Source organism: Pseudomonas sp. GW822-FHT01E03 (genome assembly GCF_058802985.1).
The window spans coordinates 1-115,343 of record NZ_JBXAOQ010000013.1 but is presented as its reverse complement, the minus strand read 5'-3'; the positions used below and the strand labels follow the sequence as shown (position 1 = coordinate 115,343).

At 59.7% G+C, this 115,343-nt stretch carries 89 protein-coding genes, 1 tRNA gene and 4 pseudogenes (1 of these 94 running past the window's edge); 48 read left to right on the top strand and 46 right to left on the bottom strand.

The features are described from left to right. The 6 genes from fapD to pnuC all read right to left on the bottom strand — a co-directional run. Positions 1-353, bottom strand: the 5' portion of a protein-coding gene (fapD, locus tag AC1RP7_RS23875; RefSeq protein ID WP_057714739.1) for a fibril amyloid maturation endopeptidase FapD. The gene continues 328 nt to the left of window position 1, outside the view; the window shows 353 of its 681 coding nt (coding positions 1-353); the start codon lies at positions 351-353; its stop codon lies off the left edge, out of view. Positions 354-414: 61 nt separating this feature from the next. Further along, on the bottom strand, positions 415-1,281 hold the full coding sequence (gene fapC / locus AC1RP7_RS23870; RefSeq protein WP_057714740.1) for an amyloid-like fimbrin subunit FapC: 867 nt from the start codon (positions 1,279-1,281) through the stop codon (positions 415-417). 63 nt (positions 1,282-1,344) lie between these two features. After that, complete coding sequence (gene fapB, locus AC1RP7_RS23865; RefSeq protein WP_493180943.1) at positions 1,345-1,923, bottom strand: fibril amyloid subunit FapB; 579 nt, start codon at positions 1,921-1,923, stop codon at positions 1,345-1,347. A gap of 1 nt (position 1,924) precedes the next feature. Further along, positions 1,925-2,362 carry a functional amyloid chaperone FapA gene (gene fapA / locus AC1RP7_RS23860; protein WP_218495590.1) on the bottom strand — a complete coding sequence of 146 codons (438 nt, stop codon included), beginning with the start codon at positions 2,360-2,362 and terminating at the stop codon, positions 1,925-1,927. Positions 2,363-2,719: 357 nt separating this feature from the next. After that, the gene (locus AC1RP7_RS23855; protein WP_493180942.1) at positions 2,720-3,244 is read right to left on the bottom strand and encodes an AAA family ATPase; all 525 of its coding nucleotides are present in this window, start codon (positions 3,242-3,244) and stop codon (positions 2,720-2,722) included. Then, a complete protein-coding gene (gene pnuC, locus AC1RP7_RS23850; RefSeq protein ID WP_493180941.1) occupies positions 3,241-3,804 on the bottom strand; it encodes a nicotinamide riboside transporter PnuC in 564 nt (187 codons plus the stop codon). The genes AC1RP7_RS23855 and pnuC overlap by 4 nt, the downstream gene beginning before the upstream one ends. Before the next feature lie 295 nt (positions 3,805-4,099). Between pnuC and AC1RP7_RS23845 the strand changes: the two genes are divergently transcribed. Together AC1RP7_RS23845 and AC1RP7_RS23840 are read left to right on the top strand one after the other, a co-directional pair. Further along, positions 4,100-4,930, top strand: a complete 831-nt coding sequence (locus AC1RP7_RS23845; protein WP_057714745.1) for an undecaprenyl-diphosphate phosphatase — start codon at positions 4,100-4,102, stop codon at positions 4,928-4,930. Further along, positions 4,927-5,355, top strand: coding sequence for a DUF1294 domain-containing protein (locus AC1RP7_RS23840; RefSeq protein ID WP_489338562.1), 429 nt, complete (start codon positions 4,927-4,929; stop codon positions 5,353-5,355). Before AC1RP7_RS23845 ends, AC1RP7_RS23840 begins: the two co-directional genes overlap by 4 nt. Before the next feature lie 11 nt (positions 5,356-5,366). On the opposite strand, the gene AC1RP7_RS23835 is transcribed toward AC1RP7_RS23840, so the two are convergent. Both AC1RP7_RS23835 and AC1RP7_RS23830 read right to left on the bottom strand, forming a co-directional pair. Next, positions 5,367-5,726, bottom strand: coding sequence for an MmcQ/YjbR family DNA-binding protein (locus tag AC1RP7_RS23835; RefSeq protein WP_057714747.1), 360 nt, complete (start codon positions 5,724-5,726; stop codon positions 5,367-5,369). Then, positions 5,723-6,631 (bottom strand): LysR substrate-binding domain-containing protein, encoded by a 909-nt coding sequence (locus tag AC1RP7_RS23830; RefSeq protein ID WP_090455344.1) that lies wholly within the window; start codon positions 6,629-6,631, stop codon positions 5,723-5,725. Before AC1RP7_RS23830 ends, AC1RP7_RS23835 begins: the two co-directional genes overlap by 4 nt. A 131-nt stretch (positions 6,632-6,762) precedes the next feature. Between AC1RP7_RS23830 and AC1RP7_RS23825 the strand changes: the two genes are divergently transcribed. Continuing rightward, a complete protein-coding gene (locus AC1RP7_RS23825) occupies positions 6,763-7,374 on the top strand; it encodes an FMN-dependent NADH-azoreductase (protein ID WP_150757071.1) in 612 nt (203 codons plus the stop codon). Between the two features lie 167 nt (positions 7,375-7,541). After that, complete coding sequence (locus tag AC1RP7_RS23820) at positions 7,542-8,579, top strand: alpha/beta hydrolase family protein (protein WP_090455340.1); 1,038 nt, start codon at positions 7,542-7,544, stop codon at positions 8,577-8,579. 26 nt (positions 8,580-8,605) lie between these two features. On the opposite strand, the gene AC1RP7_RS23815 is transcribed toward AC1RP7_RS23820, so the two are convergent. The 3 genes from AC1RP7_RS23815 to AC1RP7_RS23805 form a co-directional block, all read right to left on the bottom strand. Further along, positions 8,606-9,037, bottom strand: coding sequence for a tail fiber domain-containing protein (locus AC1RP7_RS23815; protein ID WP_090455338.1), 432 nt, complete (start codon positions 9,035-9,037; stop codon positions 8,606-8,608). Positions 9,038-9,208: 171 nt separating this feature from the next. Further along, the gene (locus tag AC1RP7_RS23810; protein ID WP_493180940.1) at positions 9,209-10,396 is read right to left on the bottom strand and encodes an MFS transporter; all 1,188 of its coding nucleotides are present in this window, start codon (positions 10,394-10,396) and stop codon (positions 9,209-9,211) included. Between the two features lie 281 nt (positions 10,397-10,677). Beyond that, a complete protein-coding gene (locus AC1RP7_RS23805) occupies positions 10,678-12,264 on the bottom strand; it encodes an ABC-F family ATPase (protein ID WP_033052720.1) in 1,587 nt (528 codons plus the stop codon). A gap of 488 nt (positions 12,265-12,752) precedes the next feature. On the opposite strand from AC1RP7_RS23805, the gene lpxO reads away from it, so the two are divergent. After that, a complete protein-coding gene (gene lpxO, locus AC1RP7_RS23800) occupies positions 12,753-13,652 on the top strand; it encodes a lipid A hydroxylase LpxO (RefSeq protein ID WP_493180939.1) in 900 nt (299 codons plus the stop codon). A gap of 54 nt (positions 13,653-13,706) precedes the next feature. On the opposite strand, the gene ku is transcribed toward lpxO, so the two are convergent. Then, complete coding sequence (gene ku / locus AC1RP7_RS23795) at positions 13,707-14,558, bottom strand: non-homologous end joining protein Ku (RefSeq protein ID WP_349734298.1); 852 nt, start codon at positions 14,556-14,558, stop codon at positions 13,707-13,709. A gap of 193 nt (positions 14,559-14,751) precedes the next feature. Here ku and AC1RP7_RS23790 point away from each other — a divergent pair, with 193 nt between their 5' ends. Continuing rightward, positions 14,752-15,099, top strand: coding sequence for a hypothetical protein (locus AC1RP7_RS23790; protein ID WP_493180938.1), 348 nt, complete (start codon positions 14,752-14,754; stop codon positions 15,097-15,099). A gap of 67 nt (positions 15,100-15,166) precedes the next feature. Continuing rightward, positions 15,167-16,318, top strand: coding sequence for a PQQ-dependent sugar dehydrogenase (locus tag AC1RP7_RS23785; RefSeq protein WP_057714755.1), 1,152 nt, complete (start codon positions 15,167-15,169; stop codon positions 16,316-16,318). A 140-nt stretch (positions 16,319-16,458) separates the two neighbouring features. On the opposite strand, the gene AC1RP7_RS23780 is transcribed toward AC1RP7_RS23785, so the two are convergent. Beyond that, on the bottom strand, positions 16,459-16,794 hold the full coding sequence (locus tag AC1RP7_RS23780) for a DUF2834 domain-containing protein (RefSeq protein WP_493180937.1): 336 nt from the start codon (positions 16,792-16,794) through the stop codon (positions 16,459-16,461). Between the two features lie 247 nt (positions 16,795-17,041). Here AC1RP7_RS23780 and ilvA point away from each other — a divergent pair, with 247 nt between their 5' ends. Beyond that, a complete protein-coding gene (gene ilvA, locus AC1RP7_RS23775; RefSeq protein WP_340311986.1) occupies positions 17,042-18,055 on the top strand; it encodes a threonine ammonia-lyase, biosynthetic in 1,014 nt (337 codons plus the stop codon). A gap of 64 nt (positions 18,056-18,119) precedes the next feature. Here the strand turns inward: ilvA and eco are convergent, their stop codons facing one another. Then, entirely contained in the window at positions 18,120-18,602 is a 483-nt protein-coding gene (gene eco, locus AC1RP7_RS23770) for a serine protease inhibitor ecotin (RefSeq protein WP_090455325.1), read from the bottom strand. 278 nt (positions 18,603-18,880) lie between these two features. Between eco and AC1RP7_RS23765 the strand changes: the two genes are divergently transcribed. Beyond that, a complete protein-coding gene (locus tag AC1RP7_RS23765; RefSeq protein ID WP_057714758.1) occupies positions 18,881-19,147 on the top strand; it encodes a DUF1652 domain-containing protein in 267 nt (88 codons plus the stop codon). On the opposite strand, the gene AC1RP7_RS23760 is transcribed toward AC1RP7_RS23765, so the two are convergent. The 14 genes from AC1RP7_RS23760 to AC1RP7_RS23695 all read right to left on the bottom strand — a co-directional run bounded on the left by AC1RP7_RS23760 (position 19,144) and on the right by AC1RP7_RS23695 (position 36,154). Further along, complete coding sequence (locus AC1RP7_RS23760) at positions 19,144-19,539, bottom strand: hypothetical protein (RefSeq protein ID WP_340311983.1); 396 nt, start codon at positions 19,537-19,539, stop codon at positions 19,144-19,146. The two genes, AC1RP7_RS23765 and AC1RP7_RS23760, sit on opposite strands and share 4 nt — an antisense overlap. A 91-nt stretch (positions 19,540-19,630) precedes the next feature. Continuing rightward, a complete protein-coding gene (locus tag AC1RP7_RS23755) occupies positions 19,631-19,897 on the bottom strand; it encodes a DUF2790 domain-containing protein (RefSeq protein ID WP_492587120.1) in 267 nt (88 codons plus the stop codon). 307 nt (positions 19,898-20,204) lie between these two features. Continuing rightward, the gene (locus AC1RP7_RS23750) at positions 20,205-21,149 is read right to left on the bottom strand and encodes a carbohydrate kinase family protein (protein WP_493180936.1); all 945 of its coding nucleotides are present in this window, start codon (positions 21,147-21,149) and stop codon (positions 20,205-20,207) included. A gap of 13 nt (positions 21,150-21,162) precedes the next feature. Beyond that, a complete protein-coding gene (xylB, locus tag AC1RP7_RS23745) occupies positions 21,163-22,659 on the bottom strand; it encodes a xylulokinase (protein WP_493180935.1) in 1,497 nt (498 codons plus the stop codon). Positions 22,660-22,826: 167 nt separating this feature from the next. Further along, positions 22,827-24,299, bottom strand: a complete 1,473-nt coding sequence (locus tag AC1RP7_RS23740) for a mannitol dehydrogenase family protein (protein WP_090455316.1) — start codon at positions 24,297-24,299, stop codon at positions 22,827-22,829. Between the two features lie 16 nt (positions 24,300-24,315). Further along, positions 24,316-25,419, bottom strand: a complete 1,104-nt coding sequence (locus tag AC1RP7_RS23735; RefSeq protein WP_493180934.1) for an ABC transporter ATP-binding protein — start codon at positions 25,417-25,419, stop codon at positions 24,316-24,318. A gap of 164 nt (positions 25,420-25,583) precedes the next feature. After that, positions 25,584-26,414, bottom strand: coding sequence for a carbohydrate ABC transporter permease (locus tag AC1RP7_RS23730; RefSeq protein ID WP_493180933.1), 831 nt, complete (start codon positions 26,412-26,414; stop codon positions 25,584-25,586). Between the two features lie 8 nt (positions 26,415-26,422). Further along, positions 26,423-27,349: a carbohydrate ABC transporter permease gene (locus AC1RP7_RS23725; RefSeq protein ID WP_046042047.1), complete on the bottom strand. Its 927-nt coding sequence runs from the start codon at positions 27,347-27,349 to the stop codon at positions 26,423-26,425. Between the two features lie 154 nt (positions 27,350-27,503). Continuing rightward, positions 27,504-28,814, bottom strand: coding sequence for an ABC transporter substrate-binding protein (locus tag AC1RP7_RS23720; RefSeq protein ID WP_493180932.1), 1,311 nt, complete (start codon positions 28,812-28,814; stop codon positions 27,504-27,506). A 360-nt stretch (positions 28,815-29,174) separates the two neighbouring features. Beyond that, complete coding sequence (locus AC1RP7_RS23715; RefSeq protein ID WP_090455307.1) at positions 29,175-30,080, bottom strand: AraC family transcriptional regulator; 906 nt, start codon at positions 30,078-30,080, stop codon at positions 29,175-29,177. A gap of 61 nt (positions 30,081-30,141) precedes the next feature. Further along, the gene (locus AC1RP7_RS23710) at positions 30,142-31,032 is read right to left on the bottom strand and encodes a phosphatidylinositol-specific phospholipase C domain-containing protein (RefSeq protein WP_218495731.1); all 891 of its coding nucleotides are present in this window, start codon (positions 31,030-31,032) and stop codon (positions 30,142-30,144) included. Positions 31,033-31,137: 105 nt separating this feature from the next. After that, positions 31,138-32,436 (bottom strand): glycosyltransferase, encoded by a 1,299-nt coding sequence (locus AC1RP7_RS23705; protein WP_218495733.1) that lies wholly within the window; start codon positions 32,434-32,436, stop codon positions 31,138-31,140. 141 nt (positions 32,437-32,577) lie between these two features. Continuing rightward, positions 32,578-35,553 carry a hypothetical protein gene (locus tag AC1RP7_RS23700; RefSeq protein ID WP_493180931.1) on the bottom strand — a complete coding sequence of 992 codons (2,976 nt, stop codon included), beginning with the start codon at positions 35,551-35,553 and terminating at the stop codon, positions 32,578-32,580. Between the two features lie 232 nt (positions 35,554-35,785). Continuing rightward, on the bottom strand, positions 35,786-36,154 hold the full coding sequence (locus AC1RP7_RS23695) for a response regulator (protein ID WP_218495738.1): 369 nt from the start codon (positions 36,152-36,154) through the stop codon (positions 35,786-35,788). 247 nt (positions 36,155-36,401) lie between these two features. Between AC1RP7_RS23695 and AC1RP7_RS23690 the strand changes: the two genes are divergently transcribed. The 5 genes and pseudogenes from AC1RP7_RS23690 to AC1RP7_RS23670 all read left to right on the top strand — a co-directional run bounded on the left by AC1RP7_RS23690 (position 36,402) and on the right by AC1RP7_RS23670 (position 42,509). After that, positions 36,402-39,893 (top strand): response regulator, encoded by a 3,492-nt coding sequence (locus tag AC1RP7_RS23690; RefSeq protein ID WP_493180930.1) that lies wholly within the window; start codon positions 36,402-36,404, stop codon positions 39,891-39,893. Further along, entirely contained in the window at positions 39,893-40,726 is an 834-nt protein-coding gene (locus AC1RP7_RS23685; RefSeq protein WP_057714771.1) for a CheR family methyltransferase, read from the top strand. The genes AC1RP7_RS23690 and AC1RP7_RS23685 overlap by 1 nt, the downstream gene beginning before the upstream one ends. After that, positions 40,723-40,845 (top strand): annotated as a pseudogene (locus AC1RP7_RS23680) (chemotaxis protein CheB); the annotation flags it as partial. The gene AC1RP7_RS23685 and the pseudogene AC1RP7_RS23680, both read left to right, overlap by 4 nt. A 41-nt stretch (positions 40,846-40,886) precedes the next feature. Then, positions 40,887-42,055, top strand: a pseudogene (locus AC1RP7_RS23675) (hybrid sensor histidine kinase/response regulator). Between the two features lie 76 nt (positions 42,056-42,131). Next, positions 42,132-42,509, top strand: a complete 378-nt coding sequence (locus AC1RP7_RS23670; protein ID WP_057714773.1) for a response regulator — start codon at positions 42,132-42,134, stop codon at positions 42,507-42,509. Between the two features lie 4 nt (positions 42,510-42,513). Here AC1RP7_RS23670 and AC1RP7_RS23665 read toward each other — a convergent pair whose 3' ends face one another. The 3 genes from AC1RP7_RS23665 to AC1RP7_RS23655 form a co-directional block, all read right to left on the bottom strand. After that, positions 42,514-44,184 carry a response regulator gene (locus tag AC1RP7_RS23665; RefSeq protein WP_218495745.1) on the bottom strand — a complete coding sequence of 557 codons (1,671 nt, stop codon included), beginning with the start codon at positions 44,182-44,184 and terminating at the stop codon, positions 42,514-42,516. Beyond that, positions 44,181-45,683: an ATPase domain-containing protein gene (locus tag AC1RP7_RS23660; protein ID WP_493180929.1), complete on the bottom strand. Its 1,503-nt coding sequence runs from the start codon at positions 45,681-45,683 to the stop codon at positions 44,181-44,183. Before AC1RP7_RS23660 ends, AC1RP7_RS23665 begins: the two co-directional genes overlap by 4 nt. Before the next feature lie 116 nt (positions 45,684-45,799). Continuing rightward, positions 45,800-46,855, bottom strand: coding sequence for a tetratricopeptide repeat protein (locus AC1RP7_RS23655; RefSeq protein ID WP_090455294.1), 1,056 nt, complete (start codon positions 46,853-46,855; stop codon positions 45,800-45,802). Positions 46,856-47,070: 215 nt separating this feature from the next. Here AC1RP7_RS23655 and AC1RP7_RS23650 point away from each other — a divergent pair, with 215 nt between their 5' ends. From AC1RP7_RS23650 to AC1RP7_RS23640, 3 genes are read left to right on the top strand one after another with little or no spacing between them, the layout of a single operon-like run. Next, the gene (locus tag AC1RP7_RS23650; protein WP_489338536.1) at positions 47,071-49,206 is read left to right on the top strand and encodes an FUSC family protein; all 2,136 of its coding nucleotides are present in this window, start codon (positions 47,071-47,073) and stop codon (positions 49,204-49,206) included. Next, entirely contained in the window at positions 49,196-49,396 is a 201-nt protein-coding gene (locus AC1RP7_RS23645) for a DUF1656 domain-containing protein (RefSeq protein ID WP_032829912.1), read from the top strand. Before AC1RP7_RS23650 ends, AC1RP7_RS23645 begins: the two co-directional genes overlap by 11 nt. A 4-nt stretch (positions 49,397-49,400) precedes the next feature. Further along, positions 49,401-50,348: an HlyD family secretion protein gene (locus tag AC1RP7_RS23640; protein WP_223502544.1), complete on the top strand. Its 948-nt coding sequence runs from the start codon at positions 49,401-49,403 to the stop codon at positions 50,346-50,348. A gap of 213 nt (positions 50,349-50,561) precedes the next feature. Here the strand turns inward: AC1RP7_RS23640 and AC1RP7_RS23635 are convergent, their stop codons facing one another. From AC1RP7_RS23635 to AC1RP7_RS23620, 4 genes are all read right to left on the bottom strand, one after another. Then, on the bottom strand, positions 50,562-51,983 hold the full coding sequence (locus AC1RP7_RS23635) for an efflux transporter outer membrane subunit (RefSeq protein WP_493180928.1): 1,422 nt from the start codon (positions 51,981-51,983) through the stop codon (positions 50,562-50,564). Then, entirely contained in the window at positions 51,983-55,162 is a 3,180-nt protein-coding gene (locus AC1RP7_RS23630) for an efflux RND transporter permease subunit (RefSeq protein ID WP_057714780.1), read from the bottom strand. Before AC1RP7_RS23630 ends, AC1RP7_RS23635 begins: the two co-directional genes overlap by 1 nt. Before the next feature lie 12 nt (positions 55,163-55,174). Then, positions 55,175-56,428, bottom strand: coding sequence for a multidrug efflux RND transporter periplasmic adaptor subunit MexE (mexE, locus tag AC1RP7_RS23625; protein ID WP_057714781.1), 1,254 nt, complete (start codon positions 56,426-56,428; stop codon positions 55,175-55,177). 317 nt (positions 56,429-56,745) lie between these two features. Then, on the bottom strand, positions 56,746-57,663 hold the full coding sequence (locus AC1RP7_RS23620; RefSeq protein WP_090455287.1) for a LysR family transcriptional regulator: 918 nt from the start codon (positions 57,661-57,663) through the stop codon (positions 56,746-56,748). 270 nt (positions 57,664-57,933) lie between these two features. Here AC1RP7_RS23620 and AC1RP7_RS23615 point away from each other — a divergent pair, with 270 nt between their 5' ends. From AC1RP7_RS23615 to pgm, 4 genes are all read left to right on the top strand, one after another. Beyond that, complete coding sequence (locus tag AC1RP7_RS23615) at positions 57,934-58,956, top strand: zinc-dependent alcohol dehydrogenase family protein (protein ID WP_090455285.1); 1,023 nt, start codon at positions 57,934-57,936, stop codon at positions 58,954-58,956. 548 nt (positions 58,957-59,504) lie between these two features. Beyond that, positions 59,505-60,995 carry a hypothetical protein gene (locus tag AC1RP7_RS23610; RefSeq protein WP_493180927.1) on the top strand — a complete coding sequence of 497 codons (1,491 nt, stop codon included), beginning with the start codon at positions 59,505-59,507 and terminating at the stop codon, positions 60,993-60,995. 40 nt (positions 60,996-61,035) lie between these two features. Beyond that, complete coding sequence (locus tag AC1RP7_RS23605; protein ID WP_493181018.1) at positions 61,036-62,436, top strand: aminotransferase-like domain-containing protein; 1,401 nt, start codon at positions 61,036-61,038, stop codon at positions 62,434-62,436. Positions 62,437-62,552: 116 nt separating this feature from the next. Continuing rightward, a complete protein-coding gene (gene pgm, locus AC1RP7_RS23600; RefSeq protein WP_218495762.1) occupies positions 62,553-64,199 on the top strand; it encodes a phosphoglucomutase (alpha-D-glucose-1,6-bisphosphate-dependent) in 1,647 nt (548 codons plus the stop codon). Between the two features lie 198 nt (positions 64,200-64,397). Here the strand turns inward: pgm and AC1RP7_RS23595 are convergent, their stop codons facing one another. Next, positions 64,398-65,093, bottom strand: coding sequence for a pirin family protein (locus AC1RP7_RS23595; protein WP_218495763.1), 696 nt, complete (start codon positions 65,091-65,093; stop codon positions 64,398-64,400). Positions 65,094-65,372: 279 nt separating this feature from the next. On the opposite strand from AC1RP7_RS23595, the gene AC1RP7_RS23590 reads away from it, so the two are divergent. Next, positions 65,373-67,847: a UvrD-helicase domain-containing protein gene (locus AC1RP7_RS23590; protein ID WP_493180926.1), complete on the top strand. Its 2,475-nt coding sequence runs from the start codon at positions 65,373-65,375 to the stop codon at positions 67,845-67,847. A 169-nt stretch (positions 67,848-68,016) separates the two neighbouring features. Here AC1RP7_RS23590 and AC1RP7_RS23585 read toward each other — a convergent pair whose 3' ends face one another. Continuing rightward, positions 68,017-68,289 (bottom strand): DUF1652 domain-containing protein, encoded by a 273-nt coding sequence (locus tag AC1RP7_RS23585; RefSeq protein ID WP_057716601.1) that lies wholly within the window; start codon positions 68,287-68,289, stop codon positions 68,017-68,019. Between the two features lie 266 nt (positions 68,290-68,555). Between AC1RP7_RS23585 and AC1RP7_RS23580 the strand changes: the two genes are divergently transcribed. The 4 genes from AC1RP7_RS23580 to AC1RP7_RS23565 all read left to right on the top strand — a co-directional run bounded on the left by AC1RP7_RS23580 (position 68,556) and on the right by AC1RP7_RS23565 (position 72,356). Next, a complete protein-coding gene (locus tag AC1RP7_RS23580; RefSeq protein ID WP_493180925.1) occupies positions 68,556-69,371 on the top strand; it encodes a helix-turn-helix transcriptional regulator in 816 nt (271 codons plus the stop codon). Positions 69,372-69,421: 50 nt separating this feature from the next. Further along, on the top strand, positions 69,422-70,828 hold the full coding sequence (locus AC1RP7_RS23575; RefSeq protein ID WP_493180924.1) for an NAD(P)/FAD-dependent oxidoreductase: 1,407 nt from the start codon (positions 69,422-69,424) through the stop codon (positions 70,826-70,828). Positions 70,829-70,857: 29 nt separating this feature from the next. Further along, positions 70,858-71,199 carry a cupin domain-containing protein gene (locus AC1RP7_RS23570; protein ID WP_090455273.1) on the top strand — a complete coding sequence of 114 codons (342 nt, stop codon included), beginning with the start codon at positions 70,858-70,860 and terminating at the stop codon, positions 71,197-71,199. A gap of 71 nt (positions 71,200-71,270) precedes the next feature. Continuing rightward, positions 71,271-72,356, top strand: a complete 1,086-nt coding sequence (locus tag AC1RP7_RS23565; RefSeq protein WP_218495766.1) for a polyamine ABC transporter substrate-binding protein — start codon at positions 71,271-71,273, stop codon at positions 72,354-72,356. A gap of 43 nt (positions 72,357-72,399) precedes the next feature. Here AC1RP7_RS23565 and AC1RP7_RS23560 read toward each other — a convergent pair whose 3' ends face one another. Beyond that, the gene (locus AC1RP7_RS23560; RefSeq protein ID WP_057714793.1) at positions 72,400-73,056 is read right to left on the bottom strand and encodes a lysozyme inhibitor LprI family protein; all 657 of its coding nucleotides are present in this window, start codon (positions 73,054-73,056) and stop codon (positions 72,400-72,402) included. Between the two features lie 572 nt (positions 73,057-73,628). Between AC1RP7_RS23560 and AC1RP7_RS23555 the strand changes: the two genes are divergently transcribed. From AC1RP7_RS23555 to AC1RP7_RS23520, 8 genes are all read left to right on the top strand, one after another. Then, entirely contained in the window at positions 73,629-75,086 is a 1,458-nt protein-coding gene (locus AC1RP7_RS23555; protein ID WP_493180923.1) for a serralysin family metalloprotease, read from the top strand. 81 nt (positions 75,087-75,167) lie between these two features. Then, positions 75,168-75,581 (top strand): AprI/Inh family metalloprotease inhibitor, encoded by a 414-nt coding sequence (locus tag AC1RP7_RS23550; RefSeq protein WP_493180922.1) that lies wholly within the window; start codon positions 75,168-75,170, stop codon positions 75,579-75,581. Between the two features lie 161 nt (positions 75,582-75,742). Beyond that, entirely contained in the window at positions 75,743-77,518 is a 1,776-nt protein-coding gene (locus AC1RP7_RS23545) for a type I secretion system permease/ATPase (protein ID WP_493180921.1), read from the top strand. Positions 77,519-77,553: 35 nt separating this feature from the next. Further along, positions 77,554-78,864: an HlyD family type I secretion periplasmic adaptor subunit gene (locus tag AC1RP7_RS23540; protein WP_493181017.1), complete on the top strand. Its 1,311-nt coding sequence runs from the start codon at positions 77,554-77,556 to the stop codon at positions 78,862-78,864. 2 nt (positions 78,865-78,866) lie between these two features. Then, positions 78,867-80,234, top strand: coding sequence for a TolC family outer membrane protein (locus tag AC1RP7_RS23535; protein ID WP_090455261.1), 1,368 nt, complete (start codon positions 78,867-78,869; stop codon positions 80,232-80,234). A gap of 154 nt (positions 80,235-80,388) precedes the next feature. Continuing rightward, a complete protein-coding gene (locus AC1RP7_RS23530; RefSeq protein ID WP_493180920.1) occupies positions 80,389-83,436 on the top strand; it encodes an autotransporter domain-containing protein in 3,048 nt (1,015 codons plus the stop codon). Between the two features lie 23 nt (positions 83,437-83,459). Beyond that, positions 83,460-85,160, top strand: a complete 1,701-nt coding sequence (locus AC1RP7_RS23525; protein WP_090455258.1) for a polyurethane esterase — start codon at positions 83,460-83,462, stop codon at positions 85,158-85,160. Between the two features lie 102 nt (positions 85,161-85,262). Then, positions 85,263-87,116, top strand: coding sequence for a polyurethane esterase (locus AC1RP7_RS23520; protein ID WP_340311937.1), 1,854 nt, complete (start codon positions 85,263-85,265; stop codon positions 87,114-87,116). 122 nt (positions 87,117-87,238) lie between these two features. Here AC1RP7_RS23520 and AC1RP7_RS23515 read toward each other — a convergent pair whose 3' ends face one another. Further along, a complete protein-coding gene (locus AC1RP7_RS23515; protein ID WP_057714802.1) occupies positions 87,239-87,463 on the bottom strand; it encodes a YgdI/YgdR family lipoprotein in 225 nt (74 codons plus the stop codon). A 197-nt stretch (positions 87,464-87,660) separates the two neighbouring features. Between AC1RP7_RS23515 and AC1RP7_RS23510 the strand changes: the two genes are divergently transcribed. The 4 genes from AC1RP7_RS23510 to AC1RP7_RS23495 all read left to right on the top strand — a co-directional run bounded on the left by AC1RP7_RS23510 (position 87,661) and on the right by AC1RP7_RS23495 (position 94,649). Continuing rightward, a complete protein-coding gene (locus AC1RP7_RS23510) occupies positions 87,661-89,328 on the top strand; it encodes a VRR-NUC domain-containing protein (protein ID WP_493180919.1) in 1,668 nt (555 codons plus the stop codon). Next, positions 89,325-91,604, top strand: coding sequence for an ATP-dependent DNA helicase (locus AC1RP7_RS23505; RefSeq protein WP_493180918.1), 2,280 nt, complete (start codon positions 89,325-89,327; stop codon positions 91,602-91,604). The genes AC1RP7_RS23510 and AC1RP7_RS23505 overlap by 4 nt, the downstream gene beginning before the upstream one ends. Before the next feature lie 125 nt (positions 91,605-91,729). Then, the gene (locus tag AC1RP7_RS23500) at positions 91,730-92,632 is read left to right on the top strand and encodes a zeta toxin family protein (protein ID WP_057714805.1); all 903 of its coding nucleotides are present in this window, start codon (positions 91,730-91,732) and stop codon (positions 92,630-92,632) included. 100 nt (positions 92,633-92,732) lie between these two features. Then, on the top strand, positions 92,733-94,649 hold the full coding sequence (locus tag AC1RP7_RS23495) for a hybrid sensor histidine kinase/response regulator (RefSeq protein WP_492587078.1): 1,917 nt from the start codon (positions 92,733-92,735) through the stop codon (positions 94,647-94,649). Here the strand turns inward: AC1RP7_RS23495 and AC1RP7_RS23490 are convergent. Together AC1RP7_RS23490 and AC1RP7_RS23485 are read right to left on the bottom strand one after the other, a co-directional pair. Beyond that, positions 94,627-95,989: pseudogene (locus AC1RP7_RS23490) on the bottom strand (cation:proton antiporter). The gene AC1RP7_RS23495 and the pseudogene AC1RP7_RS23490 overlap by 23 nt on opposite strands. Positions 95,990-96,188: 199 nt before the next feature. Beyond that, positions 96,189-97,343, bottom strand: a complete 1,155-nt coding sequence (locus AC1RP7_RS23485) for a MalY/PatB family protein (protein ID WP_154909072.1) — start codon at positions 97,341-97,343, stop codon at positions 96,189-96,191. Positions 97,344-97,632: 289 nt separating this feature from the next. Between AC1RP7_RS23485 and fdnG the strand changes: the two genes are divergently transcribed. The 7 genes from fdnG (at position 97,633) to AC1RP7_RS23450 (ending at position 106,727) form a co-directional block, all read left to right on the top strand. Continuing rightward, positions 97,633-100,698: a formate dehydrogenase-N subunit alpha gene (fdnG, locus tag AC1RP7_RS23480; RefSeq protein WP_493180917.1), complete on the top strand. Its 3,066-nt coding sequence runs from the start codon at positions 97,633-97,635 to the stop codon at positions 100,696-100,698. After that, on the top strand, positions 100,699-101,634 hold the full coding sequence (gene fdxH, locus AC1RP7_RS23475; RefSeq protein WP_057714811.1) for a formate dehydrogenase subunit beta: 936 nt from the start codon (positions 100,699-100,701) through the stop codon (positions 101,632-101,634). Further along, positions 101,631-102,296: a formate dehydrogenase subunit gamma gene (locus AC1RP7_RS23470; RefSeq protein WP_493180916.1), complete on the top strand. Its 666-nt coding sequence runs from the start codon at positions 101,631-101,633 to the stop codon at positions 102,294-102,296. The genes fdxH and AC1RP7_RS23470 overlap by 4 nt, the downstream gene beginning before the upstream one ends. Before the next feature lie 3 nt (positions 102,297-102,299). After that, the gene (gene fdhE / locus AC1RP7_RS23465) at positions 102,300-103,226 is read left to right on the top strand and encodes a formate dehydrogenase accessory protein FdhE (RefSeq protein ID WP_349734226.1); all 927 of its coding nucleotides are present in this window, start codon (positions 102,300-102,302) and stop codon (positions 103,224-103,226) included. 51 nt (positions 103,227-103,277) lie between these two features. Further along, positions 103,278-104,708 (top strand): L-seryl-tRNA(Sec) selenium transferase, encoded by a 1,431-nt coding sequence (gene selA, locus AC1RP7_RS23460; RefSeq protein WP_492587072.1) that lies wholly within the window; start codon positions 103,278-103,280, stop codon positions 104,706-104,708. Then, positions 104,705-106,612 (top strand): selenocysteine-specific translation elongation factor, encoded by a 1,908-nt coding sequence (gene selB / locus AC1RP7_RS23455; protein ID WP_493180915.1) that lies wholly within the window; start codon positions 104,705-104,707, stop codon positions 106,610-106,612. Before selA ends, selB begins: the two co-directional genes overlap by 4 nt. Before the next feature lie 19 nt (positions 106,613-106,631). Further along, positions 106,632-106,727: transfer RNA gene (locus AC1RP7_RS23450), tRNA-Sec, on the top strand. An 8-nt stretch (positions 106,728-106,735) separates the two neighbouring features. On the opposite strand, the gene AC1RP7_RS23445 is transcribed toward AC1RP7_RS23450, so the two are convergent. Then, complete coding sequence (locus AC1RP7_RS23445) at positions 106,736-108,064, bottom strand: OprD family porin (protein ID WP_493180914.1); 1,329 nt, start codon at positions 108,062-108,064, stop codon at positions 106,736-106,738. 260 nt (positions 108,065-108,324) lie between these two features. Here AC1RP7_RS23445 and AC1RP7_RS23440 point away from each other — a divergent pair, with 260 nt between their 5' ends. Then, positions 108,325-109,056 (top strand): hypothetical protein, encoded by a 732-nt coding sequence (locus tag AC1RP7_RS23440; protein ID WP_492587069.1) that lies wholly within the window; start codon positions 108,325-108,327, stop codon positions 109,054-109,056. Positions 109,057-109,407: 351 nt separating this feature from the next. Here AC1RP7_RS23440 and AC1RP7_RS23435 read toward each other — a convergent pair whose 3' ends face one another. After that, on the bottom strand, positions 109,408-110,898 hold the full coding sequence (locus tag AC1RP7_RS23435; protein WP_493180913.1) for a DUF1254 domain-containing protein: 1,491 nt from the start codon (positions 110,896-110,898) through the stop codon (positions 109,408-109,410). 110 nt (positions 110,899-111,008) lie between these two features. Beyond that, positions 111,009-112,076: an alpha/beta fold hydrolase gene (locus AC1RP7_RS23430; RefSeq protein ID WP_493180912.1), complete on the bottom strand. Its 1,068-nt coding sequence runs from the start codon at positions 112,074-112,076 to the stop codon at positions 111,009-111,011. 288 nt (positions 112,077-112,364) lie between these two features. Between AC1RP7_RS23430 and AC1RP7_RS23425 the strand changes: the two genes are divergently transcribed. Both AC1RP7_RS23425 and gfa read left to right on the top strand, forming a co-directional pair. Further along, positions 112,365-112,874, top strand: a complete 510-nt coding sequence (locus tag AC1RP7_RS23425; RefSeq protein ID WP_493180911.1) for a cupin domain-containing protein — start codon at positions 112,365-112,367, stop codon at positions 112,872-112,874. Positions 112,875-113,376: 502 nt separating this feature from the next. After that, positions 113,377-113,955: an S-(hydroxymethyl)glutathione synthase gene (gene gfa, locus AC1RP7_RS23420; protein ID WP_090455216.1), complete on the top strand. Its 579-nt coding sequence runs from the start codon at positions 113,377-113,379 to the stop codon at positions 113,953-113,955. Positions 113,956-114,066: 111 nt separating this feature from the next. Here gfa and AC1RP7_RS23415 read toward each other — a convergent pair. Together AC1RP7_RS23415 and ctlX are read right to left on the bottom strand one after the other, a co-directional pair. Then, positions 114,067-114,168, bottom strand: a pseudogene (locus AC1RP7_RS23415) (histidine/lysine/arginine/ornithine ABC transporter ATP-binding protein); the annotation flags it as partial. Positions 114,169-114,171: 3 nt separating this feature from the next. Further along, positions 114,172-115,128 (bottom strand): citrulline utilization hydrolase CtlX, encoded by a 957-nt coding sequence (gene ctlX / locus AC1RP7_RS23410; protein ID WP_492587057.1) that lies wholly within the window; start codon positions 115,126-115,128, stop codon positions 114,172-114,174. Positions 115,129-115,343: the final 215 nt, after the last annotated feature.

Here is a 115,343-nt window from a genome sequence, read left to right as displayed (position 1 = left end):
GGGATCCTGTAGCCCCGGGCGCGCATGCCGATGCGCTCTATGTAGCGCTTCATGTCCAGCATTGAAAAACCCTGGGTACGCACAAGGTCCTGGTCTGCGGTGACCAGCATGCCCTTGATGATGTGCTCCTCATCGACGTCGAGCCAATAGGCCTGGCGCAGTATCGTTGCCAGCGCGGCGGCGCCACAGCTGAAATCGGTTTTTTGTTCGACGATGTCGCTGAACTTGCGCTCGCGCAAACTCTGTACGTGCTTGTACACCAGCACGCCGCCCGGCAGGGCGGCAACCGGCATCTGTGCAGCCTGGGTCAGGCCAGACAGACAGAGCAGGGCGAAAAGGACAGTCTTACGCATGATCGATACGCCTTGGGACTGTGGAAAATCCCCGTCGCCGGGGCTTTCATTGCAATCGCGATTACAGACAGGACTTGCAGCCCGCGGCGATGGACAGCGAGTTGCTTTGCTGGTTGCCCACACCAGACGATACGTTGGCTCCGCCGTTGCCGGAGAAGTTGTTCATCGAGCCCGTTATCGACGCATTGTTGGTTACAGGGGCTTTCCAGCCCTCTGGCGTGATCACTTGTTGAGTGGTTACACCCGCCAGACCGAGTACACCCACGGTAGCGAAATCAGTCTGGGTGCTGTCGTCATGGTTGGCGTTGTTGGTGACGTTCAGCCCGGACGTGCTTTGGTTGGCCGCCGCCGCCGCTTGCGCTACACGACCGCCCGAAACGGCAATCGCCAGGTTGTTTTTCTGTTGGTTGAAGTCGCCGGTGGTCACGTTGATGCCGATGTTGCCGGAACCGCTGTTGCCTGCGTTGTTGAGCGTTGTGTTGTTGGTGCTGGAGTGTTTCCTGGCGGTGTTGCCGGTGCTCTTCTGAGTCGCGCTGGAGGCGGCGACCGCGGTGCCGAAGATGAAGCTTTCGTCAGCCGTGGCAAGGGCGGCGGCGTTGTCTTGCTGGTTGCCGTTACCGGCTGCAACGTTGGCGCCCATGTTGCCGTTGGAGTTGTTCAGGGAGTTATCGACCCTAGCGTCGTTCCTGGTGTCCCGGCTCAATACGCTGCTGTCACTGCTTTCCTGCGAGTCCAGCACGGCGGCCCCGGCGCCTGCTGTAATCTGTAGAATTTGTTCCAGCGTCGGGCCTTTAGGCTGATGGTTGTTGCTCTGGCCGTCGCTCTGGCCGTTGCCTTGATCATCATCAAGGCTGCCTGCTTGTGCTGCGAATGCCATCACTGCTGCCAGAGCGAAAGCCAGAGGTTTGAGAGCAGTTGTCGGGTTCATGGTGTTTCTCCGTGCTCATTAGTTGGTCAGGTGTTGGTACTTCCCTAATCGCACTGTTTCGGGTCAGTCAGCGACCCGGATGCTCAAGGTGTTAGCCATTCGGTTTCCCACCCCGGCACTCTGGTTTACCTGGATCACTCCCCGGCTGCCGGTGAAGGCCTGATCGCTTGTCACGACCTGGCGACTGCCATTTGGGGCGCCAGTTGCTCCCGAGTTCGGTAACAACGCCACGTTCTGTTGAGAAAGGGCACTATCGTCGATGGCTTGCGGTGCGGCGCTGATGCTGATGCGCATGGCGTTGGCCATCTGGTTGTTCGCCCCGGCGCTCTGGTTGACGCCCAGTACGCCGTTGCCATTACTGAAGGAGGAGCCGCCGATAGTGGCCGTCGCGTCCATCGACGGATTGGCGGGCGTAGTGATTTTCTGCCGGACGCTGGTGATCGCACCGGCTTGGGTGCCAATGGCGATCGCGCGGACGTTGGCCTGCTGTTGTTGATCGCCAGCCGCCTGGTTGACGTTGAAGTTGCCGCGGTATTGAGTACCCGAATCCTGGAGGGTGGCGTTGTTCACCGAACTGACGCCCGAGTCGGCCATCACACTGGTGCAGCCGAGCAGGGCAAATAACAGCAGGGATCGACACATCTCATTGGCCTCCCGCCATTCTGCCCAGTGAGCCGAGGCCGCTGCTCATGGCGCGGTTGATGGTTCCGGAAATGGCGCTGCCACTGCCACCACCGTGACCGACAGACATGCCGGGCATACCGTTGGGGTTGGTGACGGCGTTGAGGCCTTGCAGGCCACCCAGGCTTTGCCCGTTGTTGTGGCGAAGGGCGGTTCCGGTGGTGACCCCGGCGATGTCGGCGTCACTGAGTTCGCCGGTGACGCGGGCCGATGGGTTGGCATTGAGGGTGTTGGGGTTTGGATCCCTGCCGCCGCTGCGACCGATGGGCGTCGGGTGAATGGTTCGATCAAGCACGATGACGCCGTTGCCTTCGGCTTGAACGTCAAAACTGAAAACCGCGCCTGCAGCGCTCGCGATCAGCAGCAGGCACGTCAAGGCATGTTTATCGAGTATCCCCACGACGGTCTTTCCTTCTCATGTGGGCTGGCTCTGGTCGGCTTTTTGAAGGAGAGAGCGAAAGCTGTGCCGGTTTTTGAATATCTCGTTGATTCAATGGCTTATGGATATTGTCCGGATAGCCTTTGCCGAGAATGTTTCAAAGGTGAGACGAAACCCTGCGCAGGCAGCCCTTATTTGTGGATAAATCGCTCTGGAACAAGGGGTTCAGCAGTGCTGTATCAATGACTTAACAAATCCGATGATCCAGCGGTGAAGAGCGCTTAAACAGGCGGTTTGAGGCGGGAAGGGTGTTTCAGGACCGGACACTTTTCCCCCGGGACAGGGGGGGATAGTGGGGAAATTGCCCCAAAAGGCCGGTCAGGCGCCGAGCAATCGGGTCACGGCGTTCAGTGCCTGGAATCGGCGTTCTGTCCAATCTCCGCGCAGTACTTGAACCGGTTGGGCGTGGCGCTCAAGCCAGGCCAAGGTCTGCTCGAAAAATGCCTGGCGCTCACACAATCGGGGTTGGCAACGCTGGCCATCATCCGTCCATTCGACGTGTTCCGGCGACAGCAGCAAGTGCAAGTCGTAATGCCGGGCCAGTAGCGCTTGTTCGAGCCAGGCGGGGCAGTCGCCAAACAGGGTTTGGCTCCAGAGGATATTGCTCAGCAGGTGCGTGTCGAGGATGAGCAAAGACGGTTGTTGCGCACGGGCTTCGTCTTCCCATGCCAATTGACCGCGGGCGATGTCCGGAATGTCGGCCAAGGTAGTGTCCCGGGGATTGTGCTCGATGAACCAGCGCACATACTCGTCCACCAGGATCCCGCCGAAACGCTGTTGCAACTCGGCCGCCAGCCAGCTTTTACCGCTGGATTCAGGGCCTGTGAGTACCAGGACTTTCATGCGCGCAACGCCGGATCGGCGCGCCATTGGCGCCAGCCCTGCACGGCGATAACGGCGAACAGCCCGTACAGGGTGGCGGTCAGGTACAGGTCCTTATAGATGAACAGTCCGACGAAAATCACATCCAGGGCGATCCATAGCGGCCAGCACTGGACACGTTTTTGCGCCATCCAGACCTGCGCCACCAGGCTGAATCCGGTCAGCGCCGCATCGAGCCAGGGTTGCGCGGCGTCGGTCCAGTGGGCCATGGCCGCCCCCAGCAACAGGCTGCCGAGTGCGCCGATGGCCAGGCTCAACGCCACGGAACGGGAATCGAGCCAACTGACTTCGCGGCCATGGCTCGTTTCGCCAGCCCGTGTCCACTGCCACCAGCCGTAAAGCTGCAAGGCGGCATAGACGACTTGCAGCAACATGTCCGAATACAGCTTCACCTCAAAAAAGATCCAGCTATAGAGCAGCACCATGACCAGACCGATGGGCCAGCACCAGGCGTTCTGTTTGACCGTCAGCCAGACGGCAATGACACCGAGGGTGGCGGCAAACAGTTCAAGCCCGGACATGGAGGTTCCTTGGTGAAATCGAAGAGGGGGCCGATTGTAACCGGATTGGCGTCGGGAATCCCGTGGAGCAGGGTGTGCTTCGTTGGTGCGCGATAACGCGGCAGCGCCAATCGGACTTGTCTGATAGGATTCCGGCCCCGCGCGGGTAAACCCGGATCAGGATTGTTTTTTCACAGGATTTTGACGGTTCCGTGGTGATCCTTGATGCGCGGGGCTTCAGCTAGGCTGATCGCAATTCAAGCTTTGGAAAAATATTAACGGGGCATGCCGGCGCGCATAGCCTTTTGGGGGATTGATGGATCTTTGGACCGCCTTTCAGGCATTGATACTTGGGGTTGTAGAAGGACTGACCGAGTTCCTGCCCATTTCCAGCACCGGCCACCAGATCATCGTGGCCGACATGCTCGGCTTCGGGGGCGAGCGGGCGATGGCGTTCAACATCATTATCCAGCTGGGTGCCATCCTGGCGGTGGTATGGGAGTTTCGACGCAAGATCTTCGATGTGGTCATCGGCCTGCCGACCCAGCCGAGCGCTCGGCGGTTTACCGCGAACCTGTTGATTGCGTTCTTCCCGGCCGTGGTGCTGGGCGTGATCTTCGCCGACATGATCCACGAGTACCTGTTCAATCCGATCACCGTGGCAGCGGCGCTGGTCGTGGGCGGGTTCGTCATGTTGTGGGCCGAGCGCCGGCAGCATGAAGTCCACGCCGAAACGGTGGATGACATGACCTGGAAAGATGCCCTGAAAGTCGGCTTCGCCCAATGCCTGGCGATGATTCCGGGCACTTCGCGTTCGGGCTCGACGATCATCGGCGGGTTACTGTTCGGCCTGTCGCGCAAGACCGCTACCGAGTTTTCGTTCTTCCTGGCGATGCCAACCATGGTCGGCGCAGCGGTGTACTCGGGCTATAAGTACCGTCACCTGTTTGTCCCGTCCGATTTCCCGGTGTTCGCGATCGGCTTCGTCACGGCGTTCGTCTTCGCGATGATCGCGGTCCGCGGGCTGCTCAAGTTCATCGCCAACCACAGCTATGCGGCGTTTGCCTGGTATCGCATTGTGTTCGGCCTGATCATCCTGGCGACCTGGCAGTTCGGCTGGGTCGACTGGAGCGCGGTCAAGCCGTGAGTGACTCAAGCTCGCGCAATAACCCCGGGCGCCAGCCCGGGGGACAGATCCGTCATCCACGGCTGAAGTGGCTGGTGTTTGCACTCCTGTGTGCGTTGCCGCTGTCGGGGTCGGTGTCTTCATGGCTGCACGGGGTGTCGCTGATTCCCCTGGCGGCCTACGGCATCGTCAGCGTCGTGACGTTTTTCCTGTACTGGAGCGACAAGCGCAAGGCCCGCGGCGAGCAATGGCGTACGCCGGAGAATGTCCTGCATGCGCTGGAGCTCGCCGGCGGCTGGCCCGGTGCCTTGCTGGCGCAGCAAGCGTTCCGGCACAAAACCCGCAAAATCTCCTACCAGTTGGTGTTCTGGATCATCGTGCTCATGCACCAGGTGTTCTGGATCGACCACCTGTTCCTCGGCGCACACCTGTTCGCCTTGTTCTGATCGACAAGGTCCTAAAGCAACAAGCCGACTTGAGTGCGCTTGGGCAGTTTGCTCACCACCAACTGGTGGGAACGCTGCAACAAGCCCTGCAGTTCTTCGTTGCCGAGCGGGTAGGGCGTTTCCATGATGATCCACTGGGCGCGCGCCAGATAAGGCGCCGGATGAATCCCCGGGCGGTCGCAATGACCGAGAAACAGATCCTTGTCGACCTTGAAGGCCAGGGAATCACCCCGCAGGCCCTGCAAGGCGAACATCTTGTTCCCGGCAATCGAAAACACCCGCACGCCTCCCCATTTATAGTCTTCCCGCGCTCCGGGCAGGGTAAGGCAGAATTTCGCGACATCCTCTTCGCTCATCCGTCCGGCTTTCATAACAATCGTTCCCCGCAGGCATTGAATGACTCGACCAGATGGTCAATCCAGGCGCGTACCGCCGGCATGACCCCGCGTCGATGAGGATAGACCGCTTGCAGCCAGCCACCGGGCAACGACCAGTCGGGCAACAGCTGCACCAGTGCGCCGTTTTCCAGTTCCTGCTCGCAATACATCATGGGCAGCATCGTAAAGCCCAGGCCGGAGAGGGTGCTGGCCTTGCGCACGATAAAGTCATCGATGCCCAGCCGGGCCTCGAGCGCCAGTTCACAACTTTTGCCTTTTTGATCCAGCATGCGGATGTGCACCATGCGGTCGGCCTCGAGGGCGCCGAGCACCGGCAGGTTTTTCAGATCGTCGGGATGGTTGATCTCTCGGCCAACGAGGAAGCCGGGACTGGCGACCATCAGCATCTGCGCTTGACGCAGGCGGCGGGTCACCAGCAGCGGGTCTTCGTCGCCCAGCTCCCGCACTCGCAGGGCCACGTCAATGCCTTCGTTCACCAGGTCGACCCGGCGGTTGAGCAGCATGACCTCCAGCTGGACTTGTGGAAACCTTTCCAGAAAGTCGCTGATCACCCCCGGCAATATTTCATGGGCCAGCCCAACCGGGCAGGACACCCGCAAACGCCCGCGGGGCTCGCTGGACATGCTGGCCACGGCCTCGTCGGCCATTTCCGCCTCCAACAGCATCGCCTGACAGTGCCTCAGGTAACGCTCACCGACGGCAGTCAGTTTCAGTTGTCGGGTGGTGCGTTGCAGCAATCTTGCGCCGAGGCGCTCTTCCAGTTCGGCGATGCGCCGTGACAATCGGGACTTGGGGATGCCCAGCAAACGTCCAGCCGCGGCGAACCCCCCGGCTTCCACGACTTTGGCGAAGTAATACAGGTCGTTGAGGTCTTGCATGATGTGAATCCAATTGTCCTATCTATGGGACGAACTATCGCATTGTTACCGTCTAATCAGCTATTGGTTTCGTGTGTAGGATTAGTCCCATCAGATCGCCCTTGTGGGCGATCCTCACTTGGAGATCCCACATGAAACTGCTGCATATCGATTCGAGCATCCTGGGCGACAACTCGGCTTCCCGTCAGTTGAGCGGTGAAGTCGTCAAAGCCTGGCAAGCCGCCGAGCCAACCGCCGTGGTGACTTACCGCGACCTGGCCGCCGACGCCATCAGCCATTTCTCCGCCACCACCCTGGTCGCCGCCGGCACCACCGCTGAACTGCGCAATGCCGCACAACAGCACGAAGCCGAACTGAGCGCCTCGACCCTGGCCGAATTCCTGGCTGCCGATGCCGTGGTGATTGCCGCACCGATGTACAACTTCACCATCCCGACTCAACTCAAAGCCTGGATCGACCGTATCGCGGTGGCCGGCCAGACCTTCCGCTACACCGAAGCCGGCCCTGAAGGCCTGTGCGGCGGCAAGAAAGTCGTGATCGTTTCGACCTCCGGCGGCATGCACGCCGGTCAGGCAACCGGTGTTGCCCACGAAGAGTATTTGAAGTTGCTGTTCGGTTTCATCGGTATCACCGACATCGAAATCGTCCGTGCCGAAGGCTTGGCTTACGGTGACGACGTGCGCAACAAGGCCATGAGTGCTGCCCACGCACAAATCAGCGAGCAGTTGTTCGCCGCTGCGTAAGGCTTGGGTAAAAGTAAGCAACCGTTCAGGTAAAGCCCAAAAAACTCTGTATTCTGGCTACGCAAGTACCAGTTACGGAGTTTTTTGTTTCTGGTCATTTCAGATTGTGGCCCGACTCATGCAGTCCAGGGCGTACGTCTCAAGTCCGGTAACAAGGCGGGGCATCCATGATGCGTCTTTGTGCAACTTTACTGATTTGCCTGCTCAGCAGCTTGAATACAGTGCACGCCGCGCCTGCACCGCATCCTCACTGGAGCGTCGGCTTCCACGAGATGACTTTTCTCGACCCGCTGGACTTGCAGCCGATGCGCGCCATTGCCTTCTATCCTTCCAGTGATCGGGAGCACACCAGCAAGCTCGAGGGTTACACCGTCGAAGCCGGGGAGGACACCAAGGTCGCCATCGGCCGGTTCCCGATGCTGATGCTGTCCCACGGAAATACCGGTACCCCGCTGGCCCTGCACGACCTTGCCACGTCGCTGGCGCGCAAAGGCTTTGTCGTGGTGGCGGTGATTCACCCCGGTGACAACTCCAGGGACCACAGCCGACTCGGTACTTTGAGTAACCTGTACGGCCGGCCGATCCAGATTTCCGAAGCCATTACCGCGACCTTGGGCGACCGTATGCTGTCGCCGTTCGTCAATGCCGATCAGGTGGGGGTCATTGGCTATTCGGCCGGTGGCGAGACCGCATTGATCCTGTCCGGCGCGACCCCGGACCTGGATCGCCTGCGCCGTTACTGCCAGGAGCGCCCGGATGACCGCGATGCCTGTAACACCCAGGGCGAATTGATTGTCGACCGCGATGACCTGCAACCGGTGGCCGATCCTCGCGTCCACGCCTTGATGCTGATGGCACCGTTGAGCCTGAAGTTCGGCCGCCACACCCTGGCCGATGTGCATGTGCCGGTGCTGCTTTACAGCGGCGATGGCGACAAGCTGGTGGCTGTCGACAAGAACGCCGCGGCGCTGGCGCGCAAACTGCCGACCGCGCCCGACTTCAAGTTACTGGCCGGGGCAGGGCACTTCGTCTTCATGGCGCCGTGCAATGACGAGCAGATCGTAATCATGCCTGCGCTGTGCACCGATGCCGATGGCGTCGACCGGCAGGACATTCATCGCAATCTGATCTCCGAAGCCGGACGCTTCTTCACGCGCACCCTGGGCAGGCCGACCCGGGCGGGGATGCAGACCGCCGATCAGTGAGGGAGATCGGCGGTTTTTATCGTTAGTTACTTATCAGCTAAAGCAGTTTCCAGTGTTACTACTCTGGCATTAAGTTCACGCACAGATTCGATAAGAGGCGCCACAAGTTTTTGGTAATCAACTTGCAAATGACCGCGATCGGTGCGCACTAACTGTGGATAAACTTTCTGCACATCCTGGGCAATCAGACCGACATCGGCTTGGTCGTTTTGCTTCCAGTTGAACGTTACACCATGGAGTTTCAGGAGGTTTTCCGTCGGGTTTTCCAGACGTTGAACGTTGCTTTTCAGTCGTTCATCACTGAAGAATGGGCAGCACTCATCTCCTATATCGCCGCCAATGTCCCAGCATTGGCCGTTATGGCAGATTTGCTGCGACGTCGAGCTTTGAGCATGGACAGTACCGTAGAGGGAAAACAGCAACGTCGTGGCGAGCAGGCTTAAAGGCAATATACGCATATTTATCAATTTCCATTTGTCGATTGTTATGTAAGAGCGACGTGAAGAATCTGTCAAAGTTGATGCTTCACACAATGCTGGCTCTTTGTATCAATCGGTGCGGAATGTTGCGTTTGAATTATGCGGTAAAGTTTTGATGTATTACCTTGTTAGTGCCAGCTTTCAATGGTTTTAGCGCGCACTTTGACGTGACAGGATCAACGTCAGGCAAAGGCCGGTGACCGACAACAACGCAGCACTGAAGAAAATCCACGCATATCCCAGGTTCAACGCCACTGCGCCCATCAACGGGCCGGCAATCGCCAGCGCCAGATCGAAAAACACCGCATAAGCACTCAAGCCCGCCCCCCGGCTGGAGTTGGGCACCTGTTTGATGGCCTCGACACCCAACGCCGGATACACCAGAGACAGGCCAAATCCAGTCAGGCCGGCGCCAATGAGCGCATACCCGGTCGAAGGGGCCAGCCACAACAGCATCAGGCCAACCGTCTCAATGCACATGCAGGCAATGGCCGACGTGAACCCGCCAAACCGACCGATGGCGGATATGAACAGCAGCCGCGACAGAATGAAACACACGCCGAACACGGTCAGGCAGTAGGCCGCGCCGGTCCAGCCACGATTGACGTAGTAAAGAGTGATAAAGGTCGTCAGGGTGCCGTAGCCAATGGACGCCAGGCTCAAGCTCGCGCCGAACGGCGCAATGCGCCCGAACACCGCCCAAAACGGCAGGCGCTCGCCGCGCACCACGGGCACCGAGGGCTTGTTGCGAATCAGCAGCAGTGCGGCCAGGGCCAGCAGCGACAGGGCGATACCCAGGCTGGCGAAACCCAGTTGTTGCACCATGACCACACCCAGCGGCGCACCAACGGCAATAGCCCCATAGGACGCGATGCCGTTCCAGGAAATCGACCGCGCGGTATGCTCGGCGCCCACCTGGCCCATGCACCAACTGATGGTGCCGACACCGATCAACCCTTGGGCGATCCCCAGTAGCAGGCGCCCGGCGATCAGGATCAGCAGGCTGAGCAAGGGAAAGCCTTGCAACAGAGTCGACAGCAAGGTCAGCACGCCGCTGAGCACAATCCCCGCCAAGCCATAGATGATTGCGCGCTTGGTACCAACGCTGTCCGACATCCGCCCGGCCATGGGCCGGCTGAGCAGGGTGGCGAGGTATTGCGAGCCGATGGTCAGCCCGGCCACGATGGCGCTGAACCCGAGTTGTTCGTGGACATAACCCGGCAATACCGCAATCGGCAAACCGATGCAGAGGAAGGCAATGAAGGTATAGAAAACGATGGAGACGATCTGCAGGGTGATCGCCAATGAGCTTTGCGGAGCAACTTGCTGCACAGACATGAGGGCTCGTTCGCGGGCGGCGGTGGGAGACCTGCATCATGGCGCGGCGTTGGGATAAAAGAAAGCAGGCTAACTACTTTTGCCGTGACATTATCGTTGTTCCTCATGGCCTCATCGCGAGCAAGCTCGCTCCCACATTTTGAAATGCATCCCCCTGTGGGAGCGAGCTTGCTCGCGATGATTCATGTACCAACAAGAAACCTTGGCCCGGAATGCAAAAAGCCCCGTCACCAGGACAGGGCTTTTCACTTGAAGCTTGCAGCCAAAGGCTTGTAGCTACTTTAGAACACCACACCCTGGCTACGCAGGTAGTCGTCGTAGGTGCCGCTGAAGTCGGTCACGCCGTTAGGGCTCAGCTCGATGATGCGGGTGGCCAGGGACGATACGAACTCACGGTCGTGGCTGACGAAGATCAGCGTGCCCGGGTAGTTCTCCAGCGCCAGGTTCAGCGCTTCGATCGATTCCATGTCCAGGTGGTTGGTCGGTTCGTCCATCACCAGTACGTTCGGCTTTTGCAGGATCAGCTTGCCGAACAGCATGCGGCCTTGCTCACCACCGGAGATGACCTTGACCGACTTGAGGATCTCGTCGTTGGAGAACAGCATGCGGCCCAAAGTGCCGCGAATGATCTGCTCGCCCTGAGTCCACTGGCCCATCCAGTCGAACAGGCTGACGTCGTCTTCGAAGTCGTGGGCGTGGTCCTGGGCGTAGTAGCCCAGCTCCGCGCTTTCGGTCCACTTCACGGAGCCGGCGTCCGGGGTCAGTTCGCCCATCAGGGTGCGCAGCAGGGTGGTTTTGCCGATACCGTTCGGGCCGATGATCGCCACGCGCTCGCCGGCTTCTACGGTGAAGCTGAAGTTCTTGAACAGGGTCTTGCCGTCGAAGCCCTTGGACATCTGCTCGATGGTCACGGCCTGGCGGTGCAGCTTCTTGGTCTGTTCGAAGCGGATGAACGGGCTCACGCGGCTCGATGGCTTGACTTCGGCCAGCTGGATCTTGTCGATCTGCTTGGCGCGGGAAGTGGCCTGCTTGGCTTTCGAGGCGTTGGCCGAGAAGCGGCTGACGAACGTTTGCAGTTCGGCGATCTGGGCTTTCTTCTTGGCGTTGTCCGACAGCAGTTGCTCGCGGGACTGGGTCGCCGCAGTCATGTACTCGTCGTAGTTGCCCGGGAACAGGCGCAGCTCACCGTAGTCCAGGTCGGCCATGTGGGTGCAGACGCTGTTGAGGAAGTGACGGTCGTGGGAAATGATGATCATGGTGCTGTTACGCACGGTGAGAATCGATTCCAGCCAGCGAATGGTGTTGATGTCCAGGTGGTTGGTCGGTTCGTCGAGCAACAGCACTTCCGGATCGGAGAACAGCGCCTGGGCCAGCAATACCCGCAGTTTCCAGCCTGGAGCCACTTCGGACATCGGGCCGAAATGCTGTTCCAGGGGAATACCCAGGCCCAGCAGCAGTTCGCCGGCACGGGATTCGGCGGTGTAGCCGTCCATTTCGGCGAATTCGGTTTCCAGCTCGGCCACGGCCATGCCGTCTGCTTCGCTCATTTCCGGCAGCGAATAGATGCGATCGCGCTCGGCCTTGACCTTCCACAGCTCTTCGTGACCCATGATCACGGTGTCGATCACGGTGAATTCTTCGTAGGCGAACTGGTCCTGGCGCAATTTACCCAGGCGCACGTTCGGCTCCAGCATGACCTGGCCGCCGGACGGCTCGAGGTCACCGCCGAGAATCTTCATGAAGGTCGACTTGCCGCAACCGTTGGCGCCGATCAGGCCGTAACGGTTGCCACCGTTGAACTTGACCGAAACGTTTTCGAAGAGCGGCTTGGCGCCGAACTGCATCGTGATGTTAGCTGTAGAAATCAAAGGTTTTTCCTGCGAAGCATTCAGAGTAGCTAGGGTTGCGGCAGTACCGGTTCAGTACCTGTTTCCACTGTTGGGCCCCGGGACATTCATCCCGATCGGCAGTGGAAGATCTATCTGGCATCAAGTGGACAGCAGCATGTGGTGCGCCTGGCCCGAGACAACGTGCGCTGAAAGGGGATTTTCCCGCTCTCAACCTGGGGGCGCGTAAAGTTTGGCGGCGATTGTACTGGTCTGGCTCTTTAAACGATAGGGCGATGGAGGCCTCTGCAACGCTTTGGCGGTTTTTGCGGACACATTTTCACAGTTGCGGGTTAACTATTGGTTACAAACTGTGGCTAAAATGCCATCCATCAGCTGAAGGCCGACCATCGGCGTGGTTCGATGGCATTACGGGGCCGCTGTTTCGCATTCAGTCGCTGCACAAGACCCGGGGACCGGCATGCCGGTAAAGGGCGCAGTTTGTTTATTTCCAACCTGTGACGATTTCCGTGAAACTGATCATTGCCGTTATCTACGTTGCCTCTATTGCGTACGTTCACCTGCGTGGTCGAGTGCGCCACAAGCTGGGGCGCCAGTTGAGTGATCACTCGACATTCCTGGCGCCGATCAATTGCTTTCTTTATCTGTTTTCGAAAATCCCCAACAAACCGTATCTCGATCCGGCTGATTTTCCCGACCTGAGCCCGCTGCAGGCGCATTGGGAAGAAATTCGTGCCGAAGGCCAGAATTTGCTTCACGCCGGCGAGATCAAACGTTCGAACCAATACGATGACGTCGGTTTCAACTCGTTTTTCAAGACCGGCTGGAAGCGCTTCTATCTCAAGTGGTATGGCGATAGCCACCCGTCGGCCATGAAGCTCTGCCCGCGTACCACCGAACTGGTACAGGGCATTGGCTCGATCAAGGCGGCGATGTTCGCCGAGTTGCCACCGGGCTCTAGACTGGTGCGCCACCGCGACCCGTATGCCGGTTCGTACCGTTATCACCTCGGACTGGACACACCCAACGCTGAAGGTTGCTACATCAATGTCGATGGCCAGAACTACCATTGGCGCGATGGCGAAGCGGTGATGTTCGATGAGACCTTCATTCATTACGCAGAGAACACCACGCCACGCAACCGCATCATCCTGTTCTGCGACGTCGAGCGGCCGATGAAGTATCGGTGGGCAGCGGCATTCAATCGCTGGTTCAGCCGCACTGTCATGTCGGCGGCAGGTGCACCGAACGAGGACGGAGACCGCACCGGTGGGATCAACCGGCTGTTCAGCAAGGTCTACAAGGTTCGCCTGCGCGCCAAGGAACTGAAAAAGCGCAACCGCAAGCTTTACTACCTCCAAAAATGGTCGATCTTTGCCGGGTTGCTGGCGGTCTTCATTCTGATCTGATTTTTTCGGTGTAGCGTACCAAGGCTTCGCGAGCAGTCCGGGACATCCAACGGATCACTTACTGACTTTCTTCCTGGCAACCGGTTTGCTTCCCGCCTTCGGCCTGGACGCTGCTTTACCGCTGCCGAGGCTGCGCTTGAGCAGTTCGGTCAGGTCAATGACATCCGCCGTTTTGCGCTCCTCTTCACCAGAAGCGGTTTCGACGTCTTCGATCTTGCCTTCACGGGCCTTCTTGTCCACCAGGGCCATGATCTTGTCTTCGAAGCCGTCCCGATAGTCGTCCGGCGTCCACTCGGCACTCATGTCCTCCACCAGGCGTTTGGCCATGTCCCGTTCGCCCTTGGCCAGTTCGGGGTTGGTCACTTCGCTGCCCAGCGCCAGTTCATTGAGACTTCGCACCTCGGCCGGCCAGCGCAGCATCACCAGGACCAGTGCCGATTCCAGCGGCATCAATGCGGCCAGGTGCTGGCGGGTATGCAAGACCACGCGGGCGAGGGCGACCTTGCCGGTTTTGCTCAGGGTTTCGCGCAGCAGCGCATAGACCTTTCCGCCACGTTTGTCGGGAGCCAGGTAGTAAGGCGTGTCGATGTTCTGCAAGGGAATCTGCTTGCCGTCGACAAAGGAGAAAATGTCGATGGTCTGGGTCGAGAGCGGATGAGCGGAACGGATCTCCTCTTCACTGAGCACCACGTACCGGCCCTTTTCGTATTGCACGCCCTTGACGATGTGCTCCTTGGTGACTTCCTTGCCCGTCACCTTGTTGACACGCTTGTAGCCCACCGGGTCCATGCTGCGGCTGTCGAGCCAGTCGAAATCGACGCCTCGGGAGGACGTTGCCGAGACCAGCGCCACAGGGATGTGCACCAGTCCGAAGCTGATTGCGCCTTTCCAGATTGCCCGTGCCATGGTCGTCTACTCGCGAGTGATGTTCAGGTGACCTGCGGTCCTTTGCAAAAGTTTCTGTGGTCTGCGCGCCGGTTCCCCCGCCGGATCAACAGGGTGCCAGATCGTGCCGGGGAGTTTTTGGTTAACAAATCCGAACCTCGGGCGTAGCGTGGTATCGAAGTCCTTACCCACGCGGACGCAGAGAGGCACCCCCATGAACCGATACGTGTTTGGCGCCATTGCACTGGCCTTGAGTGGCGTACTTGGCTCCTTGGTCCAGGCCGACGTCTCTGCTTCGTTGCAGTTGGCCCAGAACCTGCCGGGCAGCCCCAACAACAACCCTTACAACAGTCCGATTCGCCGGGCCAATCCCAACAGCATGCAAGGCACCCAACCCGGCACCCCGGCCATACGAGGACCCAATACCGTGCCGGCCCCGCGCCCGCCGACACTGGACAATGGTGGCATTGGTAATCGCTACCCCGACCGGACAGCGCCCGCCAGCCCACCGAAATTCATTCCCAATCCACCGCCTCGAGACACCGGTAGCAGCAACCGTTGAGTGGCAGGCATGACGTCTGCCCGCTACTTTTCACCAAGTCCCATTTCCATCAGAAAAGGAATCCTGCATGTTGCGTAAAAGCCTGTTGGCAACCCTCTGTGCCGGCGTATTGATCAGCGCCGCTGTCCCTGTGCTTGCCGCACCGGCCCAGACGATGAAAAGCGAAGATGGCACCCTTGAGGTCACCCCCATCGTGACGGGGCTGGAGCACCCCTGGGCCCTGGCATTCCTGCCGGATAGCAAAGGCATGCTGGTGACCGAACGGCCCGGCAACCTGCGACTGGTGACCGCCGAAGGCAAGTTGTCCGCACCGCTCAATGGCGTACCCACGGTCTGGGCCAAGGGGCAGGGTGGATTGCTCGACGTGGCGCTGTCGCCCGACTTCAAGCAGGACCGGATGGTCTATCTGTCCTATGCCGAAGGTGGCGGTCAGGGCGGCAAGGCCGGCACGGCGGTGGGCCGCGGCCGGCTCTCCGACGATATGACAGCGCTCAAGGATTTCCAGGTGATCCTGCGTCAGGAACCCAAGCTCTCGGTGGGCAACCATTTTGGCTCGCGGCTGGTGTTTGATCGCGACGGCTATCTGTTCGTGACCCTGGGGGAAAACAACGACCGCCCGACCGCCCAGGACCTCGACAAGCTGCAAGGCAAAGTGGTGCGAATCTACCCGGATGGCACTGTGCCCAAGGACAACCCCTTTGTCGGCCAGGCCAACGTGCGCCCGGAGATCTGGTCCTACGGGCAGCGTAACCCGCAAGGCGCCGCGCTCAACCCGTGGAACGGCACGCTGTGGGAAAACGAACACGGCCCTCAGGGCGGCGATGAAATCAACATCATCGAGCGCGGCAAGAATTACGGCTGGCCGCTGGCGACCCATGGCATCAACTACTCCGGTCAACCGATTCCCGAAGCCAAGGGTGAAATCGCCGAAGGCACCCTTGTCCCGAATCATGTCTGGGAAAAGTCCCCGGGCCTGAGTGGCATGGCGTTCTACGATGCCGATCGTTTCAAGGTCTGGCAGCGCAACGTGTTTGTCGGCGCGCTGATCAGCCAGGAACTGATCCGCCTGGAGTTCGATGGCGACAAGGTGATCCACGAGGAGCGCTTGCTCGGGGAGCTGAAAAAACGCATTCGCGACGTACGGCAGGGGCCGGACGGATACTTGTATGTTTTGACCGATGAGGAGAACGGCGGGTTGTACAAGGTGGGTTTGAAGTAACCAGCCGTGGGCTTGTCCTGCAGCCGCCATAGTGAGCGGCTGCAGAACGGGTATTGAGTTTCAGGGCATCGGTTTTTCAAATCTTGTGTAGGAGCGAGCCTGCTCGCGATTGCAATTTAAACCTCATTACGGGAGGTCGGTCAGATCTGTCGAGTCGCGGCAACTGAACTCTTTCGATTCTGAAACCCACGTACCACCAGATACAACAATGGCCCAATCGACACGAACACAGCGGTAATCAGTAGATATGGCACCACCGAAACCGCCGACTGCCCGCGCTTTCGCGCATCCTGGTACATCCAGATCGCTGCCAGCGTCGCCAGCAGGTAAAGATCGATCACCACTTGCGCAGTATCCGGGCGTGACATCAGGCTGATGCCGAAATCGATCAGCGATTGTTCGGCCTGGAGCATCACTGAAACCGTATAGCCGGCAAAAGCGATCAAGGCGATAAGGGGCAGGGCAATGGCCTTCATGTTTTCCTTCCTTGGGCAATGAATAGAACCGGTAGCCTATAGCGACCACCGCAAACTTGCCATTGACTTGCCATCAACGTCCGGCTAATTTCGAGCCATGACTTCCACCGTATTGCGCTGCCAGCCAAGCATTATTACCGCCATTCCTCATTTGGCGGGCTAGCTCACGACTGCAGCACCCAACCCGCCCTCGAGGCGGGTTTTTACTTTCTGTCTCCCGGGCCCCGATCAATGTCAGGAGACGACGATGAGTTTCACAACCGATCAACAGGCCTTGCTTGAAGGCTACGTGAAAAAAATCCTTGCCGCGCCGGTCTATGAGTTGGCCGTGCGCACGCCTTTGCAACCGGCACCGGCCTTGTCCGAAGCCTTGGGCAACCAGATCCTGCTCAAGCGCGAAGACTTGCAGCCGACCTTTTCCTTCAAGATCCGCGGTGCCTACAACAAGCTGGTGCAACTGAGCGAGGTGCAAAAGGCCCGCGGCGTGGTTACGGCTTCTGCGGGCAATCATGCGCAGGGCGTGGCACTGGCGGCGCGGGAGTTGGGGATCAACGCCACCATCGTCATGCCCTGCACGACGCCGCAGTTGAAGGTCATCGGCGTGCGCAGTCGCGGCGCCGATGCGGTGTTGCACGGCGAAAGCTTTCCGTTCGCACTGGCCTTTGCGCTGGATTTGGCCCGGGAAACCGGTCGCACCTTTGTTTCACCCTTCGACGACCCGGAGGTGATCGCTGGGCAAGGCACGGTGGCAATGGAAATCCTGCGCCAGCATCAGGGGCCTCTGGACGCGATCTTCGTGCCGGTGGGTGGCGGGGGGCTGATCGCGGGTATCGCCGCCTACGTCAAATACTTGCGGCCGGAAGTTCGCGTCATTGGCGTCGAGTCGGAACATTCCGCGTGTCTGCAAGCGGCGATGCATGCCGGCGAACGGGTCGTGTTGCCGAGCGTCGGCACCTTCGCCGATGGGGTGGCGGTGGCGCAGATCGGCGCTTACGGTTTTGAGGTCTGCCGGTTTTGCGTCGATGACGTGGTGACGGTCAGTAACGATGAACTTTGCGCCGCAATCAAGAATATCTACGATGATACCCGCTCGATCACCGAACCTTCCGGTGCGCTGGCCGTGGCCGGGATCAAGAGGTACGTCGCGCAGACCGGTGCATTGGGGCAGACCCTGGTGGCGATCGACTCGGGTGCCAACATCAATTTCGATAGTCTGGGGCACGTGGCCGAGCGCGCCGCGTTGAGTGGCGCCCCGGCATGATGCCTGGGCAGGTCGACAGCGGACGCCGCAAGCGGGCGCCGCGAAGCCCCGCCGGATGGCCGGGTTATTCCTGAATGGCTTTCTCGACCTTGGTCGACGCCGACCAGATCCGATAGCGCACTTCGATGTCCTTGGGCACGTACAGCACGAGCGGCAGCTTGCTGTTGTAACGCAGCAGGAAGCCGTCACCGACCACCGGTACAAAACCCTGTTTGCTCGTGCCGCCCGGGCAGGCCATTAGCGTGCTCATCGGACCAATGACTTTTTCCAGGCGATAGAACGGATAGCCCCAACCCTCGAGGTTCTTCTCCTCGAGAATACCGCCCAGGCGCGGGTTGTTGCAGTCAACGGTCATCGTCTTGCCGGCCAGGATCTCGACCTGGAAGTCGCTTTCCCGGGTCTGAGGCGCTAGGTGGATCACCTGACGGGTGAACCCGCTTTCGGCCTTCGGATAGGGTGCGGTGTCTTCGAGTTTGGCGGCGTGAGCAACGCCGGCAAGCCCCAGTGCGAACAGCGCTGTGCAAGCGTTAACGGTCAAAGAATTCATGATGCCTCCTTGCTTGAAGTGAAGGGCGGCATTTTCACTGTCGTGTGCAGTGAATGCAAACTCGCGATCCCCCGCGTGCAAATTGCAGGGTCGCCAGGGGCGCTTATTGCAAACCGCATGGCAGGTTTACAGGTGATTCGTCTAAATCCTTGAAGTGCCGATGAACTGCACTACGAAATTCAGGGTATGTTTTATGCTGTAGGTGCCCTTGAAGCTTGCCGGGATTTCAAATGAGCAAGCATTGATCGTCGGGCCGTTTCACAAAGGAGGGAGTTGCCATGTTTCTTTCTGCCTTGGAAATTCGCAATATCATCGAAAGCAGTTTTCTGCCCAAGCGCTGCCAGTGCACGCTGTCACCGGACCTGTCGATGACCGTCAAGGTCTATGCAGACGGGCAAACCGATCAGCTCGATCTATTGGTCACCGGCATCGATGCTTCCGGGCTCAATGGTTGTCGGGAAATCAACGAGCTGATTGCCCAACTGCGTTCCAGGCAGCATCACGTAGAGGTCGAACCGCACTCTATGCTGGGCAAAGCACTCTAGTCTGCTGTTTCGGGTTCCAGGGGCACGCGCCGGGTCTGGAAGAACGCCAGGCCCAGCGCCAGTTCAAACCCGACCGCCAGTAAAATGCCCGGCCCGACATGGCCGTTGAGCCATTCGGCAAAACCCAGCACGGCCAATCCCCAGCAGCCGACGACGAAGCCGAGGCTCAGCGCATTGCGGGTTGCGCAAGGAGGGGCATTGCGAACCAGAAAAGAGAACACGCTTAACGCCCCAAACAGCACGGCGGTGCGTCGCGCGACCAACCCCACCGCGAATGAAAACTCGATATCCCAGAACGACAATAACCATTGCGGTGTCAGACCCCAGACCAGACTGAGCAAAAGACATAGGGCGGCGCAAAACAACGACAGCGTGCGAAACGACAACTGCATGGCGAATCCTTGCGGGCAGAGAGGGAGGCGCTAGAGCATAGCGCCGCAACCCTCAAAGGAATACTGCCAAGTACCAAATCAGATTTTTCGGTCAGCCCTGGTTCTCGCAAGCGTCGGAAAGTTTACGGTAGGAAATTTCTGCGGTTTTTCCCGTGTCATCGATGTACTTCATCTCGGCCTTCACCACCTTGCACTCCAGGGTGTCCGGCTCGGTCAGTGAAATCACTTTGCTGACATGCAATGGCATGCCGTAGTGATAGGGCACGGCTTGAGAGGTCGTGGTTTCATTGGCCTGAGCCAGGCCGGCAAACGCGGTGCAGGTGAGAGCGGCGGTAACCAGCAGGGTGCGAGTGTTCATCAGCGATCTCCGGTGCGGACGGAATGTCAGTTCGATGTGTCGCTTGTCGAACTTGCCGCACTGGGCGTCAGAACAGTCTGAGGGCGTGCGGTCCAGTGAAGTGTTGGATCGCACGGTTAAGCGAGGGTTAACCCGGCTGAACACCGCCTGTCGCGGATGCGCGATCCTGTATATCAGTTAAGACCATCGGGCGCCTGATAGAAAGTCATCGCGAGCAAGCTCCCACAATGCCCGAGCGTCGACACAAATGTTGTGAACGACCCGCAACCCTGTAGGAGCGAGCCTGCTCGCGAAGAGGCCCTCGAATTCAGCGCAAATCCAGTTGCTTGCGATAAGGCAAATCCGGCCCGGTCTTGCCGCACGTCAGCGCCGCCGCCCGCACCGCGAACTTCAGCATGCGGTCGATCTGCTCGCGGCCCAGTTGCTTCAAGCCCTCCACTGAATCCAGTTGCTGTTCGGTCAGCCAGGTAATCAGCGCCGCCTGAAAGGTATCGCCGGCGCCCACGGTGTCGGCGATTTTTACCGAACAGGCGGGGGCCGACCACGAACCATGTGCCCGACTGAACACGGTCGCGCCTTCGCCACCCCGGGTCAGGAATACCAGCTGACAGCGGTGCTGCAACCAGCCCTCGATCACCTGCGCCGGGTCCTGGTCGGGGTATAGCAGATGCAGGTCCTCGTCGCTGACCTTGATCAGGTCGGCCAGTTCCACCAGTGTCGCGACTCGTTTACGCCACAGGTCGATGTCCGGCTCCGGGTTCAGGCGCACGTTCGGATCGAGGCTGATCAGGCGCTTGCCGCTTTCCCGGCGCACCAATGCCAATAGCGTGTCGGCAATCGGCTGCACCACCAGGGAAAACGAGCCGATATGCAGGCCGCGTACCTCAGACCCGAGTGTCGGCAGGTGCTCCGGTTGCAATTGTCGATCCGCGCAACCTTCGCCACGGAAGCTGTACTGCGGCGAGCCATTGGCGCCCACGGCGACCATTGCCAGGGTGGTCGGCGCGGCAAACTCCAGCAGGTAGTCCAGGCACACGCCCTCATCTTGCAGCACTTGCAGCAGGCGCCGGCCCAAATAGTCGGTGGACAACCCGGCCAACAGCGCCGCGTCCACGCCCAAGCGGCGCAAGCCCACCGCCACGTTGAACGGCGAGCCACCGGCAATGGCCTTGAAATTCACTTTGGACGCCAGCCCACTGGCGTCGTTTTCACTGAAAAAATCGAACAGCGCTTCGCCACACACCAGGTACATAGTTGTTCACTCTTCAAAGGGTTGCGACATGCTGTTGATAGCGTTCATACGCCTGCTGACAGGCTTGCACATTGTCGGCGACCGGCAGGGTTTCACTGGCCGGGTCGAGTTTTACGCAGCGCTCGCACAATTGCGCCAGGCTGTCTTCGTGCCCGTTCGCCCGGGATACGCACCAGGCCGCCTGAATCGCCGCACCCAAGGCTGCGGCCTCGCTTTGTTCGGTGCAGATCACCGGTGTATTCATGGTGTCGGCGACGATTTGCCGCCAGACCGCACTTTTTGACCCACCCCCAATCAGCCGAATGCTGCGGCTTTGTAAGCTATTGCGGCGTAGCAGGTCCAGTCCGTAACGCAAACCGAACGTCGTGCCTTCGACCACCGCGCGGCACAGGTTGGCCCGGGTCAGGTTGGTCATGGTCAGGCCCGACAGGCTGGCGCTGGCGTGGGGCAGGGCGGGCACACGTTCGCCATTGAAGAACGGCAGCATGCACACACCGTCGGCACCGATTGGCGCCTGGGCAACGAGGTCGTTGAATTGATCGATGTCGAGGTCCAGCAGCTCGCGAATCAGGCTGGTGGCATTGGTCAGGTTCATGGTGCAGATCAAAGGCAGCCAGCCGCCACTGGAAGAACAGAACGTGGCAACCGCGGCATCCGTGGCGACGTTCGGCTGATCGGCGTAGGCGTACACCGTGCCTGACGAGCCGAGGCTCATGGTGATTGCGCCAGGCTGGATGTTGCCGGTGCCGATGGCGCCCATCATGTTGTCGCCACCGCCACTGGACACCAGTGCCCGAGGGTTGATGCCCAGGTGTTCGGCGATGCCTGGCAGAATCGTGCCGACCGCCTGATGGGGGGCGATCAGTTCCGGCAGCGCCGCTTGCAGGCGTCCGCTGGGGTCGATGTCACGCAACAATTGCGAATCCCACTGACGCGTACGCACATTGAAATACCCGGTGCCCGAGGCATCGCCGTATTCGCTGCAACTGCGGCCAGTGAGCCAATGGTTGAGGTAGTCGTGGGGCAGCAAGATGCGGGCGATCCGGGAGAACACGTCGGGATGCTGCTCTTTGGTCCATAACAGCTTGGACAGGGTGTAGCCCGGCGCGATGACGACGCCAAGGCGTTTCAGCGAACCCTTTTCGCCACCCAGGTGGGCCAGCAGTCGGTCATTCTCCGGGGTGGTTTCGGTGTCGCACCAGAGTTTAGCCGCACGCAACACCTTGCCCTGATCGTCGAGCAGCACCAGGCCGTGTTGCTGGCCGGACACGCCAATGCCGAGGATCGACTGGCCATCGGCTTTGGCCGCGAGCAATGCGCGGCGAGTGGCGGTGGCGAAGGCTTCCAGCCACTGCTGGGTGTCCTGTTCGCGGCGGCCATCGGGGCCGCTGATCAGGCTGTGGCTGGCGGTTCCCTGGCCGAGCACTTCACCATTGGCCGTGTCGAGGATGATGGCTTTGGTGCCTTGGGTTCCGCAGTCGATGCCGAGGAAGAGTTGTCGGGTTGTCATGCAGTATTCCTGGTCGTCAGCTAGATACAAGTCTGGATTCACCATTCCCGGTGCCTGTCAGGCCGCCTTCGCGAGCAAGCTCGCTCCCACAGGGTTTGGTGTTGCTCACAAAACTCCTTGTGGGAGCGGGTTTGCTCGCGAAGGCGGCAGCAGGGCCACCGCAGGACTTACGCCAGCACCCGTTCCAACGTCCGCGACACCCCAACCTCGCGCAAACTGTTGCAGCACCACTCAAACGCCGCGACAAACTCCGGCGAGCGCGCAATGGCCGTACCAAAAATCTCCTCGACCGCCAGCAAGCGCTGGGTAATCAGCACATCATCGGCCACCAGCGCCTGGCAGAACGCCGCCCGTGGATCCGCAATCGTGTAGGTCTCGCCCTGTTCATCCACGCCTTTGAGATACAGCGCCCACGCCGCCACCACCAACGCAGCGCGCCGGGTCTCGCGGCCATCGGCGATCAGGCGGTTGATGGTCGGTACGGTGAATTTCGGAAACTTCGACGAACCGTCCGAACACACCCGTTCAAGCTGATCGGCAATCGCCTGATTGGAGAACCGCGCCACCAGGGTGTTCTTGTACTCGGTCAGGTCGATTCCCGGCACCGCCGGCAGCTGTGGCGTCACGTCCAGGTCCATGTAGGCGCGCATGTAGCGCACGAACAGCGGGTCGTTCATGGTTTCGTGGACGAAGCGGTAACCCTTCAGGAATCCCAGGTACGTCAGCGCCAGATGACTGCCGTTGAGCAGCTTGATCTTCATTTCTTCGTAGGGCGTAACGTCGTCGGTGAATTGCACGCCGACTTTTTCCCAGGCCGGGCGACCGTTGACGAACCTGTCTTCCAGCACCCATTGCGCGAAGGGTTCGCAGACCACCGGCCAGGCATCGTCCACGCCATGCCGGTCCGCCAGTTGCAGGCGATGGAGGGTGCTGGTCATCGGTGTAATGCGGTCGACCATGGCGTTGGGGAAACTGACGTTGGCGTCGATCCAGTCGCGCAACTGGCTGTCGTGCAAGGCGGCAAAGGCCAGCAGGGCCTTGCGGGTGACGGCGCCGTTGTGCGGCAGGTTATCGCAGGACATCAGGGTGAAGGCCGCTGTGCCAGCGGCGCGGCGCTTGGCCAGTGCGGCACACAGGAAGCCGAACACGGTTTTCGGTGCGCCAGGGTGCGCCAGGTCATGCTGGATCTGCGGTAAGTGCGCCATGAACTCGCCGGTGCTGTCGTCGATGCAGTACCCGCCTTCGGTGATGGTCAGCGAGACGATGCGGATCTCGGGGCTGGCCAGTTTGTCGATCAATGCCTGGGCACTGTCCTCGGCCAGCAGCATGTCACGAAGGGCGCCGATCACCCGCACTTCGGTGTCGTCGCTATCGCCGAGTTCGAACAGGGTGAACAGATAATCCTGATCCTTGAGATCGTCACGGGCGCGACGGTCCTCAGCGCGCAGGCCGACACCGCAGATAGCCCAGTCCAGGCCTTCGCCGGCATTCATCAAGGCGTCGGTGTAGTACGCCTGATGGGCACGGTGGAAACCGCCGACCCCGATGTGCGCGATACCTTGGCGGGTCTCGCCCAGGGCGTAGGCGGGCAGGACCACTTCAGGGGCGAGGCGGTTGAGGTTGAGTTGGTTCAATTTCATCGCAGGCTCTCTGAAATCAGGCAGCAACGCGCAACGGGCGGGTTAACGCCACGCCGTCGGCATCGAATAAATGGCAGTGTTGCGCATCCAGATGCAGGCTCAGGGTTTCACCGTAGCGGCTGGCCAGATCGCCGCGAACGCGCATGGTCAGGGCTTCGCCGGATGCCGTCCGGACGTGGCAGAAGGTGTCGCTGCCCAGGCGCTCGCTGACATCGGCGGTGACCTGCAAGGCACAGTCGCCGGGTTTGGCCAGTTCCAGGTGCTCTGGGCGAATGCCCAGTGTCACCGCACTCCCGACGCTCAGATGCCTGCCGCCCAAGGGCAGGCTGACGCAGGTTCCGGCGTCGAGTTGCACTTCACAGCCCTGGCTGTCGACGCGGGTGACCTTACCCTTGAGGAACCCCATTTTCGGTGTGCCAAGGAAACCGGCGACGAACAGGTTGGCCGGCTGGTGATAGAGATCCAGCGGCGAGCCGACTTGCTCGATCTTGCCACCATTGAGTACGACCACTTTGTCGGCCATGGTCATCGCTTCGACCTGATCGTGAGTCACGTAGATCATCGTGGCTTGCAGTTCTTTGTGCAGGCGCAACAGTTCCAGGCGCATCTGCACCCGCAGGGCGGCATCGAGGTTGGACAACGGTTCGTCGAACAGGAAGATTTTCGGGTTACGCACGATGGCCCGGCCAATCGCCACGCGCTGGCGCTGGCCGCCGGACAGTTGCTTGGGTTTGCGCTCCAGCATCGGCCCCAGTTCGAGGATGCGCGCCGCTTCGCTGACCTTCTTCTCTACTTCGGCTTTCGCCACGCCGGCCAGGTCGAGGGCGAACGACATGTTCTTGCGCACGCTCATGTGCGGGTACAGGGCGTAGGTCTGGAACACCATCGCCAGATCGCGCTTGGCCGGGCTCACTTCGGTGATGTCGCGGCCGTCGAGTTCGATGGTGCCGCCGCTGACTTCCTCCAGCCCGGCGATCAGCCGCAGCAGCGTGGATTTACCGCAGCCCGACGGGCCGACGAATACCACGAACTCCTTGTCGTTCACTTCAAGGTCGATGCCCTTGATGATGGAAAAGCCTTCGAAGCCTTTTTGCAGATTCTTGATTTTCAGGTTGGCCATGGTGATGGGCCTCCGTTTGTTTTTATTCAGTTGAACCAGGTGGGCTTTTTTGTGGGAGCGAGCTTGCTCGCGATGAGGGTGTATCCGTCGGCATTGATGCTGACTGACCCAGCGCTATCGCGAGCAAGCTCGCTCCCACAGGAGTCGCATTCGGTTAGCGGTATTCATTTCACGGCGCCGAACGACAGGCCGCGCACCAGTTGTTTCTGGCTGACCCAGCCGAAGATCAGGATCGGCGCACAGGCCAGGGTCGAGACGGCCGACAATTTGGCCCAGAACAGCCCTTCGGGGCTTGAGTACGAGGCGATCAATGCGGTCAGTGGCGCGGCTTTCGACGAGGTCAGGTTCAGCGACCAGAACGCCTCGTTCCAACACAGGATCAACGACAGCAGCACCGTGGATGCCAGGCCGCCCTTGGCGATGGGCAGCAACACCCGGAGCATCTCCTGTGCCAGCGTTGCGCCGTCCAGCCGCGCGGCTTCGAGGATGTCCTTGGGGATGTCCTTGAAGTAGGTGTAAATCATCCAGACCACGATCGGCAGGTTGATCAGCGTGTAGATGACGATCAGCGCGATCCGTGTATCGAGCAGGCCGAAACTCTTGGCCAGCAGATAGATCGGCATCAGCACGCCCACCGGCGGCAGCATCTTGGTGGAGAGCATCCACAGCAGCGTGCCTCTGGTGCGCCGGGTTTCGTAGAACGCCATGGAGTAGGCCGCCGGCACCGCGATCAGCAGGCACAGCGCGGTGGCGCTGAAGGAGATCACCACCGAGTTCCAGGCAAAACTGAAATAGTCGCTGCGCTCGTTGATGTGCAGGTAGTTCTCCAGCGTCGGCATGAAGATGAACTGCGGCGGCGTGGCGAAGGCATCGATTTCGGTTTTGAAACTGGTCAGTACCATCCAGAAGATCGGAAAGAAGATCAGGATCGCGATGGCCCAGGCCAACGTACCGAGCAGCAGGCTTTGCAGGCGACGGGATTGTTGAAGAGTCATGGCAGGCCTCAGGCTTTGTCGGTCAGGTTTTTGCCGATCATCCGCACCAGGATGATCGCGGCGATGTTGGCGATGACCACGGCGATCAGGCCGCCCGCCGAGGCCATGCCGACATCGAACTGCACCAGCGCCTGGTTGTAGATCAGGTAGGCGAGGTTGGTCGAGGCGTAGCCGGGACCGCCGTTGGTGGTGGTGAAGATTTCGGCGAACACCGAGAGCAGGAAGATGGTTTCGATCATCACCACCACCGCAATCGGCCGCGCCAGGTGTGGCAAGGTCAGGTGCCAGAAAATCGCGATGGGCCCGGCACCGTCCAGGCGCGCGGCTTCTTTCTGTTCCTGGTCGAGGGACTGCATGGCGGTCATCAGGATCAGGATCGCGAAGGGCAGCCATTGCCACGAGACAATGATGATGATCGACAGCAGCGGGTAGTGCGCCAGCCAGTCCACTGGTTGCGCGCCGAACAGCTTCCAGACGTAGGCGAGAATCCCCGACACCGGATGGAAAATCAGGTTCTTCCATATCAGCGCGCCCACCGTGGGCATGATGAAAAACGGCGAGATCAGCATCACCCGTACGATGCCGCGACCGAAAAACTCACTGGCCTCCAGCAATGCACTGATCAGCACGCCGAATACCACACTGATCAGCAGCACGCTGCCCACCAGCAACAGCGTGTTGGTGGCGCCGGGCAGAAAGCCGGAGTCGGTGAGGAAGTAGGTGAAGTTTTCCAGGCCGACGAACTCGTTCTCGCCGGGGTTGAGCAAGTTGTAGCGAATCGTCGAGAAGTAGACGGTCATACCCAGCGGTACGATCATCCACAACAGCAGCAATGCCACCGAAGGGCTGACCAGAAACCAGCCGGGATTGGCCACGCGGCTTTTGCGCTGCGGCTGGGCAATGTCCATGTGAGCTTTTGCAGTTGATGTATTCATGGTGTTAAACCGAATGGGTACAGGCAATGAAGATCAACTGTGGGAGCGAGCTTGCTCGCGATAGCAATCTGTCAGCCGACATCACTGTTGAATGTCATGGACTCATCGCGAGCAAGCTCGCTCCCACAGGGAACAGGGGGCAGGCTACTGCCGGTTACTTGGGATAACCCGCGCGCTTCATCTCGCGCTCGGTGGTTTGCTGGGCCGCCGCCAACGCCTGGTCGACCGTGGTCTGGCCGATCAGCGCCGCCGAGAAGGATTTGCCGACCTGGGTGCCGATACCCTGGAACTCGGGAATGGTCACCAACTGGATGCCGATGTACGGCACAGGTCTGGTGCCCGGTTTGCTAGGGTCCGCAGCCTTGAGCGATTCCAGCGTGACCCTGGCGAACGGTGCGGCACTCATGTACGCCTCGCTGTAGGTCGAGGCTCGGGTGCCCGGCGGCACGTTGGCGATGCCGTCTTTTTCCGCAACCAGTGCGCCGTATTCTTTGGACGTGGCCCAGGCGCTGAAGGTTTTCGCTGCGTCCTTGGCCTTGGAACTGGTCGGAATGGCCAGTGCCCAGGAGTACAACCAGGCCGAGCCCTTGTCAGTGACCTGATGCGGCGCATAGGTGAAGCCGACGTGATCGGTGACCTTGCTCTGGGACTTGTCGGTGACGAACGAACCGGCGACGCTGGCATCGACCCAGATCGCGCATTTGCCACTATTGAACAGCGCCAGGTTTTCATTGAAACCGTTGCTCGACGCCCCTGGCGGGCCGGATTTCTTCATGGTGTCGACATAGAAGTTCAGCGCGTTTTTCCATTCGGGATCGTTGAATTCCGGCTGCCACTTTTCATCGAACCAGCGCGCGCCATAGGCGTTGGCCACGGTGCTGATCAGCGCGATGTTCTCGCCCCAGCCGGCCTTGCCCCGTAGGCAGATGCCGTACTGTTCCTGTTCGGGTTTGTTCAGTTTGGCGGCGAATTCACCGATCTGCTCCCAGGTCGGGCGCTCGGGCATGGTCAGGCCGGCGTCCTTGAACAGGTCGGTGCGGTAATAGGTGATCGAGCTTTCGGCGTAGAACGGCAGGGCGTACAGCTGGCCTTTGACAGACAGGCCTTCGCGCACCGACGCAAACACATCGTCGAGGGCGTAACCAGCCGGCAAATCCTTCATCGGCTCCAGCCAGCCCTTGGCGCCCCAGAGTGCCGCTTCGTACATGCCAATGGTCAGCACATCGAATTGCCCGCCCTGGGTGGCGATGTCGGTGGTCAGGCGCTGGCGCAGGACGTTTTCTTCGAGGACCACCCAATTGAGCTTGATGTCCGGATGCTCGGCCTCGAAGGTTTTCGAGAGCTTTTGCATGCGGATCATGTCGCTGTTGTTGACGGTGGCGATGGTCAGGGTCTGTGCGCCAAGGCTGACGCTGCTGAGGGTCATGCAGGTGAGGGCAAGCAGGGCTTTTACCGAAGGTTGCATCGTGCACTCCTTTTCTGCACCCGGCGGGCTACAGAAGGACAGTTATTGTTTTTGTGTCTTCCGAAGGCAGGAAGAATGTGCGCTGATTACATCCTTCAATCGAGGGCGAGACAAATCATCCATCGCACTTCAATCGATACTTTTTTGCACTGAAGTTTTGAGGGGTAGACGCAGGGAAGGGCTTTTCAGCGAAGGAGGGGTATTGAATCCGTACAGGTTTCAGGGGGTAACGCTGTACCTGTGGAAGCGAGCTTGGTCCGGGCGGCGATCCGACGATGGCGGTGTATCAGGTTAATAAATGTCGACTGACACGGCCTCATCGCGAGCAAGCTCGCTCCCACAGGAATTTGAGGCGTGTCTTCAACCCAGGTTTTGCTCGGTCAACCGCTGCACCACCAGCCGCCGGTAATGCGAAGGCGTCATGCCCTTGAGCTGCTGGAAGCGCCGGTTGAAGTTGGAAATATTGTTGAAGCCCGATTCGAAGCAGACATCGGTCACCGGCTTGTCGCCATCGGCCAGCAACTCGCAGGACTTGCTGATGCGCAGGCGATTGACGAATTCGATGAAATTGCGCCCGGTGGCCTGCTTGAATACCCGACTGAAATAAGTCGGCTTCATGCCCAGGTGCTCGGCGACCTCTTCCAGCGTCAAGTCCCGGGCGTAGTGGGCAAAAATGTAATCCACCGCGCGGTTGGTGCGATCGATATTGTGCTCGTCCGCCAGTTGCGGGGTTGTGGCACCAGAGAGCAATTGGTAGTCGTCGGTGGCCGCAAGCAACTCCAGCAGAATGAAAAAGTGCCCGAGCCGGGTCATACCGGTGGTATCGGCGATGCGCTGCATCAGGTCCATCGCCTTGTCGATGGTGTGCTTGCAGCGAAACTCGATGCCGTACTGCGCGCGCTCCAGCAGCGGTGCCAGGGCCTTGAGTTCGGCGAACACCTGATAGCCGCTGTCGAACAACTCGTCTGTGAAATTGACCAGCATGTCACGCTTGGGCACCACTTCGTCCTCGGCCACCTGGCTGATCCAGTTGTGGGGCAGGTTGGGGCCGGTGAGAAACAGTGTCCGGGGATAGAAGTTGCCGATGTAGTCGCCGATGAACACCTTGCCGGAACTGGCGACGATCAGGTGCAGTTCGTATTCCTTGTGGAAATGCCAGCGCACCAGAGGGCAGGGGAAACCGTGCTGGCGATAGATGATGGACAAGCCGTTGTGGTCGTCCATCAACTCATAGGAAGGATCGGTGACTCTGGCGGTACGGGTCATGTCAGGGCGCTTGTGTAGTTATCCCGCCCCGATCATGCCTCTTGCCGGATGGATAGCGCTACTACCGCCGGTGCGTCTGTTCGTGCAAGGCACGGCCGTAAACCGCTTTCATGCTGGTGGCGCTCCAGCAATAACGAACGATGTCGGACTCGTCGAAAAAATCGGTGCTGATGATGCTGCAACGCGTGACCCAGTTTCTCGTGGTGTCGAACCAGTCGTTGATCTGCCGCTTGATATTTCCGGGCCCGCCGAGCAGCGAGTAGGTGGTCGCGGACAGTGACCAGAGGAAGGTTTCGTAGGGCGCATCTTCCAGGGTTTGCGCGATGTAGCGTTGCAGCTCGGCGGGGGCGGAGAACGCGTTGTCGCGCCATTTGTGCGGGATGCGAGGCCAGAAGTACTCGCCATCGAGCGCCGACAGGGCGGGTGCCGCCATGATCACCCGGCGATGTGGGCTCGCACTTTTGAGTTCTCCAACCGTTTTGAATCTGTCGCCTGGAAGGACGGCCCGCAGCCCTAGACGTCGCACGAGGCAGTCACTGAACCTTTCATGATCGAAAGGTTTATTGCCATCAGCCAGTTGATGGAAGTCCAGCACGATGAATTCGTCCGGGTTTCGATCAAGGAACAGCAGTACCGCGTCGATCAGATCGTCCAGGGCGCGGTGCGAGCGAAAGCCGTTGTGGTGAAAGTAGAAGCCCGATCGAGCCGCACCGGCGGTGTAGCCCAGACGGATATCAAAGGCGCGGGCGCCGTTGGCCAGTTGCCAGGAAAAAGTGTCGTTCTGACAAATCGTCCAATGGCCGAGCACCGCATCGTGGTTGGGCGCTTTTTTGTCCATTCCGGCGTTATGCACGCCAGGCCAGACGATATCGGTGAGTTTGAGTTGATTGATTTCGAGGGTGCTGCTCATCCAGGTTTGCTTGTCGAGCAAACCACGCGTATTGCTGGTCATGGCCATTCCTTGTGCGAATCACCCCATCCATTGGGTGTGAAGCGGTCAGATTAACCGGTCGGGCACAGCAATGGCGGTAACTATGTATTGCACAAGAAAAGTGGGCTACTCCTGATTCAGTCGGTTCTTCGCCTCAATCCATTGCGCCATGTATTGAGTACTCTTGTGCTGGTGATGACGCAGCATGCTGCCGGTAAAGTTATCTCGTCTTATGTTTGCCAGATTCTGCTGGCAATCGACCAGCCGCTGGATCAAGGCTGGGCCATGAACGGATTTTCGGTAGCGACTGGCAAGCAGGGTTTTCCCGTGCGCCTGGGCGTCCAGCCAGCGCGTCTTGTCGTTGTGCAGTTGCACGGCATGATCGGCGAACTCGCGTGCCGAACGGGTCACTGCACCGGGCCATGCCTCTTGATCATGCATCGCCTCGGCACCCACTGGCGTCGTCACATTCGGCGTGCCACAGAGCATCGCATCGACAATCTTGCCTTTGATTCCCGCGCCAAAACGCAACGGTGCCATACAGACCCGCGCCGACGACATGACTTGCAGGGCGTCTTCTGCCCAGTTCATCACATGAAAACCCTGGGCCGGGTTGTGCAGGGCAGTCGCCTTGGGTGGTGTGTAGGCACCATAGATATGCAATTGAGCGCTGGGTATCTGCTCGCGAATCAACGGCCAGATAGCGCTTTTCAACCAGAGCACCGCATCCCAGTTGGGCGCATGGCGAAAGTTACCGATATGAAGAAAGTGTGCCCGCTCTTCGAACGGTACCGATGCACGGGACGGAACATCGACCATCAACGGGCACCAGTGCAGCAGGTTGCGGGGAAACCTGAACTGCTCGACCAGCAATTCGACTTCCACTTCGGAAACCATCAGCGTCAAATCACAACGATAAAATGAGGCGATCTCGCGCTTCGCCAGATCGGTATCAGCCATGTGTTCGAACTCTTCGCGCGCCGCCGGGGCGAACAGTTCGTTGAAGTCATTGTTGTCGTCACTGGCCTTCAAACGCTCCTTGAGGCGTTGATGCCGACCCAGCCTCAGGCTTTGCAGGTCGCAACTTTCGAGCACGCGCAAGGCATCGGGGCAATGCTTCTCGACCCGCCAGCCGAACTGTTCCTCCATCATGAATTGATCGAACAACACGATGTCAGGCGCCAGTTCGCTGATGAATGCGTCGAAACTGCTGTTGTTCAGCTCGATAGGTACTTCGTCAATACCCAACGCTGTCAGGTCCGCACGTTGCTCGCCGAAGCCTGCCGGGCTGCTGAACGTGATGTCCCAGCCCTGGTCCAGGAAAACGTCGAGAATCTGCATGACATGCCCGCTGGCCGCGGAAGAGCGGGGCTCGGGCCAGACGTAACCAATGACCAGGACTTTGGTTGCGCGGGGTTGAGTCATGAACGGGAATTCCTAGGACCGGCAGAAGGTTGAAAAAGCGCGGGTATTAAACCACAGCAGACCGCCTGGCGCTGTGGCACTCGGTCTGAGAGCGGTGAGTGATGGCTTTCACCGCTCTCAGTGCCTGCTGGATGTTTCGGGTTACACCCGTTCAAATTCTCCCGCCTGTATTATTTCCTTGTAATCGGTGACTTTTCCGCCTCTCACCTTGCAACTGTTCAGGTCAAGTTCAAACCAGTCGTTTGCTCTTTTGAATAGCAGAACATCGACTGACTGAGATAGTTCGCTGATACCTTCCACGCGCGCCAATTTCATATCGATGCAATTCAAGGACCGTGCCGCGGTATAGGTATCGAGTGCTCCGGAGAGGGATTGAAGTTGCTTCACGGCTTTGCCGCTGACTTTGGAACCAACCCCTGTAACCAGCACGACTCCGTTTTTGGTAATGGTCGCTCCCTTCTTCAAAAGACTTGGCACACCATCGAGCGGGTTGACCAAACTCAGGGCAAAACTGCTGCTGACCCTGGCGAGTGTTAAAGATCTGGAAAGGAGGCTGCCGGATTTGAACGCGATGGAAGCGAATTTTGGCGCGACACCCAGTACAGCTCCGACAATCGACAGCGCGTCCAATGCGCATCCAAAGATGGCCCCCCGCTCACGGTCACGGTCACCGGAACTCAGGTCTTCGATGCAACTCTTGAACGGGATAATCAGGTTAAGAACCAGGTCTATTCTGTCCTTGGTGTTCTGTCTTGCCGCTTCCAGGGGCGCTATACCGTAACCAGCGTTGTACAGTTCATCGTAGGTAGCAGGCGGGAAGTACTCAAGTACTCGGTTGACTGTGTCTGATGTCGCCTCAGAAAAAAACATCTCGACCTGACTTCTGTTTTGTGGGGCTACGCGCTCCACGCCTTCCTGTTCATAGGCTTGCCAAAGCTTTTCGACAACCACTTTATTGCTGATATTTTTTATGGGGGGCGTTCCCTTGAGGTATGCATCGATATCCAATGGCCAGTCAAGCCCTTGAGCCTGCCATTGTTTTTCATCTTTATCATGCCAAACACTGGCTTCCGTGAAGTGCAGGTTGGTTGAACCGAACATCGCATGAAGGTCCTGGCGGCGATGACACTCGGCTCGCAATGTGAACAGTTCGTAGTAATAAAATCGTGAATTGTATTCGGACGAGATGATTACACCAAAGCGCCCCCTGTACTTATCCCTGTCACGCTGTGTTTCCTTGGCCGCTCCAACGTGGAATTGTTTGCGAACAGTAAAGAAACTGAGATTGCCATACTCCAGGCGCTTTCGATCAGCTTCAGGCATTTTCGACATGGCGAGCTTCAATGCGGTGGCGGTTCCCAGCCTTAGCTGATCAAAATAATGGTTGAACGTGTCTGTGTAGATTTTTTTAATGTCCTGCAGTCGCCCTAGGTAGGGTAATGTTCTTGGAAGTTCATACGCTTCAAAGGTTGACATGATTTTGTGCGACAGGGTAAGCCCGGTCCATCCTTCATTCATGAGGTCGCCAGACATGAATAGTTCATGTGCTGATATTGTTTCGCCCAAGGGCAGGTCGGTGTGCATGTAGTTTCTGTTTGTCAGATAGTCTCCGTCGGGCATGGCTCTCTTCAGTTCATTCAAGGCCATCTCATGTCGCGTACGCAGTGGGGTATTGATGGCGTTCCTGCATTGCTCAAGTGCCTCGGTGTAATCGGTGTAAAGTGCTTCAGCCGCTCGGTAGTCATCACTGTTGTACTCGCCCCGTTCGCTATAGGGGATGAGGCGATTCATTGCGCCCCAGTTCAGCATCGACGTCAGCGCATTTAGCCCGAACAATTGCTCAAGGTTGTCATCGAATGGCTCCAGATCAGCGTAAGCCTGGACTTCATCGAAAGTCATCGCGGCCGAGGCACCTGGTGCAATGTGCTCGATTTTTTCGACGGCGACGCTATGCACCACCCACGCAGGCGAGTTTATCGTCATGTCGTCCGGGATTTGTTTTACAACGAGTTCAGGCGCAGCAGCGCATGCGAGCAAGTACGCTGCCAGAGGAACTACTGTTGCATCAACGATATTGTTATCGACAAGATGCTTTTCGAACATCAGCAGTACTTTGGCAGGATGAACTTCGGCATTGACCGGGTTGTAAAATCCATAGCCCAGTGCCCGACCTTTGTTTTGAGTCAGGCCAGCCTCTGGTTCAAGGTTCAGGATGATGGCGGTAATGAGCAATTGCTCAAGATCCTTCGTGGATGGTGAGGCACCTGAGGTAGTGCCATACCAGTTCAATGCATCCAGATAACCCCGCGCCCAAATTTTTCCAATCGTGCTTTCCAGGAGATTGCTAATGTATTGGTTGGGGGCAGCTCTCAATATATCAGTTGGTAGGCTGATGACTTGCTCGACCAGTGTTTTTAGCAATTGACCTTTTTTAGTTGCTCCGAATGATTTTGTTACTTTTTCAATTTTTCGCCGCTCTATCAAAGGCAGTGCTGTCGGGAAAAATTCAGGGTCTTTGAGTATTCTGTAATAGGCTATTGCTGTCGGAAGTTTTGGCCGTTCCTTGTTGAAAAACTCAATGAGGTTCACAAGCTGTCTGGCGGTTGACGGAATCGGGTACCCGTAGAACCGTAACCATTGCTCGACATTGAACTCATCAGAGCTGTAGATGAAATCGCCCGCGCTGCTAGCATAGTTGCTCAACTGTTTCAGGCGCTCGTGAAGCACTTCATTTTCTTTGAGCAAGTCGTCAATGTGCATCTTTTCATCGTCAATCAATACATGCATATTCATATTGGCGTCGCATACGTATGTAGTGGCGCCTGAAAGGCTGGATAGCTCCTCCAGGCCAAGAAACTCTTCGCTAGCCAGTAAATCTTTCAGCATTGACTGTCCCGCTCGATGGGCTATTTGTAACGAACTGTCATGAGTGAAGGCGATAATCCAGTCGCTGAGGATGAATTGGTTGTTGCTGTCGATAAGGCTGGAAAGGTTTCTCTGTAAAGTTGAAGTGACGTGAGCCTTTTCAAGATTGTTTATCTGCTTCAAATTTTGAATGTCCCGCTGCAGGGTTTCAAAAGTTGATGGTTTTCTATAGTCATATTGAGTGCTGTTCATCAACAAATCCTTTTTTTGATGGGGTGTGTGTTTTTCGGTCGAGAAACACATCTCGATTATTGAAATTTAGTTGCCCTGTTATTTTAGTGGAGAGTATGTTTTCTGATGCTCGGTTGCCCAGTTCATATACTGTGCTTTTTGTTTCGGGCGACAGTTTTCATCGAGTCTGGCTCAGAAGGCCGGCTCGACAGGGCTATGTTGTCTTTTATGTAAGTAGGGCTTGAGCTGTTAATTAATTGGCTGGCAGCATCTCGCGTATTTTCTGCCGCAACTGATCAATGGAGAAGGGTTTGCCGATCAAGTGCATGCCTGGAGGTACTTCAATGCTTTCGGCATAACCGCTGGCGAACAGGATGGGCAGGTCAGGGCGTAACGTGCGGGCGAGGGTGGCCAGTTCGCGACCGTCCATGACCGGCAGGCCAACATCAGTCATCATCAGGTCAATGTGTCGGTTCAAGTCCTTGAGCAAATCCTGTGCCTGTTCGCTGCCATCGGCTTCCAGAACCTTGAATTCCAGTTCTTCCAGGACGTCGACGATCAGCATGCGCACGATGGCATCGTCTTCGACGACAAGGATGGTGGAGGCGTTGGCGGATGACATGGTCGAATTCCCGAAAAAGATTGGCATTGCCGGTCGCTGGAAATCACCGGCCTCTTGCATGAGTAAGTGGCGGATCCCGACAAGTTCCCTGCGCGATGGAAAAAGGATTGGCGGTACAGGCCAGGCAAGGATAACGCGGGAGCAGCGCAATGTAGGACCTTGCGCGCAAACATGTCAGATAATTGGATCAATTTGCCAGTTTTGGGGCAAACTCCTTGCATTCTGACAGTTCGACAAGGCCTGCCCCATGACCTCAGCGTCCTCGGTTGATGAGCAACGATTTCGTAAACTCCTGAGCCGTAACATCAGCCTGCCGTTGGGTCTGGGTCTTATCAGCGCTGTGTTTTTCGTGTCGCTGATCAGCTATTTACTGTCGACCATCCAGTGGGTGGAGCACACCGACCGGGTGATCAATAACGCCAATGAAGCGGTCAAGCTGACCGTGGATCTGGAAACCGGGATGCGCGGTTTCCTGCTCAGTGGCGACGAGCATTTCCTCGATCCCTACGAAACCGCCAAGCCGCGCATCGCCGTGGCGCTCGACACCTTGCTTGAACTAACCGCCGACAACCCGGTGCAGACTGATCGCTTGCTACGGTTGCGAGCCTTGCAGCTGGAGTGGACCAACTACGCGCAATCGATGATCGATTTGCAGCGCAGCAGCGGTGATTATCGCGCCATCGTCAAGGCCGGACGCGGTAAACGCCTGACCGATGAAATTCGCAAGCAGTTCGAGGCGGTGATCGACACCGAGCAACAGTTGCGCGCATCGCGCAATGACGAAGTGCGCGGCACCACCATCATGAGCATCAGCCTCTACCTGTTGTTCATAGCCGGGGTCAGCGGGTTGCTGGCGTACGTCGGGCGCCGCGATTTGTTGACCCTGTCGCAGAACTACAGTGTCAACCTTGCCGCCCAACAGGCCAGCGCCCATCGTCTGGAGCAACAGGCCTGGCTGCGCAACGGTCAGACCGAGCTGGCCGAGCAGGTGCTGGGACAATTGAGCCTGAGCATGCTGGGTCGCAATATCCTGCAATTCTGCGCGCAGTACCTGGGCACCGCCGTGGCGGCTATTTATGTGCGCGAAGACCATGGCGGCCTCAAGCGCATCGCCACTTATGGTTTTTCCCGTGAACAGGAAGGGCGTGAACAGCAGATCTACAGCGAAGAAGGCATTGTCGGCCAAGTGGCGCAACAGGCACGGCTGATTCGCCTGGACGAGGTGCCGGGAGATTACTTCAAGGTCAGCTCCGGCCTCGGTGACGGTTTGCCGTGCAGTGTGCTGGTGGTGCCAACCAGCGACGACGAGCGGGTCAATGGCGTGATCGAGTTGGGCTTTCTGCGTCCACTGACCGACCGTGACGTTGAATTGCTTGAGCTGATTGCCGGCAACATCGGCACCTCGATCGAGGCGGCACGTTATCGCCAGCGTTTGCAGGAGGTGTTGGCCGAAACCCAGCAACTCAACGAAGAACTGCAGGTTCAGCAGGAAGAACTCAAGACCGCCAACGAAGAGCTCGAAGAGCAGTCGCGGATTCTCAAGGAGTCTCAGGCGCACCTGGAAACCCAGCAGGTGGAGCTGGAGCAGACCAACGAACAACTCGCCGAGCAGGCAGAAGTACTGGCCGAGCAGCGCGACGCCATGGACCTGAAGAATACTGAACTCAATCAGGCCCAGATCCAGCTCGAAGAACGCGCGGTAGAATTGCAGCGCTCGAGCAAGTACAAGTCCGAATTCCTCGCCAACATGTCCCATGAGCTGCGCACGCCACTGAACAGCTCGTTGATCCTGGCCAAGCTGCTGGCGCAAAACCCGGAGGAAAACCTTACTGCCGAGCAAGTCCAATTCGCCGAGTCGATCTATTCCTCCGGCAACGACTTGCTCAACCTGATCAACGACATTCTGGATATTTCCAAAGTCGAGGCCGGCAAGCTGGAAATCCGTCCGGAGAACACCAGCGTGGCGCGCCTGGTGGATGGCCTGCGCGGCCTGTTCCAGCCATTGGCAACGGACAAGCAACTGGATTTCCGGGTGGATATGCAGGACGGTGCGCCGTTGATGCTGTTCACCGACCGCCAGCGTCTGGAGCAAGTGCTCAAGAACCTGCTGTCCAACGCGGTGAAATTCACGCAAAGCGGCAGCGTCAGCCTGTCCGTCGCCACGGCGCCGAATGACGGCATCGCGTTCAGCATCCGCGATTCCGGGATCGGCATCGAAGTGGATCAGCACGAAAGCATCTTCGAAGCGTTCCGTCAGGCCGACGGCACCACCAATCGGCGTTACGGCGGCACCGGGCTGGGGTTGTCGATCTCCCGTGACCTGGCGGCCTTGCTCGGCGGCTCCATCAGCGTAACCAGCACGCCGGGGCAGGGCAGTGTGTTTACCCTGGTCTTGCCACAGCAGTACGTGGAACCGGGCGAAGTGTCTGTCGAACCGATGCGAGCCGTTCCTGTGGCGGCTGTGTCGAGTGTATCGCCGCCCACGTTGTCGCCATTGGTGGCCGAAGTCGACATTCCGCGCTTCGACGACGACCGCAACAAAGGGCCGTTCACCAAACGCTGCATTCTGGTGGTGGAGGATGAGCCGAACTTTGCGCACATCCTCTACGACCTGGCCCATGAACTGGGTTATCAGTGCCTGGTGGCTCACGGCGCCGACGAAGGCTACGACCTGGCCAAGGCGTTCATCCCCGATGCGATCCTGCTGGACATGCGCCTGCCGGATCATTCCGGCCTGAGCGTGCTGCAACGTTTGAAGGAACACGCCGAAACCCGGCACATCCCGGTGCATGTGATTTCGGTCGAAGACCGGGTCGAGGCGGCGATGCACATGGGCGCCATCGGCTACGTGGTCAAACCGACCACCCGCGAGGAACTCAAGGACGTGTTTGCACGCCTTGAGGCCAAGTTGACCCAGAAGGTCAAGCGCGTGCTGCTGGTCGAGGACGACGTCGTGCAGCGCGACAGCATTGCCCGCCTGATCGGCGACGATGACATCGAGATCACCGCCGTTGGCCTGGCGCAGGAGGCGCTGGACCTGCTGCGCTCATCCGTCTTCGATTGCATGATCATCGACCTCAAGCTGCCCGACATGCTCGGCAATGACCTGCTCAAGCGCATGTCCACCGAAGACATCTGTTCCTTTCCGCCCGTCATCGTCTATACCGGGCGCAACCTGACCCGGGATGAAGAGGCCGAACTGCGCAAGTATTCGCGTTCGATCATCATCAAGGGCGCACGCTCGCCGGAGCGGTTGCTGGATGAGGTGACGCTTTTTCTGCACAAAGTCGAATCACGGTTGTCCCATGAGCGGCAGAAGATGCTCAAGGTCGCCCGCAGCCGCGACAAGGTCTTCGAAGGCCGCAAAGTGCTGCTGGTGGATGACGATGTGCGCAACATTTTCGCCCTCACCAGCGCGCTGGAGCAAAAGGGCGCAGTCGTGGTCATTGGCCGCAACGGCCGCGAAGCGATTGAACGATTGAATGAGGTGCAAGACATCGATCTGGTGTTGATGGACGTGATGATGCCGCAAATGGATGGTTATGAAGCCACAGTTGAAATCCGCAAGAATCTGCGCTGGCGCAAGCTGCCGATCATCGCCGTGACGGCCAAGGCCATGAAGGACGATCAGGAGCGCTGCCTGCAGGCCGGCGCCAACGATTACCTGGCCAAGCCCATCGATCTCGATCGCCTGTTTTCGCTGATTCGTGTGTGGTTACCGAAGATGGAACGTATCTAGTGGAGCGCAATTTTTCAGTGGATCGAAACAGCGAAATCGAACTGCGGTTGTTGATCGAGGCGATCTATCTCAAGTACAGCTACGATTTTCGCGATTACTCCGGCGCTTCGATCAAACGCCGGGTCGACCATGCGTTGAGTCAGTTCGAGTGCAACACCATCTCGGCGTTGCAGGAAAAGGTCCTGCACGATCCCGCCGCGTTCATGCAACTGCTGCAGTTGCTGACCATTCCGGTCAGCGAAATGTTTCGCGATCCCTCGCACTTCCTGGCCATCCGCAAGGAAGTGGTGCCGCTGCTGCGAACCTACCCTTCGATCAAGATCTGGATCGCCGGATGCAGCACAGGTGAAGAGGTGTATTCGATGGCCATTGTGCTGCGCGAAGAAGGCCTGCTGGACCGTACCATCATCTACGCCACCGACATCAATCCGCGCTCGCTGGAAAAGGCCAGGCAAGGGATTTTCTCGATGGAGAACGTCCGCGCCTACACTGCTAATTACCAGCAGGCCGGTGGCCAGAGTTCGTTTGCCGACTACTATACGGCGGCCTATGGGTACGCGATTTTCGACAAGACCCTGCGCGAGAACGTGACCTTCGCCGATCACAGCCTGGCGACGGACAGCGTATTCTCCGAAACTCAATTAATTTCATGCCGTAACGTACTGATTTATTTTAATAAAAGTCTTCAGGGTCGAGCGTTCGGGCTGTTTCATGAGTCCCTCTGCCATCGCGGTTTCCTGGTGCTGGGCAGTAAGGAAACCCCGGATTTCTCAGCCTTCGGCGATCAGTTCGAGCCGCTGGTCAAACAAGAACGGATCTATCGAAAATCATGAAAAGTGCAACGAAAATGCCGGCTATCGAAGTGATCGGTGCCTGCGCCGGTGGCGTCGAGGCGCTGTTGAACATCCCCGGCCCGCTGCGCGAAGGCTTCGCACTTCCGATCATTCCTGTACGCGGCATCGGCCGTCTGCTTGTCGAGCTGGAACGAATCGCATGCTGAGTAATTTCCAGGCCAAACTGCTGATCGTGGACGATCTGCCGGAGAATCTGCTGGCACTTGAAGCGCTGATCAAGCGTGAGGACCGCATTGTGTACAAGGCGCTGTCCGCCGATGAGGCCTTGTCCCTGCTGTTGCAACACGAATTCGCCTTGGCCATCCTCGATGTGCAGATGCCCGGCATGAATGGCTTCGAGCTGGCCGAGTTGATGCGCGGCACGGAAAAAACCAGGAACATCCCGATCGTTTTCGTCAGCGCCGCCGGGCGTGAACTCAATTACGCCTTCAAGGGCTATGAAAGCGGTGCCGTGGACTTCCTGTACAAACCGCTGGACCTCCAGGCGGTCAAGAGCAAGGTCAATGTGTTCGTCGACCTCTATCGCCAGAGCAAGGCGATGAAGGAACAAGTGCTGGCCCTTGAGCAAAGTCGCCGCGAACAGGAGACCCTGCTCAAGCGATTGCAAAGCACTCAACTGGAACTGGAACAGGCGGTACGCATGCGCGATGACTTCATGTCCATCGTCGCCCACGAAGTGCGCACGCCGCTCAACGGCCTGATCCTTGAAACCCAGTTGCGCAAGATGCACCTGGCCCGGGACAACTCCGCCGCCTTCACCCTGGACAAGATGCACGCGATGGTCGACCGCGACGAGCGGCAGATCAAAAGTCTGATTCGATTGATTGAAGACATGCTCGACGTCTCGCGCATTCGCACCGGAAAGTTGTCGATCCGGCCCAAGCGCTTTGACCTTTCAACGCTGGTTGGCGAGTTGTTGCACAACTTTTCCCAGCAGATCGACGCCGCCGAAGCGTCGGTCTCGCTCGATGCCACGCAACCGGTGATCGGAAACTGGGACGAGTTTCGAATTGAACAGGTCATTTCCAACCTGCTGACCAACGCCTTGCGCTACGGGGCCAAGAGCCCGATCTCGGTGAAGGTGGCCAGGCGCTGGTGGACGTGCAGGATCGAGGGATTGGCATCAGCGAGGAAAACCAGAAGCGGATCTTCCAGCAGTTCGAGCGGGTATCGGCCAGGCACGCCGTCGCCGGGCTGGGCCTGGGATTGTTTATTTCAGAGCAGATTGTGGCCGCCCATGGCGGTACTATTACCGTCCAGAGCAGGATCGGCGAAGGCGCCTTGTTTCGCGTTTGTCTGCCGCTGTAGGAAAACAACCGGATAAACGCAACCTCTGGTCGACCCCACGGTCTATCAGCAGCAATTGACCGAGCAAAGGCTTCCCATGAGCGAAGATGCACAAGATGTAGTACTCGTCGTCGAGGACGATCCCTCGATTCTGATGGTGCTGTCCGCTTATCTGTCGGGCGAGGGTTACCGCGTATTGCAGGCCGAAAACGGCGAGCAGGCTTTCGAAATCCTGGCGAGCAAACCGCACCTGGACATGATGATCACCGACTTCCGCCTGCCCGGAGGAATCTCCGGTGTGCAGATCGCCGAGCCCGCCGTGAAACTGCGACCGGAACTCAAGGTGATCTTCATCAGCGGCTATGCCCAGGAAATCCGCGAGACCGACAGCCCGATTACGCACAAGGCACCGATCCTGGAAAAACCTTTCGATCTGGATAAATTGCAGGAATTGATGCAGGACATGCTTTCGTAAGCCTTCAGGCCCTGATCATCTCCCTGACCTTCGCCGTCAACAGGTCGAAGGTAAACGGCTTGGTGATCATCTGCATGCCCGGATCGAGGAACCCGCCACGCACCGCGGCGTGCTCGGCGTAGCCGGTGATGAACAGCACCCTCAGCTCGGGACGCAACTGCCGGCCGATTTCCGCCAGTTGCCGGCCATTCATACCGGGCAAGCCGACATCGCTGATCAGCAGGTCGATGCGCTGGGCCGAATCGAGTATCGGCACCGCGCTATCGCCATCACAAGCCTCGACGTAGGCATAACCCAGGTCGCTCAACACCGTGCTGACCAGCACCCGCACCGCCGGATCGTCCTCGACAATCAACACCGTCTCGCCACTCCTGGCCAAAGGTGAATGTTCGACGTCCGATGGATGGTCCCGAGGCAGGTCTCCACCGAAGCGTGGCAGGAACAGGCTCACCGTGGTGCCTTCGCCCACGACGCTTTGGATGGCGACGTGACCTCCCGATTGTTTGCTGAAACCATAGATCATTGATAACCCCAGCCCGGTGCCCTGGCCGATAGGCTTGGTGGTGAAGAAGGGGTCGAAGGCGCGGTTGATGGTGCTTTGCGGCATGCCACAGCCGGTGTCCGTCACGCTGAGCACCACATAGTCTCCCGCATCGAGATTGCTCTGGCCTTGGGTGAAATCCTCGTCAAAGTGCTGGTTCGAAGTCGAGACCACCAGACTGCCGCCATTGGGCATGGCATCGCGGGCATTGATCACCAGGTTGAGCAGGGCGCTTTCCAGTTGATTGGGGTCGGCTTCGGCCACCCACAGGTGCTCGTCCAGTTGCATGTCCAGACGAATGGTTTCGTTGATGCTGCGTTGCAGCAGTTCATCCATGGAGATCACCAGGGTGTTCATCTCCACGGGTTTCGAATCCAGCGACTGGCGCCGGGAAAACGCCAGCAGGCGGTGGGTCAGGCCCGCTGCGCGGTTGGCCGAAGTCACCCCCAGATCGATCAGGCTGTCCAGGTCTTCGGTTCGCCCCCGGGCCAGGCGTCGACGCAACAACTCCAGGCTGCCGATGATACCGGTCAGCATGTTGTTGAAATCATGGGCGATGCCGCCGGTGAGTTGGCCGACGGCTTCCATTTTCTGCGACTGGCGCAACGCTTCCTCGTTGTGACGCAGTTGCGCGGTGCGCTCTTGCACCTGCTGTTCAAGGGTTTCGAGGGTGTTCTGCAGGCGCAACTCACTCTGGCTCAGGTCGATCAACCGATCCCTGGCTTCGTACTGTCGTCGCCGTCCGCGCAGGGCCGTGGTGACCAGGCTGATCAGTGTGACCGGGTGAAATGGCCGTTCGAGGAAGGTCACGTTGCCCAATTGCGGGCCGAAGCGCGATGCCGGGTTCTGTTGCGGGCCGCCATGGTGTGTCATCAACACGATCGGCAGATCCGACCACGCGGGCTGCTGTTCGATCAGGCGGATCAGCGGTTCCAGATCAGCGCCCAACAGCGCCTCGCAAGAGATCAGCAGCAGGCCGGCACCCTGTTCAAGTTCGGCGCACAATTCGGGCAGGTCGGGGCTGATCACCCCGTGAAACCCGGCCTCGTTGAGCATCATCAGGGCTATCTGGCCGTCGCGCCCTCGCGGCGCAAGGATGATTGCGCGCTCGGACGTCGCTTGCATGTCCGTCACGGGATTTCGTCCGCGAGCAATGGATTGCTGGCGCCGAGATACGTGGGTACGCCGCGCAATACGCCCTGAAAGGCTTCCAGGGGCTCACCGATGGTCATGCCCTGGGCGCTGATGCGGTATTCACGGATGGTCGACTCATGGCTGCCGGTACGTTTCTTGATGATCGAAATGGCCCGGCGCACCTTGCCCAGGGCTTCGAAGTAACGCAGCAGAATGACTGTGTCGGCCAGGTAGGTGATGTCGACCGGCGCCTGCATGTCGCCGACCAGGCCGTGCTGAGCGACCGTCATGAAGGTCGCGGCGCCTTGGCGATTGAGGTACAGCAGTAGCTCGTGCATGTGCAGCACCAAGGCGTTTTCTTCCGGCATCGCCGCCTGATAGCCGTTGATGCTGTCGATCACCACGGTCTTTATATTGCCTTCGTCCACGCAGCGCCGGACCCGGTGGGAGAACTCGCCGGGGGACAGCTCGGCCGCGTCCACTTGTTCGACCAGCAAATTGCCGCTGTCTTGCATTGCCTGCAAATCGATGCCGATGTTCTTCATGCGCTCGAACAACAACCCCAACTCTTCATCGAAAATGAATAACGCGGCTTTTTCGCCCCGGGCCACGGCCGCGGCGGCGAACACCATGGCGATCAGCGATTTGCCGGTCCCCGCCGGGCCGAGAATCAAGGTGCTGGAACCCGTCTCGATACCGCCGCCCAGCAGCGCATCCATTTCCCGGATGCCGCTGGTCAATTGCTGACGCAGGTATTGACCGCGATGTTCGGCGGCCACCAGGCGCGGGAATACACGCACGCCTTCGCCCGTGATGGTGAAGTCATGGAAGCCGCCGCGGTACTTCTGGCCGCGGTACTTGACCACGCGGATGCGACGTCGCTCGGCGCCGTAGTTCGGGGTCAATTCTTCCAGGCGAATCACGCCGTGGGCCACGCTGTGCACGGTTTTGTCCAGGGACTCGGCGGTCAGGTCATCGAGCAGCAACACCGTGGCGTCGTAACGCACGAAATAATGCTTGATGGCCAGAATCTGCCGACGGTAGCGCAGCGAGCTTTGCGCCAGCAGGCGAATCTCGGAAAGGCTGTCCAGGACAACGCGGGTCGGCTTGACCCGCTCGACCACCTCGAAGATCTGGCGGGTGGCTTCGCCCAGTTCCAGGTCGGAGGAATAGAGCAGTGTCTGCTGCTGTTCGACATTGAGCAGGCTTTCCGGGGGCGTCAGTTCGAAGATATGGACGTTTTCGTCCATCTCCCAGCCATGGGACAAGGCGCCCTGGCGCAGCTCGCGTTCGGTTTCAGAGAGGGTGATGTACAAGGAGCGTTCGCCGGCTTGCGCGCCTGCCAACAGGAAGTGCAGCGCCACGGTGGTCTTGCCGGTGCCTGGCTCGCCTTCGAGCAAAAACACATGTCCGCGGGACAGTCCGCCATCGAGGATATCGTCCAGACCTTCGATACCGGTGGCGGCCTTGTCTCGGTTCAAATCGTTGGATAGAGACAAACAAGCGTCCTCATATGGCCAGGGTCAACGAGGCAGCCGCTGCGAAGCGCCATAACGGGCTGCCTGTTCACTTGACCCCTGGCCAGGACGACGGTTCAACGAAATTTCAGTCGGGGTCAAAGCCCTTGTTGCAACGCCGGATCATCGGGGTTCATCTGTTCGAGTTGGGCCAACAGGATCTGCACGTTTTGCAGCTGTCCGCTTTCCTTCCAGTAGTTGATCAGCAGCACCCGGGCCTTGCGATCGTTCGGGTGGCGTTGAACGATTTCCTGCAACTGTTTCTGCGCCGCTTCGAGCTCCTGCTCACCGTGCAACGTGGTGGCCAGGTCGTAGCGGTAGTCCCGGTTATTGGGCTCAAGCTCTACGGCCTTGGACAGGCCGAGCAGGGCGAATTCGCTTTGCTCGTGATGCAGCAGCCAGAGCCCCAACGCGTGTTGCAGGTAGGCCGAGTTGGGTTGTGCCTGCAGTTGCCTGGCCAACAGTTGCCGGGCGGCGTCGTTCTGGCCCTGTTTATCCAGCACTTCGATTTGCAGTACCAGCGCCGGCAGGTTGTCCGGCGCCAGGCGCAGGGTGTTGTCCAGCGCCTGTTGCGCTTGCTTGAGCTCGGCGTTGTGCAAGTGCAGTCGGGCCAGTTGGTATTGGTTTTCGGCACTTTGCGGCGCGCTCTTGAGCACTTGCTCCCAGGCATCGATGGCTTGCTCCAGCGGCCCGAAATACAAACCCAGTTCATCCGGGGACAATCCCAGCAGCGCGTTGATCGCCGCCAGCCGCACGCTTTGTTCGCTGTCATCGAGCAATGGACCCAGCAGCAGACTGCGCTGGCCGTTCGGTACCAGGCCGCTGATGCTTCTGATCGCCGCGATACGTACCTCGGGCGACTCGTTCTGCAGGTCGGCATCCGCCAGCTTCAGGGCCACCGAGCTTGGATAGTTGGGCAGCTCGGCATGCAACCCGATACGACGTTTGGGGGACAGGTCCGGACGGGCCAATTGCTGATAGAGCACCCGCGCCGCACCCGGTTGGCCGGCCCGGGCAGCCGCCAGCGCTTCGCTGTAGCCGTGCAGGATGGCTTCGGGAACCACCGGGGTGGTATCGCGCAGGGAAAACCAGACACCGCCGATGACGAGCAGGGCGAAGAGGCTGATAAACAGAAGGCGGCGGGACTTGGGCATGCAGGAATCCGGAAGCTGGCAAGCTTTTGCAAAGGCGCAAGCTTCGGTCAGGCCAGGCTTTGAGTCAAACCTTGACGCCGTTCTCGCTCGATTCAAACCGTTGAACAGCCCTTCAGCCGACAATCCACGGGCCGGCAAGCTGCGTCGATGGCAAAACCTCTCGAGGCACCGCAGCAGTGACTACGCTTGCTGGAGGTGTCTCGACGAGTGTTCCCATGCAAGCGTTGTTGCAATACTTCAAGGCGATTTTCAACCCCGGCCCCGGGGTGTTGCTGTTTGCCTTGCGAACCATCGCGGCCGGGTTGTTGACCCTGTACCTGGCGTTTTTGTTCGATCTGGACCAGCCCAAGTGGTCGATCATGGCCGTGGTCATCATCAGCCAGCCACTGGCTGGCATGGTGCTGGCCCGCAGTTTTGGCCAGGTGATCGGCACCACGCTGGGGGCGGCCGTGGCGGTGTTGATCATGGCGATCTTTCCCCAGGCACCGCTGCCGTTCATCACCACCCTGGCGTTGTGGCTGGCGCTGTGCACCGCCGGTGGCACGCTGTTGCGCTACACCAGTTCCGGGGCATTCGTGCTCAGTGGCTACACCGCCGTGGTCATCGCGTTGCTGGCGATTCCCGATCAGGACGGCACCTTTTTGCTGGCAGTGACCCGCCTCACCGAAACCTTGCTGGCGGTTGCCTGCGTGTGCGTGGTCAGCTTGCTCACCGCCAGGCCGGAAGCCGTGGCCCGGGATTACTTCGCCAAAATCGATCAGATCACCCGGTTGCTGGCCACCCATGCCAGCGCCGTCATCCGCACCGAAGAGAGCGAAGCCGAATTCCAGCAGCGGCAAATGCAGCTGCTGGGCCAGATCAGCGGCCTGGAGGGCGTGCGTCGGCACATGTACTACGATGCGCCCCGGTTACGCAGCGCCAACGGCCTGGTGCAACTGCTGGGCAACCAATTGGTGCTATTGACCGCGCGGCTGACCGCCCTGCGCCACCAGCGGCTGTTGTTGACCGAGCGCTGGGAGGGCGAGTTGCCTGAAGAGATTCAACGGCTGCGTGCCGAAGAGCTGGCCTTTCTCGATGAACTGGCGCGGGAGGGGCGTTCGCTGTCCAGTGAAAAGCGCCATCATTTCACATCGCTGCAACAACGCTTTGATGAGCTGGCCTACAGGGCCGAACAATTGACCGAGCCGCTGCCGGCCACCTTGCGTTCGCTGGCCTGGTCGCTGCGCTGGGAGCAGGCGCGGCTGTTGCAGCAGCTTGAGCAGATTCTGGAGCTGAGCGATGCCATCCAGAGCGGGCGCCCCGCCAGCAGCGTGTTTCGCGGGCGGGAAAATCCGCTGCATCTGGACTTCACCCTGGCGACGATGAATGCCGTCCGTGCCTTTTGCGCGCTGTTGATCGCCGGCCTGATCTGGATCGAAACCGGCTGGGACGGTGCGCGAGCCGGGATGGTACTGGTGGGCATCCTTTGCTCGCTGATGTCGACGTTTCCCCGACCGCTACTGGCTGTTCAAAGCTATGCCAGGGGGTTCGGGCTGGCACTGGTGGTCTCGGCGCTCCTTCAGTTCATGTTTGTGCCGATGATCAGCAATTTCGAGATGCTTGCCTTGCTGCTGGCGCCCTTGCTCTACGCCGTAGCGGTGGGGCTGGCCAGTCCACCCACCACAGGTACCGGGATTGGCCTGGGGCTCACGACGTTTTTGTTGCTTGGCCCGTTGAACGTGGGGATTGGTCAAAACACTGCCAGCCAGTGGTTCGAGTTTGCCGGGGCCTATACCTGTGCGACCGTGCTGGCTTTGAGTGTCTATGCGCTGATCTTTCCGTTCAGGCCGGATTTTCGCATGCGCAGGCTCTACAAGGAGAGCTGCGAGCAGGTGTACGCCTTGCTGAAAACCTCGGCGAGCGATGAACAGCAGTTTGCGTTCGAGAGCCGTATGGTTGATCGCCTGACCATGATGTTGGGGCTGCTGCCGGCGACCCGGGAGCCACAATCGCGCGAGCTGTTTCAAGTCAGCCTGGCCTGCATGGCATTGGGTATCGCCTTGAATCAGCTGCGGCAGCAAGGGCAGAACAACGCACTGCTGAGTCCGGATCTGCAACGTCGCCTGTTTTCGACAGTCCGGGAAACGGGCAGGCTGGTTGCCGGTCGGCCCGGGGTCGAAGTGGTGCAGGTGCTTGATAGCCTCCACACCTTGGGCGACGACCTGGATGCCCTGCACACCGATGTTCACGAGCACCTGTGGTCGGTGTTCCGCATGCGTGTGGCGCTGCTGATCGTGGTGTCGTTCGTGGAACGCTATCGCGGCCACTTTCAACCCTCAGGCCTTGAAGGAGACCCTGTCCTTGCCCATTGATCTGGAAGTGGGTGGTGCCTATCTACCCCCGATTGCCCAGGCGCTGCTGCTGGGCTTGCCGATTTTCCTGTTGCTGGACTGGACATTGCGGCGCCTTGGCGTGCTGCAGTTTGTCTGGCACGAGGCGTTGTTCGAAGGCGCGTTGTACGCCTGCGTCTGCGCCACGTTGATTCTGGTCATGGGAGCCTGAAGCCTTGAAGAACATCCTTTCCCGACTCACGACGGTGGCGGTGGTATTGCTGGCCTTCATTCTGGGCTGGTTCGCCTGGGAGCATTACACCCGCGCACCCTGGACCCGGGATGCCCGGGTGCGTGCCGATGTGGTGACCTTGTCCGCCGACGTTTCGGGGCGAATCGTCAGCCTGGCCGTGCAGGACAACCAACATGTGAGCAAGGGCCAGGCGCTGCTGGAGATCGATCCGGCGCGTTACACCCTGGCGGTGGAGCATGCCAGACGCGCGGTGGAGGTGGCGAAAGCCTCACTCGGGCAGGCCCAGGCGGCGATTATCTCCAGCGAAGCATTGCTCAAACAACGTCAGAGCGAGGAGCAGCGCCGGCGCACGCTCAAGGATCGTTCAGCGATTTCCGGCGAAGAGTGGGAGAAAGCCAGCACCGACGTGTCGGTGGCCCAGGCCGACTTGATGCGTAATCAGGCCAGTCTGGTGTTGGCCCAGGCCAACGTGCAACTGGCCATCGCGGCATTGACCCAGTCCGAGCTCGACTTGCAGCGTACCCATGTCGTCTCCCCGGTGACCGGCTATGTCACCAATCTGCTGACCCGGGAGGGTGATTACGCCTCGGCAGGTGGCCCATTGCTTGCGCTGGTGGACAGCGAGTCGTTCTATGTCAGTGGTTACTTCGAAGAAACCAAGTTGCCGCGGATCGGGGAGGGTGACCGGGTCAAGATCGAGTTGATGAGTGGCGAAACGTTCGGCGGCAAAGTGCAGAGTATTGCCTTCGCCATTGCCGACCGGGAAAACCTGCCGGGCGGCCGTCTGCTGGCCAGCATTAACCCCAGCTACACCTGGATCAAATTGGCGCAACGGGTGCCGGTGCGGATCGAGATCGATGCCGACTATGCCGGTAAAGACAAATTGCGCGCCGGGACCACCGCGACGGTGACCGTCCAGGAACACCCCTGATCCCTGTAGGAGCGAGCCCGCTCGCGAGGGTGGTCAACGATGACGCGGGCAGCCTGAATTAGCGCGGTGTTCTTTGGTTTTTCGCGAGCAAGCTCGCTCCTACAAGGGGGATGCATTGCTTTGAAAGGCAAAAAAAAGCCCCGCGACCGAATGAGACGCAGGGCAAGGAAATTGGTTGGTTGCGGCCAACCAAAGGAGCACTTTGAAACTGTATTACTTGCTCGCGACCGTCTCCGGCTGCCAGCCACCACCGAGGGCCTTGTAGATCGCGACGATGCCGCGATACAGGTCAACCTCGGCCTGGGCCTGGGTGTCTTCGGCTGCCAGGCGTTCACGCTGCGCATCAAGCAGTACGAGGAAATCGGACGTGCCTTCGCGGTAGCGGATTTGCGCCAGGTCGGCAGCCGAGCGGCTGGACTCGCTCTGGCGAATCAGCGAGATCAGGCGCTGTTGGCGTTTGCCGTAGTCGCTGAAAGCGTTTTCCGATTCTTCCAGGGCCAGCAACACTTGCTGCTCGTAAGTCGCCAGGGCGCCTTCGGCATCGGCGTCGGCGCCACGTATGCGGGCTTTTACGCTACCCAGGTCAAACGCGGCCCAGGTGATGCTCGGGCCCAGCGCCCAGGCGTTGGCCGCCGAAGAACCAATCTGCGAACCACGCCCAGCAGTCCAGCCGAGGAAGCCGCTGAGGCTGACCCGCGGGAACAGATCCGCCTTGGCCACGCCGATACGCGCGGTGGCCGAGGCCAGTTGGCGTTCGGCACTGCGAATGTCCGGACGGCGTTGCAGCAGTTCACCCGGATCGCCGATCGGCAAGGCCTTGGCAATCGCCGGCAGGTCTTTCGGGCTCAGGTCCACGGTCAGCTTGTCCGGACGTTCACCCAGCAGGGTGGCGATACGGTTTTTCTGCCGAACCTGTTCGGCCTGCAATTGCGGAACGCTGGCTTCGACCGACGCCAGTCGCGCGTCGGCGCGCTCCACATCGAGCTGGTCGCCGACGCCGGCATCACGCAGGCTGATGGTGATCTTGCGCGACTCCTGCTGGTTTTCCAGGTTGGCCAGGGCAATTTTCTCCCGCAACTGCGCGCCGCGCAGTTGCCCGTAGGAGTCCACCAGTTCGGCAATCATGGTGACTTGCAGTTGGTACAGATCGGCCTCGAATGCCTGTTGCTCGGAGTTGGCCGACTCCAGGTTGCGCTGGATGCGACCGAACAAGTCGATTTCCCAGGCCATGTCCAGGCCCAGATCATAGCGTTCGCTGTTGACCCGGTCGGTGGTCTGGCCCGGAATCTGGCCTTTGCCCAGGTCACTGCTGACGCGGCTGGTGATGGTCGGCATGGCGTCGTTGCTGACGTCATCGCGGATCGCCCGCGCCGCTTTCCAGCGGGCGAAGGCGACGCGCAGATCACGGTTGCCTTGCAGGGATTGCGTCACCAACTGGTTGAGGGTCGGGTCTTCGAACTGCTGCCACCAGATGCCTTCGAAACGCGAACGGTCAAAGTTCTTCTGGCCGGCGGCGCCATCGGTGGCGGCCGTGATGTTGGCCGCCTCGGTGGTTGGCGTCTTGTAGTCCGGGCCCACGGCACAGGCACTCAGGGCCAGTACCAGCAGGCTCGGCAGGAAGGCTTTCAAACTCATCAGTGCGACTCCAGCTTCAGGGTGGCCTTGGCAGCTTTGCGTGCCTGGCCGCGCTCGACAAAGTTACGGATCAGTACGTAGAACACCGGCGTCAGCAACAGACCGAAGAAGGTCACCCCAAGCATCCCGGAGAACACCGCGACACCCATGGCGTGGCGCATTTCGGCACCGGCGCCGCTGGAGAACACCAGGGGCACCACACCCATGATGAACGCGAAGGAGGTCATCAGGATCGGCCGCAGACGCAGACGGCACGCTTCCAGGACCGCAGCCAGCGGGCTCAAGCCTTCCTCCTGTTTATCCTTGGCGAACTCGACGATCAGGATCGCGTTCTTGCAGGCAAGCCCCACCAAGACGATCAAACCGATCTGGGTAAAGATGTTGTTGTCACCGCCGGAGGCGATCACACCGGTGATGGCCGACAGCAGGGTCATCGGTACGATCAGGATCACCGCCAGTGGCAGACTCCAGCTTTCGTATTGAGCCGCCAGTACCAGGAACGCCAGCAGCACACAGAGCGGGAACACGAACAGTGCGGTGTTACCGGACAGGATCTGCTGGTAGGTCAGGTCGGTCCATTCGTAGGTCATGCCGTTGGGCAGTTCTTCCTTGAGCAGTTTCTCGATGGCTTTTTCGGCCTGGCCGGAGCTATAGCCGGGGGCTGCCGCACCGTTGATTTCAGCGGTGATGAAGCCGTTGTAGTGCATCACGCGGTCCGGGCCCGAGGTGTCGCTGACCTTGATGAAGGTCGCCAGCGGGATCATCTCGCCCTTGTTGTTACGCACTTTCAGCTGGCCGATCTGGTCGGATTCGAGGCGGAACTGTTGTTCGGCCTGAACGTTGACCTGATAGGTGCGACCAAAGCGGTTGAAGTCGTTGGCATACAGCGAACCCAGGTAGATCTGCAGGGTGTCGAAGATGTCGCTGACGGCCACGCCGTGGGTCTTGGCTTTTTCCCGGTCGATGGCGGCATCGACCTGGGGCACGTTCACGGTGTAGCTGGTGAACAGGCCGGCCAGTTCCGGCACGTTGTGGCTCTTGTTGATGATGTTCATGGTTTCCTTGTACAGCTCTTCGTAGCCCAGGTTGCCCCGGTCTTCGATCTGCAGGCGGAAACCACCGATGGTGCCCAGGCCTTGTACCGGCGGCGGCGGGAAGATCGCCATGTAGGCTTCCTGGATATTCGCGTACTGGCCGTTCAAGGCACCGGCAATCGCACCGGCGGACATGCTCGGGTCTTTACGTTCGTCGAACGGTTTGAGGGTCACGAACACGATGCCGGCGTTCGGACTGTTGGTGAAACCGTTGATCGACAGGCCCGGGAAGGCCACGGCGCTTTCCACGCCGGGCTGTTTCAGCGCCAGCTCGGACATGCGCTTGATCACGTCTTCGGTACGGTCCAGGCTCGAGGCATCCGGCAGTTGCGCGAAGGCCACCAGGTATTGCTTGTCCTGGCCGGGGACGAAACCGGTCGGGGTGCTGGAGAAACCGAAGAAGGTCAGGACCATCAGGCCGGCGTACAGCAGCAGGGCGATACCGCTTGAGCGGATCACGCGGGCAACGGTGCCGACATAACCATGGCTGGCCTTTTCAAAGAAGCGGTTGAACGGACGGAACAACCAGCCACCGAAAATCTTGTCCAGCACCTTGGAGAAACGGTCCTTCGGCGCGTCGTGGCCCTTGAGCAATACCGCGGCCAGCGCCGGCGACAGGGTCAGGGAGTTGAAGGCCGAGATCACCGTGGAAATCGCGATGGTCAGGGCGAACTGTTTGTAGAACTGGCCGGTCAGACCGGAAATGAACGCCGCCGGAACGAATACCGCACACAGCACCAGCGCCGTGGCGATGATCGGGCCGGTTACCTCGCCCATGGCTTTTTTGGTCGCTTCAACCGGGGTCAATCCGAGTTCGATGTTCCGCTCGACGTTCTCCACCACCACGATGGCGTCGTCCACCACGATACCGATCGCCAATACCAGGCCGAACAGCGACAGGGCGTTGAGTGAGAAGCCAAACAGATGCATCACGGCAAAGGTACCGATCAGCGATACCGGCACAGCGACCAGCGGAATGATCGAGGCGCGCCAGGTTTGCAGGAACAGGATCACCACGAGTACCACGAGGATCAGTGCTTCGAAGAGGGTGTGAACCACCGCTTCGATGGAGCCGCGCACGAAGATCGTCGGGTCATAGACGATGCTGAAGTCCATGCCTTCGGGGAAGTTCTTCTTCAGTTCGGCCATTTTCGACCGCACTTCGTTGGAGATTTCGATGGCGTTGGAACCCGGACGCTGGAAGATCGGGATCGCCACCGCCGGCTGGTTGTTCAGCAACGAACGCAGGGCGTACTGGCTGGAGCCCAGCTCGACGCGAGCGATGTCTTTGAGGCGAGTGATTTCACCGTTGTCGCCAGAGCGAATGATGATGTTCTCGAACTCTTCCTCGGAAACCAGACGGCCCTGGGTGTTGACCGACAACTGGAAGGCCGTGGCATTCGGTGCAGGCGGCGCACCCAAGGCACCAGCCGCCACTTGACGGTTCTGCTCACGAATCGCCGTGACCACATCGGTGGCGGTCAGGTTGCGCGAAGCGGTCTTGTTCGGGTCGAGCCAGACACGCAGGGAGTAATCGCCCATGCCAAACAACTGCACATCACCGACACCACCCAGACGCGCCAGCTCATCCTTGATGTTGAGCAAGGCGTAGTTGGACAGGTAGAGCATGTCGTAGCGTTTGTCTGGCGAGGTCAAGTGCACAACCATGGTCAGGTCGGGCGAAGCCTTGTCCACGGTGATACCGATGCGCGTCACTTCCTCGGGAAGTTTTGGCTCGGTCCGCGTCACACGGTTCTGCACCTGCACCTGTGCGTTGTCCAGGTCAGTGCCCAGCGCAAAGGTGATGGTCAGGGTGATCTTGCCGTCAGCGGTGGACTGCGAGGACATGTACAGCATGTTCTCGACACCGGTGATGGCTTGCTCCAGTGGAGCGGCCACGGTTTCACCGATGACTTTTGGGTTGGCACCCGGGAAGTTGGCACGAACCACAACGGTCGGCGGTACCACTTCCGGGTATTCGCTGATCGGCAGCTGGAACAGCGAGATGGCGCCGGCGATCAGGATCAGCAGCGAAAGTACCGCTGCAAAGATCGGCCGTGAAATGAAGAATTGGGAAAAATTCATCGTAAAAATCCCTTAACCGCGTGGGGTCGTGGCGGCCAGTTTCACAGCCGTGCCCGGCGCAACCCTGGCAGGCGCGACTTGGGGCAGGTTGCTGGCTTCCAGCGCTTGGCGTTGTTGTGCGAGTGCCGCGAGGGTTTGTTCGCTGGCCATCGGAATCACTTCAGGGGTGACCGGTGAGCCAGGGCGCACCCGTTGCAGGCCCTTGACGATGATGGTGTCGTCCTTATTCAGGCCATTGCGCACGATGCGCAGACCTTCGATCTTCGGACCCAGCTCCACCGCGCGGTAGGCGGTCTTGTTGTCGGCATCCATCACCAGCACGAACTTCTTGCCCAGGTCGGTGCCGACCGCTTCGTCATTGATCAGCATGGCGCTGTAAGTGCCGCTGCCCACCAGTTTCAGGCGTGCATACAGGCCCGGGGTGTAGCTGCCATCGCTGTTGTCGAACACGGCGCGCCCACGAATGGTGCCGGTCTTCGGGTTGACCTGGTTGTCGACGAAGTTCATCACGCCCTGGTGCGGGTTGCCGTCCTCGTTGGACAGGCCCATGTAGACCGGGGTGGTGGCGCCGCGCTTGCCCTGGCGAGCGAGCTCGGTGTACTTGAGGAACACACGTTCGTCCGCGTCGAAATAGGCGTACACCTTGTCAGTAGAGACCACGCTGGTCAGCGGGGTGGTGTCGGCAGTCACCAGGTTGCCGGCGGTGATTTCCGCACGGCTGACGCGGCCGCTGATTGGAGCAGTCACACGAGTAAAGCTCAGGTTCAGCCTGGCCAGATCCAGCTGCGCTTGCAGGGCGCCGACCGCGGCGCGGGCTTCCTGGGCGGCGCTGGTCCGCGAGTCGGCCAGTTCGGCGGAAATCGCGTTGCTGGTGCGCAGGCGCTCACCGCGTTGGGCTTCGTTTTCGCTGCGGGTGGCATTGGCGCGCGATTGTGCAACCAGTGCTTCAAGGCGGCGGACCTCAGCCTGGAACGGACGCGGGTCGATCTGGAACAGCAGGTCGCCTTTCTTGACCAGGGCGCCTTCTGTGAACGCCACTTCATCGATCTGGCCGGAGACCCGTGGACGAATCTCGACGGTTTCCGGCGCTTCGAGACGGCCGGTGAACTCGTCCCATTCGTTGACCGGCTGTTCCAGCACCTTGGCCACGCTGACCTTGGCCGCTGGCATGCTGGCGGCGGTTTCCGGGGCCTTGCCGCAAGCGCTGATCACCACTACGGCCAACAAAGCCAACGGGAAGCGCAAATGTTTGAGTGACTGTTCCATGGATGCATCCGCCAATGTGTTGAGATTGGCGAATGATGCGCGGCGGGTTTGTATCTCACGAATCGAATGGGGCGAAGGTAACTATCATCCGGAATGATATAAGACCCAAGCCAGCCCTCTAGCCTGCGCCTTGTGTTCGGTCGTCATCAACTGGATTGATGACAATTGTGTGTTGCATTGGATGCAATAGTCAGATCTGGAACCGTGTCGCGGCCATCGCGAGCAAGCTCGCTCCCACAGGGATCTTCGTCGTTCCCAGATCCCTGTGGGAGCGGGCTTGCCCGCGAAGAGGCCGGCAGCCTTCTACACAATCCGGATCAGGCCAAGCTATCCGGATCCCCGAAAAACATCTGAATCCGCGACCGCAACCAGCGCTCCCCCGGATCATTATCCTGGGACCCGCGCCACGCCATGTGCAACTCGAAACTGCGCACCGGCAACGGCGGATCTTCGGCCCGCACACCGCCAGCGGCAGTCAGCGCATCGGCCGTGTAGTCCGGCACCGTCGCGACGATGTCGGTGCCCGCGAGCAGGGTGCTCAACCCGTTGAACTGCGGAACGGCGAGCACCACATGCCGTTTGCGCCCGAGCTTTTCCAGCTCTTCATCGATGAAGCCGCTGAGGTCGCCGGCGAACGACACCAGTGCATGGGGGCGAGCGCAGTAATCATCCAGGCTCAACGGCCCCGGCACGGTGTCGGCGCGCAACAGCTTCGGTTGGCTGCGACGCAGTACCTTGCGTTTGGCGTTGGCCGGCAGGTCGGTGGTGTAACTGACACCGATGGATATCTCACCGGATGCCAGCAACCCCGGCATCAGGATGTAGTTGACCCGACGTACCACCAGCACAATCCCCGGGGATTCGGCACGCAGGCGCTTGAGCAGCATTGGCAGCAAGGCGAACTCGACGTCGTCCGAAAGGCCGATGCGGAACACGGCGGTACTTGTGGCAGGATCGAACTCGGCCGCACGGCTGACGGCGGTGGAAATCGAATCCAGTGCCGGGGAGAGCAGGGCGAAGATCTCGACCGCCCTGGCGGACGGCTCCATGCTGCGGCCGGTACGCACAAACAAAGGATCATCGAACAGGCCGCGCAGGCGCGAGAGCGCCGCACTGATGGCTGGCTGGCCGAGGAACAGTTTTTCCGCAGCACGGGTCACGCTGCGTTCGTGCATCAATGTTTCGAAAACGATCAACAGGTTCAGGTCGACACGACGCAGGTCATTACGATTCATCTGGAGTCCTGGCAGAGTCAGCAAGCTTGACGTGGGCGGCCATATGAGAACAATGGCCAGCAGGAATATTACGGGGAAAGACTGGTACTCTGCACCGGGTAATTCAGTTTTTCCTACATAGGCTGCTTCGGTTTCTTACGACATTTGACGATGTTGCCGCCGCTGCGGAATCAATGACAGGCATGTCGACTATTAATAGCCACAGATAGTGTTGGGTTGAAAGCCCGGCTAGAGTTCATGGCATTAGAGGTTTATTTGGCGAGGTTTGCGATGTCCCGCACGATACGTTTTCACAAGTTTGGTCCAGCCGAGGTGCTCAAATGCGAAGAGCATGCGACGGCTCTGCCTGCACCGGGCGAAGTGCAGGTGCGCGTCGAGGCGATCGGCATCAGTTGGTATGACACTCTCTGGCGTCAGAACCTGGCCCCGTCCCATGCCCGACTGCCTTCAGGCCTTGGCCAGGAGATGGCCGGTATCGTCACCGCTGTCGGTGATGGCGTCGATGACCTGGAGGTCGGTGACAAGGTCGCCAGCTTTCCGGCCCAAAGCCCGAACGACTATCCGGTCTACGGCGAGCAGATCGTTCTGCCGCGCTCGGCAGTCACCCGTTATCCGGATGTGCTTACCCCGATTGAAGCGAGCGTGCACTACACGCCGTTGTTGATCGCCTATTTCGCTTATGCCGATCTGGCACGGGTCAAGCCCGGGCAATTTGTTCTGGTGACTGACGCGAGTCATTGCGCCGGACCTTCGTTCGTACAACTGGGCAAGGCCTTGGGTGTTCGAGTGATCGCCGCGACCAAGACCGAGGAGGAACGTGAATACCTGTTGTCGCTGGGTGCCGAGAAAGTGATCGTCACCGAGGAAGAAGATCTGCTGATGCGGATCAACAAAATCACCGATAACCGTGGCGTAGATGTGGTGTTCGATGGTTTGGGCGGTCCGCAGATGTCGTTGCTGGGCGATGTGCTGGCGCCTCGCGGCAGCCTGGTGCTGTACGGCCTGCAAGGTGGCAACCAGACACCTTTCCCGGCCTGCGCAGCGTTCCAGAAGAACATTCAGTTCTTCGTGCACTGCATCGGCAACTTCACGGGCAAGCCGGAACTGGGCATCACCCAGGACCAGGCCGCACTGCAACGTGCCTTGCGCGACATCAACCAGCTGACCGCTGACCGCGTTCTGCTGCCGCTCAAGACTCGGGTCTTCCCGTTTGCCGAGTTTGTCGAAGCACACCGCTACATGGACGAATGCCCGTGTCGCGAACGGGTCGCGCTGCAGGTCGAGCCGGCGTAGCACTTACAGTCCTCCCAAGAGTCCGTGCCCACACGGACTCTTTCGTTTGAGCCCCCCGAAAGCCGTCGATCAGCAGGCCGGTCCAGCAACTGAACTGGTTTTTGCCCGTAATCTGTAGCTTCTAATCAGCCACTAAGCCCTGATAATTGAATGATTACTTTCATCTCAAGGAATGAGTCATGGCCGGGTGTCAGGCTGAAACTTTTCAATGTGCGCCATCGGTGCAAATCTCCAAATTAGTTGGCCGTTGGCTAGTTGGCAAAAAGACAGCTGCAACTTCCTTCCTTATTTCTTGTATTAAGTGTCTGTGGGACTTTGTCAGATATTTCCTAGGACTCCGGTTTCAAATCAGCAAACCCTTGCCAGCAGGGCGCTCCAGCCTCACCTCTGTCGTTAAGTCGAGGGGGTGTTGCGATCGTTTCAAATGATTTCAAGAAAATTCAAGTGTTAGCATTTGGCAATAAAGTCCATGACTCCATTCGCGCCGACAGTCCAACGGGATTTGCTGTCTGCACGATATTGAACTTACGAGTATCAGGTAAATAAAGATGACCAGCATCCATGACCAAGCGATGAACTATGTCTATCAACAAGTGCTGCAGCGATTGCTGGGTTTTTTCTCCCGTGCCGAACGCACTGCATTGCAATTGTTGATTCAGCGCCTGGCAGTAGCGGCCGGGGGCATGGAGCACATTGGCGATTACAAGGTGTTGGCGATCCAGTCCGGGGCTCGTGACAACTGCTACACCCTGGCTTTGTTGCGTGCTGCACAGTTGACCATCGCCACGCGGACACCGGCGACATTCCAGTTGCGCATCGCCTCGTTACGGTTGAACGGCACAAGCGGCGCGGCCGTGGAAAACATGCACAGGACCAACAGCGCATTGTTTGTCTATGACGATCCCCGGGTCGAGGTACTGATGGTCGATGATCGGGAAGTCTTGCCGTTCAACCACCTGACGCCGATCTCCGACGCCGGCCGCGAGTCCAGCCGCCTGAACCTGCTGCTGATCGGCCATCGCCGGGAGTGGCGCGGCGGGTTCGACCTTTGGGATGACGGTTATCTGGCCACGGGAGAGTTCTACGGACAAATCGCTCGCTGGGACGGCGGTGTCGACGCCTTGCTCATCAGTGACACGCCACGTCAGCAAAAGCAGTTCATCGACGGCTTGAGGCGCGCCGCCACCAAGGCAGGGCTCGAGCCTTCGCCTGCGGGCGAGCCGGGCTATGCTGGGTTGTTTGCATTGCTCGATGAACTGGGCAGCGACTGTTATCACGGGTTCTACGCCGATTACGGCCAGGCCCGGTGGCGTCCGCAAGAGCGCTTCGAAACCTGCCGTCGTACGGCCTGCATCGACATTCACGACCTGCTGGTCAGCAACCTGGAAGAGCGTTGGCCATTGTTGACGGAGTTTCTCGGCTTCCAGCCTGACGAACTGTCCGCGCAGATCAGCGACAACGAATTCGTCAGCCCGTCGATCACGGCGCACGTCCGAGGGTTGCATGCGTGCTTCGTGCAGAATCGCAATTACGAATCCGGTGTTGCGCAATACCTGCAACGGGCCTTGGTGATGATGCGCCGCAAGCACTTGCCCGAGCGATTGTGCGAGCAGGCCATCGAGGTCTTCGGCAATCCGGCGACACTGGTCGAACTGCGCGCCCGAGCGGCGGCCGAGGCACAAAAGAATCTGGGCCTGAGCGAAGCACAACTGGTGTGCCTGCTGTTTGCGCCCTTTACCGAAAAAGGTGCGGGGCTCGAGCGTTTTCTGCGTCAGTGCCATCCGGGCATGCTGGTGGCCATGCCCGAGTTGCACAAGGCCATGCAGGGGCACCCGGTCGCCGAACAGATCATGCAATGGATGATTGATGTCAGCGGATTGCCCGTCAGCCTGATTGGCCAGCTTTACCGCATGGAGTGGACGCCCGCAGACGCTGGCGGGGCGGCTGAAGCAATCATCCCAAGGGCCGTGTCGCAAAATGCGCTGGACGATCCTGATGCTGACAGCACGTTGGTGGATGAATGGTCAGCGGGTCACTGAACGTGGGCGGATTTTCAGTCAATGCAAATGGCCTTCGCCGATGAAAGGTCCACGGGAAACGGATTTCGCCTATCAAGCGGTTTATCGATACCTGGTCAGCCTGATCAACGAGTCTGAAGGGGATTCGCGCATCCGGCTGCCGTCGCTGCGGCACCTGGCTGAGCGTCTGAATGTGTCGATCTCGACCATTCAGTACGCCTATTCGCTGCTGGAGAAAGAAGGGCGGGTGTATTCGGTGGCCAAGTCCGGTTACTACGCATTGCCAGTGTCCGCAATCAACCTGCAGGACAGCGGGAGCGACTTGCTGGAAGCGGTCTACGTCAATGCCAGGCGCCCGGGGATGCTGGTCCTGAGCGCCGATGAACCGGCGTTATTGCAGCCACTGGACAGTCCTTTGTTGCTGCTGGAGCGGGAGTTGCTGCGCCAGTATCCCCGCCAGCCGCAGTCGCCTTCGCAACCCTGCGGCGAACTCGAATTGCGCGCCGCCCTGGCAGCACGCTACACCACGTCTCCCATGCGTTACTGGCACGCCGATGATGTCTACATCGGCGCCGACCTGCGCGGTGTACTGGAAATCCTGATCGCCGTGCTGGGCTTGAAAGACGCCACGGTGGTGGTCGAATCGCCGTGCGACTGGACGATCCTGCGTTTGTTTCAAGCCGCCTGCGTGCGGGTGATCGAGTTGCCCGTGCAAGCCGATGCCTGTCTGGATCCGGTACGTCTTGAAATGCTGCTCGATACCGAACCGGTAAGGCTGGTGATGCTGTCATCGGCCCTGAACATGCCCCGTGGCAGTCTGGCGCCTGACCACAACAGACAGGCCATTGCCCGGCTGCTGGCCGCGCATGACAGTTGGGTGCTGGAAAACGACTGTTATGGCGAACTCGGATTCGATCTGGGCACCCTGCGCTTTCGAGACTTGCTGGACCCTGAACGGCTGATGGTGTTTTCCACGTTCGAGAAAGTCATCGGACCTGAAGCGCCCTACGGTTTTTTGCTTTCAAGGCATTTGAGCGCCGAGTTGCAACGGCACTTTCTGCTGCGGTCCTTCCGACTCTCGCCGATACGCCAGAAAGCCATTGCCCGTTTGTATAGCAGCGGTCGCATTGACCAACACCTGCTGGTGCTGCGGCGGCTGCTCAATGACCGCAAGAATCAAATGACCCTGTTGTTACAGGAGCGATTGGGTGATGCCTTGCATTTCGTCGAGCCGCAAGGGGGTGCAACGATCTGGATGCGCTCGTTGCGTCGGGTCAATGTCCGTCGTGTGTTCCAGCGCCTGCTGGCGCATCAGGTGGTCATCGCACCAGGCGAGTTGTTCAGCCTCCACGGTCTGCACGGACAGCATCTGCGCCTGAGCCATACCTTCGGCGGCGATCACAATCTGGCGGCCGCGCTGGGATTGCTGGGGGATGCGCTGCGCCTGGAATCAATCGAGTGAGTGAGTGAGACAAAAAATAACAACCTCCACTGTGCGGATCGATCCCATCGCCTTGCGGTCAAACTGCCAGTAAACTGCGACCCAATTCCTGAACCACTCTATTCCAGAGGTTTTGCATGACACTCAGTCCTTTTGCGGGTAAACCGGCACCGGCACAATTGTTGGTCGACATCCCGCGACTGGTAACGGCCTATTACACCGGCCAGCCTGATGCCGCGATTTCCACCCAGCGCGTTGCCTTCGGCACGTCGGGGCACCGTGGCAGCTCGTTCGACTTGAGTTTCAATGAATGGCACGTGCTGGCGATCAGCCAGGCGATCTGCCTGTACCGCGAAGCTCAAGGCATCGATGGCCCGCTGTTTGTCGGTATCGACACCCACGCGCTGTCCACGCCGGCCGGCGCCAGTGCCCTCGAGGTACTTGCAGCCAACGGCGTGACCGTGATGATCGCCGAAGGTGACGAGTACACGCCGACACCGGCCATTTCCCATGCGATTCTCTGCTACAACCGTGGACGCACCACTGGCCTGGCGGACGGCATTGTCATCACGCCGTCCCACAACCCGCCGCAAAGCGGTGGCTACAAGTACAACCCAACCAACGGTGGCCCGGCCGATACCCACATCACCAAGTGGATCGAAGCCAAGGCCAACGAACTGCTGGCCAACAAGCTCGCTGGCGTCAAGCGCATCAGCTACGAGCAGGCACTTAAGGCCAGCACTACCCATCGTCACGATTACCTCAACACCTATGTCGCCGACCTGATCAACGTGATCGACTTCGACGCGATCCGCGATGCCAAGCTGCGCCTGGGTGTCGATCCACTGGGTGGAGCAGGGGTGCGCTACTGGTCGGCGATTGCCGAGCATTACCGCCTGGACCTGGACGTGGTGAACAAAGAGGTCGACCCGACCTTCCGCTTCATGACCGTCGACTGGGACGGCCAGATCCGCATGGACCCATCGTCCAGCCACGCCATGCAAGGCCTGATCGGCCTGAAAGAGCGCTTCGACGTGGCGTTTGCCTGCGATCCGGACCACGACCGCCATGGCATCGTCACGCCGTCCGGTGGCTTGCTGGCACCGAACAACTACCTCGCCGTTGCCATCGACTACCTGTTCCAGAATCGTCCGCAATGGCGCGCCGATGCCGCCGTGGGTAAAACCGTGGTCAGCAGCGGCCTGATCGATCGCGTGGCCAAGCGCCTGGGTCGTCGCCTGTACGAAGTGCCGGTGGGTTTCAAATGGTTTGCCGACGGCCTGTTCGATGGCTCCCTGGGTTTCGGCGGCGAAGAAAGCGCCGGTGCCTCGTTCCTGCGCAAGGACGGCGGTGTCTGGAGTACCGACAAGGACGGTTTGATTCCGGCCCTGCTGGCCGCCGAGATGACGGCCCGGACTGGTCGCGACCCGAGTCAGGCGTATCGCGCCTTGACCGATGAACTGGGTGAGCCGTTCTCGGTACGGGTCGACGCCAAGGCCAATCCGGAGCAGAAAGCGCTGCTGAGCAAGCTGTCGCCGCAACAGGTCACCTCGACTCAACTGGCCGGTGAGCCGATCCAGAGCATCCTCAGCCACGCACCGGGCAATGACCAGGCCATTGGTGGTCTCAAGGTCATGACCGAGAACGGCTGGTTTGCGGCGCGTCCGTCGGGCACGGAAGACATCTACAAGATCTACGCCGAAAGCTTTGTCAGCGACGACCACCTCAAGCAACTGGTGGCCGAGGCGCAAACGCTGGTGGATGGTGCCATTTCCGCAAAATAAACGGCGTAATTCCCACTGGAGTTGCATATAACCCTGTGGGAGCGAGCTTGCTCGCGATAGCGGACTGTCAGTCAAAATCAATGTTGGATGCCAGGCCGTCATCGCGAGCAAGCTCGCTCCCACAGGGGTTGGCTGCAGCCACTTAAAGGGGGTGACCAATGCGGTCGCCCCTTTTTATTTGCGATTGCGCTCAGCGAATCAAGCCAGATCCACCAGAACAATCTCGCTGTCCTCGATGGCCGTCACCCGCAGCACCTGCTCATCGGCAACGGCTACGCCGTCTCGAGCTTGTGCGCGCAAGCCATTGACCTCAATGACACCCGTGGCCGGTACCAGGTAGGCGCGACGACCGTTGTCCAGGTGATACTCGGCGGATTCGCCGGCCTTGAGGTTCGCGGCTACCAGCCGGGCATCGGCCCGAATGCGCAGGCTCTGATCGTCGCCTTCCTTGCCGCTGGCCAGGGTGACAAAACCTTCGCGGTTACCTTTCGGGAACGGCTTGGCGCCCCAGGACGGCGCCAGGCCGGACTCGTTCGGGATGATCCAGATCTGGAAAATCCTGGTCGGCGTCGCTTCCAGGTTGTACTCGCTGTGGGCGATCCCGGTACCGGCGCTCATGACCTGGACGTCACCCGCTTCGGTGCGCCCCTTGTTGCCAAGGTTGTCCTGGTGGGTAATGGCGCCTTCGCGGACATAGGTGATGATTTCCATGTCGCGGTGCGGGTGTTGCGGGAAACCGGTGCCGGGCTCGATCACGTCGTCATTCCAGACCCGCAGGTTGCCCCAGTTCATGCGCTTGGGATCGTAGTATTCGGCGAACGAAAAATGGTGGTGGGCATCCAACCAGCCGTGGTGAGCACCGCCGAGCGAGTTGAAAGGTCTGAGTTCAAGCATGATCGTCTCCAGAAAAGGTTCGTCATGGGGCGAAACGCCTGGGCCACGAAGCGAGACCGGTGAGTGATGACGGCCATCATCCAACAGGCAACAATCGATAAAAAGCGTAAAAAATGCAGCATTCCTATCGAATGGATTGATATGAAATAACTTCCAAAGTTTCTCATCCAACCTTCACTTCATCGCATAAGCCAATGAGTCATAAGCAATTCACTAGAACTCAACGGCAAATGCAGACACCATAGCGCTCAACAGCCTCACACCCTGGAGTCAGTCCGCGTGCCGCAACACACCCCCGATCTCCCTCCCGAACTTCGCCCCTTGGCCGAGATGCCGCTGATCAAGCGATTGCTTGCCCGATTCTTCGGCTACAGCCTGACCCGCCTGCACGCACAGCATCGGGCGTCGTGGTTGCATGGCCAGGCCGACGGTTTTCGCAGTGGTCACAGCGCCGGGGTCGATTACGGCTACAGGGAAGGCAAGCTCGAGGGGCTGGAGGAGGGCCGGCAGGTTCTGCTGATCCGCGACTCGCGCTGCACTGAACACCGACCACCGAATGTCGATGACCTGTTGTTCGACGACTGGCGCCTGCCGTTGAGCGCCGAGCTGAAGAAGCGCATGAAGGCCGATGTCGCCCGCTTGTTGCCGGCCCATGCCCAACCCAGTGCCGCACAGTGGAAAATGATCTTCAGCGACACCCCGTCCACCTCGGTGATCGCGGGGGCCGGTGCGGGCAAATCGACCACGCTGGTGCTGCGTATCCTGCTGCTGACCCATTACCTGGGCTTCGAGCTGAGTTCGATGACGGTGGTGACCTTCACCCGCGAGTCGCGCAAGGACTTCATCAACAAGCTGATCGAACTGTTTGCGCTCTGGGGCCGCGGGATCAGTTTCAAGGAGGCGCGGGATCTGGTACGCACCTTTCACTCGCGGATCCTGCCGATGGTGCGCAGCCTTCCGGGTTTCGAGCGTTTGCAGGCTTTCGAGAACCTCAGCCTGCGGGCTGCACAGGGGGACGAGGAGGTCGACAGCAATCCGTTCGATCTGCGCATCAACGACGCCCAACGCCAACAGCTCAACGCCTGCTATCACCGTCTGCACCGTGACGATGAGCGTTTTCGCGAGTTGATCAAGCCATTGTCCCGGCATGCGCTGCAACTCAAGGAGCTGGAGCGCGATCACCCGGATGTGCAAAAACGCATGGGCGTTACCGAGCTTGCGGCCAAGCGCGACGAGGAGCTGTGCGACGCCATCGAGGACCTGTGGTTTCGCGCCGGTGCCTGGCCTATCAAGGGCATCGAACCGAATCGCCAGTCGTTCGATATCAATGGTTCGACATTCCATTGTCACGGCTACATCCCGTCGCTGGATGCCTGGGTGGTGTTGGGGTTCGATCCTCGGGAGAACCCGCAGGTGACGCGACCAAACGCCAAGCTGTCGGTGCGCGCAGAGTGGGCAGTAAAGCGCACCCTGTTTCAAGCTTTCTGTCGTAAGCCATTGATATGGCTAGATAGTTACGAATCATCAAAACGTGTTCTGGCCTCGCTCGCCGGTGATGCCAGCGCCGGGCCGGGTTTCGATTACAAGGTCAAGGGCGAGCTCGCTTCAGCGCCACTGCTCGATTGTTTTGTCGCCGCCGCCGGGTTCATCGAAAACCTCGGGCTGGACGTGCCGGGCGCCGTGGCCCGGATGAGTTTCGCCAAGGACGATCCCGACCGGTTCTTCTTTGAAGCCTTGAGTCTGTACTGGCGGGCGCTGGAAGATCATTTGCTGGATCAGAAGCCGCCGATCATGACCTACAACCGAATGTTCGCCCTGTTCAGCGAACATTCGCCGGAGAATTTCAAACTGCTCGGCGATGAGCTGCTGCGGCCGCTGTCACACCTGATGATCGACGAATTCCAGGATGTCTCGCCGCAGATCGTCTCCTGGATCAGGGCCAGCCTGGCAGAGATCCGCAGTCGCGGACCGGCCATGCACGTCGGGCGCGCAGCCCAGCGTTCCTCGTTGCTCTGTGTGGGCGATGACTGGCAGTCCATCTATGGTTGGCGCGGCAGTTCGCCGACCTACTTCATGGAGTTCAACAAGGAGTTCCCGTCGCCGAGCACCACCAAGGTCATGCTCAGCGACAACTACCGCAGCCACCAGCACATCATCGATGCCGCCGAGCACATCGTGCGCGCAGCACCGGCGATTGCCGGGAAGAAAGCCAAGGCCAGCGGTGAACCCAAGGCATTGCTGCCGGTGAACGTCCTTGATCGTGATGACCAGGGCATGGCCAAACGCCTGATGGAGCATTACCGAAAGGGCGATTCGATCTTGATGCTTTATCGAAAAAGTAGCGATAAGTCATTGATAGAAGAGCATATTCAATCAGTACTTAATGTTGATTCCAGCTTGCCGTATGAGGCTCGCAGGCTCAAGCAGTTGACGTATCACAGCGCCAAGGGCCTCCAGGCCGATGCGGTGTTTTTGCTGGGCGACTGCCAGCACCTGACCAGTTCACCTTACAAAAATCAGGTTTACCGGATGGCGGGCCTGGGTAAGGCCGGCGACAGCGAGCCCTATGACAATGCCCAGAAGGACGAGATCCTGCGGTTGGCCTACGTGGGTATTACCCGCGCTGTCAGCCATTGCTACTGGTACGTCGACGCACAAGACACCCAGGCCGCGAACATGCCCAAGGCCTCCGACCGGATCGGCAAGGGCAAAGCGTTTTTTGTCGACCATCGTAAAAGCCAAATCACCGCCTGACTCTGTAGGTGTAGGAGCGAGCTTGCTCGCGATGGATTCAAGAGCGCCGTGGTTAGCCAGTAAATACGCGTTATCGTTAACGACCATCGCGAGCAAGCTCGCTCCTACAGGTACAGGGAAGCGTTCAACAAAAAGCCCACATAAAGTGGGCCTTTTAACAGTTGAGCCTTCAGGCATAACTCTTGAAGGCCTCCGGTGGGATGAAGGCTTCAAGCTCGTCCTCCACCGCTTCGATTATTCGTTCTACATCCGCGGCATTCATGACGGTGGCGCACGGAATACCGGCAATGGCGATCATGGTCTCGCCAGTGGCACGATCAAAAAGACGGGCAATCATACTGCCCGGCGCGTCCATGCTCGCCTCGAAACCCATGGGATGAAAATGCCAGCGCATCAGCTGGCAGGCGTTTGGAAACGTAACCTTGCTGAACCCTTTATTCATGTGTTGCCCGCCTTCATTATCGAGCGCGTCCGTTAGCTCATGGTAGGAGGGAAGAACCTTCATTGGTTCAACCAGTGACAATTTTTAAAAGTAGCATCCGGATGTGAAAACAATGTGGAGTTTTCAGGTCGTTTGGCGATTGCCGGCGCTTTTTTTGATTCAGGTCACGCTTATCGGCCATTTGCGGGCACAAGCCATCATCGGTTTAGTCGTTGAAGACAAAACGGAAGTTGGGCAAGCTCGGTCTTTTCCCGTCGAGGTGTTCAATGCACGCCGATGATGATGGCCCACTGCAAACCCAGGCCACGGGCGAGACGGTCATGCGCTATCACTTGCGCTGGAAGCACCGGGATCTGGATGGCGTCATGGCGCTTTATCACCCTGAAGTCCAGTACAACGACTTTTTCCAGAACCGGGTCATGGGCCTGGCCGAATTGCGCGAATATGTGCGCAGCAGCATGCCCCGGGATCCGGATGAAGCGCTGGAGCACTCCGACCGCATTCGACTGGACGGCAACACTGCGTTCATTCAGTACCGCATCACCTTGCGCGGTGGTGAAGGGTTGGTGTCGTTCCGCGCCAGCGAAGCGATCACCGTCAAGGACGGGCTGATCTGGCGGGTCAATGAATATGCTTCATTGGTGCACGAACAACCCGGCAGCAAAACGTCCGGCAACCAGCGCCCGGCGGTCAGCCGGCTCGGCCTGTCGCCTCGCCAACTGAGCTTCATGGCCGATGACCTGCAGCAGTATTTCCAGCGCCAACAGCCTTATCTGGACCCGGAGCTCGATCTGCAACGAGTGGCGAAGGAGTGTGGCTACAGCCGCAACCAGATTTCCTACCTGTTGAATCAGGTGCTGGGCCAGAGCTTCTACCGCTACGTCAACCAGGCGCGCCTGCAACATTTGCTTGCGGCGCTGGATGCCGCCATGCTGCCAGTACGCATCGACGAAATGGCCTTCGCCGCCGGATTCAATTCGCTGTCGGCGTTCTACAGCTGTTTCCGCCAGCACACCGGCCAGTCCCCCAAGGCCTACGTCAAACAAATTTCTTTGCGTGCACGCGCGCAAGACAACGCCTGAGGCCACGCACTAGGATCGACGCCATCGAAGTTTGAGTGGCGGAGTCTTGCATGCCGGCGTGGCGCACTATCAGTTTGTGGATGGACCAGCTTGACGAGCCGCTATTGGCGCGTCCGGCGCTGGAGCGGGACCTGGATGTCGACGTGGCGATCATCGGCGCGGGTTATACCGGACTCTGGACCGCGTACTACCTCAAGCGGCACAAACCTGACCTGAACATCGCCATCGTCGAAGCGCAAACCGCCGGTTTCGGCGCGTCGGGGCGCAATGGTGGCTGGCTGATGGGCAATTTGCTGGGAGAAGACCGCCTGCTGGCCAAACTGTCGGCCGAAGCGCGCCGCGCCTCCTACGATTTGCTGCACAGCATTCCGGATGAAGTGGAGATTGTCCTCGAACGTGAGGGAATCGACTGCGATTACCGCAAAGGCGGGGTGCTGTATTGCGCCGCACGCTATCCGGAGCAGGAGGCCAGCCTGCGTCGCTACCTGGACGATCTCCACCGCCAGGGCCTCAACGACAGCCACTATCGCTGGCTTACCCCGGAACAACTGGCGCAACAGATCCGCGTCGCCAAACCCTACGGCGGTATCTACGCGCCGCACGTGGCGACCATTCACCCGGCCAGGCTGGTACGGGGGCTGGCCCGGGCGGTGGAGCGCCTGGGCGTCAGAATCTACGAAAACAGCCCGGTCACCCATTGGCAGTCCGGCAGTCTGCGCACGGCCAAAGCTTCGGTGCGCAGTCGCTGGGTGGTGCCGGCGGTAGAAGGCTACTCCGTGACGCTGCCGCCATTGGGGCGTTATCAGATGCCGGTGCAGAGCCTGATCGTCGCGACCGAGCCCTTGTCGGCGGCCACCTGGGACGAAATCGGCCTGAGTCACGGCCAGGCATTCAGCGAGGCCAGTCGCCAGGTCACCTACGGTCAACGCACCGCTGACAACCGATTGATCTTTGGCGCCCGAGGCGGGTACCAGTTCGCTGGCAAGCTGCGCCACGACTTCGACCTGAGCGCTGACGAAATACACCTGCGGCGTTATCTGTTCGGCGAACTGTTCCCGCAGTTGAAGAACGTGCAGATCACCCATTCCTGGGGCGGCAACCTGGGCATGTCCCGGCATTTCCAGCCACACATGCTTTGCGACCGGGCCAACGGCATTGCCCTGTCGGGCGGTTATGGCGGGGAGGGCGTTGGCGCCAGCAACCTGGGAGGCCGCACGCTGGCCGACCTGATCCTGGGGCGCGACACCGATCTGGTACGCCAACCGTGGGTCATCCCCCAGCGCGGCCTCGACGCACTGCGGGCCTGGGAGCCGGAGCCGATCCGCTGGCTCGGCTACAACGCGATCATCCGCAGCTTTGTCCACGAGGACCAGACCCTGGCCAACCCGGCCACAGCGCCCTGGCGGCGCAGGCTGGCCAGCGGGGTGGCCGGTTTCATGGAAGCTTTCATGCACTAAACAGCGTCTCTACATCGACAGGTATCCCCATGAGCATCACGCAATTCAAGAACACCGCAACCCTGAAACTGGACGAGTCCAATCCGGTCGTCGTACCCCTGGGAACTCCCGTGGCCGTGGCTTCGACCACCAGCGTCGAACGCGACGACGGCGTCGAGACCGGTGTCTGGGAATGTACCCCCGGGCGCTGGCGGCGGCAGATCGTCGCCCAGGAATTCTGTCACTTCATTCAGGGCCGCTGCACCTTCACGCCCGACGGCGGCGAACCGCTGCACATCGAGGCCGGCGACGCGCTGATGCTGCCAGCCAATAGCCTCGGTATCTGGGACATCCAGGAAACCGTGCGCAAGACCTACGTTTTGATTTTTTGAATGCTTTTGAAATTTGAAAGCTGATCTTTTGATTGCCTGCCAATAACAACAACCTCTACAGGAATCGACTCATGATCCGAAAGACCCTGACTCTGGCTCCGCTGATGCTGGTTGCATCCATCAGCCAGGCCGCCGAAACCGTCAAAATCTATAACTGGTCGGATTACATCGCGCCAGACACCACGAAAAACTTCCAGAAAGAAACCGGCATCGGCTTCACCTACGACGTCTACGACAGCAACGAAACCCTCGATGGCAAGCTGATGACCGGAAAATCCGGTTACGACGTGGTGTTTCCGTCCAACCACTTCATGGCCCGGCAGATTGAAGGCGGCGCACTGAAGAAGCTCGACAAGAGTCAGTTGCCGAACTGGAAAAACCTCAACCCGGTATTGCTCAAGGCATTGCAGACCAACGACCCGGGCAACGAGCACGGCTTCCCTTACCTGTGGGGCAGCACCGGCATCGGCTACAACATTGCCAAGGTCAAGGCGGTGCTGGGCGACAACGCCCCGGTGGATTCCTGGGACCTGATCTTCAAGCCCGAGAACATGCAGAAGTTGCAGAAGTGCGGCGTGGCCATCCTCGACAACGGCCCCGAACTGCTGCCGGCCGCGTTGAACTACCTCGGTTTGCCGCATCACAGCAAGAACCCGGAAGACTACAAAAAGGCCGAAGCCCTGCTGATGAAGGTGCGGCCGTATGTCAGCTATTTCCACTCGTCCAAGTACACCAGTGATCTGGCCAATGGCGACATCTGCGTCGCGGTCGGTTTCTCCGGCGACATCCTGCAAGCGGAAAACCGCGCCAGGGAAGCCAACAATGGCATCGACATCGGCTACTCGATTCCCAAGGAAGGCGCAGCGATCTGGTTCGATATGGTCGCGATGCCGGCCGACGCTCCGGACGACAAGGCCGGCTACGCCTTTATGGACTACCTGCTGCGCCCGGACGTCATGGCCAGCGTCAGCAACTACGTGCATTACGCCAATGGCAACGAGCAGGCCGACAGCCTGATCGACCCTGCGATCAAGAACGACACCAAGGTTTACCCAAGTCCTGAAATGATGGGCAAGCTGTTTGCGCTGGAAGCCATGCCACTGAACATCGACCGGGTGCGTACCCGGGTCTGGAACAAGATCCGCACCGGCAGCTGACAAGCTGCATCAGGCCACCGGGAAAGGATGTCCCGATGCGCCATCAGCCAACTGGCTCGAGCGTACAACGCATTTGCCCCGAGCCCGGGATCTGTAACAGGGCCTCGTCACCGGTTTGCCAAAAGCCGTAGCTACCCCGCAAATCCTTGCCGTTGTATTGGCTTGCATAATCGTTCGGTACCTGGATAAGGGTGGCAGAGGTATTCGCCCATTTCAGGTACACCACACGCGGCTCGACATTGAAGAAAGTAGCGGCAATCAACGCGTTCAATCCTGCGCAACGAAAGGCTACGGGGCCATCGGTGAGCCTGCTTGGATCCTTGGTCCTCGCAATGGCCGAACCCTGGCGAAGCTGGTGTGCGCGTTCGGCATAACTGCGGATCGTGCAGGCCTTGGGCTCTGCCTTGGTGGCACATTGATTTCGCGCGTCGACCCAGAAGCGCTGTTCGATCTCGACCTTGTCGGGGCGCGGTACCGAATGATCGTCCGTGAGCGCCAGGCGATAAAGGCGTGTCAGTTCAATCTCCATCCGCTTCAGCTGTGGGTCGCGACAGATCAGCTTCTCGACGGATGCGCTGGCCCTGGCGCAGTCGAAGCTGGTTGCCAGGACCGTAGTCGTCCCGGCATTCGCACAAATGCTCATTACCGCACACGCGCTGGCGGCGATGAGAGCGGCCAAAAGAGGCGTGACCATTTTCATGTCGGCTTCACCCGGATCATTTCGTGAGGCCCGTGGTGTAAGGCAATCCATCGAACCCTTGCACCGTCATTCGTTCATGGGCTGTATCGCAGTTTAAGGCAGTGTGCAAAACCTGCCACACCGGGGAGGGTTCCAGTGGGGCGACAACGCCGGTTGTGCAGCCTTTGCGGAGCTGAAATGGTTATTGCCTGATGGTCATTCGTTGCCTGCTCGCGAAGAGCGATAACCCGGTATTCAGAGGTGATCACTTCATTGAAATGTTTAACAGATTAAACATAAATAGTCGGACGATTCGAGTGCCCGGAAATTTACCTATATTTAATAATTAAATTGTCGATTGTCCGACAATAACTCCCGTCTAATATTTTTTAATTCAATACTTTCTCAGTACGCCCACTGTTTACGGGCACATTCCTGAATGCGCAAATTTGACGTCAAAAAAGTAGTGGACGTTTGATTTCTAATTGTGTCAGTTTTCCTACGCCTTCATTGGGCGAGTGATAGGACGATCTCGCCAGGGATCGTCTTTATCTGACAAAAACTGTTCCATAGCTAAACAAGGAAGTGTGTTTATGTCGAAAGTAAAAGATCACGCTATTGATTCCGCCGAACAGGTGCTGCTGCCACTGTCAGCATTGGCGGCAAGCAGTTCTGCATTCAATCAGATCAATAGTTTCAGCCATCAGTATGATCGGGGCGGCAACCTCACGGTCAATGGCAAACCGTCATTCTCCGTCGATCAGGCAGCCAATCAATTGCTGCGCGACGGCGCTGCTTACCAGGACAAGGATGGTAGCGGCAAAATAGAGCTGACCTATACCTTCCTGACTTCGGCATCGTCTAGCACGATGTACAAGCACGGGATTACCGGGTTCAGTCAGTTCAGCGCGCAGCAGAAAGCCCAGGCCGTGCTCGCCATGCAATCCTGGGCCGACGTGGCCAATGTTACCTTCACTGACAAGGCCAGCGGCGGCGATGGCCACATGACCTTCGGCAACTACAGCGGCGGTCAGGACGGTGCGGCTGCGTTTGCCTACCTGCCTGGTACCGGGGCCGGTTACGACGGGACTTCCTGGTACCTGATCAACAGCAGTTACACGCCCAACAAGACCCCGGACCTGAACAACTATGGCCGGCAAACCCTGACCCACGAAATCGGCCACTCCCTGGGCCTGGCCCACCCCGGCGACTACAACGCCGGCGAGGGTGCACCGACCTACAATGACGCGTCCTATGGGCAAGACACCCGCGGCTACAGCGTCATGAGCTACTGGAGTGAAAGCAATACCAGTCAGAACTTCAGCAAGGGCGGCGTCGAAGCCTACGCGTCCGGCCCGCTGATTGACGATATCGCTGCCATTCAGCAGCTCTACGGTGCCAACACCACCACTCGCACCGGCGACACTACCTACGGTTTCAACTCCAACGCCGGTCGCGACTTCCTTGGCGCGTCTTCTTCGGCGGACAAGGTGGTGTTTTCGGTCTGGGATGCAGGCGGCAAGGACACCCTGGACTTTTCCGGGTTTACCCAGAACCAGAAGATCAACCTCAATGAAACGTCGTTCTCGGACGTCGGCGGCCTGGTGGGTAACGTCTCCATCGCCAAGGGTGTCACCGTCGAGAACGCCATTGGCGGTTCTGGCAACGACTTGCTGATCGGTAACAACGTGTCCAACGAGCTCAAAGGCGGTGCCGGCAACGACATCCTTTACGGCGCTGGCGGCGCGGACAAACTGTGGGGCGGCGCAGGTTCGGACACCTTCGTGTTTGCGGCCAGCAGTGACTCCAGGCCAGGTACGGTCGACCAGATCCTCGACTTTGTCAGCGGTCTGGACAAGATCGACCTGACCGGCATCACCAACGGCGCGGGCCTGCACTTTGTCAGCGCCTTCACCGGGGCGGTGGGCGATGCGGTGCTCAGCACCTCGAGCGGCAACAGTTTGTTGTCGATCGACTTCTCGGGGCATGGCGCGGCTGATTTCCTGGTCAGTACCGTGGGCCAGGCGGCGTACTCGGACATCGTGGCTTGATGTGAGGTGAACAAGGAGGGCGGCGCCCGATGCGCTGCTCTCTTACCGTAAGCAGGGTTGCGGCCCGGAGTACAAGAACCTATGACGCACAGCGTCTTTTCCCGCAAGACAAGCGCGTGGCTACTGGCAGCGTTGATGATGTTTTTTGGAGAGGAAACCATGGCAAGCAGTCTGAAACTGGCGGATCCGTCAGAGTTGGCTGGCAATTGGCTGGCTACGCTAAGAGCCGCGCAAGACAGGGACAAATCACCGCTCGTTGCTTCGAATGAATGCTTGATCGACTTTCAGCCAAATCAAACCCTGGGTGCTGGCGCGGACTGTTTCACCGCCTGGCTTGGGGAGCAGGCGATCGGCTGGTTTCCCGAACCGGACGGCATTGCAATCACCGGCAAGGAAGGCTCAAAAATCCTGTTTTTCAACCGTCAGTTCGAAGGGCTTTATCAAGGTACTTTGCAGTCGGGTCGGATCATTACCCTCAAGCGGCCGACGCGTTAGCCGCAAAAGCAGTCAAGCGCAATCCCCCGGCACTTTATCGATCACAAAACATTGTTCGTTATTTGTAAACGATAACGGGCAAACAATGTCTCGACCGTGTGCGGACAGTTAACTGGAACCTCGCCCGCGCGTGGCGATAAATATCAGCTCAGGAATAACCAATGAAGATGGCGAAGGCCCCAGCCACCGCACCATTAATAAAGGCACTGGGGGACTATAAGAGCATCTTGATCAGCGTCGGTTGTTTTACCGCCCTGATCAACATTCTGATGTTGGCGCCCTCTATCTACATGCTGCAAGTCTATGACCGGGTACTGTCTTCGCAGAATGAAACAACACTGGTCATGTTGTCGCTGATGATTGTCGGGTTCTTTGCCTTTATCGGTTTGCTGGAAGCTGTCCGCAGTTTCATCGTCATCCGTATTGGCAGTCAGTTGGAGCGACGGTTCAATCTGCGGGTCTATCGGGCGGCGTTCGAGCGCAACCTGTTCAAAGGCGAAGGCAATGCGGGACAGGCGCTGGGGGATCTGACACATATTCGCCAGTTCGTCACCGGCCCGGCGTTGTTCGCGTTTTTCGATGCGCCGTGGTTCCCGGTGTACCTGTTGGTGATTTATTTGTTCAACATCTGGCTCGGCGTTTTTGCCACGGCGGGGGCTCTGCTGCTGATTGCGCTGGCTTGGCTGAATGAGTCCATGACCAAAAAACCGTTGGGCGAAGCCGCCGCGTGTTCCCAGCAATCCAGCCAATTGGCCACCAGCCATTTGCATAACGCCGAAACCATTCAGGCCATGGGCATGCTGGGGGCGTTGCGCAATCGCTGGTTTCAGGTGCATTCACGGTTCCTCGGCCTGCAAAACCAGGCCAGCGACACGGGCGCCGTCATCAGTTCCTTGAGCAAAACCCTGCGCCTGTGCCTGCAATCGTTGGTGCTGGGCCTTGGCGCATTGCTGGTGATCAAGGGTGACATGACTGCGGGAATGATGATTACCGGTTCGATCCTGATGGGCCGTGTGCTGAGTCCTATCGATCAGTTGATCGCCGTATGGAAACAATGGAGCGGCGCCAAGCTGGCTTACCGCCGTCTCGACGCCTTGCTGCAAGCCTTCCCGTCGGGCGACGAGGCCATGGCGCTGCCGGCGCCGAAGGGCCAGATCACCTTTGAGCAGGTTAGCGCGGCGCCTCCGGGGCAACGGGCGGCGACCCTGCACCTGGTCAGTTTCAGCCTCGCAGCGGGTGAGGTGATGGGCGTGCTCGGTGCTTCCGGTTCCGGTAAATCGACACTGGCACGGGTACTGGTGGGTGTCTGGCCGACGCTCGGTGGTACGGTGCGGCTCGACGGTGCGGACATCCATCGCTGGAACCGCGACGACCTCGGGCCTTACATCGGTTACCTGCCGCAGGACATCGAGTTGTTCAGCGGCAGCATCGCGCAAAACATCGCGCGTTTCCGCGAGGCCGATCCACAGAGCGTCGTGGCCGCCGCACAGCAGGCCGGGGTGCATGAACTGATCCTGCGCCTGCCGCAAGGGTACGACACCGTGCTCGGCGAAGACGGTAGTGGCCTTTCCGGCGGGCAGAAACAACGGGTGGCCCTGGCCCGTGCGCTGTACGGCCAGCCGCGCCTGGTGGTGCTGGATGAGCCGAACTCCAACCTCGACACCGTGGGTGAAGCGGCGTTGGCCAGCGCGATTGCGCAAATGAAGGCCCAGGGCACCAGCGTGATTCTGGTGACCCATCGTTCTTGCGCATTGGCCCAGGCCGACAAGTTGCTGGTGCTCAACGACGGGCGCTTGCAGGCGTTCGGTTCGAGCCAGGACGTGCTCAAGGCACTCTCGGGCGCTCAGCAAGCACAACATGAAAAAACCGCACAAGCGCCGGGCGGGCTCAGCATGAGCTGGCAGTCTCAGCCCGCGACAAGGAGTTCGGGCGTATGAGCCGCAGCCAAGTAAAGCCTCAAAACGAAGCGACGATGGAGCAGGACTACCTGGCTGGACAGCCTGAACGCGACGCGCGTTACTTCGCTCGCCTGGGCTGGATACTGGCGATTGTCGGCGCTGGCAGTTTCTTCACCTGGGCCAGCCTGGCCCCCCTCGATCAGGGCATACCGGTACAGGGCACAGTGGTGGTTTCGGGCAAGCGCAAGGCCGTGCAGTCGATGAGCAACGGCGTGGTCAGCCAGATTCTGGTGAGCGAAGGCCAGCGGGTGAAACAGGGCCAGCCGTTGTTCCGGCTCGACCAGACCCAGGTCGCCGCGGACGTGCAATCGTTGCAAGCGCAGTACCGCATGGCCTGGGCCAGCCTTGCCCGTTGGCAAAGCGAGCGGGACAACCTCAAGCAGGTGAATTTCCCCGCCGAGCTAAGCAATGATCCCGACCCGCGTCTGGCGTTGGTGCTCGAAGGCCAGCGCCAGTTGTTCAGCAGTCGTCGCGATGCCTTCGCCCGCGAGCAGGCCGCGTTGCGCGCCAGCATCGAAGGCGCCGGCGCGCAACTGGCCGGCATGCGCCGTGCCCATACCGACTTGAGCGCTCAGGCCGATTCCCTGCAACAACAGCTAAGCAATCTGACGCCACTGGCGGAAAACGGCTACATCCCGCGCAATCGGTTGATGGAGTACCAGCGGCAACTGTCGCAAGTGCAACAGCAGTTGGCCGAAAACCTCGGCGAAAGCGGTCGGGTGGAGCAGGGCATTGTCGAGTCCCGCTTGAAGTTGCAACAGCATATCGAGGAGTACCAGAAAGAAGTACGCACCCAACTGGCCGAAGCGCAGCTCAAAAGCGTGACGCTGGAGGAACAGTTGACCTCCGCCGGGTTCGATCTGCAGCACAGCGAGATCATCGCCACGGCTGACGGCATTGCGGTCAATCTGGGTGTACACACGGTAGGCGCGGTGGTGCGCCAGGGCGACAACCTGCTGGAGATCGTGCCTCAGGACACGCGCCTGGAAGTGGAAGGGCACCTGCCGGTCAACCTGATCGACAAGGTCGGTCCGCACCTGCCGGTGGATATCCTGTTCACCGCCTTCAACCAGAGCCGCACCCCGCGAGTACCAGGTGAAGTCAGCCTGGTCTCCGCCGACCAGTTGCTCGATGAGAAAACCGGCGCACCGTACTACGTGCTGCGCAGCAGCGTCAGTGACCAGGCCATGGAGAAACTCAATGGCCTGGTGATCAAGCCCGGTATGCCGGCGGAAATGTTCGTGCGTACCGGTGAGCGTTCGCTCCTCAATTATTTGTTCAAACCGCTGCTCGACCGGGCAGGCTCCGCGTTGACCGAGGAATAAGGATGTTCGGCTGTATGAAAAAGCTTTCGATGCTCGGGGCGGCGTTGATGTTGTTCGCGGGCAACCAGGCCGTGGCGGCCATGGGACCGTTCGAGATCTATGAACAGGCACTGCACAATGATCCGGTATTCCTCGGCGCCATCAAGGAACGCGATGCAGGCCTTGAGAACCGTGCCATCGGCCGCGCCGGGTTGTTGCCAAGACTGGGTTACAACTACAACAAGGGCAGGAACAGCTCCAAGGCCACCTACCTCAACGAGCGCGGGCAAAACCAGAGCGATGACCGCAACTACAGCAGTTACGGTTCCAGCCTCACCTTGCAACAGCCGTTGCTCGACTACGAGGCCTACGCGGCTTATCGCAAGGGCGTCGCGCAATCGCTGTTTTCCGACGAAAACTTTCGTGGCAAGAGCCAGCAATTGCTGGTGCGGGTGCTGGAAAACTACACCAAGGCGTTGTTCGCCCAAGACCAGATCGATATCGCCCTGGCCAAGAAGAAAGCTTTCGAGCAGCAGTTCCAGCAGAACGAGCAGATGTTTCGCCAGGGCGAAGGTACTCGCACGGACATTCTCGAAGCCGAATCGCGCTATGAGCTGGCCACCGCCGAAGAAATCGAAGCACGTAATGAACAGGATGCATCTCTGCGCGAACTCGGCGCGCTGATCGGTGTGCCGGCGATCGACATTGCCGACCTTGCACCACTGGATCAAAACTTCCAGACCTTCACCCTGCAACCGGCCAATTACGACACCTGGCATGAGATGGCCGTGGCCAACAACCCCAACCTGGCTTCCCAGCGCCAGGCGCTTGAAGTGGCGCGCTACGAGGTCGAGCGCAATCGGGCCGGGCACCTGCCCAAGGTCAGCGCCTACGCCACGGTGCGTCAGAATGAATCGGAAAGCGGCAACACCTACAACCAGCGCTACGACACCAACACCATCGGCATCGAAATCAATGTGCCGCTGTACGCCGGCGGTGGTGTATCTGCATCGACCCGCCAGGCAAGCCGTGCGATGGAACAGGCCGAGTACGAACTGGACGGCAAGACCCGGGAAACCCTGATCGAATTGCGACGGCAGTTCAGCGCCTGCCTGACAGGGGTGAGCAAGCTGCGTGCCTATCAGAAGGCCCTGGTCTCCGCCGAAGCGCTGGTGGTCTCGACCAGGCAAAGCATTCTGGGCGGTGAGCGGGTCAACCTCGATGCGCTCAATGCCGAGCAACAACTGTTTACCACCCGCCGGGATCTGGCCCAGGCCCGCTACGACTATCTGATGGCCTGGACCCGGTTGCATTTCTACGCCGGGACCTTGAGCGAGCAGGACCTGGCCAAGGTGGATGAGGCCTTCGGCCAGGGACCGAGGGTGCAGTAGCTATTAAAAACAGTATGGAGAGGACTCAAAAAATGCCTGTCTGTTGAGGAACTGAACACCGCAGCCTCTGTAGTGGCGCGTTTTAACCAAGAGGAATTGAGGCAAGGCTTCTAACAACAAGGATTTTGGCAACACAACTAAGGAAGGTAGCTCGATGAATAACAAGTACAACAATCTAGCCGTGCTCTGCGCGTTGGCCACACTGGGCACCGCACACGCGGCACCCTACGTGGAAAACGGCAGGACAGGCGATCCCGAAAGCTGGCGCAGCACAGAGTTCAGCGCTGACTGGGGCCTGGGGGCGATCAACGCGCAGGATGCCTATGCGGCCGGTTACACCGGCAAAGGCGTGAAGCTGGGGATCTTCGACCAACCGGTATACGCCTTGCACCCGGAGTTTTCCGGAGCCAATAAGGTCATCACGCTGGTGACCAGCGGCATCCGCGAGTACACCGACCCGTACATTCCGGTCAAGGTCGGGGACGCCTTTCTCTATGACGGTTCGCCCTCGGTGGGCTCCAACGGCAAACTCGGTGCCCACGGCACCCACGTTGGCGGGATCGCCGCCGGCAGCCGCGATGGCGGACCGATGCACGGCGTCGCCTTTGGTGCACAGATCATCAGCGCCGACAACGGCGACCCGGGCCCGGAAGACGGTATCGTACGCGGCAACGACGGCGCGGTGTACAAGGCCGGTTGGGACGCCCTGATCGCCAGCGGCGCGCGGATCATCAACAATAGCTGGGGCATCGGCATCACCGACCGCTTCGACCTCGGCGGTCGGGACCCGGCGTATCCGCACTTCACCGTGCAGGATGCACAACTGCAGTTCAACGAGATCCGGACCTTGCTGGGGACCAAACCCGGCGGTGCCTACGACGGCGCCATCGCGGCGGCCCGCAGCGGCATCGTGACGATTTTCGCCGCCGGTAACGACTACAACCTCAACAACCCGGACGCCATCGCCGGCCTCGGTTATTTCGTCCCCGAGATCGCGCCGAACTGGATGACCGTCGCGGCCTTGCAGAAGAACCCGGACACCAACAGTCCCGCCCCCTACAACATCAGCACCTTCTCGTCGCGCTGCGGCTACACCGCGAGTTTCTGCGTGTCGGCGCCAGGCAGCCGGATCTACAGTTCGATCATCAGCGGCACCGATGCCGCTGACCTGACTACCGGCTACGCCAATTACAACGGCACCTCCATGGCGGCACCGCACGTTGCCGGCTCGGTGGCGGTGTTGATGGAACGCTTCCCGTACATGACCGGCGCACAAGTCGCCAGCGTGCTGCGTACCACCGCCACCGACCTCGGCGCACCCGGCGTCGATTCGCTGTATGGCTGGGGCATGATCAACCTGCGCAAAGGCATCGACGGCCCGGCGATGCTCGTCACCGAGCAGGACATTCCCGAAGAGTTCCGCATCGACGGCGCCTACGGCTCCAGTCAGTTTGTCGCGGACTTGCCGGGTATCGGCGCGATCATCGACGCCGGCAAACCCACCGAGCGTGTGTGCAACGACGTGCACTGCGGGCTCGACGTCTGGCGCAACGACATATCCGGCCACGGCGGCCTGACCAAGCAGGGCATCGGCACGCTGGTGCTGACCGGAGCCAACACCTACAACGGCCAGACCCTGGTCAATCAGGGCCGATTGGCCGTCAACGGTTCGCTGCTATCGGCCGTCACCGTCAATGACAATGGCATCCTCGGTGGTAACGGCAGTATCGCGGCACTGACTGCGAAAAGCGGCGGTACCGTGGCGCCCGGCAACTCCATCGGCACCTTGCAGGTGACGGGCGACATGACCTTCGAGCCCGGCTCGACCTACGCCGTAGAGGTGTCGCCCACCCGCAGCGACCAGATCATTGCCGGCGGCACAGCCACCATCGAAGGCGCAACGGTCAGCCTGACCCTGGAAAACAGTCCAACGCTGCTGACCACCGGCGAGGCGAAAACCCTGCTGGGCAATCAGTACAACATCCTGCAAGCCGCTGGCGGGATCGAAGGGCGTTTCGGGGCGGTGTTGCCGGACTACCTGTTTATCGGTGGCACCCTCGGTTACACGACGGACAGCATTCAACTGGCGGTGGAGCGCAATGCGACATCTTTCACCAGTGTAGGCCTGACCCCGAATCAACGGGCCGTGGCCGCTGCCGCCGAGCAACTGGGAACAGGCAATCGGCTCTACGAAACCCTGCTGTTGTCGCCGACCGCCGCTGTCGCGCAACAAGCGTTCCGGCAACTGTCCGGTGAGATTCATCCGGCGATCGGCACGCTGCTGATCAACGACAGCCGCTACCTGCGCGATGCGGTCGGCGAACGTCTGCGCGAGCGTGATCTGTTCGACGCCAGCGCACCGACCGATGACCGCAGCAATGCCTGGCTCAAAGTGCTCGGCGCCTGGGGCAAGAGCGATGGCGGGAATGACAACGCCAGTTCCAACAGCTCCATCGGCGGGCTGCTGGCCGGCGTCGATGGCTTGATCACTGAAGACACACGACTGGGTTTCGTTACCGGTTATAGCGACAGCTCGTTGAGCATGGGCGATGGCACGCACTCGTCGGCATCGGTCGACAGCTACCACTTGGGCGCCTACCTGGGCCACAAAATCGACGCGCTGCGCCTGAGCGTCGGCGGTGCTTACAGCTGGCATCGCATCGACGTCAAACGCGACCTGCAATTCGGTGACGTCAGCGGCAAGCAGAAATCCAAACGCGATGCGACCACCGCGCAACTGTTCACCGAAGCGGCGTATCGCCTGGACCTGCAACCGCTGGCACTGGAGCCGTTCGTCAACCTGGCTTACGTGCACCTGAACAGCGACAGCTTCAGCGAAAAAGGTGACGCCGCCGCACTCAAGGGCGGTGAAAACAACCGCGACGCGGTGCTCTCGACCCTTGGCCTGCGGGCGAGCAAAGCCATTGCGCTGTCCGATCAGCAACAACTGGAACTGTCCGGCACGCTCGGCTGGCAGCACAACCTGGGCAACACCCGTTCCGAAGACCACCTGGCCTTCGTCAATGGCAACACCGCGTTCAGCGTGCAAAGCGTGTCCATGGACCGCAATGCCGCGGTGGTCGGTGCCCGGGCCGGCTGGGCGCTGGGACGCGATACCCGCTTGAACCTGGACTACAACGGACTGCTCGGCTCCCGGGAAAAAGACCATGGTGTGGGCCTGACCCTGGACTGGCAGTTCTGATTTGACGCAAAGGAAGCAAGAAAATGGGACTGTTTGATTACAAAAATGCCGGCAGTGAGGCCGGCAAGGCGTTGTACTCCGACGCGATCGCGCTGGCGCTGTACGCGTATACGCCTACCGGCCAGCCACTCCCGGCGACCGCCTGGGCGCCAATTGGTGCCTCGGCCTTGGGCTATCAGGGCAAGGTTGGCACCCAAGGTACCTTCTATGGCGAGAAGGACGGCTTCACCAGCGCCGAAGCCGAAATCCTCGGTAAATACGACGGGGCCGGGAACCTGATCGGCCTGGGCATCGCCTTCCGTGGTACCGGTGGCCTGGGGTACAGCGACACCTTCGGCGACATGAAAAACAACCTGTTGGCCGCAGTCGGTCCGGTGGATTATGCGAGCAACTACGCGAAAAACGCTTTCGACAGCCTGCTCAAGAGCGTCGCTGCATTCGCCATCGCCCACGGCCTGAGTGCCAGGGACGTTGTGGTCAGCGGGCATAGCCTTGGCGGTTTGGGGGTCAACAGCCTGGCGGAGTTGAGTGGCAATGACTGGGGCGGTTTCTTCAAGGACGCCAACTACATCGCCTTCGCTTCGCCAACCCAAAGCGCCACCGGCAACAATGTGCTCAACATCGGTTATGAGAACGACCCGGTGTTTCGGGTGCTCGACGGCACTACCTTCAGCAGTGGCTCACTGGGCAAGCACGATGGTCATCAGGATTCAGCGACCAACAACGTCGTCAACTTCAATGACCAGTACGCCTCCACCGCGCAGAACCTGGTGCCCTTCAGCATTCTCAACCCGCTGAACTGGTCGGCCCATGGATCGCCGGGTTACGCCGACGGACTGAACCGGGTGATCGACTCTGCCTTCTATGACCTGACCGGGAAGGATTCGACCCTGATCGTCTCCAACCTGTCGGCGTCGTCTCGCGGCGCCACCTGGGTCGAGGACCTCGGGCGCAGTGGCGAGCCGCACACGGGCAGCACGTTTATCATCGGCACCGACAGCGCCGATTGGCTCAAGGGCGGCGCCGGCAATGACTTCATCGAAGGCCGGGACGGCAACGACCGTTTCCGCGACGACGGCGGCTTCAACATACTTTTGGGCGGCAAGGGCAACAACACGTTCGAACTGCTCAAGCCACTGCAGAACTTCAGCTTCGCCAACGATGGCGATGGCACGCTGTTCGTGCGTGACGCCTATGGCGGCATCAGCATGACCCGGGACATCGGCGCGCTGGTGAGCCAGGAGTCCGGATCATGGTGGAGCACCAGGGACATCACCTGGACCGTCACCGGCAACGGCCTGCTCAACGGCAACGAACTGACCCGCTACAGTCATTCGCTCAACGGCGATGCCCTCGGTAATACGCTGTTGGCCGACGCCCAGGGCGACTGGCTGTTCGGCAACGGCGGCGATGACGTATTGCGCAGCGACAAGGGCCACGTGACCTTCGTCGGCGGCAACGGCAACGACGTGATGCATTCCACCGGGGACGGCAGCAATACCTTCCTGTTCAGCGGCGCTTTCGGATTTGATGCGATCAATGGCTACCAGGGCAGTGACACCCTGGTGTTCATGGGCGTTGAAGACGCGGGGCAGGGCTATGACTACCGACAGCATGTCTCCCAGGCCGGTCAAGACACGGTGCTGAAGGTTGGCGACTTTTCCGTGACCCTGGTCGGGGTGGGGCTGGATAACCTGTCGACTTCCGGTTTTGTGTTTGCCTGACAGATTTTTGTAACAGCACTGGAGGCTCCGGGCATCTCGCGATCGAGGTGTCCCGGCTGTGAGCTATCTCTGACAATTCCAACAAAGAGAGAGGCAATACCCATGGGTGTGTACGACTACAAGAACCTTGGTACAGAAGACGCCAAAGCGTTGTTCACCGACGCGATGGCAATCACGCTGTACTCCTATCACAACCTCGACAACGGCTTTGCCACCGGTTACCAGCACAACGGTTTCGGCGTGGGCCTGCCGGCAACGTTGGTGACCGCGCTGATTGGCGGCACCGACTCCCAAGGGGTGATTCCCGGTATCCCCTGGAACCCCGATTCGGAAAAGGCCGCACTGGACGCGGTACAGAAAGCCGGTTGGACACCCATCACCGCCGCGCAGCTGGGTTATGACGGCAAAGTCGATGCACGGGGAACCTTCTTCGGTGAAAAGGCCGGCTATACCAGCGCCCAGGTGGAAATCCTCGGTAAATACGACGCCCAAGGGCACCTCACGGAAATCGGCATCGCCTTTCGCGGCACCAGTGGCCCTCGTGAAAGCCAGATCAGTGACTCCATCGGCGATGTCATCAATGACCTGTTGGCGGCATTGGGTCCACAGGATTACGCGAAAAACTATGTGGGTGAAGCGTTCGGCAAGCTGCTCGCCGACGTCGCGGCGTTTGCCCGGGCCAACGGGTTGTCCGGTAATGACGTGCTGGTCAGTGGTCACAGTCTCGGCGGGCTGGCAGTCAATAGCCTGGCGGATTTGAGCCGCGAAAAATGGGGCGGTTTCTTCCAGGATTCCAACTACATTGCCTACGCCTCGCCAACTCAAGGCAGCAGCGACAAAGTGCTGAACGTCGGCTATGAAAACGATCCAGTGTTCCGCGCGCTGGACGGTTCGGCGTTCAACCTGGCATCGGTCGGTGTGCACGATGCCGATCAAGCCTCGGCCACCAACAACATTGTCAGCTTCAATGACCACTACGCGTCGACCGCATGGAATCTGCTGCCGTTTTCCATCCTCAACATTCCGACCTGGATTTCCCACTTGCCGACCGGTTATGGCGACGGCATGACCCGGGTGCTGGAGTCAGGGTTCTACGACCTCACCAGCAAAGACTCGACCATTGTTGTTGCCAACCTCTCGGACCCGGCGCGGGCCAACACCTGGGTCCAGGACCTGAACCGCAATGCCGACATCCACAAAGGCAGCACTTTCATTATCGGCAGTGACGGCAACGACCTGATCCAGGGCGGCAAGGGCAACGACTATCTGGAAGGCCGCGACGGCAACGACACCTTCCGTGATGCCGGTGGCTACAACGTCCTTTTGGGCGGCAACGGGCACAACGTGCTCGACTTGCAGCAGTCGGTGAAAAACTTCGACTTTGCCAACGACGGCGCCGGCAACCTGTACATCCGCGATGCCAATGGCGGCATCAGTATCACCCGTGACATCGGCAGCATCATGAGCAAGGAGCCTGGCTTTTTATGGGGGCTGGTCAAGGATGACGTGACCCACAGCGTCACCGCAAACGGGCTGGCGGACGGCAACCAGCTGACCCGGTACGAGTCGTCGATAAAGGGGGGCATGGGGAACGATACGCTCAAGGCGCAGGCGGTCGGCGATTGGTTGTTCGGTCTCGACGGCAACGATCATTTGATCGCAGGCAAGGGCAACGACGTCTTGATCGGCGGGGCCGGCAACGACCTGCTGGAATCGGGGGGCGGGATCGATACGTTCCTGTTCAACGGCGCGTTTGGTCACGACCGGGTGTTGGGCTATCAGTCGAACGACAAACTGGTGTTTCTCGGGGTACAGGGTGTTACGCCGGCCGACGACTTCCGGGACCATGCCACCGTGGTGGGGCAGGATACCGTGCTGACGTTTGGCAATGATTCAGTGACATTGGTCGGGGTCGGGCTGGACAGTTTGTCGGGTGCGGGGTTTGTGATCGCCTGATGGTGAGTTGGCGCCGGTAAGGGCCTCTTCGTCGGAGCGCCGCCCGGACCAGGCCCGCTCCCGCAAGGTTGGCGCATACCCTGTGGGAGCGGGCTTTCCCGCGATGAACGATAACGCGAAATTCAGTCTTCCCTGCGAATCGTGGCCACTTCATCAGCCTTGACTTTCACTTTCGCCCCGGAAATATCTTCGAACTCGAAGAAGCCATCCTTTGTCTTGGTTTCCGGCATGTCCTTGGTCAAATACTGGGTGCCGTTCTGCAGGGTCACCACCGTTGGCGTCGAGCAACCGGCCAGCATCAGCAGGGCCGCCGCCGCCAAGGGCAAGCCCAATGTCTTGATGTCCATAATCACCTCCCGTACGTTTTGAAGCAGCACCATCAGCTCGAGGCTGTCACCGTTTCTCTCTGGCGGTTGGTGCCGCCCGGGGGCAGAAAGTTCTACTGCCCGGAAAAAATACCGTACAGCGCCGCCATTTATCCTTTTCCGATTGCGCCGCGCAGGGCGGAACTGGTATCTGTACGCATAACCAGTATTCGCTCGCCATGGCCCATTTCCCTGTGACTGCAAATCCCCTCGACGATCCGTTCTACTACTTGAACAACTTCATGCAAGTGCTTGATTGGCTTGAGCAGCGCTTTGCCGATGTGTTGAGCGTCGACGAGCAGCGCTTCATTCATGAGTTTAAGCGCTTACCCCGTGAGTCGCAGGCACTGCTGGTCAGAATGGTCATGCGCAAGGGTGTTCATTTCAGGGCGAGCAAACTGCACTATGACGAAATCGGCGATACCGGCTGCGCCGTCGGGCCGCTCTTGGCGCTCGGCTGGGTCGATGAGCGAATGCCGTTGGCGGTCGAAGCGCTGTTCGAGGTGCTGCTCAAGGGTGAAATCCTCCAGGCCTTTGGCCCGGTCATCGATCAACCCAAAGGCAGGAAAGCCGATTGGTTGCCGGCGCTGTGCGAGCAGTTTCCCCAGGTGCAAAGCTTCAACGACTGGTGTCCGAGCCTGGACGAGCGCCTGTTCAGCCTGACCATCATGCAATTGTGCGATCGCCTGCGCCTGATGTTTTTCGGCAACCTGTATCAGGACTGGTCGGAGTTCGTATTGGCCGACCTCGGTATCTACACCTACGAAAAAGTCGAATTCTGTGCCGAGTCCCGTGGCTTGCGCAGCCGCGAAGACGTGGATGCCTGTGTCCTCCTGCATGCATATCAGCAACAATTCGAGGCCGGTGAAGCGCTGGAAGAGGTGGCCGAGCGGATCAAGGGCCTGGCGCTGGACAATCCGTGGTTGCAACGCCGGCGCGGCAAGCTGCTGTTCCAGGTGGCCCAGTACTGCGAACGCATCGGGGATTTCTCCATGGCCCTGAACCTGTACCGCGAATGCGCTTTTCCCGGCGCGCGTGCGCGGCTCATTCGCGTACTGGAACGCAGCGGTCAGTTTGAACAGGCGATGGACCTGGCCGTGCAGGCTGAACAGGCACCGCAAAGCGCCGCGGAACACCAACAGTTGCTCCGCGTCCTGCCACGTCTGCGGCGCAAGCTCGGCGGGCCGCCCATTAAGCGGGCAGCGCCTCGGGAAATGCAGCGCCTGGACCTGCAATTGCCCAGGACAGACCCGGCATTATCGGTCGAGTTCTACGTTCAGGCACATCTGGCGCAAGATTCGGCGCCGGTGCACTACGTGGAAAACAGTCTGGTCAATTCATTGTTTGGCCTGCTGTGTTGGCCAGCGATCTTCGCGCCTTTGCCGGGGGCGTTTTTTCACCCGTTCCAGCGGGGGCCGGTGGATTTGCTCAGCGAAGACTTCCATGTCCGCCGGGCCGAACTGTTTCAGGCTTGCCTGGCCGAACTCGACGACGGGCGCTATCGGCAGACCATCCGCGAACGTTATGCCGCCAAGTGGGGCGTGCAGTCGCCGTTCGTGTTCTGGAGCGTGCTCAGCGAAGAGTTGCTGGAGCAAGCCCTCGATTGCCTCCCGGCCGAGCACCTCAAGCACTGGTTCAACCGCCTCTTGCTGGACATCAAGGCCAATCGCGCCGGCATGCCGGACCTGATCCAGTTCTGGCCGCAGCAAAAGACCTACCGCATGATCGAGGTCAAGGGCCCGGGCGATCGCCTGCAGGACAACCAGTTGCGCTGGCTGGAGTTCTGTCATGAGCACCAGATGCCCATCGCCGTGTGCTACGTGCAATGGGCGGAGCAGGGCGATTGAGCTACAGCATCGCGGTGCGGGCGCTGTGCGAGTTCACCGCCAAGGCCGGCGACCTCGACCTGCGCTTCACGCCGTCACCGACCGCGCTGGAAGGTATCGTCGGGCACCGTACGGTGGCCTCGCGGCGCAGCGAAGGTTACCAAAGCGAAATTGCCCTTGAGGGCCAGTATCAAACCTTGACGGTCAAGGGCAGGGCGGATGGCTATGACCCCGGGCAAAACTCCCTGGAGGAGGTCAAGACCTACCGCGGCGACTTGAGCAAACAACCGGCCAACCACCGCCAATTGCATTGGGCCCAGGCCAGGATCTACGGCTGGTTGATGTGTCGGAAACTGCACCTCTCGCGGATCAGTCTGGCACTGGTGTATTTCGACATCGTCAGTGAAAAGGAGACCCGCCTGGTCGAGTCTTTCGACGCCATCGAGCTGCAACAGTTCTTCGAACGGCATTGCGCGCGGTTCCTGCAATGGGCCGAACAGGAAGTCGCCCATCGAGAAGGGCGCAATCTGGCTGCGCAGGGCCTGGCCTTTCCCCATGCCGGTTTTCGACCGGGGCAGCGTCATCTGGCCGAATCGGTGTTCAAGGCCGTCAGTACGGGGCGCTGCCTGATGGCCCAGGCGCCCACGGGCATCGGCAAGACCCTGGGCACCTTGTTCCCCATGCTCAAGGCGCTGGCGCCGCAGCAACTGGACAAGGTGTTCTTCCTTACGGCGAAAACCCCGGGACGGCAACTGGCCCTGGACGCCGCGCAGGTGATGCTTGCCAGCGCCGATGCGCCGCCGTTGCGGGTGCTGGAGATGATCGCCCGGGACAAGGCCTGCGAACATCCGGACAAAGCCTGCCACGGCGAGTCCTGCCCACTGGCCCGGGGGTTCTACGATCGCCTGCCCGCCGCACGGCAGGCGGCCAGTCAACTGAGCCTGTTGAACCAGAGCGCCTTGCGCGAGGTCGCCCTGGCGCACGATGTCTGCCCGTATTACCTGAGCCAGGAAATGGCGCGTTGGGCCGACGTGGTGGTTGCCGACTACAACTATTATTTCGATTTCAGCGCGTTGCTGTTCGGTCTGGCCCAGGCCAACAACTGGAAGGTCGCGGTGCTGGTCGACGAAGCCCACAACCTGGTGGAACGCGGCCGGCAGATGTACAGCGCCAGCCTCGACCAGGCGACCTTCAACGGCGTGCGCAAAACCGCGCCCGAAGCGCTGAAAAAACCGATGCAACGGGTCAGCCGCGAGTGGAATGCCCTGCATAACGCGCAAACCGGCGCCTATCAGGCCTATGACAAAGCGCCGGAAAAGCTCCTGCAGGCGCTGTCATCGTGCAGCGCCAACATCGGTGACTACCTCAACGAGCACCCTCAAGGCCTGGATAGCGCACTGCAGGGATTTTACTTCGACATGCTGCACTTTTGCCGGGTCGCCGAACTGTTCGATGAGCAGTTCCTGTTCGACATCAGCAAGCGCGACCTCGAGCGCCATCGCAACCTCTCGCAACTGTGCCTGCGCAATGTAGTCCCCGCCGGCTTCATCCACCCGCGCCTGACCGCCGCGCGTAGCACGGTGCTGTTTTCCGCGACCCTCAGCCCCCGGCACTATTACGCCGATTTACTGGGAGCGCCGCAGGACACGGTGTGCATCGACGTCGAGTCGCCGTTTCACGCCGATCAACTGCAAGTGCACATCGTCGACCAGATCTCCACGCGGTTCGTACATCGCCAGTCCTCTCTCGAACCGATCGTGGACTTGATCGCCAGACAGTTCTGCAAACGCCCCGGCAATTACCTGGCGTTTTTCAGCAGTTTCGAATATTTGCAGCAGGTGGCGCAGTTACTCGCCGAGAAACATCCGAATATCAGTCAGTGGTCGCAGTCCCGAGGCATGGGCGAAGCGCAGCGTCAGCAGTTTCTCGATCAATTCCACGCCGAAAGCCAGGGCGTCGGCTTTGCGGTATTGGGCGGGGCCTTTGGTGAAGGCATCGATTTGCCCGGCGCCAGGCTGATCGGCGCGTTTATCGCCACGCTGGGGCTGGCGCAACTCAATCCGGTAAATGAGCAACTGAAACGGCGCATGGCCGCCATTTTCGGTGCCGGTTATGACTACACCTACCTTTATCCCGGCGTACAGAAAGTGGTTCAGGCCGCTGGACGGGTCATCCGCACGCAACAGGATCAAGGAGTGGTGATGTTGATCGACGATCGTTTTGGCGAGCACAAGGTCAGGCAACTACTGCCGCGCTGGTGGTCGATTGCGCCAACGATTTTTCGCTCTGCGCCGTAGGAGTCTTTACCTTTAAAAACAAATACATACCTTGATTAAAACAAAGAATTGAACAATCAGCGCCAGCACGCTTTATTGGAAAGGCTAGATGTCACAACCCAATTCTTTGATAAGGAAATCAAGGTATGTCAGAAGCACCGAAATACAACTATTCCTCAGACGACGTGATCAAGGCGTTCGACGAGATCTTCCCTGCGCTCTTCGTCGGCAAAACTGCTGAAGCCATCCCAAAGTTGCTGATCACCGCCGGAGTGGAGGGCTCGGGCAAGACTTACTTGTTGGAAAAAAGCTTGCTGCCATCCGGAAATTACGGGAACTACATTCGACTGTACCTGCCTGAATATCGAAAAAAACACCCGCATTACGCCGACATGATCAAGCTCGGCGTTTTGCACGCCTACGAACATACAGAAGCGTTTGCCAGGGAGCTCGGTGAGAAAATCTTCGCCAACGCGCTTTCTCAAAGATGCAACATCATCATGGAGTGCGCGTTCGATGACATCGGTTTTGCCGGATTGGCAAAATTTGTTCCCGGTTATCAACTCGAAGTCCATGTCGTGGGCTGCAATCACGCGTTCGCCCATCTATCCAGCATCAAAAGAGCATTCTCCAGCCTGGAAAAGCAGGAGATGGAACGGTTTGTCAGCTATTCGAGACTCGAGTCGAGCATCAGTAACGCCCCTGCGGTTCTCGTTGCGTTCGAGTTCATCGCAAAGACAGTGAGTGGGTCGCAAATCTTCCTGTACGAGCGCGGTCTGGGCACGCTGAGCGAACGGGTACTGCGTGCTCACAGCACCTATACCCTGGACCCAAATGGGAATTTGAACGAAGTTTCAACGTTGCTGCCATATGCGTACAGGGCCTATGACACTATCCTCAGAAGGTCCGTCTATTCGATGGAGGAGCGTGACGAGATGGTCAGGGAATGTCATCTGCAGCTGCTTAAAACCAGCAAATATGACAAACAGGTTCCCGATTTTGTCTACAACGACCTTTACTCCTATATCACCAAATACGTGTATCGCTAAGCCGGGATTGCAGGCTATGAAGCAAACTGCCGCAGTCATGGCTTTCCAAATTGGCAGTTTGTCTCATACTCCAGAAAAACAATCATGACGCGAGAACTCAATGAGCGAGGATCGAAACAGGCCGAGTACCGTTGAGGACAAGCGCTTTCGCCTGTTGATCGATGCAGTGATCGACTATGCGATCTACATGATTGATCCCGACGGCATCATTACCAGCTGGAACGCCGGCGCCAGGCGTTTCAAGGGCTACGAGGAGGCCGAGATCCTCGGTCAGCATTTCTCGCGTTTCTACACCGATGACGATCGCCGTGCCGGCTTGCCCCAGCGGGCACTGGACACGGCGATTCGTGAAGGGCGTTTCGAGGGCGAAGGCTGGCGGGTGCGCAAGGACGGCACGCATTTCTGGTGCCATGTGGTCATTGATCCGATCTTCGACCCGTCGGGCACGTTGCTCGGTTTCGCCAAGATCACCCGGGACCTGACCGATCGCAAAATGGCCGAGGAAGTCCTCAAGCAAAGCGAGCAGCAGTTTCGCCTGCTGGTGCAGAGCGTTACCGACTATGCGATCTACATGCTTTCCCCGGACGGCCGGGTGAGCAACTGGAACCCCGGCGCCCAGCGCATCAAGGGTTACTTGCCGGAAGAGGTCATTGGCCAGCATTTTTCGATGTTCTACACCCCGGAGGATCGCGATGCCCGCGAGCCACAACGGACGCTGGATATCGCCGTTCGTGAAGGGCGCTTTGAAAACAAGGGCTGGAGGATGCGCAAGGATGGTACGCGGTTCCTCGCCCATGTCATCGTCGACCCGATCTGGGGCGACACCGGCACATTGCTCGGTTTTGCCAAGATCACCCGGGACATCACTGAAGTCACCCAGGCGCAGCAGGCGCTGGAGCAAACCCGTGAGGCCTTGTTCCAGGCGCAGAAAATGCAGGCCATCGGCCAGCTCAGCGGCGGGATCGCCCACGACTTCAACAACCTGCTGACGGTGATCCTCGGCAATCTGGAAATCGTGCGCAAACGGGTGACGGATGACCCCAAAATAACCCGCCTGATCGACAACGCCACCCAAGGTGCCTTGCGCGGTGTATCCCTGACCCAGCGCATGCTGGCGTTTGCCCGACGCCAGGAGCTCAAGTCGGTACCTGTGCGGATACCGGCGTTGGTGGAAGGCATTTCCGGGCTATTGCGCAGCTCCCTGGGGCCTTCGGTGAAAGTCGAAACACGCTTTCCCGGGGATCTTGAACCGGTGATGGCGGACATCAATCAACTGGAACTGGCCGTACTGAACCTGGCGACCAACGCCCGCGACGCCATGCCCCACGGCGGGACCATCATCTTCAGTGCCAGGACCGAGGAGGTCACCGGCGGCGCCTCATCCCTGGCCGCGGGGCGTTATGTCTGCCTGAACATTGCCGATACCGGCGAGGGCATGGATGAAACCACGCTGGCCTCGGCGATGGACCCCTTTTTTACCACCAAGGGCGTCGGTAAAGGTACGGGCCTGGGGTTATCGATGGTCCACGGTTTTATCGAGCAATTGGGTGGGCGCTTCATCCTCAAAAGCAACAAGGATCAGGGTACGACGGCCGAGTTGTGGTTGCCGGTTGCCACCCGGGGTTCGGTGGCTGAGCCTGTAGCGCAAACGCAGACCGTGGAAGTGCCCCGCCTGTGCGTACTGGTGGTGGACGATGACAGTCTGGTGTTGACCAGCACCAGTCTGCTGCTCGAGGACCTCGGGCACCGGGTCATCAGTGCGCCTTCCGGAGCCAGGGCGCTGGAGCTGTTCGGCAGTGAACCGGGTATCGATCTGGTGATCACCGACATGGCCATGCCACAGATGAGTGGCGCGCAACTGGCCAACGCCATCAGGCTCATGCGACCGAGCGTGCCGATCATCCTCGCCACCGGTTTTGCCGAACGCCTGGAAGGCATTGCCGCGCGTCTACCTCGTTTGTCGAAACCCTTTACCCAGCTCAACCTGGTGGAAGTCATTGCCTTGGCGATGAAGTGACGCGGCGGTTATGCCGTTCATAGCGGGCAAGCATCGGCTGGGTGCTGATGCCGTGGACCAGAATGCTCAGGGCGACCACCGAGAGCGTCAGGTCGGCACACACCGTTGCCACTGAGGGCAGCAGACCGTGGTTCAAGGCATAGAAAAGGTAGTAGAAACTCCCGATGCCGCGAATTCCGAACCAGCCAATCAACCAGCGTTGCGGGCCATTGAGCAGCGAACCCCATGGCATCAGCCAGACCGTCAGCGGGCGAATCATCCCGAACAGCACCAACGCGACCAGCAACGCCCGCCAGTCCCAGTGCGCGATCAGCACAATACCGAGCAAGGTGACCAGAAAAACTTCCATGGCCCGTTCCACCAGACTGCCGAACGACAGCATGTCGCCCATCATGATCCCGGCGGCGACTTGCGTGTCTTCCAGGTGCTCCACATTGCCGAGCACGGCCGCCTCGGGTTCGACATGCTGATGACCGACCACCGCTTGAACCAGGTGTTCGGCCGGTGTGTGGGCGTCACTGCTTGTCCTGACCTCGGCCCGGCGCAAGCCCAGGCCGGCGGCAAACACCGAGAGGAACCCGTAACCGCCGATGGTTTCGGCCACGACGTAAGCCAGTGCGATCAAGGCCAGGGCAAGGTAGTCATTGGGGGGAAAACGTGCTATCGGCATTCTTGATGCGCATGAATAATGTCAGGTGACCAATACCGCGCCCCATCCAGTAACCGGTCAGCAGTCCGGCGGGCACGCCCCACAACAGGCGCTTGAAAAACCAGTCATCCAGACCGCTGCCAAAGCTGCCGTTTTGCTGCAAAAACAACAGTCCCAGAATCACGAACGGGAAAGCGATTCCGTCGTTCAGTCCTGCCTCGCCCGAGAGCCCGAACCGCACCGGATCATCATCCTTGGCGTCATTGACCTGAACCAGCGAGGCCAGGACCGGATCGGTCGGAGCCAGTATCGCCCCGATCAGCAGCGACGGCCCCCACGCCAGTCCGAAAGCGAAATGCAGCAGCAGGCAGACGCCGACAATGGTCAGCACCATCACCGGTCCCGCCAGGACGAACGCCACTCGCCATCGGCGATCACGAAGAGGAGGTCGCAGCTTGAGCCCGCAGACAAACAATGAAAACAGCACCGCGACTTCCGTCAGGTGCTCGATCCAGAACGCCGCCTCCTTGATATCCAGCCTGAGCATACCCAGGCCCGCCGGCCCGATGGCGATGCCCAGGACCAGGCACACCGCCGAAGTGGTGACCGGCATCCAGCGCAGGTACGACGAAGTCAGTGCCAGGGTCAGCAACACCGCGCCCAACACCGCCACCCAGGCAACGAAACTCATGGCTCAGATCCCGAAACAACCGTCAGTGCAGGGCTATAGGCTGTTGAGCATTGAAGGGCTGCATCGGTTCAATTATTACCTGAAGGAGTGAGCCTGCTCGCGATAGCGCCGTGTCAGGCAACATCATTGCCGACTGACAAAACGCCATCGCGAACAGGCTCACGCCCACAAGGGGATAGGCTACGGCTAGAGGGGCGGGTCAGGCCTTGAGATGGCGCAAACTGCGCTCCATCCGCGCAATGCCTTCTTCCAGCAGCGACCGTGGGCAGCCGAAGTTCAGGCGCACGAACTGTTTGCAGCCATTGCCGAAGTCCAGGCCGGCGCTCAAACCCACCTTGGCCTGTTCGAGGAAAAACTGCTGCGGGTCGTCCAGCCCCAGTGCCGTGCAGTCGAGCCACGCCAGGTAGGTGCTTTGCGGCAGGTTCATGGTGATGCCCGGCAGGCGGGTGTGTACGGCCTCGGCCAGGTAATCCCGGTTGCCTTGCAGGTAGACCTTCAGCTCGGCGAGCCATGGCGCGGCTTCGCTGTAGGCGACGCGGGTGGCTTCCATGCCCAGCGGATTGACGCTGTCGACCATGCCGCAACGGGCGTGGTTGACCTTCTCGCGCAGGTGGCGGTCCTGGATGATCATGAAGGAGGTCTTCAGGCCGGCGATGTTGTAGGCCTTGCTCGCCGACATCAAGGTGATGGTGCGCTGGGCGACCTGTGGGCTCAGGGTCGCCATCGGAATGTGCTGGCGGCCGTCGAAGCACAACTCGGCGTGGATCTCGTCGGAAATGATCCAGGCATCATGCTCAAGGCAAATGTCGGCAATGGCTTGCAGCTCTGCCCGGGGGAAGGCCTTGCCCAGCGGGTTATGCGGGTTGCTCAGCAGCAGTGCGCCACCACCTTGCAGCGATTGGCTCAGGGTATCCAGCGGCGTGGTGTAGGTGCCGTCGGCTTGCGCATCGAAATTCAGTTCGACCTTGTTCAGCCCCCAATGCCCGGGCGCATGACGCAGCGGTGGGTAGTTCGGCACCTGCACAACGACATTCTGTGGCGCCTGAACCAGTGCCTTCAGTGCCATGTTGAAGCCGGACTCGACGCCCGGCAGGAAAATCAGCTCCTGGGGCTCGACGCGCCAGGCGTACTTGTTCCAGAGGTCGGCAACGATTGCCTCGCGCAGGTCATCCTGGGCCACGCTGTAGCCGACCATCGGGTGTTCCAGTCGTTTTTGCAGGGCCTGGATGATCATCGGCGGCGCGGCGAAATCCATGTCGGCGACCCACATCGGCAACACATCGGCGGGGTAGCGGCTCCACTTGGTGCTGCCGGTGTTGTGGCGGTCGAACACCTGATCAAAATCGAAAGTCATGCGGGGTCTCGTAACGGCAGATTGGTTATGGCGCCATGATAATCGCCAACCCCCTGTAGGAGCGAGCATGCTCGCGATGGAGTGTCAGTCGACACTCACTCAGCTGATACACCATCGCGAGCAAGCTCGCTCCTACAGTGGGTAGTGTCTGGAGGGCCGACGGTCGGCTGTCATGGTGAATTCGACAGCATTGACTACAGTTTGTAGTGTCGGCAGCCAGACTGCCGCGACCGTGGTTGTTCGAAAAAGCCCGGCCATGTACCGGGTTCCACCTGATCAGGAGTGCACGATGGATCTCAGCCGTCGTCAGTTCTTCAAGGTCGCCGGCATCGGCCTTGCAGGCTCTAGCCTGGGTGCGTTGGGCATGGCCCCGACGCTTGCCTTTGCCGAACAGGTGCGTCACTTCAAGCTCGCCCACACCCATGAAACCCGCAACACCTGCCCGTATTGCTCGGTCGGTTGCGGCTTGATCATGTACAGCCAAGGCGATACGGCGAAGAATGTCGCGCAAAACATCATCCACATCGAAGGTGACGCCGACCACCCGGTCAACCGCGGCACCCTTTGCCCTAAAGGCGCAGGCCTGCTGGACTTCATTCACAGCCCCGGCCGCCTGCAATACCCGCAGGTACGCAAACCCGGCAGCACCGAATGGACCCGCATCTCCTGGGATGAAGCGCTCGATCGCGTCGCGGACCTGATGAAGGCCGACCGCGACGCCAATTTCATCGAGAAGAACGCCGAGGGTCAAACGGTGAACCGCTGGCTGACTACCGGTTTCCTCGCGGCATCGGCGGCGTCCAACGAAGCCGGCTATATCACCCACAAGGTGGTGCGCAGTCTCGGCATGCTGGGGTTCGATAACCAGGCGCGTGTCTGACACGGCCCGACGGTGGCAAGTCTTGCCCCGACGTACGGCCGTGGTGCCATGACCAATACCTGGACCGATATCGCCAACGCGAATCTGGTCCTGGTGATGGGCGGCAACGCAGCAGAAGCGCATCCGTGCGGCTTCAAATGGGTGACCGAAGCCAAGGCTCACAACAAGGCGCGGCTGATCGTGGTCGACCCGCGTTTTACCCGGACCGCCTCGGTGGCCGACTATTACGCGCCGATTCGCACCGGCACCGACATTGCCTTTATGGGCGGGCTGATCAATTACCTGCTGACCGAAGACAAGATCCAGCACGAATACGTGCGCAACTACACCGACGTGTCGTTCATCGTCAAAGCCAGCTATGGCTTCGAGGACGGGATCTTCAGCGGCTACGACGCGGCCAAGCGCCTTTACACCGACAAGTCCGGCTGGGGCTATGAGCTCGGTGAAGACGGTTTTGCCAAAGTCGACCCAACCCTGCAGGACCCACGCTGCGTCTATCAATTGATGAAGCAGCATTACAGCCGTTACACCAAGGAACTGGCGAGCCAGATCTGCGGCATGCCGGTCGATGCCATGCAGAAAATCTGGGAGGAGATCGCCACTTGCTCGAAACCGGGCAAGACCATGACCATCCTCTATGCCCTGGGCTGGACCCAGCACTCGATTGGCGCGCAGATGATTCGCAGCGCGGCGATGGTGCAACTGCTGCTGGGCAACGTCGGCATGCCGGGCGGCGGCGTGAACGCCTTGCGCGGGCACTCCAACATCCAGGGGTTGACTGACCTGGGGCTGCTATCTAACTCACTGCCGGGCTACCTCACGCTACCCGGCGATGCCGAACAGGACTACAACGCCTACATCGTCAAGCGCACGCAAAAGCCGTTGCGTCCGGGGCAACTGTCTTACTGGCAGAACTACGGCAAATTCCACGTCAGCCTGATGAAAGCCTGGTACGGCGCCAACGCCACGGCCGAGAACAACTGGGCCTACGACTACCTGCCGAAACTGGACATTCCCCAATACGACATCCTCAAGGTGTTCGACCTGATGGGGCAGGGCAAGGTCAACGGCTACATGTGCCAGGGCTTCAACCCCATTGCCGCATTGCCCGACAAGAACCGGGTGATGGCGGCGCTGGCCAAGCTGAAATGGCTGGTGGTGATGGATCCGCTGGCCACCGAGACCTCGGAGTTCTGGCAAAAGGTCGGGCCGTATAACGACGTGAACAGCGCCGACATCCAGACCGAAGTCATTCGCCTGCCCACCACCTGCTTTGCCGAAGAGGACGGTTCGCTGGTCAACAGCAGCCGCTGGCTGCAATGGCACTGGAAGGGCGCCGACGGACCGGGTGAAGCGCAGACCGATATCCGCATCATGAGCGAGCTGTTCATACGTCTGCGTCAGCGTTATCAGGCCAATGGCGGCAAATACCCCGACCCGATGCTCAAACTGTCGTGGCCGTACAAGATCCCCGAGGAACCTTCGCCGGAAGAACTGGCCAAGGAAATCAACGGCTCCGCCACCACGGACTTCACCGACGCGACGGGCGCGGCGATCAAGGCCAATGCGCAACTGGCCGGGTTCGGCCAGCTCAAGGACGATGGCAGCACGGCGTCCGGTTGCTGGATTTTCTGTGGCAGCTGGACTGAACTGGGCAACCAGATGGCGCGGCGCGACAACAACGATCCGTTCGGCATGCACCAGCATCAAGGCTGGGCCTGGGCCTGGCCGGCCAACCGGCGGATCCTTTACAACCGCGCCTCGGCGGACCTGCAAGGCAAGCCGTGGGATCCGAAAAAACGCCTGGTGTGGTGGAATGGTAAAACCTGGGCCGGCACCGATGTGCCGGACTACAAGGCCGACGTGCCGCCGGAAGCGGGGATGAATCCGTTCATCATGAACCCCGAGGGCGTGGCGCGATTCTTCGCCGTCGACAAGATGAACGAAGGCCCGTTCCCCGAGCACTACGAGCCGTTCGAGACGCCGATCGGCATCAACCCGCTGCACCCGCAAAACAAGAAAGCCACCAGCAACCCGGCGGCGCGGATCTTCGATTCGGTGTGGGATTCCCTCGGCGTGGCCAAGGATTACCCGTACGCCGCGACCAGTTACCGGCTGACCGAGCATTTCCACTTCTGGAGCAAGCATTGCAAGCTCAACTCGATTACCCAACCGGAGCAGTTCGTCGAGATCGGCGAAGTGCTGGCCAAGGAAAAAGGCATCGTCGCTGGCGACAGGGTGCGGGTCAGCAGCAAGCGCGGCTTCATCGAGGCAGTGGCGGTGGTGACCAAGCGGATTCGTCCGCTGCAGGTCAATAATCAGGTGGTGCACCAGATCGGCATTCCGTTGCACTGGGGGTTCACCGGGCTCACGCGCCACGGTTACCTGACCAACACCCTGGTACCGTTCCTCGGCGATGGCAACACTCAGACCCCGGAATCCAAGTCATTCCTGGTCAACGTGGAGAAAGTCTAAATGGCCAGCCAAGACATCATTGCCCGCTCGGCCACCACCACACCTGCGCCCTCGGTGCGCGGCATGGAGGAAGTCGCCAAGCTGATCGACACCACCAAATGCATCGGTTGCAAGGCCTGCCAGGTCGCCTGCTCGGAATGGAACGAGTTGCGTGACGAGGTCGGCCATAACCATGGCACCTACGACAATCCTCAGGATCTCACCGCAGAAACCTGGACGTTGATGCGTTTCACCGAGCACGAGACCGACGCCGGCAATCTGGAGTGGCTGATCCGCAAGGACGGCTGCATGCATTGCGCCGAGCCCGGCTGCCTGGCGGCATGCCCCAGCCCGGGGGCGATCATCAAGCACGCCAATGGCATCGTCGATTTCGATCAGGATCATTGCATCGGTTGCGGCTATTGCATCACCGGGTGTCCGTTCAACATTCCACGGATCTCGCAAAAGGATCACAAGGCCTACAAATGCACCTTGTGCTCTGACCGGGTGGCGGTAGGGCTGGAGCCGGCCTGCGTGAAAACCTGCCCGACCGGTGCCATCGTGTTCGGCTCCAAGGACGACATGAAGGAACATGCGGCCGAGCGTATCGTCGACCTCAAGAGCCGGGGCTTTGAAAACGCCGGCCTGTACGACCCCGAAGGCGTCGGCGGTACCCACGTGATGTACGTGTTGCACCACGCCGATACGCCAAGACTGTACGCCGGCTTGCCCGATCACCCGGCGATCAGTCCGTTGGTAGGGCTGTGGAAGGGCATCAGCAAACCCCTGGCACTGTTGGCCATGGGCGCGGCGGTGCTGGCCGGGTTCTTCCACTACGTGCGCGTCGGCCCGCAAATCGTCGAAGAGGATGAACATCCGGAGCCGCCGGACAACGCCGTGCACGAAGTCGATCCATCGGTGCACACCTTCGATCCCCGAGGGGAGGGCAGGCCATGAGCGACAAGACGATCCTGCGCTACACCAGCAACCAGCGCACCAATCACTGGCTGGTGGCGATTCTGTTCCTCATGGCCGGATTGTCCGGGCTGGCGCTGTTCCACCCGGCGCTGTTCTGGCTGAGCAACCTGTTCGGCGGCGGACCATGGACGCGCATCCTGCACCCGTTCATGGGGGTGCTGATGTTCGTGCTGTTCCTCGGCCTGGTGTTTCGCTTCTGGCGCGCCAACTACTTCATCGCCAATGATCGCCTGTGGCTAAGGCGCATCGATCGGGTGATGAAAAATGAAGAGGAGGGCGTCCCGCCCATCGGCAAATACAACCCCGGGCAGAAGCTGCTGTTCTGGACTTTACTGCTGTGCATGCTGGTGCTGTTGTTCAGCGGGCTAGTGATCTGGCGTGCGTACTTCAGCGAGTATTTCGGCATCACCACGATACGCTGGGCGATGTTGCTGCATGCGCTGGCCGGTTTCGTGCTGATCCTGAGCATCATCGTGCACATCTATGCCGGCATCTGGATCAAGGGCTCGGTCAGCGCCATGTTGCACGGCAGGGTCAGCCGCGGCTGGGCCAGGAAACACCACGAACTCTGGTATCGCCAAGTGACTCAAGATGAGACCCGCGGCGAAGCGCCCAAACGACCGTTCACCAAAAAGGGCTGACATTTGCCAACCATCCTTGAACCCGGAGAAATCGAAGCGGCGGCCAGTTCGCCGCCGTTTCTGTACATGCCACCGCATAACCTGTTCAGCCTGCGTGGCCAGCGCCTGGAAACGCTGGCCGAAGGGCACCCGATGGCCGATTACCTGCGCCTGATCGCCGGGTTGTGCCGGGTGCAGCAACAGGTGCTGGACGACCCGCCGCCAAGCGACCCCCTTGACCGACAACGCATCGAGTTGTGCCAGCAACACGGCTTGCCGCCGTTCGCGGCCGACAGCCTGGCGCGCGAAGACGATTGGCAGCCTTACCTCGATGCCTTGCTGCAGTGCTATAGCGCACCGTCACAATCCGCCGTGGCCGATGCCGTGGACACCTTGCGCCTGGCCGGTGCCGGGCAACGGCGTGCCTGGGCGGTGGCGCTGGTCAGTGGCCAGTATTCGCTGGTGCCGGCGGCGCTGGTGCCGTTTCTCGGTGCGGCGCTTCAAACAGCCTGGAGCCACTGGCTGTTGAGTACGCCGAACCTCGCACTAACTCCCGGCGACAGCCTCAGCCAGTGCCCGGCCTGCGGCTCGCCGGCCATGGCCGGGGTGATCCGTCATCGCGGCAAACACAACGGCTTGCGTTATCTGGTCTGCTCGCTGTGTGCCTGCGAGTGGCATGTGGTGCGGGTCAAATGCGTGTATTGCGAACAGAGCAAGGGCCTGGAATACCTCAGCCTTGAAGATGATCGCCATGCCGCCAACCAGGCGCCGTTGCGCGCCGAAGTCTGTCCCGGTTGCAACAGTTATCTGAAGTTGCTCTATCTGGAGAACGATGCGGACGCCGAAGCGTTGTCGGCAGACCTGTCCAGCCTGATGCTCGACATGCGCCTGACCCAGGACGGTTATCAGCGTCTGGCACCCAATCTGTTGCTGGCGCCGGGAGACGAATGACCGCAGCGTCTACACTCTGGCGCGAGGGCCATTCGTTTTCAGGAGCGCCAGATGTCTGCACGCAGTGCCAGCCAACCCCTGCGTCTACCTTCCATCGACAGTTTGTTGCGTCACCCCGCGTGCCGGCCGTTGGCCGAGCGCTATGGACGCGACGCCTTGCTGGGTGCCTTGCGGCTATTGCTGGAGGAACTGCGCGAAGGCGTACGGCAGGGTTTGCTCGAACCTGTGGAAGTCAGCGCCGACGTGCTGGCGGGCAGGGTCGGCGAGCGATTGGCAACCGAGCATCGCAGCCATGTGCGTCGGGTGTTCAACCTCACCGGCACGGTCTTGCATACCAATCTCGGCCGGGCGTTGTTGCCCAAGGAAGCGATTGAAGCGGTGCAAATGGCCGCGCGCTATCCACTCAACCTCGAGTTCGACCTGCGCAGCGGCAAGCGCGGAGATCGCGACGACCTGATCGAAGGCTTGATCCGCGAATTGACCGGCGCCGAAGCGGTGACCGTGGTCAACAACAATGCCGCAGCGGTGCTCTTGACCCTCAACAGCCTGGGCGCGCGCAAGGAAGGGATTATCTCCCGGGGCGAACTCATTGAAATCGGCGGTGCCTTCCGCATTCCCGACATCATGGCCCGCGCCGGGGTGAAGCTGGTTGAAGTCGGCACCACCAACCGCACCCATGCCCGCGACTACGAGACTGCCATCGGCCCGCGCAGCGGCTTGATCATGCGCGTGCATGCAAGCAACTACAGCATTCAAGGCTTCACCACGAGTGTGGCGACGGCTGAACTGGCGCAAATTGCCCACCAACATGGACTGCCATTGCTCGAAGATCTCGGCAGCGGCAGTCTGCTGGACTTGACCCGCTGGGGTTTGCCGGCAGAGCCGACGGTGCGTCAGGCCCTGCTCGATGGCGCGGATGTCGTCACTTTCAGTGGCGACAAACTGCTCGGCGGACCACAGGCCGGGTTGATTGTCGGCCGCAAGGAACTGATCGCCAGGATCAAGAAAAATCCGCTCAAGCGAGCACTGCGGGTCGACAAAATGACCCTGGCGGCCCTGGAAGCGGTGCTGGGTTTGTACCGAAACCCGGACCGACTGGCCGAGCGTTTGCCGAGCCTGCGCCTGTTGACCCGGCCACAGGCCGAGATTCTCGCCCAGGCCGAGCGTTTGCGGCCGGCGCTTGCCCAAGTGCTGGGTGACGGCTGGAGCGTCAGTGCCATGCCGGCACTGGGCATGATCGGCAGCGGCAGCCAACCGGTGGCGAGGCTGGCCAGCGCGGCGCTGTGTCTGCGCCCGCTGACGTCCAAGCGCTTTCGCGGGCGCTCGCTGTTGACGCTGGAAGAAGCCTTTCGCGACTTGCCGATTGCGGTCCTGGGGCGCATCGACGATGACGCCCTGTGGCTGGACCTGAGGCAACTGGACGACGAGCCGGCATGGCTGGCACAACTCGAACAATTACAGGTGGAGGGCCGGGCAGGGTGATTGTCGGCACCGCAGGGCATATCGACCATGGCAAGACAGCGCTGCTCCAGGCGCTGACCGGTCAGGCGGGTGACCGGCGCCGCGAAGAGCGTGAGCGCGGCATGACCATCGACCTTGGCTACCTGTATGCCGAGCTGGAGGCGGATGCGCAGCTGACCGGGTTCATCGACGTTCCCGGCCATGAGCGCTTCACCCACAACATGCTGGCCGGAGCGCAGGGCATCGATCTGGTGTTGCTGGTGGTGGCCGCCGATGACGGGGTGATGCCGCAGACCCGCGAGCACCTGGCGATTGTCCAGTTGCTGGGCATCCCCCGGGCACTGGTGGCGATCAGTAAGTGCGACCGGGTCGACAGTGCCCGGGTACAGATCGTGCGTGAGCAGGTCCGTACCTTGCTGGCGCCCGGAGCGTATGCCGATGCGCCGCTGATTGCGCTGTCGAGCGTGACCGGCGAGGGCATCGAAACCCTGCGCCAACAATTGCTGCAAGCCCAGCGTGAAGTACAGCAGCGCAGCACCGAAGGCGGTTTTCGCCTGGCGATCGATCGGGCTTTCAGCGTGGCCGGGGCCGGTATCGTGGTGACCGGCACGGCGCTGTCCGGCCAGGTCGCGGTGGGCGATACCCTGCTGTTGGGGCCACAGGGCAAACCGGTGCGCATTCGCGGCCTGCACGCGCAAAACCAGGCCGCCGACCACGCTTTCGCCGGCCAGCGCGTGGCCTTGAACCTGAGTGCCGAACGGCTGGCCCTGGAACACATCCATCGCGGCCACTGGTTGCTGGCCGAGAGCTTGTACGCGCCTACCCGGCGCCTGGACATCGACATGCAACTGCTGGCCGGCGAACCCCGGGCTTTCGAACACTTTCAACCGGTGCACGTGCACCTCGGCACCCAGGACGTGACCGGGCGCGTCGCCTTGCTGGAAGGCACCAGCCTGGCGCCCGGTGGACGGATGTTTGCGCAACTGCTGCTCAACACAGCGGTGCATGCAGTGAAGGGGGATCCGCTGATCCTGCGTGACCAGAGTGCCCAACGAACCCTGGGTGGCGGTCGGGTGCTCGATCCGTTTGCCCCTGATCGGCAACGCCGCAGCCCCGAACGTCTGGCGCAACTGAGTGCGCTGGCGAACAGTGCCGGGTTGGAAGATGTTTTGCCGGCGTTGCTGGCCCACAGCGACACCGGACTCGATCCGCAGCGCCTGGAGCGGCAGTTCAACCGACCGCGCAGCAGTTGGGTGTTGCCCGCTGATGTGCGCCTGATCGATACCCGTCAAGGCCCATTGCTGTTCAGTGCAAGTCGCTGGGAATCGTTGAAAGCGCCCTTAGTGGATCAGCTCGCGCATTTCCATCAACTCGAACCGGATCAAATGGGGCCGGACCGGGATCGCTTGCGTCGATTCATCGGCAGCACACTGGAACGCCCAACGTTTATCAGCCTGCTCGACGAGTTGTTGACCAGCGGCGACATCGCCAGCAGCGGCCCGTGGTTGCACCTGCCCGAACATCAGGTGCGCTTGAGCGAAGAGGACGAAACCCTGTGGCTACAATTGCAGCCGCAATTCGAACAGGCCGGATTCGACCCGCCCTGGGTGCGCAACCTGGGACATGACGAAGCAACCGTCCGTGCATTGCTACGCAAAATGGCGCGCCTGGGCTTGATGCACCAGGTGGTACGCGACCTGTTTTACACCGACAGCATGATTCGCCGATTGGCGGCTATGCTGTTGCAACTGGCGGACGCCAACCCGGTGATTCAGGTGACGGCGTTTCGTGATGCGGTGGGCCTGGGGCGCAAGCGCAGCATTCAGATACTGGAGTATTTTGACCGTGTCGGCCTGACCCGGCGCTTTGGTGATCGTCGGCAGATTCGCCTGGACAGTGCGCTGGCCCAGCGAAATGAGCTTTGATTCAAAGGCAATCATTCAAGGAAGGCAATCGCGCCCGGTGGCGCGGCCGGGCTTCAAACCCGGTTGGGGACGGCATCCGTTCCCGGGCAGGTTCGACTCCGGCTGCCTTCCGCCACTTTCCGCTCAGAACGGTCCGAAGTTCAACGGGTACTGGATGACCACGTACACCCGGTCGATGTCATCGCCGGCCTGGGCCGCGTTCGCCCGGTGCGACACATGGGACAGTTGCAGCGACAAACCCTTGGCCGTCCCGGCCTGCACGACGTAGTGCAGGTCGATGTCGCGCTCCCAGTGTCTGCCCCCGGCACCTTGTTGCGGCACGTAGGCGCCGGTCACCGGGTCGAACGGGTTGTAGGCCCCGCCTTGTGGTGCATGGGTGCCGTCGATCTGGTCACCGGTGACGTAGCGGGTCATGAACTTCAGGCCGGGTATCCCGAAGGCAGTCAGGTCCAGGTCGTAACGAACCTGCCAGGAGCGTTCGTGGGCGCCGTTGAAGTCGGCGTACTTGATCGAGTTGGCCAGGTAGATGGAATCGCCACCGACGAAATCGAATGGCGTATCACCGTCGACTTTCTGATAGGCCAGGGTGAAACCATGGGCGCCCAGCGCGTATTTACCGGACAGGCTGTACGCCGTGTTGTCGATGGCACCGGCCAGCGCCTGACCACTGTCCCTGGTGTGATAGAGGTTGGCGTCGAGGAACACCCCGGACTGTTTGAAGTGCAGGTTGCCGTAGTACTGATGCCAGGTGTCGGTCAGATCCGAGGCATACAGGGCGCCGCCAACCGGGCTTTGGGTAAACAGATCGGCACCGACAAACGAAATGCCGCCGGCCTCGGTATTGGCGCCATAACCGAAAAAGTTGCCCTTGCCTGAAGCACTGTCCTGATTCTTGAATGCCGTGAAGTGACCGGCTTGCAGGTTCATGCCGTCGATTTCGCGGCTGTTGAGCAGAAAACCTGTGGCGTACTCCGGCTGCAGGCGTTTGTCCGCGGTATCGAACACCGGGGATTCGACCTCCATTTCGCCAAACGCCAGGGTGGTGTTCGATGCCTTGAGTTTGATCGCGCCGCCACCGCTGGAGTAATTGCTTTCGCTACGACCGTCACTGTCCACGGGCAGCAGACCGGTTCCGGAATGGCCTTTGCCACCGTCGAGTTTCAATCCAGCAAAGGCATGGGCGTCGAGACCGAAACCAACTGTCCCCGGCGTGAAACCGGATTCAAAAGCGCTGATAAAACCTTGAGCCCATTCGGCTTTGTAGTTTTTTCCGGTCGGTGAGGGGGATCGATAGTCGCTGTTCAGATAAAAGTTTCGACTGAGCACGCCAAGGGTCGAGCCCTCGAAAAATCCTTCTGCGCCTTGCACCGATTCCTCGGCCGGTGCGTGGTTGGCCAGCAGGCAGAAAAACAGGGCAACAGGCGCCCTGAAGTCTTGCAGGGAAAGGATCATCAATGGATCACCAAAGGAGGGTTATGCCAGGTTCTGCCTTTGCAATGGCCATGACACTGTCCTTACGGGGGGGAGTGAGGTGGTCATGGTTACGTAGATCGGGTCGGGAATATTGAATCGGTGTGCTGTCTTTGATGCCTGGTGCGCAAAGTGCGCTAGAACCCCAATTGGGCTGTCCATCGGCACGGCCCTGCAAGCGGCCGGCTATCGATTATTCTGGTAATGAGGCAAGCGCTGCCGGCCGAGGAGGGGACGCAATCATGTCTGCACAGGATCGAGAACTGCTGGACCAGGTGCTTGCTGCCCATGGCGGCCTGGTGCGCTGGAACAGTTTCAATAAGGTCTGCGCCACGATCGTCACCGGCGGCTCGCTCTGGGGCATGAAAGGGTTGACCCAGGACAGCGCTCCACGCCAGATGACCGCGTGGCTGCATGAACAAAGAGCCTCGGTGAAACCCTTCGGTGCACCGGAGCAATTCACGGCCTATACGCCGAACCGAATCGCCATCGAGAATACCGCGGGCAAGGTGATTGCCGAGCGCCATGCGCCCCGGGCATCCTTCAAGGGCCATGGGGAACACACGGCGTGGGACCCGTTGCACCGGGCCTACTTCAACGGCTATGCGATGTGGTCCTACCTGACCATGCCCTTCCTGTTCACCTTGCCGGGCGTAACCTGCGAGGAAATCGAGCCCCTGCAAGAGGGGGCCGAACTCTGGCGGCATTTGCGGGTGCACTTTCCCGACAGCATCGCAACCCACAGCGCCATCCAGGACTTCTATTTCGGCGATGCCTTTCTGCTGTGCCGCCACGACTACAACGTCGACGTGAGCGGCGGCATGCCCGCTACGCAACTGGTTGGTGACTACGTCGAAGCCGACGGATTGCGCATGCCGGGCAAGCGGCGAGCCTATCGACGCAAGATCGATGGGCAGGTCAACATGGAGGCGTTGCTGGTGTCGATCGACTTGAGTGAAATCCATTACTCGTAGCAAAAGTCGTGTCTTGGCGTAAACGGGCGGAGCGCGAAGCCAGCCGTCGTGTCTCCTGTGGGAGCGAGCTTGCTCGCGATAAGGCCGGCACGTCCAGCATTGATACCGGCTGACACTCCGCCATCGCGAGCAAGCTCGCTCCCACCCTTGTTTTGTGGTGTGACAAGCATTTGTGGGCGCCACTGAAACCTGTGGGAGCGAGCTTGCTCGCGATGAGGCCGGCACGTCCAACATTGATATCGGCTGACACTCCGCCATCGCGAGCAGTCTCGCTCCAACAGGGTTTAGGGGGTTTCCATGCCGCCAAAATGAAATGAGCGCCACCAGGGCGCTCATTTTTTCAGATCCTGTTCATTTGGTTTTCACCACCGCCGGCGGGGTCCAGTCGCCGTCGAGGACATCGGCTTGCGGCCAGTAGGCGCGGATGTACAGCGAGAATTCGGCACCTTTGGGCGAGGGCAGCCAGTTGCTTTCCTTGTCCTTGCCCGGTGATTCACTTTGCACGTAAATGGTCAGCGAGCCGTCAGGATTGGTTTGCAGGGATTTGTTCTTGGTGCCGATGGAGTAACGCTTGAGCTCGTTCGGCGAGAAGAAGTGCTGTTCGTTGTACAGCGTCAGCGACCAGAACCCCCTGACTGGCGGCAGCTTGCCTTTGGCGAACGTGACGCTGTAGCCGTACCGGCCGTTGAGGCGCAGGCCGTTCTCATCCAGGTCCTGGTAGAAGTATTTGGTCTCTTTCTGCGGGTTCACGAATATGTTCGAACGCGCGACGGCGGTACGGGTGAAATAGTCGGTGCCGAACGCTGCACCGTTGCTCACGGTGCTCCAGTGATTGGGCAATTGCAGACCGTAGTTGCGGAACTGCAACAGCGGGTCGATCACTTCGCTGTCGGCCTTTTTCGCCTCGTCGATCATCGCAGCGCGAAGTTGCGGGTTGGCCTTGGCGATGGCCGCGAGGGCGGCCATTTGCGCGTAGCGGGCTTCTTCCCCCGGCAATGGCTTGGCGTCCTTGAGCAGGGCCGGCAGTTCATCGAAGAACTTCTCCGGCACCACCCACCTGGTTTCGGCATTGCCTTCAGAAGCCTGGGCCGGGAATTTCGGCAGCCTGGCCCAGTTGCGCTTCTTCATTTTGCCGTCGTATTGCGACAGCGGGTACATGTCGATGCCCGACAAAGCCGGCTGCACGGCCTGACGATCGGCGGCGGTGTCGTCCTGGAATACCCGTGGGATCACGAACCCGGTGTTCGTACGCGCCCGGTACACCCGCTTGATGCCGGGCGGTACCTTGCCGTTCCAGTCCGGGCCGACCAACAGGTAGAAACCCGGTTGGGTGTTATACATTTTGCCCATCTCGGCGAAGCTGTCCGAACGCAGGTCCACCACCTGATACACCCAGAATCGGCCGTCGAAGTCCGGCACTTGCAGCACCACCGGCTCAATGTCCAGGGCGATGCTGCCGGCGCCGTACACCACGTCCTGGTTCGGACAGGCCACCAGCCGCTCGGCCGGGTCGATGTAGTCGCTGAGCATCGACAGCCGATTGATCGGGGCCACGGGTACGATGCCGCCCATCAAGCCGGGTTCCGGCAAGCTCTTGAAGGCCTGGCGACGATTGAAGATATTGGCCATCGGCCAGGCCCAGAAATACGCCTCGCGCGCCATCATGCGCACATACGGTTCGGTTACTTTGGTACCGGCGACAGGGCCTGAGACAGGGCTGGCGACCGGAGCGGCAACAGTGGCTTGCGCTGCGTAACCCGGTGTACTCAACAGGCCTGCGGCTGTGACCGTACTGGCGAAAGTCAAGGCGAGGAGGGCATGGCACCGGGGTAAACGATTCATGAAGCGTCCTTACTTGTCGGCAGTCACCGAATGCAGGTGATTCGCTCTCAAGATAGCTCATCCTTTACCCCAGTGCTGTTCAGCACAGGCGCGAGGGCCTCAGATCGACCTTAAAGATGATCGGCATCAATCACCGCCTTGGCGAACGCCTGCGGATCTTCCTGCGGCAGATTGTGGCCGATGCCACCATTGATCAACCGGAACTCGTATTTGCCGGTGAAGCGCTTGGCATAGTCTTCAGGCGCCGGGTGCGGTGCGCCGTTGGCATCGCCTTCAAGGGTGATGGTCGGCACGCTGATGAACGGCACCGTGGCCAGTTTCTGCTCCAACGCTTCGTACCGACTTTCGCCCTGGACCAGGCCCAGGCGCCAGCGGTAGTTGAACACAGTGATGTCGACATGGTCGGGGTTGTCCAGCGCCTTGGCGCTGCGGTCGAAGGTGGCGTCATCGAACGCCCATTTCGGCGAGGCCAGTTGCCAGATCAGCTTGGCGAAGTCATGGGTGTTCTTCTCGTAACCGGCGCGACCACGGTCAGTGGCGAAGTAGAACTGATACCACCACTGCAATTCCGCCTTGGGCGGCAGCGGGTTCTTGCCGGCCGCCTGGTTGCCGATCAGATAACCGCTGACCGAGACCAACGCCTTGACCCGTTCCGGCCACAGTGCCGAGACAATGCCGGCCGAACGCGCACCCCAGTCGTAGCCACCGAGCACCGCTTGCTTGATCTTCAGGGCATCCATGAAGTCGATGACATCACTGGCCAGTGCAGCCGGTTGGCCATTGCGCAGGGTTTTGTCGGACAGGAAATGCGTATCGCCATAACCCCGGGCATAGGGCATCAGCACCCGATAACCCTTGGCGGCCAGCAACGGCGCAACCTCATCATAGCTATGAATGTCGTACGGCCAGCCGTGCAGCAGGATCACCACCGGCCCGTTGGCCGGGCCTGTTTCTGCGTACGCCACGTCCAGCAGCCCGGCGTTGACATGCTTGAGCGGGCCGAAGGGCGAGGGCGCCGCCTGGGTGGTACCGGCAGGGGCCACGGCTGGCTGCGCGGTGGCGGCCGTTTGCGCGTGGGCCGCACCGAGCACGCCGAACAGCGTCAGCGCGAGGATCGAAGGGCCGACCAGGTGGCGGCGAGTCTTGCCGGATTTGCTGTTGCGCAGTGCCATCTTCATGGGATGTCTCCATTACCAGCCGTGGGTCAGGGGTTCCGTCCGAACCCCTTCAAACCTTACGAGCATTCAAGCGCGACAACGTATCTGGCCTGTGTCCAATTGCAGGACGGATGAAAGTCTGTGTATCGAGGTGTCACGCCGATACACTGTAATACACAACAGGCCAGACACTGGAGGGGGCAGGATCCGTATGAAGGCTAACTCGACTAAAGCACTATTTAGTCGAGTTATGTTGGCAAATGCTTCGATTATGCCAATAAAGTTGCGATTTAAAGGCAGGGAGACAAAATGAATCAAAGCACCACGAAAATTGCAAAGCTGATCAAAACCCTGGCCCTTGAGCCCCATATCGAAGGTGGTTTCTTTCGCAGAACCTACCAGTCGGACGACCAGAACATGATTCTGACGTCCACTGGCCAACGGCATTGCATGACGTCGATTTTCTATCTGCTGACCCAGGACGCTCAAATAGGTCATTTCCATCTGAACCGGTCAGACATCGTTCATTACTATCATCTGGGCGATCCGATTCAGTACACGCTGATTTTTCCGGACGGCACATTGAAAACCATTGTGATGGGTCACGACGTTCTCGCCGGACAATGCTTGCAACTGCATGTGCCCGGTGGCATCTGGAAAGCTTCGCAGGTGATGCACGGCGCAGCAGGATTCGGCTTGATCAGTGAAGCGGTTACGCCAGGCTTTGATTTCGCGGATATGGAAATGGGTGACCGGCAAAAGCTCGGACAGCAGTTTCCTGAGCATTGGGCATTGATCGAAAGGCTGACGCGAGGATGAGGTGGTTCCTTGCTTCAAGATCTGTGTGAGTCGGGCCAATCTGGCCATATCGTATTACGTGTAATGTATATTATGTTAAATGCTGTATTAAAGCAGATCCCCGCCTCAGTTCTGAGTCCCACAACTCTAGCTCTCTGAACCAACTCTTTGAATTCTCGCGAACTGATTTGTAGATTTGCCATCGATGCTTCAGACATTAAGTTTTCGTGCTCACCCTGCGATGTGTCTGAAGCAATATCGACGCTGGATCAGTGGGAATCCACGAGCAATAAGAATCCGCTTGCTACCCGGTTTTCAGGGCGTCTTTGAACTATGATTTTCTCTGGGATACCGGAGGCGACAGCCACTCTTTCCCCCCGTGGTCGCTTGGCCCAGGCGATCTTCGGGGCGATAAATCCAAAGGCGTCGAGGGTCGCACCCAGTTGCCGAAGATGGTCCAGGATGCGATGAGGTGCACGACCCCAGGCACTTTCGTCTGACACCCTGAAACGGAGAAGCCAACGTGAACACCTTGAAACTTCACCCTGCACTGGACAATGGTCTCCAGCCTGCCGCTGCGAATTTCACAGGAGGCACCCTGCAATGCTTGTGTGCGACCGACAAGGTCGAGGTCAAGATCGACGCACAAACCCTGCATAACCACGCGTGCGGCTGCAGCAAATGCTGGAAACCGCAAAACGCGACATTCGCCGTCATTGCCGTAGTACCTCGGGATAAGGTCAGCGTCACTGCCCACGGTGAGAAACTGGCAATTGTCGACGAAACCGCCACCATTCAGCGGCACGCCTGCAAGCAGTGCCACGCCCATCTCTTCGGGCGCATCGAGAACAAAGACCATGCATTTTATGGTCTGGACTTCGTCCACACCGAGCTCTCTCCCCAAAGTGGATGGGCTGCGCCGAGCTTCGCGGCGTTCGTGTCCTCCATCATCGAAACCGGCACACCGCCAGCGCAAATGAAGGCCATCCGTGAGCGCCTGCGCTCGATCGGCCTGGAACCCTATGACTGCCTGTCCCCGGACTTGATGGACGCAATGGCGACTCATGTCGCCAAACAGAAAGGCCTGCTCCCCGCCGCCTGATTGATCGGCCGCCGCGGTTTCTTCGTCGGACCGCGGCCCCGACATCCCCCAAAAAACCACTTCCCGCACACTGGGCGCGACAGGTTACTTCAGACTACCCGACAAGAACTGTTACAACCGCTCGCTACGGGGCTGTTCCAGCACAGCGCTCGGCGCCCCCTGCTCCTCCATCCGGCCCTGATGCAGGAACATAACGTGGTTCGACACCGTTTTCGGTTAGCGATCCAAGCCGCTGATAGTTGCAAGGCAAGCACTGCCACCCTGCCTGGGCAGGAACACCTCGGCCAGCATGCAGCGCGCGCTGCCGCCACCGATGCGCTCGATGGTGTCGATGTTCACCGGCAACGGCGTGGTGTGAGCTTCGATCAAGCGACGCTGATTGGCGTCCAGTGATTGCCAGGCTGTGCGCGACATCACCAGCAGCGGCTCGCCCTCTGCGTTGTGCACTTCCAGCATATTGCCGGCAAAGGACTCCAACTGCGCCCAGTTCAAGGCGATGACCTGTTTGCCGCTGGTTTCGAGCCGTTCACGCAGCGCCGTACGTTCGCCCGAATGGGGCAAGGACGCCAGGCAAGCCACCGCCAGGCGGGTGCCGACACTCATCATCACATTGGTGTGATAAATCGCCACGCCCTGGCGATCCACCGCGTTGAACGCACAGAGTTCATAGCCCAAATGGGTGACCAACTTATCCAGGGCCTGGGCGTGGGTTCGCGTGGAATACCCGGCGTAGCAAATCCGCTGTTGCCGATCCAGGACCATGCTGCCGGTGCCCTCCAGGAAAACCTCCTGCTCTTCGAGGCTGGACAGGTCTAGCAATTGCTCGACCCGGTATTCGCCCAGCAGTCCGTCGAGTACACCTTTGTCCCGCTCCAGTCGCCGGTTGTGGCCCTGCATCGGATACAGCACCAAGGTGCCATCCGGGTGGCTGCTCCACCAGTTGTTGGGGAAGATCGAGTCCGGGGTATGGGGCGCTTCTCGATCGTTATGCACCAGGACTTCAACGCCGTGCCGACGCAACGCGGCAACATAGCCATCGAACTCGGCAAGGGCCTTGAGTTGAACGTCTTCAGCAATGGTTGCCGGACGCTGGAAGCGGTTGTTCGCCGCCGTGTCCTGATTGAAGGAGAAACGTGTCGGGCGAATCATTAAAACCGTATTGGTGGTTTGCATGGGCACAGACTCAATGAGGGTCGAGAGAGGCTCATTGTCTGTTTCGAGGTGGGAAAAACCCGGTTGATAACAGCTGTTGCGCTGATGAAAACGGCTGAAGATTCTGACCCCTTCAGCCGATTCGGTGAACAACACAAAGCAAATGTGGGAGCGGGCTTGCTCGCGAAGGCGCAGGGTCATCCAACATCAATGTCGACTGACACACCGCCTTCGCG

Coding starts and splice junctions, on each gene's coding strand:
- AC1RP7_RS23555 (WP_493180923.1), top strand. CDS start 73,629: ATGTCGAAAGTAAAAGATCACGCTATTGATTCCGCCGAACAGGTGCTG.
- AC1RP7_RS23785 (WP_057714755.1), top strand. CDS start 15,167: ATGTTGCGTAAAAGCCTGTTGGCAACCCTCTGTGCCGGCGTATTGATC.
- pgm (WP_218495762.1), top strand. CDS start 62,553: ATGACACTCAGTCCTTTTGCGGGTAAACCGGCACCGGCACAATTGTTG.
- AC1RP7_RS23630 (WP_057714780.1), bottom strand. CDS start 55,162: ATGAATTTTTCCCAATTCTTCATTTCACGGCCGATCTTTGCAGCGGTA.
- AC1RP7_RS23620 (WP_090455287.1), bottom strand. CDS start 57,663: ATGAATCGTAATGACCTGCGTCGTGTCGACCTGAACCTGTTGATCGTT.
- AC1RP7_RS23500 (WP_057714805.1), top strand. CDS start 91,730: ATGTCAGAAGCACCGAAATACAACTATTCCTCAGACGACGTGATCAAG.
- fapB (WP_493180943.1), bottom strand. CDS start 1,923: ATGTGTCGATCCCTGCTGTTATTTGCCCTGCTCGGCTGCACCAGTGTG.
- mexE (WP_057714781.1), bottom strand. CDS start 56,428: ATGGAACAGTCACTCAAACATTTGCGCTTCCCGTTGGCTTTGTTGGCC.
- AC1RP7_RS23615 (WP_090455285.1), top strand. CDS start 57,934: ATGTCCCGCACGATACGTTTTCACAAGTTTGGTCCAGCCGAGGTGCTC.
- AC1RP7_RS23720 (WP_493180932.1), bottom strand. CDS start 28,814: ATGCAACCTTCGGTAAAAGCCCTGCTTGCCCTCACCTGCATGACCCTC.
- AC1RP7_RS23495 (WP_492587078.1), top strand. CDS start 92,733: ATGAGCGAGGATCGAAACAGGCCGAGTACCGTTGAGGACAAGCGCTTT.
- AC1RP7_RS23605 (WP_493181018.1), top strand. CDS start 61,036: ATGAAAGGTCCACGGGAAACGGATTTCGCCTATCAAGCGGTTTATCGA.
- AC1RP7_RS23790 (WP_493180938.1), top strand. CDS start 14,752: ATGAACCGATACGTGTTTGGCGCCATTGCACTGGCCTTGAGTGGCGTA.
- AC1RP7_RS23540 (WP_493181017.1), top strand. CDS start 77,554: ATGGAGCAGGACTACCTGGCTGGACAGCCTGAACGCGACGCGCGTTAC.
- AC1RP7_RS23565 (WP_218495766.1), top strand. CDS start 71,271: ATGATCCGAAAGACCCTGACTCTGGCTCCGCTGATGCTGGTTGCATCC.
- AC1RP7_RS23560 (WP_057714793.1), bottom strand. CDS start 73,056: ATGAAAATGGTCACGCCTCTTTTGGCCGCTCTCATCGCCGCCAGCGCG.
- AC1RP7_RS23725 (WP_046042047.1), bottom strand. CDS start 27,349: ATGAATACATCAACTGCAAAAGCTCACATGGACATTGCCCAGCCGCAG.
- AC1RP7_RS23815 (WP_090455338.1), bottom strand. CDS start 9,037: ATGCGTATATTGCCTTTAAGCCTGCTCGCCACGACGTTGCTGTTTTCC.
- AC1RP7_RS23550 (WP_493180922.1), top strand. CDS start 75,168: ATGACGCACAGCGTCTTTTCCCGCAAGACAAGCGCGTGGCTACTGGCA.
- AC1RP7_RS23855 (WP_493180942.1), bottom strand. CDS start 3,244: ATGAAAGTCCTGGTACTCACAGGCCCTGAATCCAGCGGTAAAAGCTGG.
- pnuC (WP_493180941.1), bottom strand. CDS start 3,804: ATGTCCGGGCTTGAACTGTTTGCCGCCACCCTCGGTGTCATTGCCGTC.
- AC1RP7_RS23570 (WP_090455273.1), top strand. CDS start 70,858: ATGAGCATCACGCAATTCAAGAACACCGCAACCCTGAAACTGGACGAG.
- AC1RP7_RS23440 (WP_492587069.1), top strand. CDS start 108,325: ATGTCTGCACAGGATCGAGAACTGCTGGACCAGGTGCTTGCTGCCCAT.
- AC1RP7_RS23425 (WP_493180911.1), top strand. CDS start 112,365: ATGAATCAAAGCACCACGAAAATTGCAAAGCTGATCAAAACCCTGGCC.
- AC1RP7_RS23575 (WP_493180924.1), top strand. CDS start 69,422: ATGCCGGCGTGGCGCACTATCAGTTTGTGGATGGACCAGCTTGACGAG.
- AC1RP7_RS23705 (WP_218495733.1), bottom strand. CDS start 32,436: ATGACTCAACCCCGCGCAACCAAAGTCCTGGTCATTGGTTACGTCTGG.
- eco (WP_090455325.1), bottom strand. CDS start 18,602: ATGAATTCTTTGACCGTTAACGCTTGCACAGCGCTGTTCGCACTGGGG.
- ku (WP_349734298.1), bottom strand. CDS start 14,558: ATGGCACGGGCAATCTGGAAAGGCGCAATCAGCTTCGGACTGGTGCAC.
- AC1RP7_RS23585 (WP_057716601.1), bottom strand. CDS start 68,289: ATGAATAAAGGGTTCAGCAAGGTTACGTTTCCAAACGCCTGCCAGCTG.
- AC1RP7_RS23710 (WP_218495731.1), bottom strand. CDS start 31,032: ATGACCAGCAATACGCGTGGTTTGCTCGACAAGCAAACCTGGATGAGC.
- AC1RP7_RS23580 (WP_493180925.1), top strand. CDS start 68,556: ATGCACGCCGATGATGATGGCCCACTGCAAACCCAGGCCACGGGCGAG.
- AC1RP7_RS23835 (WP_057714747.1), bottom strand. CDS start 5,726: ATGAAAGCCGGACGGATGAGCGAAGAGGATGTCGCGAAATTCTGCCTT.
- AC1RP7_RS23610 (WP_493180927.1), top strand. CDS start 59,505: ATGACCAGCATCCATGACCAAGCGATGAACTATGTCTATCAACAAGTG.
- AC1RP7_RS23715 (WP_090455307.1), bottom strand. CDS start 30,080: ATGACCCGTACCGCCAGAGTCACCGATCCTTCCTATGAGTTGATGGAC.
- AC1RP7_RS23810 (WP_493180940.1), bottom strand. CDS start 10,396: ATGTCTGTGCAGCAAGTTGCTCCGCAAAGCTCATTGGCGATCACCCTG.
- AC1RP7_RS23655 (WP_090455294.1), bottom strand. CDS start 46,855: ATGCCCAAGTCCCGCCGCCTTCTGTTTATCAGCCTCTTCGCCCTGCTC.
- fdxH (WP_057714811.1), top strand. CDS start 100,699: ATGGCCAGCCAAGACATCATTGCCCGCTCGGCCACCACCACACCTGCG.
- AC1RP7_RS23825 (WP_150757071.1), top strand. CDS start 6,763: ATGAAACTGCTGCATATCGATTCGAGCATCCTGGGCGACAACTCGGCT.
- AC1RP7_RS23445 (WP_493180914.1), bottom strand. CDS start 108,064: ATGATCCTTTCCCTGCAAGACTTCAGGGCGCCTGTTGCCCTGTTTTTC.
- AC1RP7_RS23430 (WP_493180912.1), bottom strand. CDS start 112,076: ATGAAGATGGCACTGCGCAACAGCAAATCCGGCAAGACTCGCCGCCAC.
- AC1RP7_RS23535 (WP_090455261.1), top strand. CDS start 78,867: ATGTTCGGCTGTATGAAAAAGCTTTCGATGCTCGGGGCGGCGTTGATG.
- AC1RP7_RS23525 (WP_090455258.1), top strand. CDS start 83,460: ATGGGACTGTTTGATTACAAAAATGCCGGCAGTGAGGCCGGCAAGGCG.
- AC1RP7_RS23845 (WP_057714745.1), top strand. CDS start 4,100: ATGGATCTTTGGACCGCCTTTCAGGCATTGATACTTGGGGTTGTAGAA.
- ilvA (WP_340311986.1), top strand. CDS start 17,042: ATGAGTTTCACAACCGATCAACAGGCCTTGCTTGAAGGCTACGTGAAA.
- AC1RP7_RS23760 (WP_340311983.1), bottom strand. CDS start 19,539: ATGCAGTTGTCGTTTCGCACGCTGTCGTTGTTTTGCGCCGCCCTATGT.
- AC1RP7_RS23780 (WP_493180937.1), bottom strand. CDS start 16,794: ATGAAGGCCATTGCCCTGCCCCTTATCGCCTTGATCGCTTTTGCCGGC.
- AC1RP7_RS23485 (WP_154909072.1), bottom strand. CDS start 97,343: ATGACTTTCGATTTTGATCAGGTGTTCGACCGCCACAACACCGGCAGC.
- AC1RP7_RS23650 (WP_489338536.1), top strand. CDS start 47,071: ATGCAAGCGTTGTTGCAATACTTCAAGGCGATTTTCAACCCCGGCCCC.
- ctlX (WP_492587057.1), bottom strand. CDS start 115,128: ATGCAAACCACCAATACGGTTTTAATGATTCGCCCGACACGTTTCTCC.
- AC1RP7_RS23755 (WP_492587120.1), bottom strand. CDS start 19,897: ATGAACACTCGCACCCTGCTGGTTACCGCCGCTCTCACCTGCACCGCG.
- fapC (WP_057714740.1), bottom strand. CDS start 1,281: ATGAACCCGACAACTGCTCTCAAACCTCTGGCTTTCGCTCTGGCAGCA.
- AC1RP7_RS23635 (WP_493180928.1), bottom strand. CDS start 51,983: ATGAGTTTGAAAGCCTTCCTGCCGAGCCTGCTGGTACTGGCCCTGAGT.
- AC1RP7_RS23695 (WP_218495738.1), bottom strand. CDS start 36,154: ATGTCATCCGCCAACGCCTCCACCATCCTTGTCGTCGAAGACGATGCC.
- AC1RP7_RS23545 (WP_493180921.1), top strand. CDS start 75,743: ATGAAGATGGCGAAGGCCCCAGCCACCGCACCATTAATAAAGGCACTG.
- xylB (WP_493180935.1), bottom strand. CDS start 22,659: ATGACAACCCGACAACTCTTCCTCGGCATCGACTGCGGAACCCAAGGC.
- selA (WP_492587072.1), top strand. CDS start 103,278: ATGTCTGCACGCAGTGCCAGCCAACCCCTGCGTCTACCTTCCATCGAC.
- AC1RP7_RS23690 (WP_493180930.1), top strand. CDS start 36,402: ATGACCTCAGCGTCCTCGGTTGATGAGCAACGATTTCGTAAACTCCTG.
- AC1RP7_RS23510 (WP_493180919.1), top strand. CDS start 87,661: ATGGCCCATTTCCCTGTGACTGCAAATCCCCTCGACGATCCGTTCTAC.
- AC1RP7_RS23750 (WP_493180936.1), bottom strand. CDS start 21,149: ATGTACCTGGTGTGTGGCGAAGCGCTGTTCGATTTTTTCAGTGAAAAC.
- AC1RP7_RS23670 (WP_057714773.1), top strand. CDS start 42,132: ATGAGCGAAGATGCACAAGATGTAGTACTCGTCGTCGAGGACGATCCC.
- AC1RP7_RS23530 (WP_493180920.1), top strand. CDS start 80,389: ATGAATAACAAGTACAACAATCTAGCCGTGCTCTGCGCGTTGGCCACA.
- AC1RP7_RS23700 (WP_493180931.1), bottom strand. CDS start 35,553: ATGAACAGCACTCAATATGACTATAGAAAACCATCAACTTTTGAAACC.
- AC1RP7_RS23730 (WP_493180933.1), bottom strand. CDS start 26,414: ATGACTCTTCAACAATCCCGTCGCCTGCAAAGCCTGCTGCTCGGTACG.
- AC1RP7_RS23735 (WP_493180934.1), bottom strand. CDS start 25,419: ATGGCCAACCTGAAAATCAAGAATCTGCAAAAAGGCTTCGAAGGCTTT.
- AC1RP7_RS23765 (WP_057714758.1), top strand. CDS start 18,881: ATGTTTCTTTCTGCCTTGGAAATTCGCAATATCATCGAAAGCAGTTTT.
- AC1RP7_RS23740 (WP_090455316.1), bottom strand. CDS start 24,299: ATGAAATTGAACCAACTCAACCTCAACCGCCTCGCCCCTGAAGTGGTC.
- AC1RP7_RS23470 (WP_493180916.1), top strand. CDS start 101,631: ATGAGCGACAAGACGATCCTGCGCTACACCAGCAACCAGCGCACCAAT.
- AC1RP7_RS23515 (WP_057714802.1), bottom strand. CDS start 87,463: ATGGACATCAAGACATTGGGCTTGCCCTTGGCGGCGGCGGCCCTGCTG.
- AC1RP7_RS23830 (WP_090455344.1), bottom strand. CDS start 6,631: ATGCAAGACCTCAACGACCTGTATTACTTCGCCAAAGTCGTGGAAGCC.
- AC1RP7_RS23435 (WP_493180913.1), bottom strand. CDS start 110,898: ATGAATCGTTTACCCCGGTGCCATGCCCTCCTCGCCTTGACTTTCGCC.
- AC1RP7_RS23520 (WP_340311937.1), top strand. CDS start 85,263: ATGGGTGTGTACGACTACAAGAACCTTGGTACAGAAGACGCCAAAGCG.
- AC1RP7_RS23595 (WP_218495763.1), bottom strand. CDS start 65,093: ATGCTTGAACTCAGACCTTTCAACTCGCTCGGCGGTGCTCACCACGGC.
- AC1RP7_RS23820 (WP_090455340.1), top strand. CDS start 7,542: ATGATGCGTCTTTGTGCAACTTTACTGATTTGCCTGCTCAGCAGCTTG.